This window comes from Novosphingobium sediminis, assembly GCF_007991615.1.
In the GTDB taxonomy this organism is placed as follows: Bacteria; Pseudomonadota; Alphaproteobacteria; order Sphingomonadales; family Sphingomonadaceae; genus Novosphingobium; species Novosphingobium sediminis.
The window spans coordinates 57672-171753 of sequence record NZ_BJYR01000001.1 but is presented as its reverse complement, the minus strand read 5'-3'; the positions used below and the strand labels follow the sequence as shown (position 1 = coordinate 171753).

The window sequence follows — 114082 nt, the reverse complement described above, 5'->3', positions numbered from 1 at the left end:
CGATCATCCAGATGTCCGCCAAGGACTTGTGAGGCGGCGTGACTGAACCGCTCGCAGCGCTGCCAAGACCGGACCGCGCTGCTCTTGTTGCCCATGCCCGCGAAACGATCGCCAAGGGATCGAAGAGCTTTGCCGCGGCCTCGCGCCTGTTTGATCAGACGACTCGCGAGCGGGTCTGGCTGCTCTATGCCTGGTGCCGCGCCTGCGACGATATTGCCGACGAGCAGGACCTCGGCGGTGAGCTCGGCACCACGCCTGGCGCGGCGGCGGACGAGCGGCTCGCCCAGATCCGGCGTCTGACCGATCTGGCCATGGCGGGGCTGCCCACCGGCAATCCCAGCTTCGACGCGTTGGGCGTCGTCGCCGCGGAATGCGGGCTGACCCGCGCGATGGCCGAGGACGTGATCGACGGTTTTGCGCTCGATGCGGCAGACTGGACCCCGCGCAGCGAGGCGGACCTGCTGCGTTATTGTTTCCATGTCGCGGGCGCGGTCGGCGTCATGATGGCGGTGGTGATGGGCGTGGCGCCGGACGATGACGACACGCTGGACCGCGCCTGCGACCTTGGCCTGGCCTTCCAGCTCGGCAATATCGCGCGCGATGTGGCGGAGGATGATCGCGGCGGGCGCTGCTACCTCCCCGCCGAGTGGTTGGCGGAAGCCGACATCCCGCCGGGCGAGCAGCTGCGCCCGTGCTACCGAGCGGCGCTGGTTGGCGTTGCCGGGCGCCTTGCCGCACTTGCGGCGGACTATGAAGCCTCGGCGAGGGTCGGCGCGGCGCGGCTGGGATTCAGGCAACGCTGGGCGATCCTTTCGGCGGCGGGCATCTATGGCGCGATTGCGCGCAAGGTCGCGGCTGGCGGCCCGCACGTGTGGGACTCCCGTGTATTCACCTCCCGCAACGAAAAGATCGCGCACGTACTGCGCGCCGGGCTTCAGGCGCTGGGGCGCCCTCGCCATGCGCCGCACCCGCGGTGGTCGCGCATGAGCCTCAAGGCTCTGGCCAAGGGAACATAAGCTAACCGGCTGGCAGCATGACCGTTCGCCGATTGCCGGCAAGGTCTGCAACGAGACGCGCGGCGGCAATGCGGCCAGACATCGTCGCCATGGGAATGCCCGGCCCCGGGTGGACGCTGCCCCCCGCAAGGTAGAGCCCCGGTACTTTCCCGCGCGCCCCGGCCCGCGCAAAACTGCCCATCATGCCATGGTTTGCGCGGCCATAGAGCGCGCCTCCGCTGGCAGGAAACAGCGCATGAAAGCCTGCGGGATCCGTGACGACCGGCTCATCCACGGCGGTAAGTTCAAGGCCGCAATCCTGCATCAAGCCCACGCTGCGGCGAGCGAGATCGGCGACGACGGCATCGGGAAGTGGGCCGAGGTCGCCATCGGCAGGCGCGTTTATCAGCGCAAGGAGGCGTTCTGGCGCACCCGCGGGGTGGTTGCTCCCCTCCCCCCGATCCTGCGCGCAGAGGTAGACGGTAGGCGTTTGCGTGATCCGCCGTTCCTTGAAAATTGCTTCGAACTCTGCTCTGTAATCCTCTGCAAAAAATACATTATGATGAGCAAGCTCGAAGCCGGATGTGCGGGCGGCAGCACACCAGGTGACGGCGGAGAGAGAGCGCCTGCGCGGCGCGGTCACCGGGACAGGACGGACTTCGTCCGTAAGCGCGGAGATATCGCCATTGAAGACAACGGCATCGGCGGCAAGACGTTCGCCGCCTGCAAGCTCGACACCCGTGACCCGTCCCCCCTCGACCACGATCCGGTCCATATGGGCGCCGAAGCGGAACGTTGCCCCGTGTCTTTCGGCAAGGCCGGCAATCGCGCGCGCCACTTCGTGGATGCCCCCGCGCACAAGCCAGACGCCCTCCTGTTCGACATGCGCGATCAACATGAGCGTGGCGGGCGCGGCCCATGGCGACGCGCCGACATAAGTGGAATAGCGCCCGAACAACTGGCGCAGGCGCGCATCCTTGAAATGGTCGCCAAGCGCGCCCCAGAGCGTGCGCATCGGGACCGTACGCATCAGCGCCGGAATGCCGAAGGGGCCGAGCCGCGCCACCAGACCGGGGATCGAGGGCCGCTCGGCAGCAATGAACGAGGCGGCAAGCGTCTTGTAGATATCCGCGCTGCGGGCGCAAAAATCGAGGTAGGCCTTTGCCTCGGCGGCACCGGCGAAGTCTCCGATAGCCTCGGCAGACCGGCCTACATCGGCGAAGAGATCGAGGTTTCCGCCCTGTCTCCACGCGTGGCGAGCCAGTGTCTCCGCAGTAATCAGGCCGAGATGATCCTCCAGCCGCTCCCCCGCATCGCCGAACAGGCCATCGAAGATCCAGCGCATGGTGAAGACGGTTGGGCCGGCATCGATGGCAAGACCGCCGCTCTCGACCCGCCGCATCTTGCCGCCAAGGCTGGCGGCGCGTTCGACAACGGTGACCTCAAGCCCTTGCCTCGCAAGGTCAGCGGCTGCGGACAGGCCGCCCATCCCTGCCCCGACGACGACGACCTTGCGCGCCACGTCAGTCCGATGCCGCGGCGCGGCGCGAGCGGAATTGCGGGACGATGCTGATACCCGCCTTCTGATCGATGCGGATGCGGTGGTAGATGAGGATGATAAGGCCGGTAACAAGCGGCACCGACCACATCGCCGGATTGAGCGCAAGTGAAGGGAACAAGCGCACCGAGCCGAATGCAAGGAAGGCCGTGTAGACCGATATTCCCGCCCCAACGAGCGCCTTCACATGCTCCTTCAGCCACATCACCGGGGAAGGATTGCGCGAATAAAGGAAAACGAGATTGGTGATCCCGGTGGCCATGCCGACGACGGAAATCAGCATCATCAACGGCTGATGAATGCGGGCGCCATCCCAAGCGCAGACAATCGCAGCAATCATCACTGCGAACTGGAGCGCGATATTGAGCGGCGTGCGATTGGCCGCAACATTGCGGCGGTTCTGCACGCAAAGCCAGCCGTACCACGCCAGATTGAGCGTGAGGATCGCGTTGTGGAGCATCATCACCCCAAACATCCCGCGCACGAAATCGGCATCGAACTTGCCGACGAGGTGCGGGTGCACGGTCATCGGATCGAAAAGCGTGAACAGGCTCATCGTCAGCGCCAGGCAGCCGGTGGTGAGAATCGCCTTGGTGAAAATGCGGCCCCACTTGCGATGATTCACATCGCCCTTGCGCCCCACGACCGGCACCCAGAACGCAATCGCACCGGTCGCCCCAGCGGCGATATGGGCTGCAATCAGGCAGCGGAACACCAGCAGTTCCATCGCATCCCCCCGGGCTCACTATCGGCCGCGACTATTCCACTGGACAGGTCCGGTGTAAACATAAGATGACACTGACGAACCTATCCGGGATGTCCGCTTGACCCAGACTGCCGCCTACCGCCCACCGCGTCCGAACTCGCTGGGAGCCATCATGGCGCTGCTGCGCGTCGCGCTCAGGGGCGATGGCGACCTCCTGAGCCTGCTCCCGTCGAGTGCCTATCGCTGCGATGTCGGGCCGCTCGGCTATTCGCGGCGGTCGATCCTGATAGTCAACAGACCAGATGAGGTTCGGCGCGTATTATCTGATCCTGAAGGCATTTTTCCCAAGAGCGACCTCATGGTCGATGCGCTCGCCCCGCTGATTGGAGATTCGATCTTCGTCTCCTCCGGCGAAGTGTGGCAGCGGCAGCGGCGGATGATCGATCCTGCCTTCACGATGATGCGCGTGAACCGGGCGTTTCCTGCCATGCAGGAAGGTGCAGAGGCCTGCGAGGAGACCTTGGCAGCCCGCGCAGCGGACGGCACCGCATTCTCGCTCGACCTGACGATGAGCCACCTGACGGCAGACATCATCTGCCGCACGGTATTCAGCACAGGACTGGAGACGAGCGCCGCGCACGATGTGTTCGATGCCTTCACCGTGTTCGAGCACAGCGTCGCGCAAGTCGAAATCCGGCGGCTCATCATGGCCCCGGCCTGGACGCCGGTGCCGCAAAAGGACTTCGTACTGGAGGCCTGCCGCCGCATCAGGGGCCACCTCGGAGATCTGCTCGATACCCATGTGGGGCCGAATGGAGAGCACTTCGACGATATCGCAGCAGCCGTGATCGCGGCGCGCGATGATTTCACGCGGACAGCGTTCACGCGCGAGGAACTGATCGATCAGCTCGGCGTGCTGTTCCTTGCGGGGCACGAGACCAGCGCCAGCGCGCTTACCTGGGCGTTCTATCTGCTGGCGATGCAGCCAGATCTCGTCGCGCGGGTGCGGCAGGAAATCCGCGAGGTGGCCGGGGAGGACGGCCCCATCGGATTCGAGGAGACCAAGCACCTCATCACCGTGCGCAACGTGTTTCGCGAGACCCTGCGGCTCTATCCGCCGATCACGTTCCTGCCGCGCGTTGCAACGGAGGCGACCACCATCGGCGGGCGCAAGGTGAAACGCGGAGCGCTGGTGATGGTGGCGCCGTGGGTGCTCCACCGGCACAAACGTTTCTGGAAGGATCCGGATGTGTTTGATCCGGATCGCTTCCTGCCCGCGCGCGAAGGCGAGTTGACGGCAGGGGCCTACATTCCCTTCGGACAGGGGCCGCGCGTGTGTGCCGGGGCCGCATTTGCGCTGACCGAGGCGGTCCTGCTGATTGCCCGGCTGTTCCGGCGGTTCGACTTCCATGTCGAGGATGCGGGTGCCGTGCGGCCGGCAGCGCGGCTGACCACGCGGCCTGCGAAGCAGGTCATGGTGCGGGTATCGAAAGCGTGACGTCATGACGACGGTCCTGCTCACGCTGGGGCGGCTGCCAAAGGCGCTCGATCTGGCAAGAGGATTCAGCAAGGCGGGGTGCCGTGTGCTTGTGGCGGAGCCCTATGGCTGGACGCTTGCGGGGGCTTCGCGGCACGTCGCGCGCGAGTTCAGAGTGCCGCCGCCCAGTGCGGGCAAGGCCGCGTACCTCGAGGCGCTGGCGGATATCGTGTGGCGCGAAAGCGTCGACCTCGTCGTGCCGGTCTCGGAGGAAACGATGCATGTTGCGCACCTCGCGGGCATGTTGCCGGAGGGGGTACGGCTGTTCACGATGGCGCCGGAACAGGTGTTGGCGCTGCATGACAAGGCACGGTTCGTGAAGGCGGCCTCGGCAATGGGGTTGGCCGTTCCCCAAAGCGCACCACTCGGCTCCGCTGAAGCAGAAGATCTGAGGCGGACCGGACCCGTGGTGGTGAAGCCAGTCTTTTCGTGCTCCGGCAATGGGCTTCAGATCCTGCGCGGCGGGGAGCCCCTTCCCCCCGCCGATCCGGCCGCACCGGCCGTCGTGCAGCGGTTCGTTGAAGGGCGCGAGCACAGCACCTGCTCCATCGCCCAGGATGGCCGCGTAGTAGCGACCATGGTCTATCGCGGTGCGGTCATGTCCGGCTCGGTCGCGGTTGCGTTCGAGCGGGTGGATGTGCCGGCAATCGATGCGTGGGTTTCCCAGTTCGTTGCAGAAACGCACTGGAGCGGGTTTATCTCGTTCGATTTTATCATCGATGCTGCGGGCGTGCCCCATGCCATCGAATGCAATCCGCGCGCGACGAGCGGAGTGCATTTCTGGGAAGACGAGGACATTGCGCGAACCGTACTGGAACCCGGCTGGCAAGGTCAGGTGCGGGTGCGTCGGCAACGGACTCTCCAGCAGTTCTACGCCTGCCTGACCGAGACACAGGCGGCAATGCTGCGGGGCAAAGGGTTCTTGCCGAGCCTGAAGAGCCTCATCACCACTCGTGACGTCAGCTGGGATTGGCGCGACCCGTGGCCCTTCATGAGCATGATCCTGACCTCCTGGCCGATCATCTGGCAATCGATCACCAAAGGCGCGCGCTTTGGCGAAGTGGCGACGCTGGATGTTGGCTGGTACGAAGGCTGAGACAAATTTTTCCCTCGTGATGTAACCAATCGCTCGGTTGGTCCGAAGCGGTGGGTGCGGCACTTGCGCTTCCGGTCGGGAAGCGCATGCTCGCCGCGCGCACAGCTTGGCGGAGCGGGACAATGGCGACACAATTTGCGGAAAGCGGAACCGACGGCCCGCCCGGGCGAGCAGAGGCTGATACCTCGCCGCTGATCTATCGGACAAAGCTGCCGGTGCGGATCTGGCACTGGGTCAATGCGCTGAGCATCTTCGTGATGCTGATGAGCGGGATGATGATCTTCAACGCGCATCCCCGGCTCTACTGGGGCGTTTACGGCGCGAACCCCGATCATCCGTGGCTGGTCATCAGCCACCGTGGGACGAGTGGGTTCGTCCAGCTTGGCGGGTTCGAGATCGCGACGACGGGCTTCCTCGGCTATGCGCAGGGCGTTCCCTATGCCTTCCCGCCGCTGGTGACGATCCCTTCGACCTACAGTCTGGCGGACGCACGCCAGTGGCACTTTGCATTTGCCTGGGTACTGCTCATCAGCGCCACGCTGTTCATGGCATATAACCTTGTTTCCGGTCACTTGCGCCGCGATCTTGCGCTTAAACCCGAAGAACGCAGCCTTTCGCACCTGTGGCATGACATCAAGGAGCATGCCCGCCTGCGCTTCCCCACGGGCGAGGCAGCAAGGGCGTACAATCCGCTGCAGAAGATCGCCTATCTGGGCGTGCTCTTCGTGCTGATCCCGACCGTGATCCTGACGGGTTGCACGATGTCCCCCACGCTCAACGCGGCGTTCCCATGGCTGGCCGAACTGTTCGGTGGCCGGCCGTCAGCGCGCTCCATCCACTTCCTGTGTGCCTTCGGGTTCGCGCTGTTCATTGCAGTCCATCTGCTGGCCGTGGTGCTGGCGGGGCCCTTCAACGAACTGCGCTCGATCATCACCGGCTGGTATCGGCTGCCCAAGGAGCGTTCGAAATGAGCGGCGAAATCAACAGGGAAAAGACCTCCGGCCTGATCCTCCCGGCCGAACGCCCCACCTCGCTCGTCACGCGGCGTAACGCGCTGATCGGCGGTGCAGGCCTGCTGCTGGCGGGCTGCGACCAAATCAACGCCTCGCCGACAGTGAAGTCCGCGCTGAACCTTGGCGAGAAGGCGACGCACAGTGCGCAGCGTCTCGTAACGGACCGCAACGCGCTGGCGCAGGAATTCAGCCGGGCCGAAATGTCGCCGGTGTTCCGCCAGAACGGCAACCAGAACCCCAATACGTCCGAATACAACACGCTCGCCGCCAACAAGTTTGCCGATTGGAAGCTGGCGGTAGACGGCATGGTGGCGCATCCGCTGCAGATCAGCCTCGCGCAAATGATGGCGGCGCCTCGGCGTACGCAGATCACCAGGCATGATTGCGTGGAAGGCTGGAGCGCGATCGGGGAATGGTCGGGCGTGCCGCTTGGCCTGATCCTCAGGCGCGCCGGCATGTCCAGCAATGCTAAATACGTGGTGTTCCATTGCGCCGACAGCACTGGCGGCATCCCGTACTATGAAAGCATCGACATGATCGACGCCTTCCACCCGCAGACGATCCTTGCGACGCACATGAACGGCGAACTGCTCACAGTCGGCCACGGCGCTCCGCTGCGGCTGAGGGTCGAGCGGCAGCTGGGCTACAAGCAGGCCAAGTATGTCATGCGCGTGGAAGCGGTGGCCTCGCTCGAGGGCATTCATGGCGGCGGGGGCGGCTACTGGGAAGATCACCGCGACTACCAGTGGTTCGCGGGTATCTAGACCTTCACGATTCCCTGCGCGATCAGGCTCTTGGCGCAATCGACGATCGATTGCTCTGCGGGCCTGGTCTTCCAGCCGAGGCGCTCGAGCGCATGCGCGGCGCTGGCATCGCGCACGTTGCCGAGTTCGCCGACGACCTGCCGGATCAGCGGATTGAACGTGGCGGCAAAGCGCACAAGCCAGTCCGGCAGGCGGCGCGTGGGCACGTTGCGCGCTTCGAGCGGCATCGCGGTGCGCAGAATCTGCGCGACTTCGATCATCTTGAGGAAGGGACCGGAGGCGATGAAGCGCTCGCCATCGAGCCCCGGCTCGGTCAACACGCGGACATGGAGATCGGCCAGATCGCGCACATCGACGATGCCGAAGCCTAGATCGGGGCAACCAGGCAGCGCGCCCGAGAGCAGCTGGTTGACCATCTCGATCGAGGCGGAGAAATCACGCCCCCAGACCGGCCCCAGCACGGCAGCGGGATTGATCGAGAGGAATTCCATGCCGGCTCCCTCCTTTGCCATCCAGTCGCGTGCAGCACGTTCGGCGATGGTCTTGGACTTGACGTAGGCATAGGCATCGCGGCTGTGGACGTTGGTCCAGTCCGCCTCGGTGAAGTGGTGGTGCCCCTTGCCATGACCATAGGCGATGGCGGCCACCGACGAGGTCTGGACAAACCGCTGTACTCCGGCCGCCTTGGCGATGCGAAGGGTACGAATGGTCCCTTCGCGTGCGGGGATGATCAGGTCGTCGGGATTGCGCGGCGGCTTGCTGCTGAAGGGCGAGGCGACATGGAGGGCATGACTGCAGCCCTCCATCGCCTCGGCCCAGCCGGCATCGGCGGTGAGGTCTGCCGCGAAGAACTTCAGCGTTTCGGCGCTACCGCCCAGCAGCGGCCGTAGTTCAACCTCGCGCTTCAAGCTGCGGACAGTCGTGTGGACCATCCAGCCTTCGGCGAGCAACTGCTGGATGATGAACCCGGCGATATAGCCGCTGCCACCAGAGACGAGGACGGTCTTGCTCATGGCTTATCCCTTCAGAAACGCAGCATGATCGAGCGGGCGAGCGCTGGAGACAACGAATAGACCCAGCGCAGGATCTTCACCATGCCGACATTCGCCTCGTCCGCTCCGCTTTCCATCGCCGCAATGATCTGGCGCGCGCACTCCTCAGGCGGAAGCTTGTTGCTGCCGCGCCCCGCTGTCATCGCGGTATCGACCAGCGGGGGCAGCGCTTCGAGGACATGGATGCCGGTGCTCTTGAGCTGCGCGCGTAGCGCAATCGTGTAGCTGCGCAGCGCAGCCTTGGTGGCGCAATAAAGCGGCGCACCCGCGCTGGGAGCGATGGCAAGGCCTGACGTCACGTTGACAATCATCGCCTCGCCGCGCCCCCGCAGCCTTGGCATGAGGCGACCGATCAGGCGGACCGGCGCATGGACGTTGAGCCAGAGGGTGCGCTCGTCGTCCGCTTCGACCGGCGGCGCCTCGCGGAAATCGTGCGCAGTGCCCATGCCAGCGTTGTTGATCAACACATCGATATCGCGGCCGGCGAGGCCCGCCAGCACTGCCTCGATACCATCCGGCCCGGCGAGATCGGCGGCGATCACTTCGAAACCGTCCGCCTGCGCCGCTGCGATCCGCTCCGGCGTCCGTCCCGTAACGATGAGGTTTGCGCCTTTGTCGCGCAATTGGCGGGCGAGCCGAAGGCCGATGCCGTCGGTCCCGCCCGTCAACAGAATGGTCTTGCCCTGCAGCTTCACGCGGTGCTCCCCGAAGTGTTTCAGGGAGACTACCTACAAGGTTGCAAGCTGCAACCTTTACTTCATCAGCACGAGTTCCTCGGCCATGGACGGATGCAGCGCGACGGTGGCGTCGAAATCAGCCTTGGTCAGGCCCGCCTTCACCGCAATCGCGGCAGCCTGAAGGATCTCCGGCGCTTCGGGGCCGATCATATGGATCGCCAGCACCCGATCAGTCGCCGCATCGACGATCATCTTGTAGAGCCCGCGCTCCGGACGGTGACCGAAAATATTCTTCATCGGGCGGAAGTCAGACGAATAGACCTTGATCGAGCCATACTTGTTGCGCGCCTGCCCCTCGGTAGGGCCGACACCGGCCAGCGGCGGCTGCGAGAACACGGCGCTGGGGATGCAGCTGTAGTCGATCGTCACGTGCTTGCCGCCGAACACGCGGTCGGCAAAGGCCTGGCCCTCGCGGATCGCGACGGGGGTCAACTGTACGCGGTTCGTTACGTCACCTACCGCCGAGATGCTGGGGCAGCTCGTCTGCGCGTGATCATCGACGAGGATCTCCCCGCTCTGGCCGAGCTTGACGCCGGCCGTCTCCAGCCCAAGCCCATCCGTCTTGGGGCGGCGACCGGTTGCGATGAGGACCTGATCGGCAAGGATCGGATCGATCTGGCCCTTGAGCCAGACTTCGAGCAGACCGTCATCGCGCTTCACCACCTTTTCGAACGGGCAGTTGAAGCGGTACTGGATACCGCGCGCCATGGTGATCTGGAGCAGGCGGTCGCGCAGCGCCTCATCATAGCTGCGCAGGATCGTCTCGGAACGGTTGACCACCGTTACGTGACTGCCGAGCGCATTGAAAATACCGGCAAATTCCATCGCGATGTAACCCGCGCCTGAGATAACCACGCGGCGGGGGAACTTCTCGAGATGAAACACCTCGTTCGAGGTGATGCAGTGCTCGGCACCCTCGAACTCCGGCATCACCGGCCAAGCGCCAGTGGAAACGAGGATGTGCTTTGCCGTGATCTCGCGCCCCGAGGCGAGGCGGACCGAATGCGGCCCGGTGACGACAGCGCGTTCGAGGAAGCGCTCGACCTTGTGGGTCTCAAGCGTCGAAGTGTAGGCGGCGTTGAGCCGGTCGACATCGCGCAGGACCGCATCGCGCAGGGTCGGCCAGTCGAACTTGGTGTTCTCGACCGTCCAGCCATAGTTCGCCGCGTCCTGAAGTTCTTCGGCGAAGTGCGAACCATAGACGAGGAGCTTCTTGGGGACGCAGCCGCGGATCACGCAGGTGCCGCCGACGCGGAACTCCTCCGCCACCGCGACGCGCGCGCCGTGGCTGGCGGCAACTCGACTGGCGCGCACGCCGCCCGAGCCGGCGCCGATGACAAAGAGATCGTAGTCGTAGTTGGCGTCGTCGGTCATGTCAGGCTCCTGCTGCAGGGGTCCATATGGGGACGCATCCCCTCCCCCGCCAACGGCAATTCTATCGGATTTGGCGTAACGTTACGACTCAGCCGTCGATCCCGGCAGCGGCAAGCAGTGCCGTGGTCGACGGATCGAACTGGGCATCGCCAGCCTCGATCGACTTGGCAATCGCCTTGCCAAGTTCGACACCGAACTGGTCGAACGGATTGATGCCGAGCATCATCGCCGAAACGAAGGTGCGATGCTCGTGGAAGGCGATCAGGCTGCCAAGCGTGGCGGCGCCAAGTTCGTCGCACAGGATCGTGGCGGAGGGACGGTCGCCCGGATAGTCGCGCGCCATGTCATCGCCGCCGGCCTTGCCTGCCATCAGTGCGGCGCCCTGCGCGAAGCAGTTGGCAAGGAGCGTGCGGTGGTGCGCCGGGTCAAAATCGTGGCCGGGGATTCCGACCGCAAGGAAATCGACCGGGATCAGGTGCGTGCCCTGATGGAGCAGTTGGAACACCGCATGCTGGGCATCGGTGCCGACGCCGCCCCAGGTAACAGGCGCACTCGGACGGGTGAGCGGCGTGCCGTCAGCGAGGACGCGCTTGCCGTTCGATTCCATCTCAAGCTGCTGGAGGTAGCTCGGAAGCAGCGCGAGGCGTTCGTCGTAGGCGAAGACAGCGCGGCTGCTGCAGTGGCGGGCCTGCGTGTAGTAGAGATCGGCGAAAGCGGCGCGGATCACCACGTTTTCGGCCAGCTGCGCTTCGAGGAAGTGGTGATCGATGGCGGCAGCCCCCGCGAGGAAGGCCGCGAACCCGTCCCAGCCCAGCGCCATCGCGATCGGAAAGCCGATCGACGACCACAGCGAGTAGCGCCCGCCGACGGTTTCGGCGAACGGCAGGACGCGTGTTTCATCGACGCCCCAGGCAACCGCCTTGTCGGGCGCAGCGGTGAGCGCGACGACGCGGCCGAAGGGATCTTCCACCCCGCCTTCGCGCAGCCAATCAAGCGCACTGATGGCGTTCATCAGCGTTTCAGTGGTGGTGAAAGTCTTGGAAGCGACCGCGATCAAGGTGGTGGCAGGATCGCACTTGGCGACGGCAGCCGCCAGCGCGGCACCATCAACATTGGAGACGACGTGGACCGCGACCTTGGCGTCCTCGCGCGCCAAGGCATCGATCGCCAGCGCCGGGCCAAGCGCCGAGCCGCCGATGCCGATGTGGATAAGGCTCTTCACCTCACCGAGGAGGCCTTCATGGATGGCCTCGACAAGCGCCTGCATGCGTTCATGAAAGCGTTCTGCTTCCTCAGCCGCGGCAGGATTGCCAACACCGCGTTCGGCCATGTGGGTGGCAGCGCGGCCTTCGGTATTGTTGATGAGCGCGCCGGCGAACAGCGCTTCGCGGCTACCCTCAAGATCGACCGCTTCGGCAATCTGGCCAAGCACCGCTTCGACATCCGCCGAAAGGTGCGTCTTCGACCAGTCGAAGCGAATCGGGCCGCCGGGCAGATCGAGCACCGTCGCGTAACGATCAAGCCGGCCGGGATCGGCGAAAAGCTCGGTCAGTGCAGGACGCGGGAGGCTTTCGAGCGCGGTCCAGAGCGGGGCGGTTGCGGTGGCGGCCATCGGTGTGTCTCCTGGGGGATGCGGCGGGCCTACCCTGTCCGTTCGACCAAGCGCAAGGCAAGGTCGACCGGCGACCTCGCAAAATTCGTCTGCACGGCGCTATCGGTGCAGTCTGCGCTTGACGGATGCGAGGCCCCTCCACATGACCGCTGCGATGACTGATACCCCTGAAAACGCTCCGCAGAACCCGGCGAACATGACGCCGCCGGTCGAGGATGCGTCGCCGCCCCCCGCGAAGAAGAAAAAGGAACGCAAGGAAGACAGCTTCCCGGTGTTCGTTATCAAGCTCGTGCTGATCGTCGCCTTCTTCCGCAGCTTTGTGTTCTCGCCCTTCAACATCCCGTCGGAATCGATGTTGCCCCGGCTTGAGAACGGTGACTACCTGCTCGCGGCGAAATGGCCCTACGGCTATTCCTCATACTCGCTGCCGTTCAGCATTCCGCTGCTGCCGAGCCGGATCTTCGCGGGCCAGCCAAATCGCGGCGACGTGGTGATCTTCAAGGCACCGCCGGGCAATGATGTCGATTACATCAAGCGCGTCATTGGCGTGCCGGGCGATACAGTGCAGATGATCGGCGGGCAGCTCCACCTCAACGGCGCGCCGGTGCCGAAGGTAAAAATCGCCGACTTCGTCATCAACATGTCGGCCAACACCAGCTGCATCGCCCCCGAATTCGAAGCTGTCGAGCCGAACGGGATGCAGAGCTGCCACTATCCGCAGTATCGGGAAACCCTGCCGGGCGGCAAAACCTACAACGTTCTGGATCTCGGTTATCGCCCTCAGGACGATACACCGCCGGTAGTCGTGCCGGCCGGCCACGTCTTCCTGATGGGCGACAACCGCGACAACTCGATGGACAGCCGCTTCCCGGCCGTCGAGGGTGGTGGCATCGGGCTGGTGCCGCAGGACAACCTGATCGGCCGCGCCACCATCGTGATGTGGTCGACCGACGGCAGCGCCAACTGGTTCCTGCCGTGGACATGGTTCAGCGCACTGCGCGCGAACCGGATCGGGGGTACGTTCTGAGCGGGGTGCTATCGGACGAGACCGCCGGCTTCATTGCCGCACTGACCGGCAAGGCCCCGGCCAGGCCAGATTTGTGGCACGAGGCGCTGACCCATGGTTCGATGGGCGAGACGCGCGATTATCAACGCTTGGAGTTCCTTGGCGACCGCGTACTGGGGCTCGCCATCGCCGAATGGCTCCATGCGCAGAGCGAGGCCGCGGAGGGCAAGCTTTCGCAGCGGCTGAACGCGCTGGTGAGCCGCGAGACCTGCGCCGATGTCGCGCGCCGGCTGGGCGTTGCGCCGCATATCCGGCTCGGCAAGCAGGCCCGCGGCGATGGCGCAGGACAAAGCGACAACGTGCTGGGCGACGTGATGGAAGCGCTGATCGGAGCGGTGTTTCTCGAGCGCGGGTTCGGCGCGGCGCGCGATTTCGTGCGCAGCGCGTGGGAGCCGGCAATGGCGGGCGGCGCGGGGCAAAGAAAGCACCCCAAGGCGGCGTTGCAGGAATGGGCGGCGGGCAATCGCCGCAAGCCGCCGATCTACACGCTGGTGGATCGCAGCGGGCCGGACCACGCTGCGGTGTTCACCGTGCAGGTAGAAGTGCCGGGCGTGGGATCAGAGCAAGCAACAGGTTCAAGCAAGCAGGAAGCGGAACGCGGCGCGGCTGCGGCCTTCATGACGCGATATGGATGATATGGAAATGACGGAACATTGCGGACTCGTGGCAGTGATCGGCGCACCCAATGCGGGCAAGTCGACACTGGTCAACGCGCTGGTCGGACAGAAAGTGGCGATCGTTTCGTCGAAAGCGCAGACAACGCGCGCGCGGCTGATGGGCATTGCGCTGCAGGATCTGCCCGACGGTGAGCGGGTGCAGATCATCCTTGCCGACACCCCGGGGCTGTTCGAGCCAAGGCGCCGGCTGGACCGGGCCATGGTCCATGCCGCCTGGGAAGGCGCGGAAGGCGCCGACGCGATCCTGCTGGTGGTCGATGCGCGCAAGAAGAAGCGCGACTATCTGGAGCCCATTCTGGAGAGCCTGAAGGGCCGCAGCGAGCCCAAGATCCTCGTGCTCAACAAGGTGGATGCGATTGCCAAGGAGCCGCTGCTCGATATGGCGGCGGCGCTGGCGCCCGAGGGCGCGTTCGATGAGGTGTTCTTCGTTTCGGCGCTGACGGGCGACGGGGTAGCGGACCTCAAGATCAAGCTGGCCGAACGGATGCCGGCGGGCGCTTGGCACTATCCGGAAGATCAGGTCTCCGATGCCAGCGAACGGTTGCTGGCGGCAGAAATCACCCGCGAGCAGCTTTACCGCCAGCTCCACGACGAACTGCCTTACGACAGCGCGGTGCGGCCCGAGAGTTACGCAACGCGGCGCGACGGCTCGATCGAGATCCATCAGCAGATCGTGATCGCGCGCGATAGCCAGAAGGCCATCGTGCTTGGCAAGGGCGGATCGAAACTGAAGGCCATTGGCGAGGCAGCGCGCAAGGAACTGGCCGTGCTGCTTGGGGTGAAGGTCCACTTGTTCCTCCACGTGAAGGTCGAGGAAGGCTGGGCTGAAGCCAAGGAAATCTACGAGGAAATCGGGCTCGATTGGGTGAAGTAACGGGAGACGGCGATGGGGGCGGCGTTGTCGATTATTGTGCCGGGTCTGGGCCTGCTGGCGGTGATGACAGTGTGCTGGCGCCTGGGCGTCGCTCTGCATCGGCGTGCCGGCGCGGGCGGTGAGACTGGCGGCGAGAGCTATGTGCTCTCGGGCGCGTTCGGTCTGCTGGCGCTGCTCATGGCCTTTGCCTTCAGCCTTGCGATCGGCCGTTACGAGACGCGGCGTCTGCTGGTGGTCGAGGAAGCCAATGCTATCGGCACCATGGCAACGCGCCTCGCTCTGCTGGAGGATGCGCAGCGTCAGCCGCTGAAGGCCTCGCTGGCACGCTATGCGGCCGAGCGCGCTGCGGTTGGCAAGAACGCCGAGGACGACGCCTGGCAGGCGGCGCACGAGGCCAGCAGCGCCGCTTGCGCCCGATTTGGCGATGATCTGTTCGCGCTGCTGCGCTCGGTGCCACCCGATACGCGGGGGCCGGTGCTGGTGCAGGCTTACAACGCGATGTGCGACATAACGACCGCGCGCCATGCCGCCCGTTCGGCCCGGCTGCCGACGGAAGTGCTGGGCCTGCTGGCGCTCTACTGCTGCGCCTGCACTGCGCTGCTGGGGTTCACAACAGGGCGGGCTGACCGGCGCAGCGCGGTCTCGTCCGTGCTGTTCTTCTCGCTGCTCGCGGCGGCCTATGCCACGATCCTCGATCTCGACAGCCCGCGCAGCGGTGCGATCATCGTACCGCAGGAAGAGCTGGACAAAGTGGCGCAAGGCCTCGGCTGAGGCGCTCTGAAAGGACAATGGAATGATTGCGCGCGAACTGCTCGGCACGGCCCAAGTGCCGGGCGGAACCGAACTCAAGCTCTATCGCCACGACCGCGATTTCATGATCGTGATGGGCCATAACGAGCTGATGAGCAGCCGTATGAGCGGCTCGGAAATTGCTCTGGCGACCGAGACGATCAAGCGCTTGAAGGGCCGCACGGCGCCATGCCTGCTGATCGGCGGCTACGGCATGGGCTTTACCTTGCGCGCGGCACAGGAGGTGCTCGGGCCCAAGGCGGAACTGGTCGTCGCCGAATTGGTGCCCGAAATCATCGAATGGGCGCGCGGGCCGATGGCGGAACTGGCGGCAGGCTGCCTCGATGATCCGCGCGTGCGGCTCATCATGGGCGATGTCGGCAGTGTGATCGACGGCGCGGCGGGCGATTTCGATGCAATTCTGCTCGATGTCGACAACGGTCCGGACGGCGTTGTCCGCGATGGCAACAACAGCCTCTACACCTCTTCGGGCCTGCGCGCGGCGCGGCGGGCGCTGACACCGGGCGGCGTGCTGGCAGTCTGGTCGGCAGGCCCCGATCCAGCCTTCACCCGGCGGCTGGAGAAGAACGGCTTCTCGGTCGACGAGATTCGCGTTGCGGCTCGGACCAACGGCAAGGGGCCGAAGCACACGATCTGGTTCGCGACTCCGGCCTGATTTGCAGCTGTTACGTTGCGGCTTTCTTGGCCGCAGCCTTCTTTGCCGGTGCCTTCTTGGCAGCTGGCTTCTTGGCCGCAGCCTTGGCACCCGCCTTGGCAGGGGCCTTCTTCGGCGCGGCTTTCTTCTTCTTGCCCTTGGCTGGTGCGGCGGCAGCGCGCGCATCGATCAGCCCGATGGCCTGCTCTAGGGTCAGATCCTCGGGCTTCACGTCTTTGGGCAAGGTCGCATTGGTGGTGCCATCGGTGACATAGGCGCCGTAGCGACCAGCCAGCAGCTTCATCTCGCCGCCCGACGTCGGATGCGGGCCGAACGTGTTGAGCGGTTCGACCGGCGTGCGGCTGCCGCGTGCCCCCGCTCCGGCAGCGGCTTCGGCCAGTTTGACCACGGCGGCATTCATGCCGGTCTCGAACACTTCAGACGTGGACTTAAGCCGGCCATACTTGCCATCATGTGCTAGGTATGGCCCGTAACGCCCTATACTTGCAGTAATCATCTTACCAGTTTCAGGGTGTGTACCAATCTCGCGCGGGAGCGAAAGGAGCTTCAGCGCCCATTCCAGATCTAGCTCGGGAATATCCTTGGGGATCGAGGCGCGCTTTGCTTCCTTGCCGTCGCCAAGCTGGATGTACGGACCGAAGCGGCCAGTGCGGCGGGTGACATCCTCGCCGGTGACTGGGTCCTTGCCGAGGCTGGCGTCATCGCCTCCACCGCCCTCACCCTCTCCGCCGCCTTGCGCGAACTTGCGCGTGAACTTGCACTCCGGGTAGTTCGAGCAGGCAACAAAAGCGCCGTAGCGCCCGCCGCGCAAGCTCAGCCGGCCGGCCTGGCACTTGGGGCACAGGCGCGGATCGCTGCCGTCTTCGCGCTTGGGGAACAGGTAGTCCTCAAGGAAAGTGTCGAGCTCGGCAGTCACCTCGCTCGGCTTCTTCTCCATCACCTCGTCGGACTTGGGCTTGAAGTCGCGCCAGAAGGCTTCGAGCACGGCTTTCCAAGCAGCGCGGCCGCCCGAAACGTCGTCGAGTTCATTCTCCATGCCGGCGGTGAACTGATACGCCACGTAACGGTCGAAAAAGCGCTCAAGGAAAGCCGTCAGCAGGCGTCCGCTTTCCTCGGCGAAGAAGCGGTTCTTCTCGGTGCGGACATAGTTGCGATCCTTCAGCACCTGCAGCGTGGCTGCGTAGGTCGAGGGGCGCCCGATGCCGAGCTCCTCCAGCCGCTTGACGAGGCTTGCTTCGGAATAACGCGGCGGCGGCTGGGTGAAATGCTGCGTAGCCTCCACGCCGCGCTTGGCGGGCGTATCGCCGGCATTCATCACCGGGAGCAGGCTGGTCTCGTCTTCACCGTCATCGGCGTCCGCCTTCTGGTCGCGGCCTTCTTCATAGACGGCGAGGAAGCCGGGGAACTTCACGACCTGGCCGGTGGCGCGCAACTCGTGCTTGCCGGTGCCCTCGCGCAAGGTGACGGTGGTGCGCTCGATCAACGCCGACGCCATCTGGCTCGCCATCGCGCGCTTGTAGATGAGGTCGTAGAGCCGGGCCTCGTCCCCGTTACCGTAACGATCGTTGCCGAAATCGGTCGGGCGGATTGCCTCGTGCGCTTCCTGCGCGTTCTTGGCCTTGGTTTCGTAGATGCGCGGCTTCTCGGGCAGGTAGTGGCCCGAATAGCGCGTGCTGATCGCAGCGCGCGCAGCGCTGATGGCACTCGAATCCATCTGCACGCCGTCGGTACGCATGTAGGTGATCGCGCCCGCTTCATAGAGCGTCTGCGCCACGCGCATGGTGTGACTGGCCGAGAAGCCAAGCTTGCGCGCGGCTTCCTGCTGCAGCGTCGACGTAGTGAACGGCGGATAGGGATTGCGGCGGGTCGGCCGCGTCTCGACATCTTCGACGCGGAAAGTCGCAGCCTCGACAGTCGCCTTGGCGCGCTGGGCAATGCCTTCGTCGCCGAGCGACAGGCGTTCCAGCTTCTCGCCCTCGAACCGCACGAGGCGCGCCTTGAACGGGGTGCCACCCTGCTCCAGCATGGCAACGACCGACCAGTATTCCTGCGGCTTGAACACCTCGATCTCGCGCTCGCGCTCGACGATCAGACGCAGCGCAACCGACTGGACGCGGCCGGCAGACTTCGCGCCGGGCAGCTTGCGCCACAAGACGGGCGAAAGCGTGAAGCCGAACAGGTAATCGAGCGCACGGCGGGCGAGATAGGCGTCGATCAGATCCTGATCGAGTTCGCGCGGGTGCTTCATCGCCTCGGTAACGGTGGCCTTGGTGATCGCGTTGAAGGTGACGCGTGCGACGTCCTTGGGCAGCGCCTTGCGCTTGGCCAGCAGCTCGCGCACGTGCCAGGAAATCGCCTCACCCTCGCGATCAGGGTCGGTTGCGAGGATCAGGCGATCCGCGGCCTTGGCCGAATCGACAATGGCCTTCACCCGCGCCGCCTTGTCGCCATAAAGCTCCCAGTCCATCGCGAAGTCCTCGTCCGGGCGGACGGAGCCGTCCTTCACGGGGAGGTCGCGGACGTGTCCATAGGACGCGAGGACCTTGAAGCCAGCACCGAGGTACTTCTCGATGGTCTTGGCCTTGGCCGGGGATTCGACAATCATCAGGGTCTTGGGGACAGGCTGCATGGGCTGAGACGGACTTTCGAGGCCTTACACGTACGCGCGAGGGTGAAGACCCATCACGGCCCGCGTCAAGGCCCCGCGTTCTGCGCAGGTTTGCAGGAAAGTCCAGCCCCGAACAGTACCTGTCACTTCAGGGCGTTGATCTGCCCCATCAGCACGTCGTTCGCGAGGCCGGCAGCCTTGGCCGCGCCTTCCTCATAATTGCCGGGCTTGGCATCGAACTCAAACTTGCGAGTCTTGCCGAACATCATGCCCCCGTGGCCCATGGCTGCCATGATGCCGCCGGCAACGTTGGCAGCAGCCTGCGTGGTCTTGGCCGTGGTGCTCGACGCATCGTGCTTGTCGATGAAATCGCCATCGACCGAGACCGACTGGCTAAGCGTTACGGTCGTCGTCTTGCCGTTGGCTCCGAACACGGTCATCCGGCTGTAGCCCGGCACGACCGACAGGTTGGCGTTGACCTCCAGTCCGCCGAAACTGAAAGCGCCCGGGCGCTTCTGGTCGGAGAAGTCGATGAGGTAGGTCACATCGACCACGGGAACACCAGCGGCCTTCGCGTATTGCGAGAGGGCATAGCCAGCCTGCCCTGCATCCATGGCAAGGCCCATGCTGGACAAGCCGCTGCCCTGGAAATCGCCTGCGACCATGATGAGAGTGGGAAGCGCTGAGGGCTTCACATAGGTCGCCTTGCCCTTGCTTTTCTTTTCGAGCGCGATCGAGATATCGAGCGGCGAGGTCTGGCCATGCGGCTTGGCCATTTCAGGCGCGGCGAACACGGTGGCTGCGTCCTTCACGGCAAGGCCCGAAGCAGCAAGCTTGGCGGTAAAATCGGCATAAGCGGCGTCGGCGATCTTCTGCATCATCTCGGGCGTGACGCCCACCAGCGAAGACTTGGCCTTGGTCGTGCCGCCGAACGCACCCATCAGGCCGCCGGTCGCCTTGGTCTGGTCGGTCGATTCAAAAATGAAACCCACGTTGAAAGCCGCAACTGCGACACCCGTAGCGCCCTTTACGGCTTCCTTGCCGGAAACCTTAACGGGTGCGGAGTCGCCCGCATAAGCGGCAGCCGGCAGCGCGAACGCCGAAAGTGCGAGCGCCAAGGCAATGGTTTTGCGGCTTTTCATCATCAGGTCCCCTCTCCCCTCGCCCCCAGCGAGGTCCGGAACGGACCATAATAGGTAAAAATCAGTAGCGTCAATTATAACCGCAATGGTGCCCGGCAACCGCTCCCGCGTGGTTCATGCGAGGGAAACGCGCCCGCCCGCGTGGCGGATGAGACGGCCGGCAAGTTCCAGCTCGATCAGTGCCATCTGCACGGCACCTGCGCTGGCACCGCTCTGGCGGATCAGTTCGTCGATGGCGACGGGGGCGGTGCCGAGCAGGTGCGCGATATCCGCAGGACTGCCGTCAGCTTCCGAATCGGGCAGAAAGCGCGTTGGGTCCTCGTCCATCGCGGTCCAGATCGGCTCACGCAATTTGAGGCGCGAGGGGCCATCAAAGCGCTCGAGCAGTTCGGCAATGTCGTCGGCCGACTGAACGAGGATTGCGCCATCACGGATTAATTCGTTGCATCCGCGCGACCGGCTGTCGAGCGGAGAGCCGGGGACAGCCATAACCTCGCGTCCGGCCTCGGCTGCCAGCCGTGCAGTGATTAGCGAACCGGAACGCGGGGCGGCTTCAACCACCACCGTACCCGCGGCAAGACCCGCGATGATGCGGTTGCGGAACGGGAAATGGCGCGCGAGCGGTTCGGTGCCCGGGGGCATTTCGGCAATGAGCAGCCCGCGCCGCGCAATGTCTTCCTGCAGTTCGGCATGTTCGGGCGGGTATGTCACGTCGATCCCGCTGGCGATGACACCAATGGTGCCGCCGCCGTGCTCCATGGCGGCGAGTGCGCCGCGATGCGCAGCCGCGTCAATCCCGCGTGCAAGGCCCGAAACGACGGCATAGCCGCGCGCCGCAAGCGCAGCGCCGTATTCGCGGGCGAGACGGCAGGCGCCCGCCGAAGCATTGCGCGCGCCGACGAGAGCGACGGCGCCCTGCCCCAGCAGCGAAAGGTCGCCGCGCCAGGTCAGCACCGGAGGCGGCGTTTCAAGCGCGGCGAGGAGGCGCGGGTATGCCGGGGCATCGTGAAACAGGTAGTTGCCGCCTGTGGCCCTCAAGCGAGCGATTTCAGCCTCGATCCGCTCGGCCGGCACGGGACGATAGCGCGCCCCTCCCCGCGCGGCGAGATCCGGCAAGGCTTCAAGCGCAGCAGCCGCAGTGCCGAAGCGGCGCAGGAGCTGGAAATAGCTGACGGGGCCGATGCCGGGCGAGCGAAGCAAGCGGATGCGGGAAAAGACGTCGCGTTCCGCAAGGACCGGCTCCGACAGGTTCATCCCTTTTTGCTGCCAATCCGCGGCTCGGTCCCGGCGCGCAGCCGGGCGATATTGGCGCGATGGAGCCAGATCACCAGAAGCCCGATGAGAGCCAGCACCGCGGCGTAGTCGCGGTATCCCAATAGCAGCGCGGCGATCGGCGCGGCGATCACGGCGCTGAGCCCGCCGAGCGAGGAAATGCGCGTGGCAGCGAGCATGCCGATCCAGACCAAGGCATAGGCAAGGCCGATCGGCCAGGCGAGGCCGAGCGACACGCCCATCGTCGTGGCGACGCCCTTGCCACCGTTGAAGCGCAGCCAGACCGGAAAACAATGGCCGATCACCGCAGCGAATGCCGCCAGTGCCTCGGTCCCGGGAAACCATGTCCGGGCAATGAGGACCGCAGCGGCCCCCTTGGCAAGATCAAGCAGCAGCGTGGCCGCCGCCAGACCCTTGCGGCCCGTGCGCAGTACGTTGGTTGCGCCGATATTGCCCGATCCGATCGCGCGCAAATCGCCCGCACCGAACAACCGCGTAAGCAGGAGGCCGAACGGTACAGAACCGAGCAGATAGGCCCCGACGAGAACGCCCAAGACAGGAGGAGAAGCGATGTCCATGGCCCGGTCTTAACCGCCACCGGGCACAAAGGGGAGAGGGACGCTTTTCTTTTTGCCACCACTCCCGATAGAAGAGCGGGCAATGACCACCGATCCCGCCGCCCCGATCCTGCTGTTCGATTCCGGCGTCGGTGGGCTTTCCGTGCTTGGCAAGGTGCGCAAGGCGCTGCCGCAAGCGCCGGTCATGTATGTATCGGACAACGCCGGGCTTCCCTATGGCAACAAGACCGAGGCGCAGATCGCAGCACGCGTTTCAGGGCTTCTGGGGCGGCTGACCGAGCGCTACCGCCCCCGCCTTGTCTGCATCGCCTGCAACACAGCGAGCACGATCGCGCTCGCTTCGGTTCGCGAGGTGCTCGAAGTGCCGATCGTGGGCACCGTGCCGGCGATCAAGCCTGCTGCCGCGATGACGCAGACCGGCGTGATCGGGCTGCTCGGTACCGAGGCAACCATCCGGCAAGGCTATGTCGACCGGCTGGAGGCAGAATTCGCCGCCGACAAACGTCTTCTCCGCCACGGCGCGCCCGAACTGGTCGCTGCTGCCGAAGCGAAGCTGCGCGGGGGGACCGTCGATCCGGCGGTATTCGCCCGCGCCGCCGCAGCGCTGCGAGCCATGCCGGACGGCGAGCGAATCGATACCGTGGTGCTTGCCTGCACGCACTTCCCGCTGCTGGAGGCAGAACTTGCGGACGCGTTCGGGCCCGGTGTGCGCTTTGTCGATGGCTCGGACGGCATTGCCCGGCGTATCGCCTTCCTCACCCAGGGACAGGCCTGGGCCGCAGCCAAGGACGGGGATATTGCCCTGTTCACCAAGGATGATCCGGATGACGAACGACTGATGCCCGCACTCGCCCGTTACGGAATTGCCCGGCGGCTGGTCTTCTGACCGGATCGGAGATATCGAACCGAGCCATGTTCAACCGGATTGCTCTCCTTCTGATCGCGATAGTCGCGGTGCCCTACTACTGGCTGCTGATGGAGCCGGGCCCGGCGGCAGTCGCACCGCGGAATATCGATATCGCACGCCTGCGCAGCCTTGCAGAAAGCCAGCAAGGCCCACGGCCGGTTGCCATAGAATATGCGGCGATCGCGACGGACGAGCAGCCCGGCACCCTGCTTGTCGCCGGTGGCGGCCTGCGTACCGAAGCCACAGGGGTCTTCATCTGGCGCCTCGTCACTCCCGGCGGCGACACGTTGATCAATACCGGCCTGACCGAAGCTCAGGCTATGGCAACGGGGTACAATGCATTTCACCCCGAGATTCAGGTGACGGCAGACCGATGGCTGCACTCGGCAAAGCGGATCATTTTCACGAGCGAGGACATCGATCACATCGGTGGCCTCGTTCCATTGGCGGTAGCCGATCACAGGATTGTGGGCAGGCTGATCGGCAATGATCGGCAGGTCGAGGCGCTGAAGGCACTTTCCCCGCTCCTGATGAATGCGATCAAGCCCAGCCCAGCCGCGCTCGTCGATCCTGCTGGCTATGCCGCGATTGCCCCCGGCATCGCGGTCATGCGGACCCCGGGATATCTTGCCGGCTCTCAGATGATCTACGTCCGCTTGCAAGATGGCCGGGAGTATCTGTTTGCAGGGGATTCCGCACCGATGCGCCGGAATGTCGAATGGCAGCGCCCCCGTTCACGCTATGCCGCCGAATGGCTTGCCAGCGAAGATCGTGCGGCAAGCTTGGGCTGGATCAAGGGCCTCGCGCAGCTGATCAAACGCGAACCACGGCTGACGGTGGTATATTCGGCTGACTACGGACAGCTGAACGACCCGGCGGTAGGTCCGCATTTCACCGCTGCCGCGCCCAGCGCGCTGCCTGCCAGCGCGCTGGGCCGGGCACGCTAAGTGCAATCGCGCGGCGGGATATGACCGAAATGCCGCTGGCAATGCCCGGACAAGCGGCGTAAAGCGCCGCTCGCCCGCTTGTTTGACTGGCCCGGATGCGGTTCTGGTGCACCATTGAAGCAGGGTTCGGGGCGCATGTTGTGCCCCAATACGTGACAACAGGTTCATAGGGAGCCGCGGGTGAATTACGATCAGGTTTTCGATTCCGCGATCGAGCGTCTGCATACCGAAGGTCGTTACCGCGTCTTCATCGATATCCTGCGCAACAAGGGGGCATACCCCAATGCGCGGTGCTTTGCCGGGCACAATGGCCCGAAGCCGATCACCGTCTGGTGCTCGAATGACTATCTTGCGATGGGCCAGCATCCCAAGGTGATCGGCGCCATGGAAGAGGCGCTGCACGATGTGGGCGCGGGTTCCGGCGGCACCCGCAACATCGGCGGGAACACCCACTACCACGTCGATCTCGAGGCCGAATTGGCCGATCTCCATGGCAAGCAGGGCGCTCTGCTGTTCACCTCGGGCTATGTCTCGAACGATGCAACGCTCTCGACGCTGGCCAAGATCCTGCCCGGTTGCGTGATCTTCTCGGACGAACTCAACCACGCCAGCATGATTGCGGGCATCCGCAATTCGGGCGCGGAGAAGCGCGTGTTCCGCCACAACGATGTGGCCCATCTGGAAGAGCTACTGGCGGAGGCCGATCCGGCGCTGCCGAAGCTGATCGCGTTCGAAAGCGTCTATTCGATGGACGGCGACGTCGCCCCGATCCACGAGATCTGCGACCTCGCCGAAAAGTACAACGCGCTCACCTATATCGATGAAGTCCACGCTGTCGGCATGTATGGTGCACGCGGCGGCGGCATTTCGGAGCGTGACGAGGCCGCACACCGCATCGACATCATCGAGGGCACGCTGGGCAAGGCCTTTGGCGTGATGGGCGGCTATATCGCGGCGGACTCGCGGATCATCGACGTGATCCGCAGTTATGCGCCGGGCTTCATTTTCACCACATCGCTTTCGCCCGTTCTGGCAGCAGGCGTGCTGGCAGCGGTGCGCCACCTCAAGGCCTCCAGTGTCGAGCGCGATGGCCAGCAGGCCGCTGCGGCGTTCCTCAAGAAGGCCTTTGCCGATGCCGGCCTGCCGGTGATGCCCTCCACCACGCATATTGTCCCGCTTATGGTGGGTGATCCGGTGCGCGCCAAGAAGGTGAGCGACATCCTGCTCGCCGAATACGGCGTCTATGTGCAGCCGATCAACTATCCGACTGTACCGCGCGGCACCGAGCGCCTGCGCTTCACGCCCGGCCCGGCGCACACCGAGGCGATGATGATCGAGCTCACCAATGCGCTGGTCGAGATCTGGAACAGGCTCGATCTCGACATGCGCAAGGCCGCCTGAGCGCGGCTAGACCCTGCTTGGTAATAGGTATTTGCACATAAGGTCAGGTGAAGCGAAATTTCCCCTTTGTAACAATGTTTTGCTGATAAAAGTCCCCCTACGGGCTTTGCTCACCCAGCTTTGTCCACCAAGATTAACACTTTGGGGCAAATTCAAAGGGTTGCCAGCATCGGCGCTCTGAGCAAAATGATAATTATCCACCATGGGGGAAATAATCTTGCTCAAATCTACCTCACGCGCGGCGCTGTGCGTCGCTGCTTCCGCCATCGCCATATCAGCATTTGCACCTGGTACCGCTTGGGCGCAGGCTGAGGCCGCGCCTGCTGCCGATGACGCTGTCGCAACCACGCCGATTGCCCAGCCGAACGAAATCGTCGTGGTCGGCACCGGCTCGCGCCTGCGCACAAAGGACTATCAGACGGCTAGCCCGATCGTCTCGTTCGGCAGCGACCTGCTTGAGAAGCAGGGCGTAACCAACGTGACGAACTTCCTGACGGGCCTACCCTCGCTCGTCGGCTCCTCGACTTCGCGCGACAATTCGGGTGATCGTGCCGGCATCGGTTACACCGGCCTTAATCTCCTCAATTTACGCAACCTCGGTATCGACCGCACTCTGGTGCTGATCAATGGCCGCCGTCAGGTCTCGGGCGTGCAGGGCTCGCAGGCCGTCGACATCAACACGATCCCGGTCAGCTTGATCGAACGTGTCGACGTCCTTACCGGCGGCGCCTCGGCGATCTACGGCGCGGACGGCGTGACCGGCGTGGTCAATTTCGTGCTCAAGAAGAACTTCGAGGGCATCAGCGCGCAGGCGCAGGCAGGGATCAGCAAGTACGGTGATTCTGGTGATCGTTTCGCGGCCCTGACCTTCGGGCGCAACTTCGCTGGCGGGCGCGGCAACGTGACGCTGGCCTATGAATTCGGCGACAGCGACCGTCTGCAGACCCGCGACCGTCCTCAGTTCACCGGATCGCGTCAGGTCGGGTTCTTCCGCAACCCCGACTACACCCCCAACACCCCGGGCGTTTACAGCCGCATTCCGCTCAACGACGTGCGCTATCAATGGTCGTCGCGCCAGGGCGCAGTCGACGTGACGTTCGAGGGTGAGCCCGACTTCCGCGGTGATGGCAAGCCCTACAATCTCGGCACGGAAATCCCGGGCGGCTATTCGCGCGGGAGCGATGACACGCTGGTGTCAGATTATGGCAACGATCTGCTGCCGGCGATCACGCGCCACGTGGTGAACCTCAACACGCGCTTCGAGGTTTCGGACGCGCTCAAGCTGTTCGCCGAAGCCAAGTATGCGACGACCAAGTCGTACTCGCTCGGCCAGCCGACGTTCGACTACTACATCTTCGTCCCGCAGGATAACCCCTACATCCCCGACACGATCCGCGCTGCCATCAATCCTGATTTCGGTGGCGTCCTCGTAACGCGCGACAACTTCGACCTTGGCCAGCGCGGCGAGAACATCAAGCGCGAGACCTTCCGTTCGGTGATCGGTGCCGAGGGTGAACTGTCGTCTTCGCTGCACTATGAAGTTTCGTACGTCTTCGGGCGCACGACGGTCACCAACCACTTCGTCAACGACCGCTACACCGATCGCTTCAACGCCGCGCTCGATGCGGTGCGCGATCCGGCGACCGGCCAGATCACCTGCCGCATCAACCTTGACCCCACTGCCGGCTCAGCGGTCACGTTCCAGCCGGGCGAGTGCCGTCCGATCAATCTCTTCGGCGAGGGCGTCAGCGATCCCGCCGGCGTGGATTTCGTGCGTGCAAGCACCACCGAGCGGTCGCGGATCACCCAGCATGTGGTGAACGCCTCGCTGTCGGGCGATACGAAGGGCTTCTTCTCGCTCCCCGGCGGCCCGGTCGGCTTTGTGATTGGCGGTGAGTACCGCAAGGAAAGCTCGCGGTTCGTGCCCGACGTGCTTGAGCAGCAGGGCCTCACTTTCTCCAACCAGTTGGCGATCAGCCAGGGCGAGTTCAATGTGAAGGAAGTCTTCGGCGAACTCGATCTGCCGCTCGTCAGGGACAAGCCGTTTGCCTACGTGCTCGATGTGAGCGGCGCGGTTCGCTACGCCGACTACTCGTCGACCGGCGGTGCGACGACGTGGAAGGTGGACGCTGCGTGGGCGCCCATCCGCGACATCCGCTTCCGCGGCACGATCTCGCAGGCTGTGCGCGCGCCCAATATCGGCGAACTCTACGGCGCCGCAGGGCAGACCTTCACGTTCTTCGACGACCCGTGCCTCCCCTCGAACCTCGGTCTTGGCAAGTCGACCCGCCCGGCCAACTGCCAGGCGGTCCTGACGGCCGCTGGCCTGAGCGCGGCGCAGATCGCGAACTTCGAGGACACCCGCACGGTCAACATCTCCGGCACCACGAGCGGCAATGCCCGGCTTCAGCCGGAAAAGGCGCGGACGTGGACGGCGGGCGTAGTGCTGCAGCCCAGCTTCATCCGCGGCCTCGCCATCGCGGTCGACTGGTATGACATCAAGCTCCGGCAGGCGATCAACACCGTCGATGCGCAGCAGTTGGCAGAGCTCTGCGTCGATCAGCCGACGATCGACAACCCCTTCTGCGGCTCGATCGTGCGGCAGCAGGGCACCGGCCTGATCGTGGACTACACGGTGTCGCCGCAGAACGTGGCCGACTTCCGCACCTCCGGCCTCGAAGTGAACATCAACTATGCCTTCAAGGTCGAGAACGTGGGCGATTTCCAGCTCAAGGTTGTCGGCAACTACTTGAACAAGCTGACCTTCGTGGATTCGCCGGGTGCTGAACCGCGCAGCACGCTGGGTGAAACCTACCAGCCGCAGTACCAGGCCTTCGTGAACCTTGCGTACCAGACCGGTCCGTTCGGGTTCAACTACAGCCTCTCGTGGTGGGACAAGACCCGGCGCTATTCGGCTGACCGCACCAACGGCAACCCGAACTACGTCGACCCCCAGTACGCGTGGTACAAGCAGCGCTGGGTGCACAACATCTCGGCCAGCTTCAGCGTCAACAAGCGCATGGAGTTCTACGGCGGTGTGAACAACCTGTTCAACCAGCAGCCGGACATCGGCTCGATCACCTATCCGACCGAGACGAGCGGAACCTCGTTCTACGCAGGCTTCCGCGCGAAGTTCTGACAGGCCACGGGGGAGCGGGCATTTCGCCTCTCCCCCGCTTGGCAGTTACCTGAAAACCAGAAAGGCCCCGCGAATGCTCGCGGGGCCTTTCGTTTGCGACCCGGTTGACTTCCGGCGTCTTATTCAGCGCAGCGAGACGACACGCTCAGCGCAGCGAAACCACGTTGTCCGAAACGCGGGGATCGCGGCGGTCGCCACGGTACTGGCTGGCCATCGGCTCGTCCGACACTTCGAAAACCTCGGTCGCACCGAAGCCGTTGAAGGCCGTCTTCATTGCCGCGCCATAAGCGCCGAGCATACCGATCTCGATGAAATCGCCAGCCTTGATATCCGTGGGAAGCGCAAAAGGCCCTTCCATGCGGTCCATGTCGTCGCAAGTCGGACCCCAGAAGCTGAAGTCCTCGCTCTCGGTCTCGCCGTCCTCGTTCGCCGCGCTGTCACGCAGAAGACGAACCGGGAAACGCCAGCCCACGTGTGCGGCATCGAACAGCGCACCATAGGCGCCGTCGTTGATATAGAGTTCGGTCCCGCGGCGGCGTTCGACGCGCACGATCATCGAGTTGTACTCGGCGCAGAGCGCGCGGCCCGGCTCACACCACAATTCGGCCGAGTACGAAACCGGCAGCGATTCGTAGGTGCGGTCGATCACGCCGAAGTAATCCTCCAGCGGCGGAGGCTCCATACCGGGGTAGATCGAGGGGAAACCGCCACCGACATCGATGATGTCGACCGTGACCGAGGCATCGACGATCGCCGCGCGGACGCGCTCGAGCGCCTGGACATAGGCGTGCGGGCTCATCGACTGGCTGCCGACGTGGAAGCAGACGCCGAGCGAGTCGGCGACCTGGCGGGTGGCCTGCAGCAATTCAGCCGCAACAGCGAGTTCGCAGCCAAACTTCGAGGCAAGGCTGAGCTCGGAATACTCCGACGAGACGCGAATACGCACGCACAGCGTCAGGTCTTCGGGCAGCACGCCGTCGTTCGCCAAGGTTGTGGCGAGGCGGACCTTCTCCAGTTCTTCGAGCGAATCGAGGCTGAACACGCGCACGCCGTGATCCCGATATGCCTCGGTGATCGCGCTCGGCGTCTTGACCGGGTGCATGAAGCACAGCGTTGCATCAGGCAGTGCCGCACGCGCCATCCGCACTTCGGCGATCGAGGCGACGTCATAGTGCGTGATCCCGGCGTCCCACAACACCCGGAGCAATTCCGGCGAGGGATTGGCCTTGACAGCATAGAGCGAGCGCCCCGGAAACTTCTCAACGAAGAAACGGGCAGCACGCGCCGCAGCGTGCGGACGGTTCAGAATGGCGGGTTGGTCAGGCGCGAATGCGCCCGCTACAGCCAATGCGTCAGGATGGATGTGCAACTCAAGGGACCCCCAAACGGAAAATTGCGACAAAGCTGCCTTGCGGTTTGGAAGTCCCCATGGGGCAGCGAGGGGGTAAATAGCCCCCCCGCCCTGAACATCAAGTGAAAAAATGGGCACCTCATGTGGATGTCACAAACATGAAACACATTTGGGCCGAGGTGCCCAAAATGCCTATGCCATCAGGGCTTCTGCCAATGCGCGCCACGCCGGAAGCGAATGCGGATCGTTCGCTCCGTTGGCGGCCGTGGGATGAGAGGCGAATCGCGCAACGACCATTTCCGCCACAGGGTCGATCCACAAGGTCTGCCCGTGGATGCCGCGCGCACTGAAGCAGCCATGATTGTCATGCGCGTGCCACCACTGGCTGCCATAACTCCACCCACCAAGCAGCGGATAGCCCTGCTTGTTGAAACGCTCCGGTTCGCCGCCCTGCCGGATGCGCTCGACATCGGAGGCGGGGATCACGCCGAGCCCGCCAAGCCGCAGCGCCTCGCCAAAACGAGCGAGATCCTCGAGCCGCAAGTTAAGGCCCCCACCAGCAAAGGGCGAGCCGATCTCGTCAACGATCAGATCGGCATCTCCGAGCATGCCGAGCGGTTGCCACAGTCGCTCTGACAACACCTCTGCGAACGGCTGGCCAGTGACGCGCGTGATGATCCAGGCCAGCACATCGGTGTTGGGTGTGCGGTAGACGAACTGCTCGCCATGCGTGCCCGCGCCGGGGACCGTGGTCAGATAGTCCCACAGGTTGTGCGGGCCGGTATAGCTCGCCGGGCGCGGCGTAAGGCCGAGCGCCGCGCTGTAGGCACCGATGCCCGAGTTCGGATTGCCATACTCCTCCGAAAAATCGAGCGCGCTCGTCATGTGGAGGACTTGCCCGATCGTGGCGCTGCCAAAGCCGCTGCCATCCAGTTCGGGGATCACGCTGGTGACCGGCACAGCAAGGTCGATTCGGCCTTCCCCGACCAGCATCTGCACCAGCGTGCCAACAAAGCTCTTGGTCACCGAGAAGGCAATGTGGCGGGTTTCGGGGCCCGTGACGCCGAACCAGCGCTCGTACACGACTTCGCCCCTGTGGAGCACGAGGATGCCATCAGTGAAGGCGGAAAGCAGCGAGTCCTCCACGGTCGTCTCGCTGTCTGCCCCGAGCGGGGTGAAGCGCACTCCGCCCAGATCACTGCGCAGCGCGCGCGGGAACGGCGTCCCATCCCCATTCGCTGCCACGCGCACGGTCGGGCAGAAGCTGCGCATGTTCGAATAGGACCAGCGGATCATCGGAAAGCGCATATGGTCCGCGCGGGCGCCAAGGATGCGCTTCTCCGGCAGCGGCGGTGCACCGGCCATCCAGCCCAGCCGCACCGGGTCGCTCGTCACGCCATCGAGAACCTCGCCTGCCATTCGCACTCTCCGCCAGTTTGTTGTTCTGGCGGAGAGCTTGCCTCAGGAAACGCGGTCGCGGAAGGCCTCCCACGAAAAACGCTTCACGCATTCGAGGCTGTCGGTCTCGCTATCCCACAGCCAGATCGAGGGCAGCGGCACGCCGTTGAAGGTCGTCGTCTTGACCATCGAGTAGTGCGCCTGATCAAGGAAGGCAAAGCGCGTGCCGGGTTCGGAGAGCCCGGGCTTGCGGTAATCGCCGATAACGTCACCGGCGAGGCAGGACGGGCCGCCGAGACGAACCGGGGCATCGCCCTCCCCGGACTCCTGGCCGCCGTCCTCATATTCATCCAGCGGCAGTTCGCCGAGCATCGCCGGACGATAGGGCGCCTCGATCACATCGGGCATGTGGCAAGTGGCGGAAATGTCCGTGATGCCGAGCTGCATCCCGTTCCAGTGCGTATCGAGCACCGTGCCGACAAGAATGCCCGCATCGAGCGCAACGGCCTCGCCGGGTTCGAGATAGATTTCACAGCCGGTTTCTTCGCGCACGGACTTCAGAAACGCTATGAGGTCCTCGCGCTGGTAATCGGCGCGGGTGATGTGATGGCCGCCGCCGAAATTGAGCCACTTGAGCTGGCCGAAGAACGGCGCGATGCGCGGCTTGAGCGCTTCCCACGTGCGCAGCAGCGGCTCGAAATCCTGCTCGCACAGCGTGTGGAAGTGCAGCCCCGACACACCTTCGAGATGCTTGGTCTCAAGCTGATCGACCGGGAAACCGAGGCGCGAGTGCGGCGCGCAGGGATCATAGCGCGGCACTTCACCTTCGGCGTGCAAGGGATTGATCCTGAGGCCAATATCGAACGGCTCACCCGCCGCGCGGGCGGCGGCGATTTGCTCAGCAAACCGCGCGTGTTGGCCGGGCGAATTGAAGATCACGTGATCCGAATGCTGGAGGATCTCGGCCAGGTCCTCCGCCTTGTAGGCCGCGCAATAAGTCGCGATCTCGCCCGCATAGTGATCGGCGGCAAGCCGCGCTTCCCACAAGCCTGACGTGCAGACGCCGTCGAGGTACTCCCCGATCAGCGGCGCGACGCGCCACATCGAGAACGCCTTGAGCGCTGCGAGCACCTTGATCCCTGCCCGATCACGCACATCGGCAAGAATGCTCAGATTCTGCCTGAGGCGCGCGGCATCAACCACGAAGGCGGGGCTGTCGACACGCGACAGGTCGAAATGCGCAAAGGCGCCCGGATCACCGGCTCTGGTTTCCATCGGTCCTGTTCCTTCAACCCAGCGGCGAGCGGAAAACGAGCGCTGCGCCGGCCACGATCAACACAAAGCCTGCGGCCTGCGACCAGTTAGGCCGCACGCCGAACAGGACATAGGCGACACCCACGAAGGTAACGAGGGTGATCGCCTCCTGCATGGTCTTGAGCTGCGCCAGCGAATAGCGCTGTGCGCCGATCCGGTTGGCCGGCACCGCCAGCATGTATTCCAACAGCGCCAGCGCCCAGCTTGAGATCACCGCGGTCCACAGCGCCCGGTGCGGCGCCTTGAGGTGCGCGTACCAGGCGACGTTCATGACGATATTGGAGCCGACCAGAAGCACCGGCGGCAGCCAGAGCGAGGTCGGCCACATGTTCAGAACTCCAGCGGACCTTCCAGTTCCTTCACCTGCCACGGCAGGCCATGCTTGTTCAGCATGTCCATGTAGGGATCGGGGTTGAACTGTTCGATGTTGAACACGCCCGCACCGCCCCAGGTGCCCGTGACCAGCATGGCCGCACCGATCATCGCCGGAACTCCGGTGGTGTAGCTGATCGCCTGATTGCCGGTTTCGGCATAGGCCTCTTCGTGATCGCAGATGTTGTAGATGTAGAAGGTCTTTTCGACCCCGTCCTTCAGGCCCGTCGCGATATCGCCGATGTTCGTCTTGCCCTTGGTCAGCGCACCGAGGCTGGCAGGTTCGGGTAGCACCGCCTTGAGGAACTGCAGCGGCACGATCTCCTTGCCCTCGTAGATCACCGGATCGATCCGCGTCATGCCGACGTTCTGCAGTACGGTAAGGTGCGTGATATAGGCATCGCCGAAGGTCATCCAGAAGCGGATGCGCTCGATCTCGGGCAGGTGATGCGCGAGGCTTTCAATTTCCTCGTGGTACATCAGGTACATGTTCTTGGGGCCGACGGCTTCGAAATCGAAGGTCTGCTTGATGGTGAGCGCAGGCGTTTCCACCCATTCGCCCTTCTCCCAGCGCCGCGCCGGCGCGGTCACTTCGCGGATGTTGATTTCCGGGTTGAAGTTGGTCGCGAAGGGCTGGCCATGGTCACCGCCGTTGCAGTCGAGGATATCGAGCGTGCGGATGGAGTCCAGCTTGTGCTTCTTGAGCCAGGTAGCGAACACGCTCGTCACGCCCGGATCAAAGCCCGAACCGAGCAGCGCGGTGAGACCAGCTTCCTTGAAGCGCTCCTGATAGGCCCACTGCCACTTGTATTCGAACTTGGCCTCGTCGATCGGCTCGTAGTTCGCGGTGTCCATGTAGTTGACCCCGGCGGCGAGGCAGGCCTCCATGATGTTGAGGTCCTGATAGGGCAGCGCAAGGTTGACGACGAGCGCGGGCTTGAGCTCGTTCAGCAGCGCAGTCGTCGCGGCGACGTCATCGGCATCGAGCTGGTAGGTCGCGACATCGCGGCCGGTGCGCTGTTTCACCGACGCGGCAATCGCATCGCACTTCGCAAGCGTGCGGCTTGCGAGCACGACTTCGCTGAAGATATCGGGGTTCATCGCCATCTTGTGAACGGCAACCGAGCCGACGCCGCCTGCGCCGATGACAAGGACCTTGGCCATAGGGAAACTCCAAACCGGATCGGCACAGCAACGGCTGGCACATCAAGGTTCGCGCCTTTAAGGGAACCGCATGACAAACCCAAGTGAGATTATGGGCTCTGCCCCCCAATTTGCCCCCGCCCCTCCGCTCCGCGAACCGACACGCGAAGGCGTGCTGCGCGCGGCGGCCAAGATGAGCGCATTGCTGCCGCACACGCCGCTGCTGGCGCTCGAATTGCCGGATGGCGGCGTGGTGTGGTGCAAGGCCGAATGCCTGCAACCGATGGGCGCCTTCAAGATCCGCGGGGCGTGGCACCGCCTGACCGACCTGACCGAGGAAGAGCGCGCACGCGGCGTGGTCGCGGTTTCCAGCGGAAACCATGCGCAGGGTGTCGCCTGGGCGGCACGGCGGCTGGGAATTGCAGCGACGATCGTGATGCCGTCGGATGCGCCGCAGGTGAAGCTTTCGGAGACGAAGCGGTTGGGGGCCGAAGTCGTGCTCTACGAGCGGCTGACCCAATCACGCGATGCCATCGCGGCAGAGATTTGCGCGGCCAAGGGCAGCCTGCTGGTACATGCCTATGGCGATCCTTGGGTGATCGAGGGGCAAGGCAGTACGGGCATCGAACTGGCCAGCCAGATGGAATGCTTTGCCGGCGGCGCGCCAACGCGGATCGTTTCCCCCTGCGGCGGCGGCGGGCTGGCCTCGGGCCTTGCACTCGCCTGTCCGGGCGCGGAAATCGTGCCGGTGGAACCCGAAGGATGGGATGACGTCACCCGCAGTCTGGCAGGCGGTGCCATCGTCGACGTGGGCGCCGCTCCGCCACCAACAGCTTGCGATGCGCTGCAGACCATGGCGACCTATCCGATCAACTTCGCAGTGATGACGTCACACGGCATGAAGGGCGTCGCTGTCAGCGAGGCCGAGGTCCGCGCGGCGCAGATCTATGCCTTCCGCAAATTGCGCCTGGTGGTCGAGCCGGGCGGCGCCGCGGCGCTGGCCGCCGTCCTCGCTGGCAAAGTGCCGGCCGACGGGCGGACTGCGGTGATCCTTTCGGGCGGGAACGTTGATCCGGCCGCCTTTGCCAAGGTGATTGCGGACGCCTGATCGGTTGCATTTGACAATAGTTCCAGTGCTGTCCACTCCTCTGCGTGGGGGGCAGCAGGAATTTTACGATAATGCAAAAAGAGATGCTCGCACCGGCTACCGCGCTGGTCCTCTGGACGTTGGTAATGCTGGTCTGGCTCGGCCGGACGAGATTGCCGGCGCTGCGCCGCCTTGGCGGGCTCGGTAAAGTTGCAGCGGGGGGTCGGGGTCAGGAACTCGAGAGCATCATCCCCGCGCAGATCAGCTGGAAGTCGCACAACTATACCCACCTGCATGAGCAGCCGACGCTGTTCTATGCGGTGTGCATGATCCTTGCGATGACGGGTGCGACGCGGATCGATGTGCTGCTGGCCTGGGGTTATGTCGCCGTGCGGGTCGCTCACTCGCTGTGGCAAGCATTGGTCAACACGATCCCGGTGCGCTTCACACTTTTCATGACCTCGAGCGCGCTTCTGTTCGCCCTCGCGGTCCGCGCCGCAGTGAACACGCTTTTGCCTTGAACGACAAGAAACGGAGGGGACCGCAATGACGGGAATGGAGATTCTGAAGCCGGTGGTGGCACTGGCTGCGTGGACGATGGTGATGTGGGTTTGGATGTATGCAACCCGCATTCCTGCGATCACCGCGCTGCCAAAGTCCGATGATCCCAAGGCCGATGTTGGCTGGACAGGCGCAAAGCTTGAAGGTTTGATTGCGCCGCATATCCAGTGGAAAGCGCATAACTACAACCACCTGCATGAAGCACCTACGGTATTCTATGCGGTTGCGATTGTGCTGGCGATCATTGGCCAGGGTGATGGCGTGAACTCGATGATCGCGTGGGCCTATGTCGCCCTGCGCGTGGTGCACTCGATCTTCCAGTCGACCGTCAACAAGGTCGCGCCGCGCTTTGCCTTGTTTGCACTTTCCAGCGTGGCGCTGATGGCGCTGGTGCTCCACGCCGCGATGGCGGTGTTCACGGCCTGACGAACAGGCTCGCCAACTCGACGTGTGTGGACCAGCGGAACTGGCCCACCGGCACGAGCCCGGCGAGCCTGTAGCCGCTTTCGATCAAGGTCGCGGCATCCTTGGCCCAACTGGCAGGGTTGCAACTGATATAGACCACGCGCGGGACGACCGACTGCGCGAGTTGCAAGACCTGCTCGCGCGCGCCGGCACGAGGCGGATCGAGCAGGACGGCGGCAAAGCGATCAAGCTCTGCCTTCTGCAGCGGATTGCGGAACAGGTCGCGGTGGAGCGAATGGACGGGACGCCCGTGCATTCGCGCGGCAGCCTGGCAGGCAAGGTGCGCATCGCGTGCGGCCTCGACGGCAAGAACCTTGGTGCCCGGCCGTGCCAGCGCGAAGGCGAAAGTGCCGAGGCCGGAGAACAGGTCCGCCACCGTGGACGCGCCTGCCAACCAATCGCGCGCAGCAGCGATCAAAGCATCCTCGCCATCGCGAGTGGCCTGCAGGAAGGCTCCGGGCGGGAGCCCAACCGGCACACCGCCAAGCGTTACCGTTACGGGATCGGGCTCCCACACAGTTTCTGGTCCATCGCCCTGATTAAGGGTCAGGCGGGAAATCCGGTTGTCCCGGGCGAAATCGAGCAAGGCTTCGGTCTGGGCGAGGCCTTCCATGGTGATACCGGCAAGATCGACGGTCGGCCCCTGATCGGCCATGGTCAGCGCGATATCCGCAGCAAGGCTGCGGCTGCCGCGCGCTTCAAGCAGACTGCGAATTGGCGCTACCAGCGCCGCAAGTTCGGGTGCGAGGACCGGGCATTCCCTGAGATCGACGATCTTGTGCGAACCGCCCTCGCGGAACCCCAGTACGACGCGCTTGCCGATGGCCTGCGCATGCAGCGTGGCGCGGCGGCGGGTCTGGGCGGGCGAGAGGTGCGGCGGCGATACTTCACCGGGATCGAGCCCCTGCCCCCGCGCCGCGCCTTCGACACGGCCGGCGACGTAGGCAGCCAGCGCGCCTTCGGAAAGATGCTGGAGCTGGCAGCCACCGCAAGCCGGAAAGTGGCGGCATGTGGGCGCGGCATGGTCAGGCCCCGGTGTCAGCGTGCCGTCCGCTTCAAGCACATCACCCGGCGCAGCAAGCTTTACGTAGCGACCATCAGCGGTCTGCCCTTCGCCCTTGGCGGCGACGCGAATGATTAGACCGGGATTGCTCATAAGAGCGCGGCGCTTAGGGCATAACCCGTCGCGGCCGCAAGGTCTCCGGCAGTAAAGGCAGGACCGCACCGCCGCGCGGCCTCCCCGTGTAGCCACAGGCCCTCCTGCGCGGCGCGATGTGCGTCGCCGTGGACGGCAAGGCGGCTAGCGATCATACCAGCGAGCACATCGCCGCTGCCGGCAACGGACAGCCATGTCGAGGCGCGCGGGCCAATCGTTACGTAACCGTCAGGCGAAGCGATCAGGCTATCTGGCCCTTTGAGGAGGACAACTGCCCGCGCGGCGACTGCCAACGCCAACGCACGGGCACGGCGGGGGCCGATAGCAGACAGACCGAAGGCCGCTTCGAGCGCAGCCATCTCGCCTTGGTGCGGTGTCAGCACGCGCGGCGCAGTGCCGGGGCTTTCGGGTTTAAGGAGGGTGAGCGCATCGGCGTCGATCACGACCGGACGATCTGCGACGAGCGCAGCGTTAAGACGGCCAACCGCTTCGGTACTGCGGCCAAGGCCGGGACCAACGAGGATCGCGGCTACGCGCGGGTCAGCCAGCGCAGCAAGATCCGTGACGTCACAGACCAGCGACGGCGCAACGCCTTCTGGTCGCGTGGAGGCCAGAAGCTTGACGTAGCCCGCACCAGCGCGCTGGGCAGCTTCGGCTGAGAGCAATGCGGCTCCGGGCATTGCCCCCGCCAACACGGCGAGAAGGCCGCGCCGGTATTTGTGGGCATCGGCCGCAGGCGACGCGATCCGCGGCTTTGCAAGGATACGCGCAGCGCCCGGCACTGCTTGCACGCCAATATCAACAAGCCTGAGCGCGCCCATGAGCGGCGCGGCAGGCATAGCGTAGTGCGCGTGCTTCCATGCGCCTAGCGCCACGGTTACGTCAAACATCGGCAGGCCGGGATTGAGCACCGCGCCGGAATTTGCCTCGATCCCGCTGGGAAGATCGGCAGCGATGCGCAAGGCGTGCCGATCGGCAAGCCCGGTAAGAAGGGCGAACAGGTCATCCGGCAAAGGCCGCGAGAGACCACTGCCGAACAGGCAATCGAGCAAGACGCCGCCGGACGCCATCACCTCCGGCTCCTGCACCGCTCCTGCGTAGAGCGCTCTTGCCGTCATGGCCTCGGGCGTGGTCGGCGCGCGCGCGGCGATCACCGTGACCGGGACACCATGCTCGGAGAGGTGCCGCGCCGCGACGTAGCCATCGCCGCCGTTGTTGCCGGGGCCGCAGAGCACGGTGACGGGGCGCCCTGCCCCAAGCCGCCGCGCCCATTCGCCGAGCGCGCGGCCCGCCGTTTCCATCAATTCCTGCGCAGGTGTGCCGCCCACAATGAGCGCCGCTTCGGCAGCGCGCATCGCGGCGACATCGAGGACTTGAGTCAGGTCAGCCGGCATCCTGCGTGCCGCTCTGGCGGACGATCCCGGACAGATCACGCACCCCGCCGCGCGCGGCGCTGGTGGTCATCAGGGCATAGGCCTGCAGCGCGAGGCTGACCTTGCGCGGACGCGGCTTTACCGGCTGCCACCCGCGCGCTTCGGCGGCCTTGCGGCGCTCGGCGAGCGTGGCATCATCGACGATCAGATTGATCGAGCGGTTCGGAATGTCGATTTCGATGCGGTCGCCCGTCTCGACGAGGCCGATCGTGCCGCCTTCCGCCGCTTCGGGCGAGCAGTGGCCGATCGAGAGGCCCGAAGTACCACCCGAGAAACGCCCGTCCGTCACGAGCGCGCAGGCAGCGCCAAGGCCCTTCGACTTGAGGTAGCTTGTCGGATAAAGCATTTCCTGCATGCCCGGCCCGCCGCGCGGCCCTTCGTAGCGGATCAGCACGACGTCACCCGCCTCGACCTGACCGGTAAGGATCGCCGTAACGGCAGCGTCCTGGCTTTCATAGACCTTGGCCGGGCCGCTGAACTTGAGGATCTTCTCGTCAACGCCCGCCGTCTTCACGATGCAGCCGTCCTTGGCGAGATTGCCAAAGAGGACGGCCAGCCCGCCATCCTTGCTGAAGGCGTGCTCGGCCGAACGGATCACGCCGGTCTCCCGGTCGAGATCGAGTTCCTTCCAGCGGCGCGACTGGCTGAAGGCAACCTGCGTCGGCACGCCGCCGGGGGCTGCCTTAAAGAATTCATGCACTTGCGGGTCATTGCTACGGGAAATGTCCCACTTGTTGATCGCATCCGCCATGGTCGGGCTATGGACGGTCGGCAGATCGGTGTGGAGCAACCCGGCCCGCTCGAGTTCGCCAAGGATCGCCATGATGCCGCCTGCGCGGTGCACGTCTTCCATGTGAACGTCGGACTTGGCCGGCGCCACCTTGGAAAGGCACGGTACGCGGCGCGAGAGGCGGTCGATATCGGCCATGGTGAAATCGACACCGGCCTCATGTGCGGCGGCGAGGAGGTGCAGCACGGTGTTGGTCGAACCGCCCATCGCGATATCAAGGCTCATCGCATTCTCGAATGCCTTGAAGCTGGCGACCTCGCGCGGGAGGACGCTGGCGTCATCCTGCTCGTAGTAACGGCGGCACAGATCGACCGAGAGACGGCCAGCCTCACGGAACAGGCGCTCGCGGTCGGCATGAGTCGCCAGCACCGAGCCGTTGCCCGGAAGCGAAAGGCCGAGCGCTTCGGTCAGGCAGTTCATCGAGTTGGCGGTGAACATGCCCGAGCACGAACCGCAGGTCGGGCAGGCCGAGCGCTCGATCGCGGTCACTTCCTCGTCGGTGTACTTCTCGTCAGCGGCGGCGACCATCGCGTCGACGAGGTCGAGCGCGACTTCCTTGCCCTTCAGCAATACCTTGCCGGCTTCCATCGGCCCGCCCGAGACAAACACGGCGGGGATGTTGATGCGCATTGCGGCCATCAGCATGCCGGGGGTGATCTTGTCGCAGTTCGAAATGCAGACCATGGCATCGGCGCAGTGCGCGTTGACCATGTACTCGACGCTGTCGGCGATCAGGTCGCGGCTGGGCAGCGAATAGAGCATCCCGTCGTGGCCCATGGCGATGCCGTCATCGACCGCGATGGTATTGAATTCCTTGGCGACGCCGCCCGCCGCCTCGATCTCGCGAGCGACGAGCTGGCCGAGGTCCTTGAGGTGGACGTGGCCGGGCACGAACTGGGTGAAACTGTTGACCACGGCAATGATCGGCTTGCCGAAGTCGCTGTCCTTCATGCCCGTGGCGCGCCACAGTCCGCGCGCGCCCGCCATGTTGCGGCCGTGGGTGGTGGTTCTGGAACGATAGACCGGCATTGGCATTCTCTCTTGAAGCTTGGTGCTCGCCTGAACGGCGACGATGCCGTGCACCTAGCGCAAGAGCGCTTTCCGGTCGAAAGTAATCTCCGCAACCATCCGGCTATTCGCCAAGCGCGATGGCTACCCGATTGGCAATGCGGGCAAGGCGTTCGGCCCAGGCCGCATGGTTGGCCGGATCGGCGATCTGATCTTGCCGCACTTCCACGCCGAAATAGGGACGCCCTTCCGCCTCGGCGTGGCGGTTCATCGTCGCATTGAGCAGGCGGCCCGAATAGGGCTCCTGATCGCCCACCACGAGCCCTTCGGCCTCCAACAGCGGAATGGCGAGACGCGAGGCGCGGTCGTCCTCGTTGTAGAGCACTCCGACCTGCCACGGGCGCTGCTGCGCCGGATCGCTGGCAAGCTGCGGCGTGAAGCTGTGCAGCGAAAGGATCAGCGCTGGCGGCGCATCATCAAGCAGCGCGGAAAGCGCTTCGTGGTAAGGACGATAGAAGCGCGCGAGCCGAGCTTCGTGGCCGGCGTGATCGAGCGCGTTGCCTGGAATGGCATGTCCGTCACTGGCGATGGGGCAGACTGTCGGGCCATGCTCGTCGCGGTTGAAATCGCAGACGAGGCGGCTGACGCCCCCAAGAAAGGCTGCAATGCCGGGGCGCTCGGCCATCTGGGCAGCGACACCTGCAACCCCGATATCAACCGCAATGTGCTGTTCAAGCAGCGCCGGGTCGATACCGAGGTCGATGTCGTCCGGCACCCGCTTCGATGCGTGATCGGAGACGACAAGAATGCCCCCAAAACGCGGCGTGCCAATGATCTGGTAGGCCTCGCTCATCGCAGAGCCCCCGCGAGGCGCCACCATTCCGGTGGCAAGGCACTCGCTGCCGCGTCGCGGGCTTGCGGGCTGTCGTAAAGCGCAAAACACGTCGCGCCCGAGCCGGACATGCGGGCAAGCCACGCGCCGCTTGCCTGCAATGCAGAGATGACGTCAGCGATCTGTGGCACGAGGGCGATGGCGCTTGGTTCCAGATCGTTGCGGCCTTCAAGCGCGATCGTGCGCAAGTCGCCTGTTGGCATGGGGCCATGGTCGATCTGGTCCCACCCCTTGAATACCGGACCGGTCGCGAGCGGGATACGCGGGTTGACGAGGAGGACCGGCGTTCCGGCCAGATCGTTGGCGACAGGTTCGAGTTCGGTCCCCGTTCCGCGTCCGATGCAGGCCTCGCTCAGCACGCAGGCGGGAACGTCAGCGCCCAGTTTCGCGGCGCGTTCGTGCCAGTCATCCGGCAGGCCATACGCGCGTTGGACCATGCGAAACACCGCGCCCGCATCGGCCGATCCGCCGCCGAGCCCCGCAGCGACAGGCAGGCGCTTCTCCAACGTAATCGCCAAACCACTGCCATGTGGCAGTGAATTCAAAGCCTTGGATACGATATTTCCAAACGGATCGGAAAGCGTGACCCCAAACTCACCCACGACATGAAGCACATCTTCGGCAGCAGGCTCAGCGACCAGTTCATCCCCCGCATCGACGAAGGCGAACAGCGTCTCAAGCTCATGATAGCCGTCCTCGCGCCGCCGCCGGACGTGGAGTGCGAGGTTGATCTTGGCGTAAGCGGTTTCGCGCATGACGAGCCCCCTCCCGCAAACCGGGAGGGGTATTCCATCACATGTTAGGATAGTTCGGGCCACCGCCGCCTTCCGGCGTGACCCATTCGATGTTCTGCGTCGTGTCCTTGATGTCGCAAGTCTTGCAGTGAACGCAGTTCTGGGCGTTGATCTGTAGGCGCGGATTGCCGTCCTCGCCGGTCAGGAACTCGTAAACGCCCGCCGGGCAGAAGCGCGCTTCAGGCCCCGCATAGAGCGGCAGGTTGATCCGCGTCGGGACGGTCGGATCCTTCAGCACGAGGTGGCACGGCTGGTCCTCCTCGTGGTTGGTGTAGGAGAACGAGACCGAGGTCAGGCGGTCGAATGAGATCACCCCGTCGGGCTTGGGGTATTCGATCGGCTTGAACAGATCGGCGCGCATGGTGTGCTCGCTATCCTTGTGGTGCTTCATCGCGCCGATCGGATTGACCTTGAGCACGCGCGCCCACATGTCCGCACCCGCCAGCACGGTGCCGAGCGACCCGCCGAACTTGGCAACCAACGGCTGCGCGTTCTGAACGAGCTTGAGTTCCTTGGCGATCCAGCTTTCGCGGACGGCGCTATCGTATTCGCCCAGTTCATCCTGCTCGCGGCCGTTCGCCATCGCGGCGGCAATCGCTTCGGCGGCGAGCATGCCGCTCTTCATCGCGGTGTGGCTGCCCTTGATGCGCGGCACGTTGACGAAGCCCGCCGAGCAGCCAATCAGCGCACCGCCCGGGAAAGCAAGGCGCGGCACCGACTGCCAGCCACCTTCGTTGATGGCGCGCGCGCCATAAGACACGCGGCGGCCGCCTTCGAGGATCTCGCGGATCGCCGGATGCTGCTTCCAGCGCTGGAATTCCTCGTAGGGATAGACGTAGGGATTCGCGTAATCGAGCGCGGTGACGAAGCCCAAGGCCACCTGATTGTTGGCCTGGTGATAGAGGAAGCCGCCGCCCCACGAATTGCTTTCGGAAAGCGGCCAGCCCTGCGTGTGGATCACTCGGCCCTGCACGTGCTTGTCGGGATCGATGTCCCACAGTTCCTTGATCCCGATGCCATAAACCTGCGGCTGGCATTCGCGCTCGAGGTCGTACTTGGACTTCAGCTGCTTCGTGAGATGTCCGCGCGCACCCTCTGCAAACAGGGTATATTTTGCGAGGAGCTCCATGCCCGGCTGATAGTCCGGCTTGTGGCTGCCATCCTTGGCCACGCCCATGTCGCCGGTCGCCACGCCGCGCACCGCGCCCTTGTCGTCGTAAAGAATCTCGGCGGCAGGGAAGCCGGGGAAGATCTCGACGCCGAGTTCGCCGGCCTGTTCGGCAAGCCAGCGGCAGAGGTTGCCAAGACTGCCAGTGTAGTTGCCGTGGTTCGACATGAACGGAGGCATCGGCCAGTGCGGCAGCGCGGTTTTGCCGCCGCGTGTCAGCACCCAGTGCCAGTTGTCGGTCACCGGCGTCTCGGCCATCGGACAGCCCTGCTCGCGCCATTCGGGCAGCAGTTCATCGAGCGCCTTTGGATCGACCACCGCGCCCGACAGGATATGCGCGCCGATTTCCGAACCTTTTTCGAGGATACAGACCGATATCTCGGAATTGACCTGCTTGAGGCGGATCGCCGCAGCCAGACCCGCAGGCCCGCCGCCGACAATCACGACGTCATACGGCATCGATTCCCGTTCGCTCATCTTCTCTCGCTCCGACCCCATATCGGGCACGCTGTGCCCCGAAAGCTCAAGTGCCTGCCTTGAAAGCTGGCGCAAGCAAGGTCAAGACCGCAAGGCGATGGGACCGGTAGACACAAATGACAGGTCGTTGGGCCAAGCCCTCGATGCAGCGCTCGGCTGGTGGGCCGAGGCAGGCGTCGACATGGCCTTTGTCGATGCGCCGCAGGACTGGCTGGCAGCGGATACTCCGGCACGTCCGGCAAAGGCCGCCCCCATGCTTCCCCCTGTCGAGCAGCGGCCACCGCGGGTTTCGTCGCAGATTGCTGCAGCTCCGCCAGTTGCTGAAGATCGTAGCGCATGGCCTGAAAAATTCGAGGATTTTGCGGCTTGGTGGCTAACCGAACCGACGCTTGCACCGAAGGGCGCGCGGCGGTTTGCACCCACGGGTCCGCACGGGGCCAAGTTGATGGTGCTTGTGCCGATGCCAGCCGAGGACGACGGGGAAACGCTGCTGTCCGGCCGCAATGGCAAGCTGCTCGACTCCATGCTGGGCGCGATGGGGCTGGAACCGGCCACCGTCTACCGCGCATCGGCCCTGCCGGCCCGAATCGCCCTGCCCGATTGGGCAGGATTGGGCATGGCCGGCCTTGGGGCAGTGCTGAAACGGCATATCGCGCTGGCTGCACCCGAGCGGATGCTGGTGTTTGGCCGCGGGGACATCCTGACGCTTCTCGGGCACGACTCAGCGCAAAATGCTCACCATTTACGCGTGCTTAACCATGAGAGTGGCAGTATTCCGGCAGGGTTCGAATACGATCTCGAAACCTTGTTGGCCAAACCGAGCTGGAAAGCAGGGGTCTGGCAGCGCTGGTTGGACGGGATGGCTGGACAGGCCGTTTCGGCATGACCGTGAAGACTGGCAGATTTGAACGGGAAGAGATCCGAAGTGGGATGTTCGTGCGGGGCCAATCGTTCGTGAAGTTCAGCCGAACTGCATTGCTTGCCGTGGCTGCCGTTCTCGCTGCCAGTACTGCCGCGCCTGCGTCTGCCAACAGCGCTGCTGCCGAATACTTCCGTGCGCGGACTGATCGAACCGCGGTGCCCTCGCTTCTCAGCCAGGAAGACCGCGCCTTTTACAAGCAGATGTTCGGCGCGATCGAGCGCGAGGACTGGACGACGGTGCAGTCGCTGCTCGCCCAGCGCCCCGATGGTCCGCTCCATGCGGTTGCCAAGGCGCAGTATTTCCTCGCTTCCAGTTCGCCAAAGGCAGAACTTGCGCCGCTGACGCAGGTCCTTTCCTCAGCGCCTGAGCTGCCGTGGGCCGAACAGCTGAGCCGCCTTGCGCTGAAGCGCGGCGCGACCGAACTGCCGGCGCTCCCCAGCGCGCAGCCGATGATGGCGCTGCCCGGCCTGCCCAAGCGCATCAAGCCGCGCCCGGTTGCCGATGGCACAATGCCAGACAGCGTGGCGCTCGCCATTCAGGACCGCATCAAGAACGACGACCCGCTTGGCGCCCGCATCCTGCTCGACGGGATCGAAGCCAGCCTTTCGGCAGAGGCACGCGCCGAATGGCATCAGCGCGTGGGCTGGGCGTTCTACATCGAGAACGACGACACCAATGCGCGCAACGTCTCGCTGGGCGCGCTGCAGGGCGCGAGTGGGCCGTGGGTGGCCGAAGCGCTGTGGACCGCAGGCCTCGCCGCCTGGCGGCTCGGCGATTGCCAGAACGCGGCGAGCAGCTTCGAGCAAGCCGCCAGCGTCGCGCAGAATGACGAGCTTAACGCCGCCGCCAATTACTGGGCCGGGCGCGCATGGATGCGCTGCCGGGCGCCGGAAAAGGTTGCGGGCGCAATGCGCAACGCCGCACGGCTGCGCGATACGCTTTACGGCATGATCGCCAGCGAAGCGCTGGGCATCAAGGAAACGACGCTCACTTCGGCGCCGGATTTCACTTCGGACGATTGGCAACATCTGCGTCAGGTCAGCAACGTGCGCCTTGCGGTTGAGCTTGCCGAGATTGGCGAAGACGGCCTTGCCGACGAACTGCTGCGCCATCAGGCGCGGATCGGCGATCCCTCGCTCTATGCGCCGCTTTCGCGCCTTGCCCGCGATCTGGGCTTGCCGGCGACGCAGCTGTGGATGGCCTACAATGCGCCCTCGGGTGCCAAGGCCGATGCCGCCGCGCGCTTCCCGGCGCCGCGCTGGGTTCCGGCGACGGGTTGGAAGGTCGATCCGGCGCTGCTCTTCGCGCATTCGCTTCAGGAATCGAATTTCCGCACGGCGGTCGTCAGCCCGGCCGGTGCGCGAGGGTTGATGCAGGTTCTGCCCGGCACCGCGCGTGGCATTGTCCGCGATGAGCCGGCCATGGCAGGGCGTGAGAGCCAGCTCGATCTGCCCGACGTGAACCTTGCCTTCGGGCAGGGCTACCTCGTGCGGCTGCGCGATTCGGGCGCGACCGGCGGGCTGCTGCCCAAGGTCATCGCCGCCTACAACGCGGGCCCCATGCCGATCAGCCGCTGGAACAATGAAATCCGTGACAACGGCGATCCGCTGCTGTGGATGGAATCGATCCCCTATTGGGAGACGCGCGGCTACGTTTCGATCGTGATGCGCAATTACTGGATGTACGAGCGCCAGGCCGGCGGCCCGTCTGAGAGCCGCATCGGCCTCGCGCAGGGTATGTGGCCGAAGTTCCCGGGCCTCACCGGCGCGGATAGTGTAAGGATGGCCTCGCGTGGCAATTGATACTTCGCGCACGTTCAAGCCGATCAACATCGCGCTGCTGACCGTTTCGGACACGCGCGGGCCGGAGGATGATACCTCGGGCGATATCCTGGCAGAGCGGATCAAGGCAGCGGGGCATCACCTTGCCGCGCGCGCAATTGAGAAGGACGATGCCTCGCGCATCGCCAGCCGGCTCAACAACTGGATCGATGACCGCAGCGTCGATGCTGTCGTGATTACCGGCGGCACCGGCCTTACCGGGCGTGACGTCACCCCCGAAGCGCTCGACCGCGTGAAGACGCGCGATATTCCGGGCTTCGGCGAACTGTTCCGCTGGCTCAGCTTCAAGACCATCGGCACCAGCACGATCCAGTCGCGCGCCTGCGCGGTTGTGGCACGCGGAACCTATATCTTCGCCCTCCCCGGCTCGAACGGTGCGGTGAAGGATGGCTGGGACGGAATTCTCGCCGAACAGCTCGACAGCCGCAACCGGCCCTGCAATTTCGTCGAACTGATGCCCAGGCTGCTGGAGAAGTAGGCGCGTCAAACAGACTGGCGTCCGCCGCCTGTTCTCACTATGTTCTCTTAAATGGGAACATCCGATTCCACCATTCGCGGCCGCGGTGCGCAATCGGCGCTGGTGCCCACGCGCTTCGGGCTGAACACGCGCGACGCTGATGGCGATTGGCTGGATGCAGCGGAAACGGTGGATGGTCCCGGCCCCAAGCTGCGGACAACCGTGACCGAGGAATCCCCCAAGACAGCGATTTCCTACAACACCTCGCCGGACATTCCCTTCGACCGTTCGCTCAATCCCTATCGTGGCTGCGAACATGGCTGCGTCTATTGCTATGCGCGGCCCACCCATGCCTGGCATGATCTATCGCCGGGGCTGGATTTCGAGACGAAGCTGTTTGCGAAGCCCGCCGCGCCCCTGCTGCTGCGCAAGGCGTTTGCCGCGCGCGGCTATACCCCTGCCCCGCTGGCGCTGGGCACCAATACCGATCCCTACCAGCCAATCGAAAGCCGCTACCGGATCACGCGGGCGGTTCTCGAGGTGTGCCTCGAAACGGGGCATCCGGTGACGATCACGACCAAGTCGGCCCGCGTTCTTGATGATCTCGATTTCCTCAGCGAACTGGCGAAGCGAAACCTGACGGCTGTCTCGATCTCGGTGACGAGCCTCGATCCCCGGTTGTCGGGCATACTTGAGCCGCGCGCTTCGGCCCCGGCCAAGCGCCTTGCTGCGCTGGAGGCGCTGGCGAAGGCAGGAGTCCATGCCAACGTCTCCGTCTCACCGATCATCCCGGCGATCACGGACAGCTTTATCGAGGCCATCCTTGCCGAAGCAGGCGCGCGCGGGGTGCAGTCCGCGAGTTGGATCATGCTGCGCTTGCCACATGAAGTTGCGCCGCTGTTCCGCGAATGGCTGGAAGTGCATTTCCCGGACCGCGCGGCGAAAGTCATGGCCATCGTGCAATCGGTGCGCGGCGGGAAGGACAACGACGCCCGCTTCTTCAGCCGGATGAAGCCGACCGGGGTCTGGGCCGATCTGGTGCGGAACCGGTTCCGGCTGGGACTGAAGCGCGCGGGGATTGCGCAGGCAAAGCCGGTGCTCGATTGCAGCCAGTTCAGACCGCCAAGCCGCGACGGGCAACTCGCGCTGTTCTAATCTGGCCGTTCGCCGCTGGGCAGATAGCGCCGCTCACCCGAAACCGGATCGAACCAGACTTTGAGGATCTGGCCGGATTGGTGATCCACTTCCCGCTCCGAGGTAAGCTGCCAGACGCCGCGTCGATGGCGCTTCTTTGCAAGATATCCGGCATCGAACAAAGTACCGACCAGGATCAGGCCAGCAAACAGCAGCAAGGGAAAACCGCCGCCATCAAGCGCGCTTGCCTGCAGGAACAGGCCGCCCAGAGCGGCCAACACGGCTATCGCCAGCGCAACGGCGCGGCCGTTCGGCGTCATAGCGGCTTCAGTTTGACCGCCGTGCCATAGGCGACGACTTCGTTCATCGTCTGGCCAATCGAGCCGGAATCGAAGCGCATCATCACGACAGCGTCCGCGCCCATGAGAGCGGCGTTCATGACGAGCCGGTCGATCGCATGGCGGCGGGTGTCCTCCACCAGCGCGGAGTATTCCTTGATCTCACCGCCGATGATCGAGCGCAGGCCAGCAACGATATTGCCGCCCAGCCCGCGGCTGCGCACCACCACTCCAAAAACCTGCCCAAGGCATTCGGTTACCTCGCGGCCGGCGACATTCTCGGTGGTGGCGATAATCATCAGGCAAGGCTTTCCTTGGGAGCAAAGCGCACCAGCCGCGACGTAGCGACCGCCGCCTGCCGGTGGACAACGACCGGAGCATAGTCCGGATCCTTGACCATGCCCATGAAACTTGCAGCATCAGGATAGGCCATCACGAAAGTCTCGTCCCAATCCCACTCGGCGGGGCCCGTCACCATCGCTTCGAACGCCCCCGCCCAGACGATATGGCCGCCCGAACGCTCCAGCACCGGCCTGATCGTGCGCATGTACTCACGGTAGGCCTCAGCCCCGGTCAGCCCCTTGTCCGCGAGCGGGTGGCCTTCGGGATAGGCCGCCTTTTCGCGGAAGCGGACGAGATTGAGCATGTGGATCGGAGTGTCGCGCGGCAGGGCCTTGAACTTTTCGAAGTTCTCGCGGCTCGGATCGATATAGGCCTCGTCCATCACGTTTTCAGCCATCTCAGGCGCTCCATTGCCAATCGCGGAACTGATCGCGCAGGTCCTTCTTGCTGATCTTGCCGGTGCCGGTGTGCGGGATCTCGTCCACAAAGGCGACCGCATCGGGCAGCCACCACTTGGCGACGTGGGTGCCAAGATACTCGCGCAGCGCATCAGGGCACACGTCCGCACCGGGCTTCTTGACCACCACCAGCAGCGGGCGTTCATCCCAGCGGGGGTGATAGACGCCGATCGCGGCAGCTTCGGCCACGCCCGGGAAGCCGATGGCGGCGTTCTCGAGCTCGACCGAACTGATCCATTCACCGCCCGACTTGATCACGTCCTTGGTGCGGTCGGTCAGCTGCAAGGTGCCATCCGGATGAAGCACCGCAACGTCGCCGGTGTCGAACCAGTTGTCGGCATCGGTCGCGGGATTTTCAGCCTTGAAATAGCGGCCCACAACCCACGGCCCGCGCACCTGCAGCGCACCGGATGACTTGCCATCGCGAGGCAGGACCTTGCTGTAGTCATCGAGATCGACGCAGCGCAGTTCCACGCCGAACGGCACGCGGCCCTGCATCGCCTTGATCGTGACCTGCTCGTCGAACGAAAGCTCGTCCCAGTTCGATGTCTCGGTTCCCGTCGTGCCAATGGGCGACGTCTCGGTCATCCCCCAGGCGTGGGCGACGCGCCGGCCCGCCTTCATGAAGCGCTGGATCATCGCGCGGGGCATGGCCGAACCGCCGCAGACCACGGTGTGCAGATCCGCGGGAATGTCCTTCCCCTGCGCATCGATGTGCTGGAGCAGGCTGAGCCAGACTGTCGGCACGCCGGCGGAGGTCGTCACCTTCTCGCGCTCCATCAGTTCGCACAGCACGGAAGCCTCGTTCACCGCGCTGTAGACAAACTTGGCACCCGCTGCCGCGCCGGCCCACGGAAGGCCCCAGCTTGCAGCATGGAACATCGGCACGATGGGAAGCGCAACCGTGCGGCAATCCATGCCGAAGACCTGCGGGGTCATCGCCGTCATCGCGTGAAGCACGGTCGAGCGGTGTTCATAGAGCACGCCCTTGGGGTTGCCGGTGGTGCCGCTGGTATAGCAGAGCATGCAGGGGTCACGCTCATCACCGTCGGCCCATTCGCCCTTGCCATCTTCGGTGGCGATCCAGTCCTCGAAATGCTCGGCAGGGTCGCTGCTGTCGAAGCAGACGTAGTGCTCGATGGTCTTCCAGCGCGGCTTCATCCGTTCAACGATCGGTGCGAAGGCCGCATCGAACAGCATCACGCGGTCTTCGGCATGGTTGGCGATGTAATCGAGCTGTTCGTCGAACAGGCGCGGGTTGATCGTGTGGAGCACGCCGCCGACACCAACCGCGCCGTACCACGTCACGAGATGGCGGTGATGGTTCATCGCCAATGTGGCGACGCGGTCGCCCGGCTTGATCCCCAGCTTCGCCAGCTTTTGCGCCATGCGCATGGCATCGTGGCGGATACCGGCCCAGGTCGTGCGGCTTTCGCTGCCATCGGCCCAGCGCGAAACGATCTCGCGACCGCCATGTTCGCGCGCGGCGTGATCGATAAAACGCGTCACGCGCAGGGACCAATCCTGCATGGCGCCCAGCTGCATCCCCAACTCCCCTTTAATGCCTTGTTCTATTCGACGAGCCGCAAGTGCCGGTCGGCCCGCGCGGTAAGGGCCACATTGGCAAGCCCTTCCACCGGAATCAATCGCTCGATTACATCTGAATCAAGTGAGAAATCATTGCCAAGCCGCATGACAGGCTCGCGGCCAGTACCCGTGCGCAAGCGGGCAATGACTTCACCCCGCGCACCTTCTGCGCGGGGCAGCAGCAGCGCGAGTTCGGACATCGCTTCAGGTTTCGTCACATCGAGCTTGAGCAGCATCCGCGCGGCGCTGCTGACCGACGCCAGCGGACGCGCACCGCGCACGGTAATGCGCGGCGGCTCGTCCGGGTTTGGGCGGTCCAACTCCACATTGAGCAGCACGCATGTCCCATCGCGCGCCCATTGCTGGAACGGCTCAACGAGCGACTCCTCAAAGCACGAGGCCGAGAACTGGCCGCTGCTGTCGGAGAAATCGGCGGCGATGAAATCATTGCCCTTCTTGGTCTTGCGGCGGTTCACGTTCTCGACCAGCGCCGCCATTACCGCGCCGCTGCGCCCACCGGCAGCGTCGCCATCGCCGCTCATCAGGCTGCCGTAAGTCCGCGCGCCGTTGGCCGAAGCGACGGCGCGATATTCGGTGACCGGATGCGCCGCGAAGTAGAAACCGAAGGTGTCGCGCTCCGCCGCCATCTGATCGGCACGCGACCAAGGCGCGGTCTCGGAAAGGCGCGTGGCAGGAACAGCGTGATCCTCCGCGCCGAACAGCCCTGCCTGCCCGGAGGTGCGCGAGCGCGCGGCTTCATCGGCCACCGCCATCAGCAATTCGGCATTGGCGGTGATCTGCGCGCGGTTCGGCTCCAGCGCATCGAATGCGCCCGCCGCCGCGAGCGCTTCGAGTCCACGCCGATTCATCGCGCCTGCCGGCAAGCGGCGAAACAGGTCATCGAGGCTGGTGTAGGGCCCGTTCGCCTCACGCTCGGCAACGATGGCGTCCATCGCCTTCTCACCCACGTTGCGCAGGCCCGCGAGCGCATAGCGGACCGCATAGCCATCCTCGGTGCGCTCGACAGTGAACTCGGCCTCGGAGCGGTTGATGTCCGGCCCATGCAGCGCGATGCCGGAGCGGCGCATGTCATCGACAAAGACCGCCAGCTTTTCCGATTGGTGCATGTCGAAGCACATCGAAGCAGCGTAAAACTCGTGCGGGTAGTGCGTTTTGAGCCACGCAGTCTGGTAAGCAAGCAGCGCGTAGGCGGCAGCGTGGGACTTGTTGAAGCCGTAGCCGGCAAACTTGTCGATCAAATCGAACAGCTCGTTGGCCTTCTTGGCGTCGATCCCGGACACTTCCTTGCAGCCATCGACAAAGCGCTGGCGCTGCGCATCCATTTCGGCCTGAACCTTCTTGCCCATCGCGCGGCGCAGCAAGTCTGCATCGCCCAGCGAGTACCCCGCGAGGATCTGCGCAGCCTGCATCACCTGTTCCTGATAGACGAAGATCCCGTACGTCTCAGCGAGAATGACCGAGAGCTTCTCGTGCGGGTATTCGATGGCCTCCAGCCCGTTCTTGCGGCGACCGAACAGCGGGATGTTGTCCATCGGGCCCGGGCGATAGAGCGACACGAGCGCGATGATGTCGCCGAAATTGGTCGGTTTCACCGCTGCCAGCGTGCGGCGCATGCCTTCCGATTCCAGCTGGAACACGCCAACCGTGTCGCCCGACTGGAGCAGTTTGTAGACCTGCGCATCATCCCACGCGAGGCGGTCGAGATCGATCTGGATGCCGCGCTTGGCCATCAGGTCCACAGCCTTGCGCAGCACGGACAGCGTCTTGAGGCCGAGGAAGTCGAACTTCACAAGGCCCGCTTCCTCGACGAACTTCATGTCGAACTGCGTCACCGGCATGTCCGAACGCGGATCGCGGTAGAGCGGCACGAGCTGCGCCAAGGGACGGTCGCCGATCACGACGCCCGCCGCGTGGGTCGAGCTGTTGCGCGGCAGACCTTCCAGCTGCATCGCCAGATCGATCAAGCGGCGCACTTCCGGATCGCGGTCGTATTCGCGCTTCAGATCGGCAATGCCGTTGAGCGCGCGGGGCAGCGGCCAGGGGTCCGTCGGGTGGTTGGGCACCATCTTGCACAGGCGGTCGACCTGCCCGTAGCTCATCTGCAGGATGCGCCCGGTATCGCGCAGCACCGCGCGGGCCTTCAGCTTACCGAAGGTGATGATCTGCGCGACGTGATCGTCACCGTATTTGCGCTGGACGTAGCGGATCACTTCACCGCGCCGCGTTTCGCAGAAATCGATGTCGAAGTCCGGCATCGAGACGCGTTCCGGATTGAGGAAGCGTTCGAACAGCAGACCCAGCTTGATCGGATCGAGATCGGTGATGGTGAGCGCCCACGCCACCAGCGAGCCCGCGCCGGAACCGCGCCCCGGCCCCACCGGAATGCCCTGTTCCTTGGCCCACTTGATGAAGTCGGCCACGATCAGGAAGTAGCCGCCAAAGCCCATGCGGTTGATGATGCCGATCTCGAATTCGAGCCGGTCGCGGTACTGCCTTACTTCGTCCCAATGCCCTTCGGCGCGCAGGACTTCGGCGGACAAGCTGTCCATGTCCTCAGCCGGGCAGGTGAGCGCCTGCGCCAGTTCCTCGGCGGCAGCTTCGGGATAATATGGCTTGAGCCGCACGACGAGGCCGCGCCGCGAATCCTCGGCCATCATCCGCGCTTCGCCTTCCTTGTCGCCGGCAAGGCTGGGCAGGATCGGCTTGCGATAGGGCGGCTTGTACGCGGTGCGCTGCGCGACGACGAGCGTGTTCGCCAGCGCTTCGGGGAGATCGGCGAAGGTCTCCTCCATCAGCGGCGCAGGCTTGATCCACCATTCCTTCGAAGAACGCGGGCGGTCCACGGAATCGACGTGCGTCGAGCTTGCGATGCAGAGCATGGCATCGTGCGCGTCGTAAAAGGTCCGCTCGGCAAAGCAGGCGGGATTTGTGGCGACGAGCGGCAGATCGCGCGCATAAGCGAGATCGATCAGCGCTCCTTCCGCCGCCATCTCGACCGGATCGTTCCGCCGGGCCAGTTCGATATAGAGTCGCTCAGGGAACAAGGCCTCAAGCTGCTGGACATAGGCTTCGGCCGCGATCTGCTGGCCATCGGCGAGCAGGCGGGTCAGCCCGCCCTCGCCAGCCGCCGTCAGGCAGAGCAGCCCGTCGCTGTGGCCTTCCAGTTCCGCCAGGGGCACGTGCGGCGCAAACTCCAGCGGCCGCGCAAGGTGCGCCCGGCTGACGAGGTGGCAGAGGTTGTCGTAGCCACGCGCATCCTGCGCATAGAGCGCCAGCCAGTCGATGGTCGGCGCGCTCGCTCCGAACCCGGTGTTCGCTGCCCCTTCCCGCGCCGGACGCGCCACCGCGAGCATCGTGCCGATGACCGGCTGGACGCCCATGTCGAGGCAGGCCTTGGCGAAGGCAACGCTGCCATAGAGCCCGTTGCGATCAGTGATCGCCGCGGCCGGAAAGCCCCGCTCCGCTGCCGTCTTGGCAATCGCCTTCGGATCGATCGCGCCGTCGAGCATCGTGTAGGACGAGAAGATGCGCAGCGGAACGAAGGGAGCATGGGGCATGCGCGTGAGGCTAGGGCTTGGGGGGTGATTCTGCGAGGGTTCGGGAGGGCATTATCCACTTGGGATTGGCCCCCTCCACTACCTCAAAGCAAAGCCTCGATATCCGCCGCCAGCCTTTCCGGCTTGTCGGTCGGCGCATAGCGGCGGACGACCTTGCCATCGCGGCCGATCAGGAACTTGGTGAAGTTCCATTTGATGCCCTTGGTGCCGAGCACGCCGGGGGCCTTGGCCTTCAGCCAGTTGTAGAGCGGATCGGCGCCGTCGCCATTGACCTCGATCTTGGACATGAGGGGGAAACTGACCCCAAAGTTAAGCTTGCAGAAGCTCTCGATTTCCTCCGCGCCCCCCGGCTCCTGCCCGCCGAACTGATTGCAGGGGAACGCCAGCACTTCAAAACCGCGATCCCCGTACTTGCGCCAAAGCGCTTCCAGCCCGTCGTACTGCGGGGTGAAGCCGCACTTGGAAGCGGTGTTGACGACGAGCAGCACCTTGCCCGCCTTTTCGGCGAGACTGAGATCCTTGCCGCCGGGCATCTTCACGGTGAAATCGGCAATCGTCTGCGGGCTGGTCATTCCGTGGGCTCCCCTCGTGTGCTTTGGCCGGAGGCTGGCACGGCGCGGCGCAAGGATCAAGCAGACAGGGGGATCAAGCGGCTAGCAGGATCAGGCCAGCAGCCCTTCGTGGAGGCGTACCACGCGGTCCATGCGCAGGGCGAGGCGCTCGTTATGCGTCGCGACGAGGGCCGAGCTGCCCTCACCCCGCACCAGCTTAAGGAACTCTTCGAGCACCTTGTCGGCGGTCGCTTCATCGAGATTGCCGGTTGGCTCATCCGCCAGCACAAGGCCGGGGCGGTTCGCCAGCGCACGGGCGACAGCAACGCGCTGCTGCTCGCCGCCCGAAAGCTGGCTGGGCCGATGTGTCAGGCGGTGGGCAAGACCGAGCGCCGTCAGCAGTTCTTCCGCGCGGGCCTTGGCTTCGGCAGCCGGCTTGCCCGCTACCAATTGCGGCAGGACGACATTCTCGGTCGCGTTGAAATCAGGCAGCAGGTGATGGAACTGGTAGACGAAGCCCAAGTGATCGCGCCGCAGCGTGGTGCGCGCATCAGCCGAAAGCGCGCTGGCTTCGATGCCGGCGATAGCGATCTGCCCGGTAAAGCCGCCTTCGAGCAGGCCCACTGCTTGCAGCATGGTCGACTTGCCCGAACCCGAAGGTCCGAGCAGCGCAACGATTTCGCCCGGGCGGATCACAAGATCGATCCCGCGCAGGACTTCGATGGTCTCACCGCCCTGCGAGAAGCTGCGCTTGAGGCCCGCGAGGCGGACGAACGGATCACTCATAACGCAGCACCTGCACGGGATCGGTGCTTGCCGCAGTCAGCGCCGGGTAAAGCGTCGCAAGGAAGCTCAGCACCAGCGCCATTACGCAAATCACCGTGATCTCGATGGGATCGCTGCGGCTGGGCAATTCGGTGAGGAAGCGGATCTGCGGATCCCACAGCGGCTGCCCGGTCACATACTGGACACCGTCGATAATGTTCTGGCGGAAGAACAGGAACACCATGCCGAGCGCAAGGCCGACCGCGGTCCCCAGCGCACCAATCACGAAGCCGATCGTGACAAACACCTTGAGCAGGCTTTTACGCGTGGCGCCCATCGTGCGCAGGATCGCGATGTCACGCGTCTTCGCGCGCACCAGCATGATGAGTGACGAGAGGATATTGAACACCGCGACGAGCACGATGATTGAAAGGACCACGAACATCGCGACGCGTTCGACCGCCAGCGCTTCGAACAGGCTGGCATTGATCGTCTTCCAGTCGGTCACTTGCGCGCGTCCCGCCAGCGCCTGCTTGATCGGCGCCAGCGTCTGCGCGGCAGTATCCGCATTGGTCGTCGTCACCTCGATCATGCCGATGGTGTCGCCCGTCAGCAGCAGAGTCTGCGCGTCGGCAATGGGCATGACGACATAGGCCTGATCGTAGTCATAGACGCCGATCTCGAAGATCGCTGCCACCTTGTAGCCGATCTGGCGCGGCACGGTGCCGAAGGGCGTCGAGCGGCCCTGCGGATTGATGATCGTGATCGTGTCGCCAATCTGCGCACCAAGGCTCTCGGCGAGGCGCGAGCCGATCGCGACGTTGGTAGAGCCGGGGCGCAAATCTGCGAAATTGCCGACGAGGCGCTTGGACGAGAGCCGCTTGAGATCGGCGCTGGTGTTGCCGCGCACGAGGATCGCCTCGACCCGCCCGTTGAAGGTGGCGAGCAGCGGCTGCTCGATCAGCGGGCTGGCGCGCGTGACGCCCGGTGTCGCCTCCACCCGCTTCAGGATATCCTGCCAGTCATCAAGCCGGCCGCCGTAGGCCTGAATGATCGCATGGCCATTGAGCCCGACGATCTTGTCAAGCAGTTCGGCGCGAAAGCCGTTCATCACGCTCATCACGATGACCAGCGCAGCCACGCCGAGCATGACCGCGACAAGGCTGATGCCGGCCACCATGGCAATGAACGCCTCACCCCGGCCCGGCAGCATATAGCGCTTGGCGATGGTCCATTCGAAGGGCGAGAGGATCAAGTGCGGGCTCGCTTAAGCATGTCTGGGGCCATCTAGGCGCATGCTTGACGCGTGGCAACCATGCACACTGGGCGTGGGCACCGGATTGGAGACACTTGCGTTACGCCCCAAACGTCGCCACATGGCGCGCGAAGGCGTCGGTACGGGCGCCGCAGCGCAGAATTCGGAACGCCCATGACCCTCACCGATCCCCTTTGCGGCGCGGCCCATCCGTTTTACGACGAGAACGGCGACAAACTCCGCGAAGAATGCGGCATTTTTGGCGTGCTTGGCGCGCGCGATGCCGCCGCCATTTCCGCACTCGGGCTGCACGCATTGCAGCACCGCGGGCAGGAAGCCGTCGGCATCACCAGCTTCGATGGGCAGGAATTCTACTCGCGGCGCGGCATTGGCCATGTCGCCAGCATCTTTTCCAGCAGCGAGGCGATTGCCGAACTGCCCGGCACCATGGCGGCAGGCCATGTGCGGTATTCGACCACTGGCGGCTCGGGCCTGCGCAATGTGCAGCCGCTGTTCGCCGACCTGGCTACCGGCGGCTTCGCTATCGCGCACAACGGCAATATCTCCAACGCGATGACGCTGAAGCGCGACCTTGTCGCCAAGGGCGCGATCTTCCAGTCGACCTCTGACACCGAAGTCATCATCCACCTCGTCGCGACGAGCCGCTATCCCACCCTGCTCGACCGCTTCATCGATGCGCTGCGGCTGGTCGAAGGCGCTTATTCGCTGATCTGCCTCACCAATGAAGGCATGATCGCCTGCCGCGATCCTCTCGGCATCCGCCCCCTCGTCATGGGCAAGCTGGGCGATGCGGTGGTCTTCGCGAGCGAGACCGTGGCGCTCGACGTGATCGGCGCGGACTTCGTGCGCGAGGTCGAGCCGGGCGAGATGATCCAGGTCGGGCATGACGGCGAAATCCGCTGCCACCGCCCGTTCGGCCACCCCAGCCCGCGCCCCTGCATTTTCGAGCACGTCTATTTCAGCCGCCCGGATTCGCTGATGGGCGGCCGCTCGGTCTATGAGGTGCGCAAGGCAATCGGCGCAGAACTGGCGCGTGAGAGCGAAGTCGATGCGGATCTCGTAATCCCCGTGCCGGACAGCGGCGTCCCTGCCGCGCTTGGCTATGCGCAGGCTTCGGGCATTCCGTTCGAGCTTGGCATCATCCGCTCGCACTATGTCGGCCGCACTTTCATCCAACCTTCGGACGGCGCCCGCCACGCCGATGTGAAGCGCAAGCACAATGCCAACCGCGCGCTCGTTTCGGGCAAGCGCATCGTGCTGATCGACGATTCGATCGTGCGCGGCACAACCTCGATGAAGATCGTGCAGATGATGCGCGATGCCGGTGCACGTGAAGTGCACTTCAGGGTTGCCAGCCCGCCGACCGAACATTCCTGCTTCTACGGCGTCGATACGCCCGAGCGTTCAAAGCTGCTCGCCGCGACGATGGACGTGGAAGCCATGGCGAAGTTCATCCACGCCGACAGCCTCGCCTTCATCTCGATCGATGGGCTGTACCGCGCGGTGGGCGAAGCGAGCCGTAACAAGGCCTGCCCGCAGTATTGCGACGCCTGCTTCACCGGCGAGTACCCGACCCGCCTGACCGACCTTGTCGGCCGCGACGGTGCAGACCAACTGTCCCTGCCGGTGGACAAGGTAGCATGAGCAGCGAAGGCCCCCTTTCTGGCCAGCTCGCGCTGGTCACCGGCGCCAGCCGTGGCATTGGCGCGGCAACGGCCAAGGCGCTTGCCGCAGCCGGCGCTCACGTGATCCTGACCGCCCGCGCGGGCAAGGAACTCGAAGCGGTCGAGCAGGCCATCTACGAGACCGGCGGCAACGCCACCATCGCCCCGGTCGATCTGGCCGAGCCTGACGGCATTGCCCGCCTCGCCGCTGCCATCGGCCGCCGCTGGGAAGCGCTCGACATTCTGGTAATCAACGCGGCGGTACTGCCGACGCTGACACCGGTCTGGCAGATCGAGCCAAAGGACCTCAGCCGCGCGATGACGCTCAACGTGCTCGCCACCCAGTCGCTGATCGCTGGCTTCGATCCCATGCTCAAGAAGAGCAAGGACGCCCGCGTGATCGGCGTGACTTCCAGCGTCGGCTCGGCTCCGCGCGCCTATTGGGGTGCCTATGGCGCGACCAAGGCCGCGTTCGAAAACATGCTCGATGCCTATGCGCAGGAAGTTCGCAACCTGTCCGCCATCCGCGTGGCCATCCTTGATCCGGGTGCCACGCGCACCGCAATGCGCGCCAAGGCCTATCCCGGCGAAGACCCGGCCAGCGTTAAGGCGCCGGAAGTAGTTGGCGATTACATCGTGGCATTGGTTGGTGAATCGTTTGCCAGCCCGGCCCGCGTATCGGTTAACCAGCCCCGCGAACCACAAGTCCTAGCAAACGGTTAAGCGCGTCTGGCGATAGTCCGGTCACGATGCCCCGTCCGGGGATGTCGACTCGGCTCAGGACAAGCGCCATGCACAAGGACTGGGATCCTTACGCGAACGAAGCCTATCATCTGGCAAGCCAGGAAGACCGCTGCGCACCGCGCAGCAAGGTCAACATTCCGGCAACCCTGCGCGCGTCGGGCTCGAAGGGCTTCCACACCGTCGTGCATGATCTGTCACTCGGCGGCTTCTCGGCGACCGCGCTCAACCGCATGCATGTCGGCTCGACCTGCTGGCTGACCTTGCCCGGCCTCGAGGCGCAACAGGCCGAAGTCGTCTGGTGGCTGCGCGGCCAGGTCGGTTGCGCTTTTGCCAAGCTGCTCAGCCCGATCGTCCACGACAACATCCTGCAGCGCTACCGCGGCGACGGGGTCTATCGCCCGGTTGGGTGACGATTCCAGCCCTTCTGGTTGGTAAAAATTTCTTTAACCTTTTCAACAAACCTCAAGCCGGCTTGAGCAGCGTTACGTGGCCAAGGTTTCGCTGCTGAGCGGATAGCTGGCAGTGCGGACCATCCATCTATCCGGCATGGCGATTGCCTCCGATCCTGGCGTCAACCGGGCAGTGCCGCCTGCCCGTTAGATCGCCACGCAGTTGACGTCACTTCCCGCGATCATTCCATTCGCCATAGGCCGCCAGCGCGCGCGCGCGCGCCTCGGCATGGCCGACGATCCGGGGCGGGTAGGCGCGCGGGCGCACGTCGGGATCGTGGATGCGCGTATCATCGAGGTGCGCCAATTCCGGCACCCACTGACGGATATAGCCCGCCGCATCGAACTTGGGGCTCTGGGTCAACGGCGCCATGATCCGCACGAACATGTTGCTGTCGACGCCCGTCCCCGCGCTCCACTGCCAGTTGACCGCGTTCGAGCCATAGTCTGCATCGACCAGCGTATCCCAGAACCAGCGTTCGCCTTCTCGCCAGTCGATCAGCAAATGCTTGATGAGGAAGCTGGCGGCGATCATCCGCACGCGGTTGTGCATCCAGCCCGTCGCCCACAGTTCGCGCATGCCGGCATCGACGATCGGATAGCCGGTGCAGCCCTGTTGCCAGGCCTTGAGTCCCACCGGATCATCGCGCCAAGGGAACTCTTCAAAAGCCTCGCGCGCAGGCTTTCCGGCATAATCCGGCATCTGCAGGATCACGTTCTGCGCATAGTCGCGCCAGCCCAGTTCGCCGAGGAATGTACCCACCGAACCGCCCCGCTCGGCCGCCGCGTGCCACAGCGCCGCGGGCGAGACCTCGCCGAAATGCAGGTGCGGCGAAAGACGCGAGGTGCCGGAAACGCTGGGCAGATTGCGCCGCTCGGAGTAGACGCGGGCACGCGGGAGGAACGCTGCAAGCCGGTCAGCAGCCCCCGCCTCACCCGGCGTCCACTCGTCCCGCATGCCGCCAGCCCAGTCGGGCGTGGTTGGCAGGAGGTTCCAATCAGCAAGATTGTCGGAGGCAGGCCACGCGGCGGGCGCGGGCAAGGATTGCGGTGCAGGCTGCGGCGCGGCGGGCGGCATGCGCGCTTCGAGGGCGCGCCAGAACGGGGTGTAGATCTTGTATGGGCCGCCACTGCCCGTGGTAATCGACCCCGGCGGCGCGAGGTAATTGCCGTGGTGGCGCTGGAGATCGAGGACCTCGCCCACCGCGCGCTCCGCATTGCGCCACCAAGGCTCATAGTGGCGCAGGCAGTGGACTGTGGCCGCGCCCGTCTCGCGAGCAAGGTCAGCCAACACGGTCTCACACCGCCCACGCCGCAGGATCAGGCGCGAGCCCCGCTTGCGCAGATCCGCATCAAGGCTCGCGAGGCTGTAGTGCAGCCACCAGCGCGAGGCCGCGCCCATGCGGCGGTGCTTCGGCGTCTCGTCATCAAGGACGTAGACCGGAATCACCGGCCCGGCAGCAGCAGCTGCGACAAAGGCGGCCTGATCAGCAAGGCGCAGGTCGCGGCGCAGCCAGACGATGGTGGGCGAAGTCATCCGCTTCCTCTGCAACGCGGTTGACGGCGCGGCACCTGCACATTGGGGCAGGCGCTCAGTAGCGGGCCCCGCAGTGGATGGCCGATACGCTGAAGTTCCGGCTCATCATCGGTCCGGTGAAACGCCCATCGCCGAATGTCACCTTGCTGCAGCGTCCGTTGTCCACGATCCGCGCGGCGGGCATTTGCGACCAGACGAGGAACTTGGCGACCTGCCGGCTGCTGGCGGCGGCCGCAGCCACACGCGGGTCGCTCATGTTATCCGGTGCTGGCACCGTAAAATCGAGCAGCGCCGCTTGCCGGACGAACGGATCAAAGCGCCCGAACGCGATGGCCCCATCTTGCCGCCAGACGACATCGCGCCGCCAGAATGCCAGCGGTTCGGGCGCGGCGAACACGCGGTCGGGATTGGCATAGGGCGCGTCGATGCGCGGCGCGTCCCATGCCAGCGCGGAGATCGCGATGTTGACCCCAATGAAGAGAACCGCCGCCGCAACCCCGGCCAAGGCATATCGAGGCCGCCGATAGCGCCGCGCTGCCCAGATGCCGCCTCCGAGCAGAGCCAGCAACCACGGCGAAATGATGAACAGCCCATCCGTGTGGAACCAGCGATCGCTGAAGGGCGAAAGCAGCTGCACCGCATAAATGTTCTGCATATCGAGCAGCGGATGCGTCAAAGCGCCCAGCCAGCACAGCGCAAGCAGCCAACCAAAATGAAGCGGGGGCGCGCTTTCAGGAGCAGGCCGCCGCCTGCCCCATAGCCACAGCAACAATGCCAGCAGCGGCGGCAGCAGCAGGACACCGCCCGGTAGGCCATGCGTAAAGCCCCGATGCATCGCGAGCGGCGGCCATGGCGCCCAGCCGAACAGAACATCTATGTCGGGCAGGTTCGCCGCGAGAACCAGCGCCGCCGTGCCAAAGCGGGTGCGGCGCTTCAGGCCGGTTTCGGCCAGCGCCCACCCGACAAGGCTGTGCGTGAGGTTATCCAGAAATCACGCCTGATCGGCAGAGACGGTCCAGGTCTGACCCTTGCTGAGGAGCTTGGCGAGGTTTGCGGTCTTGCCTGCCGCGGCGCGCGTGCGTTCCTCGATCACCGCCGCCTCGAAGGTCGGGCGCGGATCGTCGTAGATCACGCCCAGTGCCATCGGGAACGGGCCGAACGGCATCTCGACAAGGAGATGCGCCAGCGCGCGGTTCTTCTCGTCGTGGACGCGCACGCCCGCCGCCTGCCAATCGCCATCGACGACATCGACCACCTTGAGCGCCAGCGTCTCGGTATCGAGAGCGATGCCCTTGGTGCCCTTGTTGAACAGCATCGGCTCGCCGTGCTTCAGCCAGAGTTGGCCCATGGCGGCACCGGCCTTCTCGGTGAAATCGGCGAAGACATCCTTGTTGTAGACGATGCAGTTCTGGAAGATCTCCACGAACGCCGCGCCCTGATGGGCGTGCGCGGCCTTGAGCACCGAGGGCAGTTCCTTGCTCACGTCATAGGCGCGCGCGATGAAGCGTCCGCCGGCGCCCAGCGCAAAGGCGCAGGGGCTGGCCGGACGGTCAACCGAGCCCAGCGGTGTCGTGGGCGAAACGGTGCCGGGGCGGCTGGTCGGCGAATACTGGCCCTTGGTGAGGCCGTAGATCTCGTTGTTGAACAGCAGGATCTGCGTGTTCAGGTTCCGGCGCAGCACGTGCATCGTGTGGTTGCCGCCGATCGACATGCCGTCGCCGTCACCCGTGACGAGCCACACGTCGAGCTCCGGATTGGCGAGCTTGAGACCCGTTGCGAAGGCAGGGGCGCGGCCGTGGATGGTGTGGAAGCCGTAGCTTTCGACATAGTAGGGGAAGCGGCTCGAGCAGCCGATGCCCGAAACGAACACGGTCTTGGCCGGGTCCGCGCCGATTTCCGGCAGAGTGCGCTGCACCGCCTTGAGGATCGCGTAGTCACCGCAGCCCGGGCACCAGCGGACTTCCTGATCGGTTTCCCAGTCCTTGAGCGTGGTCTGGACCTTGGCGATGGGGGTCATGTCGTTCATGGTGTCGCTTCCCTCAGGCCAGCGCCGCGGCAATCGCCGCTTCGATTTCGGCAATGGTGAACGGCTGCCCGCTCGTCTTGTTGAGCGGCTTGGCATCGACTAGATACTGATCGCGCAGCACGGTCTTGAACTGGCCGGTGTTCATTTCGGGCACCAGCACCTGATCGTAGCTCTTCAGCAGCTCGCCAAGGTTCTCGGGCAGCGGCCAGACGTGGCGCACATGGATGTGGCTGACGTCATAGCCCTTTCGGCGGGCGCGGCGCACGGCCTGATGGATCGGGCCATAAGTCGAGCCCCAGCCGACCAGCGCGAGCTTGCCGCCCGCTTCGCCGAGGGTGACTTCCTGCGCCGGAATGCCGGCAGCGATGCCGTCCACCTTGTCCTTGCGCGCGTTGGTCATCGCCTGATGGCTGGCGGGCGCATAATCGATGTTGCCGGTGCCGGGGTTCTTCTCGATGCCGCCGATGCGGTGCATGAGGCCCGGAGTGCCCGGCTTGATCCACGGCCGCGCGCCCTTTTCGTCGCGCGCATAGGGCAGCACCTTGCCGTCGGGACCGTTGGGTTCTTCGAGGAACGTAACCGGGAATGGCTCGAACCCAGCAGGATCGGGCACCTTCCACGGCTCGGCCGCATTGGCGATATAGCCGTCGGTCAGCAGCATCACCGGGGTCATGTACTGCACCGCAAGGCGGCACGCCTCGATCGCGCACTCGAACGCATCCGAGGGGCTGCGTGCGGCGATCACCGGCATCGGCGCATCGCCATTGCGGCCATAGACTGCCTGATAAAGGTCCGATTGCTCGGTCTTGGTGGGGAGGCCGGTCGAAGGACCGCCGCGCTGCGAGTTGACGATGACGAGCGGCAGCTCGGTCATGATCGCAAGGCCCATCGCCTCACCCTTCAGCGCAATGCCGGGGCCCGAGGACGATGTCACGCCCAGCTGTCCGCCGAACGACGCACCGATGGCGGCGGCAATCGCTGCGATCTCGTCTTCCGCCTGGAAGGTTGTGACGCCGAATTCCTTGAGCCGCGCGAGGTTGTGGAGGATCGCCGAAGCCGGAGTGATCGGATAGCCGCCGAAGAACAGGTCCAGACCCGCAAGCTGCGCACCGGCAACCAGACCATAGGAAACGGCCTCGGCACCAGTCACGGTACGGTAAAGACCCGGCTCGCTCTCAACCGGAGCGAGGTGATACTGCTTGAGCGGGCCTGCCAGCTCAGCTGTCTCACCATAAGCGTGGCCCGCATTGAGCGCGGCGATATTGGCATCGGCCAGCACCGGCGCCTTGGCGAACTTGCCCTTGAGCCAATCGATCAGCGGCTGGCGATCACGGTCGAACATCCACAGCGCAAGGCCGAGCGTCCACATGTTCTTGCAGCGCAGCGCTTCCTTGTTGCCAAGGCCGAAGGGCTTCACCGCTTCGAGCGTCAGCGCCGAGATGTCGAATGCCAGCACCTGCCACTTCTCGAGGCTGCCATCCTCAAGCGGGCTGACATCGTACTTCGCCTTCTCGAGGTTACGCTTGTTGAACTCGCCGGTGTCGGCGATGATCAGGCCGCCCGCCTTCAGCGCACCGACATTGGTCTTGAGCGCGGCCGGGTTCATCGCAACGAGCACGTCGGGTGCGTCGCCTGCGGTATCGATCTCGGTCGAGCCGAAGTTGATCTGGAACGCGGAGACACCGAACAACGTGCCCTGCGGCGCGCGGATTTCGGCGGGGAAATCGGGGAAAGTCGCGAGGTCATTGCCCGCCAGCGCGGTAGAGAGCGTGAACTGGCCGCCGGTAAGCTGCATGCCATCGCCCGAATCGCCTGCAAACCGCACCACGACCGCGTCGGGCGCGGGGGAATGATCGCTCCCGCCGGTGTGGCCTTCGGGTTCGCTCTCAAGAACTGTCGCCATAAGATCCTCTGCTATCCGCGGCGGGCGACCATCCGGCCCGTCGCGTCCTCTTGCGCACCTTGCTTCGTCTAGGGGCGCCTATTCCCTCATGTAGCGGTTCGCAAAGAAGAAAAACTGATGCACCGCAAATCTTGCACTCGCTCATGTTTCCGATTGCCCCCGCCCGTCAAGCCCCGCAAATAACAGTCCTGTCAGTTGGCGCCTTTCGCCGACTCAGCACGACAAGACACCTTGCAAGGATGAGGAAGCCGATGTCCGACACTGCAACGCCCCCCGGCAGCACCCCCTATGTCCGGCCCGACGTGAAGGCCTTTCTGGATTTCATGGCCTCGGTCCCCGGTCCCTCCATGGCCGAGCTTGGCCCCGAAGGCGCGCGGGCGAACTATGTGCAGATGGGCGTGCTGGCCGAGGCCGAGCCGCGCGAACTGGCGGTCATCAAGGATCTCTCCTGCCCCGGCCCTGCGGGCGACATTCCGCTGCGTTTCTACGATGCACGAGAAACGCGTGAGCCCGGCCCGGTGGTCATGTTCTTCCACGGCGGCGGCTTCGTCATCGGCGATCTCGATAGCCACCACTCGCTCTGTACCGAAATCGCGGCCGAGCTCGATCTGCCGGTGATCGCGGTGCACTACCGCCTTGCCCCTGAGCACCCCTTCCCCGCAGCGCCCGATGACTGCGAGGCGGCGTCGCGTTGGGTCGCGACAAGCCCCGAAGCGCTGGGCCGTACGATCACCGGCCTGATCCCGATGGGCGACTCAGCGGGGGGCAACCTCACCATCGTCATCACGCAGGCGCTCGCGGAACGGCCCGCGGATGTGCCGGTCGTGCTGCAGGTGCCGATCTATCCGCTGAGCGACGACAAGCCCGACCACGCCTCGTTCTTCCAGTTTGCCGATGGCTTCGTGCTGACGGCCGAAACGATGGCGTGGTTCTCGGATGCCTACAAAGCCGAACTCGGCAACCCGCGCGCCTATCCGATTTACGGCAACCATGCCGATACGCCCCCAACCGTGCTCGTAACGGCCAGCCTTGATCCGATCCGCGACAGCGGCCGCGTCTATGGCGCAGAGCTGATCCGTGCCGGCGCCGAAGTCGTGTTCCTCGAAATGAAAGGCACGACCCACGCCTTCGCCCAATTGCGCAAGGCGTTCCCGAGTGCGAACGGCGACATGAAGCGCATTTTTTCCGCCGTCCGCCTGCTGCTGGACCGCGGCTGATGAACCAGGATCCTGCCGGGCTTCCCTACCGTCCTTGCGTGGGCGTGATGCTGGTAAATGGCGATGGCCACGTCTTCGTCGGCCAGCGCATTGACAGCAAGGAAGGGGATGCCTGGCAGATGCCGCAAGGCGGGATCGACGACGGAGAAGAACTCCACCCGGCCGCGCTGCGCGAGCTGGAAGAAGAGACCGGCGTTACGGCGGACCTCGTCACGATCATCGCCGAAAGCCGCGAGGAATACCTTTACGACCTGCCGGACAATCTGATCGGCAAGCTCTGGGGCGGGCGTTATCGCGGCCAGCGGCAGCGCTGGATTCTGGTGCGCTTCAACGGGGCGGACGAGCAGATCAGGCTCGATGCCCATGCCCATCCGGAGTTTCTGGCATGGCGTTGGGTCGAGCCTGAGCAACTGCCCGACTTGATCGTTCCGTTCAAGAAGCGCGTCTACCGTCAGGTCGTCGAGGAATTCCACGCGTTGATCTGAGGCAGTACGCCCTGACTTCGCGCATTCGCCGGATCGGGATCAGGCCTCAGTTATCCACGACTTGCGGATCGGGCTTCACCGCATCTGCAGAGACCACCCGAGCCACAGGCCCCTTGGCAATCACGCTGGCAAGGCCTTGTGCCTCGGCACAATTGCGCCCGCACAGGCCTTCCAACCGCGCGAGATTGCCCTTGGCCTTTTCGACGGCGCCCTTCTCGGCCATCGCACTACCTTCACCGGCGAGCGCGGCAAGGTTGTTGGGATCACGCTCCAGCGCTTCGCGGTAGTAGTGGATCGCCTTGCCCTGCATGCCGGCGCCGCGCGCCGCATCGCCCAGCGCAAGGTAGGTCGCGGGATTGCCCGGATCGACGGCAAGCGCGGCTTCGAAGCTGTCGGTCGCGCCCTCGATATCGCCGCGTCCGAGTAATTCCCGCCCGGATTCGACAAGGGCCTTTGCGCGGGGGTCATTGGGTAGTGATACGCCGGCCGTTCCGGCGCTTCCCGTCACCAGCACGAGAAGGGACAAGGCAACCCCCAAAGGCATGTAGCGCATCAAATACTCCCAGAGCCGGCCATGCGGCGCGCGTGGTCCCCCGGCGTCCATGATGTGCTTGCGTATCATAGCCGGTGCAGTGTTGCGAAGAAAAACCCGTCGGTCGAATCGTCCCAAGGGGTAAGCCTGAGGCCGCTGCCGCGCGGGGTTCCCGCCCCCACCTGCTGTTCGGCTGCGCGCCACTCCGGATTACGCTCGAGGAATGCCCCGACCACATCCGGGCCTTCAGCATCAAGCAGCGAACAGACCACATAGGTCAGCCGCCCGCCGGGACGCACGAGGCTCGCCCCGATCCGCAGCACTTCGGCCTGCATCCTCGCATAGCGCGCAAGGCTCTGCGGCGTGATCCGCCAGCGCGCTTCGGGGCCGCGTCGCCAGGTGCCGGTGCCCGAACACGGCGCATCGACCATGACCGCATCGGCCTTGCCCTGCCAATCCGCCAGAGCCTCCGTCTCGCGGCCGGGATCGAGCAGGCGGGTTTCGACTTGTGCACCGGCTCGAGCCGCGCGCGGCGCAAGGCGCGAAAGGCGCGGTCGGTCGATGTCGCAGGCGAGAAGGTGCCCCTCCCCTTGCATTGCGGCGGCAAGTGCCAGCGTCTTGCCCCCTGCCCCGGCGCAGAGATCGACCACGGCTTCACCCGGACAAACCTCAAGCGCACTGCAGGTCAGCTGGCTGCCGGTATCCTGCACTTCAAACAGACCCTCGGCGAACTCCGGCCAGCTTTCTACCGGTGTGCCGCCGGGCAGGCGCAGTGCATCAGGCGCCTGCGTCCGTTCAGCCTCAAGCGGAAGGATCGCAGCAAGCCTGTCGCGCGTGGTCTTGAGCCGGTTGGCCCTGAGATCGAGCGGCGCGCGAGCGAGCAAGCCGGCGCCTTGTTCGCGGGAAATGCCGGAAGCGGCGAGCTGCTCCTCGAGCCACGCAGGGGCAACGCCTACCGATGCAACCGGTTCTTCTTCACGGATCGGTGCGGGGCCATAGCGCGAGCCATCGAACAGGGCCGTCAGCACCGGATCAACCTTGGCAACGGCCAACATGGCGGCTCGCCCGCTGACTGGAACCTCCCCGCAAAGCCGGATCGCGCCCCACGCCAGATCGCGGATCGCGCGGCGGTCCTTTGAGCCGATGAAACGGCGCGCCTTCAACCACTCGGATGCGACGCGCTCAGCCGACGCGCCTTCGCGCCGCGCGGCGGCAATCACCGCGTCGAGCACTTCGATGGCCGATTGCACCCGCGCTGCGGGGGTCATGGCCCAATCCCCGAATGCACCTCAGCGCGAAGGATAGTTCGGCGCCTCGCGCGTGATCGCCACGTCGTGGACATGGCTTTCGCTCAGGCCCGCATTGGTGATCCGCACGAACTTTGCGTTCTCGCGCAGCGCTTCGAGCGTCGGGCTGCCGGTGTAGCCCATCGCCGCCTTGATACCGCCAACAAGCTGGTGGACGACATCCTTGGCCGGTCCCTTGTACGGCACCTGGCCTTCGATGCCTTCGGGCACCAGCTTCATCGAATCCTTGATGTCCTGCTGGAAATAGCGGTCCGCCGAGCCGCGTGCCATCGCGCCGACCGAGCCCATGCCGCGGTACGACTTGTAGGAACGGCCCTGATAGAGGAACGTCTCGCCCGGAGCTTCTTCGGTGCCAGCCAGCATCGAGCCGACCATGATCGTGCTTGCGCCTGCCGCCAGCGCCTTGGCCGCATCGCCCGAGGTGCGGAGGCCGCCATCGGCGATCACCGGAACGCCGGACTTTGCCGCTTCCGCCGCGCATTCGAGCACCGCCGTCAGCTGCGGCACGCCGACACCGGCGACGATGCGCGTTGTGCAGATCGAACCCGGCCCGATGCCGATCTTCACGCCGTCCGCACCAGCATCGATAAGCGCGCGCGTGGCTTCTGCCGTCGCGACATTGCCGGCGATGACCTGCACGGTGTTCGACATGGCCTTCACCGCCTCGACCGCGCGGGCAACGTCGCGGTTGTGGCCGTGGGCGGTGTCGATGATGATAACGTCGCACTCGGCCTCGACCAGCGCGCGGGTGCGTTCCATGCCCTTTTCGCCAACGGTGGTTGCCGCCGCAACGCGCAGGCGCCCACCGGCATCCTTGGTCGCATTGGGATAAGTGACCGCCTTCTCGATGTCCTTCACCGTGATGAGGCCGATGCAGCGAAAGGCATCGTCGACCACCAGCAGCTTCTCGATCCGGCGCTGATGGAGCAGCCGGCGCGCTTCGTCGCCCGACGTGCCCAGCTTCACCGTCGCAAGGTTTTCGCGCGTCATCAGCTCGTGCACCGGCTGCGCGGGATTGTCGGCGAAACGCACGTCGCGGTTGGTGAGGATGCCGACAAGCTTGCCGCTTGCCTCGACCACCGGAATGCCGCTGATCCTGTTCGCGCGCATGATCGCCTGCGCATCGCCGAGCGTTGCATCGGGCGTGACGGTGATCGGATTGACCACCATCCCGCTTTCGAAGCGCTTTACCGCGCGGACTGCGGCAGCCTGCTGCTCGACCGTCAGGTTGCGGTGAAGCACGCCGATGCCGCCGAGCTGCGCCATGACGATCGCCATGTCCGCTTCGGTCACCGTATCCATCGCGGCCGAAATCACCGGGATGTTGAGCGTGATCGAGCTGGTCAGCCGGGTGCGGGTATCCGCCTGCGTCGGCACCAAGTCCGATGCGCCGGGACGCAGCAGGACGTCGTCAAATGTAAGGCCGAGGGGGATATCCATGGAGTGCGCCACTTGCCGTTAGGGGAGATTCGTGGCGGCCCATGTAATCAAGCCGGGCGGTTTAGGCTAGGGCCAACGGTCTACTTTGCACCTGCCGCGGGCCGGCTATCCGGCCAGGCCTTGGTATCGGCGAAGAAACGCACCAGTTCGGTCTGGATCAGCACGTCGTCAACCATGCCGCCATAGACAACGCGCGCAGCCTCATCGGCGGGGCGGTGGTAGATGTCTTTCATGAAAGCCTCGAGCCGCGCCGGGTCCGAATAGCTGGTGCTGACCATGACCGAGGGGACATCATGCTGCATCAGCGCCCAGCTATCCTGACGGCGCGCAAAGGCATTGGCCGCATCACCGGTAGCAAGTTTGCGCTTCATCGCCTTGAGCACTTTGGCGATGCCTGCATCAAGCGGGGTCATCCCCTGCCCCACGACGCTGACCGGAAGACCGGCGGGAACCAGCCCGCTGCTGTCGACGTTGAACGCCGCAACCACATTTCCCAGCGGCAGAGGCGGGTTCTCGGCAAACGCCATCGCGCCGAGCAGGCCGAGTTCCTCACCGGTTGTAGCAACGAAATAGACATCGCGCTCCAGCGGCTTGCCGGCGGATAGCTGGCGCGCGACTTCGGTAATGACCGAAAGCCCGGACGCATTGTCCACCGCGCCGGGGCAGATCAGCTTTTCTGCAGGCGGCTCGGCGCATTTCCCGAAATGGTCCCAGTGCGCCATCAGCACAACCGCGCCCGAACCCGGCCGGCGCCCCTCGAGCTTGCCGATCAGGTTGTGCGTCTTGATACGCGTCTCGCGATTGGTAGCCTCGAACGAGCCGTTTATTCCGAGCGGCTTTGCGCTGAAGCCGGGCGCGGCTCCGGCGGCATGAAGACTGGCAATAGTGGGTGCACCCGATGCGGCGAGCATCTGATTGGCTGCATCGGCGGAGAGGAACACCTCGATATCGCCGCCCAGCTTTTCGCCCGCCAAGGCATAACCGGCACGGCGGCGGCGAGCCAGCACGTCTTCGAGCGAACGGTTGCCGTCCAGCACGGTCAAAACCGCCGAAGCGCCGCTTTCAAGCAGCTTGCCCGCGCGGTCGACCGGACGCGAGGCGGCGCCGCCGGGCTTCGCTGGTTCGGGCGGCGGCGCCTCACTGTCGAGAATGACCGCGACACGGCCAGCCAGTTCGGTCCGCGCGCCATCTCCGCCCGCATTCGTCCCGACATAGACCAGCGGCGCGTTCTCGATCAGGCTGCGCAGGCCCGAGGTGACGACGAACGAACCACCTTCCGGCAAGGCCACCCGGCGCTTGCCGTGCATGAACTGCGCGCGAGAGCCCTGCGGCACCCGCTCGACCAGTTCGACCGGAGCGAACCAGGCATTGCCCGGATCGTTGGTGCCCGATTCCAGCCCGATGTCGAACCACTGGCGCGCAAGATAGCGCAAGGTCAGCGTCTCGCCGGGAGTCCCGGGCTCGCGCCCGCCATATTCCTCACTCGAAAGCGTGGTGACATGCTGGCGCAACAGCACTTCGATCTGCTGCAACTGGCGCTTGGTCGGCGCTGCGGCGCTACCTGGCAGCGGTGCCAAAGCGAGGGCTGCGAGGCATAATCCGGCCAATCGGCTGCGCCGCCGAAACCGCCTCGCGGTAGCAGCAGGGTAGATCATGGCAACCGGATCACCCACAACGACTCATCGCCATCCCCGAACGGCCTAACGCGATCACCTTGCTGGCAAATGCCACGGTTGCGCGCAAGTTCCCTCTGCTGCGGCGAAGGTGCGGTGGTTGTCTCTTGCAGGCCCCGCCCGGTTCCGGGCAAACCCGTCGCAGCGACAGGAGACCAGACGATGCGGCTCGATGATTTCGACAATTCGATTGAGGTCGAAGACCAGCGCGGCGGCGTCGGGGGCTTTGGCGGACCCATGAGCGGACGGGGCGGAAAGATCGGCTGCGGAAGCCTGATCATTGCTCTGGTCGGCGCGCTGGTGTTCGGCATCAACCCGCTGCAGACGCTCGGTGCCCTGCAGAACATGCAAGGTGCGTCGAGCCCGGCTCCTCCACAAACAGCGCCGAACCGGGCCGGCAGCCTTGCCGAAAGCTGCTCAGTGAACGCCTTCAGCCATGAAAGTTGCAACGCGCTGGCCTCGCTCAACAAGACATGGGGCCCGCTCTTCCAAAAAGCGGGGATCGATTTCCGGGCACCCAAGCTCGTGTTCTACTCGCGCGAGGGGCAATCGGGCTGCGGCGAAGCCCAAAGCGCAATGGGGCCGTTTTACTGCCCGGCGGATCAGGGCATCTACATCGACACGGATTTCTACACCGAGATGGACAAGCAGCTTGACGCTGGCGGTGATTTCGCACGGGCATACGTGATGGCGCACGAATATGGCCACCATGTGCAGAACCTTGTCGGCACGTCCGAGCAAGTGACCGAAGCACAGCGGCGCAATCCGCCGATGGCCAACCGGCTCTCGGTCATGCTCGAACTGCAAGCCGATTGCTACGCCGGGGTCTGGGCTGCGCGGAACAAGGACCGCATCGAACCGGGCGACATCGAGGAAGGCCTGCGCGCCGCGCACCAGATCGGCGATGATACGCTGATGGCCTCGGCGGGGCGCACGCCGGTGGAAGCCGCGTTCACCCATGGCAGCAGCACGCAGCGCATGGCGTGGCTGCGCAAGGGTATGGAGACGGGCAACGAAGACGCCTGCGATACGTTCAGCGCGCGCTCAGCCAAGGGAACGGAATAACGCGGCCGTCGTTGTCATGGCATAGAGGGGAGCTTCCATGAACCACAGCCATCTGGCCATCGCCTTGCTGGTCGTCGCTGCCGCAGCGCCACTTGCAGCACAGACCGTGGTCGCGCCGCCCAACGTCACTGCGGGCGATGTTGCAACCGCGCCGCTTGACACGCTGAATGTCAGGAAGGACGAGATCCCGCCGATCCTGATTGCGGCGCGCGAGGATACCTACACGGTCAAGGGCATGCGCTCCTGCCGCGCAATCGGCACCGAAATCGTGCAGCTTGATGCCGTGCTCGGGCCGGACATCGACGTGGCGACGGACAAGACGCGCGACGAGAAGCGCGGCAATGCTGTCGGCAACGTCGCGAAATCCGTCATCAACGGCTTCATACCGTTTGGCGGCGTCATCAAGGAAGTCACTGGCGCCGCATCGAAGGAGCGGCAATGGCAAGTCGCGCTCTATGCCGGGGCGAGCCGCCGCGCCTTCCTCAAGGGTTACGGTCAGGCGCGCGGTTGCCGCTATCCTGCGCGCGCCGCGACCGCGGCGCAGGCCGCGGCCTTGCAGTCAGCGGGGGCAAACGAAACCGCAGCGGCGCCCCCGCCGCCGAAAAAGAAGCGCTCCGGCAAGCGTCGGAGCCGCCGCTAACTCACTGCCTATGGCGCGCGAACGCCTGATCCACATCGCGCTCGGCCTTATCCAGCGCAGCAAGCGCCTGGGCGCGGACATTGGCCGGCATATCCTTCTCGCGCATGATCTCCGCACGCGCTTCGGCGATATCCTTGCGCGCCTCGGCAATGCTCTCGCGCGCCTCGGCCATGCTTTCGGCCACTTCGCGCTCGATCGCAGCACGGTCCACCAGATCGCTATCCGGCGGTGTAGGCGCTTCGGGCGGTGCTGGGGGAGCGGGCGGAGCCGGAGGAGTTGGTGGAGCGGGCGGCGCCGGCGGGTTCACAGCGCTGGCGACCGAACCTTGCGCAACAGCCGCGCCGCTCGCCGCAAGCAGTGCGGCTCCTGCCAAGAGTGGTGTCCATGTGCGAGGGGACATCGAGGCATTCCTTTCAGGGTTGATTGCTGACCCCGATGTGGCTTGCTCTGGTGTTCCCGTCCGCTGCCTGTCGTCAAACGACAAAGAAAAGCCGTACGAACTGCAAACTCTGCCGCTTCAGGGCTTCGGTTCGACGATCAGATAGACCCCGGTGGTCTTGCCGATGTTGAGTCCCTCATGCCACTCGATCCCGTCGCTCCACCAGCTGTCGCCGGCCTTGAGCTCGCGCACCACCGTGCCGGTCGCCGTGGTGATCCGCATCGTCGATCCCTTGAGGATATAGCCCCAGTGCGGCGCATGATGGTGCCGCTCATGCCCCCAGCCCGGTGGGAAGGTGCAGCGCAGGACACGCATCTTCGCGTTGTCCTTGAGCAATTCGCAAACGTGCTGGCCCCTCCACCCCGCCTGAAGCGGATCGGGCAAGGTTGCGGGCTCCGCCGCCGCAACGGCAATGGCCGGGCCCGCCACAAGAGCAAGCCCGGCCATCGAGAGCCATATCCCGCGAAACGCGGGCACGATCAGTACACGCGCTTCTTGGGCTTGATGTACTCGACGTCGTCCGTCAGCGTGTATTCGTGGACCGGGCGGTAATCGAGCTTCACGCTGCCGCCCTTGCCGCCCCAGCCATCAAACCAGCTGGCCGTGTGCTTCATCCACTCGCCATCGTTGCGATCAGGGAAATCCTCGTGCGCATGCGCACCGCGGCTTTCCTTGCGGTTGAAGGCGGAGTGCATCGTGACCGAGGCCTGCGCGATCAGATTGTCGAGTTCCAGCGTCTCGATCAGATCCGAGTTCCAGATCAGCGAGCGGTCCGAAACCTTGATGTCCTGCATGCGCTCATAAGTCGCAGCGAGCTTGGTCTTGCCTTCGGCCATCAGTTCGTCGGTGCGGAACACCGCCGCGTGGCCAGACATCGTGCGCTGCATCTCGAGCCGCACCTGCGCCGTCGGCGAGCCGCCATTGGCATGGCGGAACGTGTCGATACGGGTAAGCGCGAGGTCGGCGCTGTCCTTGGGCAGGGCCTTGTGTGACGAACCGGGCTTGATGATCTCCTTGAGACGGAGACCCGTTGCGCGGCCGAACACCACGAGGTCGATCAGCGAGTTCGAGCCGAGGCGGTTCGCGCCGTGGACCGAAACGCAGGCCGCCTCGCCCACCGCGAAGAGGCCGGGGACGACGGTTTCCGGATTGCCGTCCGGACCGATCGTCACGACTTCGCCGTGGTAGTTACAGGGGATGCCGCCCATATTGTAGTGCACCGTCGGCACGACCGGGAGCGGCTGACGCGTGAGATCGACGCCCGCGAAGATCTTGCCGCTTTCGGTGATGCCCGGCAGGCGCTCCGCCAGCACCTTCGCGTCGATGTGATCGAGGTGGAGGTAGATGTGGTCCTTGTGCGGACCCACACCGCGGCCTTCGCGGATTTCCAGCGCCATCGAGCGCGAAACGACGTCGCGGCTGGCAAGATCCTTCGCGGAAGGCGCATAGCGCTCCATGAAGCGCTCGCCTTCGGAGTTCGTGAGGTAGCCGCCCTCGCCGCGCGCGCCTTCGGTGATGAGCACGCCCGCGCCGTAGATCCCGGTCGGGTGGAACTGCACGAATTCCATGTCCTGCAGCGGCAGGCCAGCGCGCAGCACCATGCCGCCGCCGTCACCCGTGCAGGTGTGGGCAGAGGTCGCGGTGAAGTAGCAGCGGCCATAACCGCCCGTGGCGAGCACGACGGCATGGCTGCGGAAACGGTGGATCGAGCCATCGTCCATGCACATGGCGATCACGCCGCGGCATTCGGGAACGCCATTCGCGCCCGGCTCCATGATGAGGTCGATCGCGAAGTATTCGATGAAGAAGTCCGCGTCGTACTTCAGGCTCTGCTGATAGAGCGCGTGGAGCATGGCGTGGCCGGTGCGGTCAGCAGCGGCGCAGGTGCGCTGCACCGGCGGGCCTTCGCCCATGTTCTGCATATGGCCGCCGAACGGGCGCTGGTAGATCGTGCCTTCAGCGTTGCGGCTGAAGGGAACGCCCGCGTGCTCGAGTTCGTAAACCGCAGCAGGCGCCTCACGCACCATGTATTCGATCGCGTCCTGGTCGCCGAGCCAGTCGGAACCCTTGACGGTATCGTACATGTGCCAGGTCCAGTGGTCCGGGCTGTTGTTGCCGAGGCTGGCAGCAATGCCGCCCTGCGCCGCAACCGTGTGCGAGCGGGTCGGGAAGACCTTGGTGATGCAGGCGGTGCGCAGGCCGGCCTGGGCCGAACCCATCGTGGCGCGCAAGCCCGAACCGCCGGCACCGACGACGACGGTGTCGTAAGTGTGGTCGATGATCTTGTAGGCAGGTGTGGAAGCCATGGCTCAGGCGCCCCCGAGAGCGATGCGCACGACCGAGACGATGCCGAAGGCAGCGCCCGCGAACGGCACGAAATTGATGAACAGCCAGGCGGCGATCTTGCCGCCATCCTCATGCACGTAGTCTTCCAGCATGACCTGGATACCCAGTCGCGCGTGATAGAACGTGTTGATCATGATGAGGATCAGCGCGGTGGCGGGCAGCGGCTTGGCCGCCCAGGCATGGACCGTCGCATAATCATGCGAAGGCATGAGCAGGAGGCTGACCATCAGGAACGGGATCAGCACGAGATTGCCGACCGCCGTCAGCCGCGACGACAGGAAGTGACCCGTGCCATGGTGGCTGGAGCCGAGGCCGCGCACGCGGCCAATGGAAGTTCCGTTACCCATTTTGTTTCCTCAAAGGATCGGGTGAAGGGTTCAGCGCAGAAGCACGAAGGCCCAGAACACGCTGGTGGCCGCTACCGAAAACAGGATGGTCAGCGAAGACCAGCGCGCATTGGCCTCAAGCTCGTAGCCCGCGCCGACGTCGAGCACGAAGTGCCGGATGCCGGTCGCCATGTGCTGGAAGAACGCCCAGGTGAGGCCGACCAGAACGACCTTGCCGAGCAGCGCCGTCGCCACCTGCAGGCCTCCGTTCGGGGCAAGCCAGACCCAGTCAAGGAAGGTCTGATAGCTTTCCGGCCCGCCCGCAATCGCGCTGATCCACCACAGCAGCATGGCAAGACCGACAAACGCCAATCCGTTACCAGTGATGCGGTGCAGGATCGAGACCAGCATGGCCGGACCCCAACGCCAGATTTCAAGATGCGGCGAAAGTGGCCTCTTGCCGGGCGCCTGCGCCATAGAACCCCCTCATTAGATTACCAAAACCTCTCATGCCCTGTGAGCACGAAGCGAGTGCGATTCGTATTAGCCCAAATGGCCCGGTGTGCAACCGTCGCGACAGGGCAATCGCATGCTCCTCGTTTCAGCCCCTGTTGCAGGGCACTCAATCGCTGGTAGAGCGCTTTGCCATGGAAGCACCTGTCATTCTTGTTACCGGCTCGACCCGGGGCATCGGAGCCGCGTTGGCCGCAGCGCTCGGCGCGCGCGGCGCGGCTGTCATCCGCCATGGCCGCAAGGGCGCGCCCGGCATTGTCGGCGCAGACCTCGGCGAGCCAGCTTCGGCGGAGTTGCTGTGGGAGCAGGCGCTGGATCTGGCGGGCGGAACAATCGACATTCTCGTCAACAACGCCGGGCTTTTCGCCGCCAATCCGCTCGACGCGTCGGACATCGCGTGGCTTGATGGCTGGGAAGAGACGCTGCGGATCAACCTGACATCCGCGGCGCAGCTTTCGCGGCTGGCGGTTCGGCACTGGCAGGCGCGCGGGGTCGGCGGGCGCATCGTCCATGTTGCAAGCCGCGCGGCCTATCGCGGGGATTCGCCTGCGCACTGGCACTATGCGGCGGCCAAGGGCGGCATGATCGCGATGCACAAGACCATCGCGCGGGGCTACGCCGCGCAAGGCATCCTGAGCTTTGCGGTAACGCCGGGCTTCACCAATACCGATATGGCGGGGGATTATCTCGCCAGCCGTGGCGGACCAGGCCTGCTCGCGGACATTCCGCTGGGCCGCGTGGCGAGCCCGGAGGAAATCGCAGCCATCGGCGTGTTCTGCGCGCTCGATGCGCCGGCAAGCATGACGGGCGCGGTGATCGACGCGAATGGAGCGAGCTTTGTCCGTTAAGGCGCTCGCTTTCGCAGGTCTGGCGCTGGTGCCGGCTAGCGCAGGGGCCAAGCCGGTCGCAGCGGCAGGACCAGACCGCGCCGCGACGCAGGCCCTTCTCAAGCAGTGCGAGGGCAAGGAGGATTTCTCCGCCCCTGCCCCGCCTGCGCGGCTTTTTGGCAATACCTATTACGTCGGCACCTGCACGGTTTCCGTACTGCTGGTGACTTCGCCGCAGGGCCATGTCCTCATCGATGCCGCGACCAACGAGGCAGTGCCCTCGATCCTCGCCAATATCCGCGCACTCGGCTTTCGCCCGGAGGATATCCGCTGGATCGTCACCAGTCACGAGCATTTCGACCATGTCGGCGGGCTGGCGGCGCTGGCCAAGGCGACCGGGGCGAAAGTGGCGCTGAGCGCGCCCGCAGCGGCCGTCATAGCCACTGGCAAGGTAGATCCTGCGGATTCGCAGGCTGCCGGACTCAGGGATCACGATTTCGCGCCGGTGAAGGCGGACCGGATCGTCAAGGACGGCGATACTGTGCGGGTCGGCCCGCTGCGCCTGACCATGACCGCGACACCGGGGCACACCACCGGCTCGAGCAGCTGGACTTGGCAAAGCTGCGCTGGAAAGCGGTGCCAGACGGTGAACTATATCGACAGCATTTCAGCGCTGGCGTCAGGATCCTATCGCTTCAGCGATCACCCGGACGTCGTCGCCCGTTTCCGCCATACCTTTGCCGCCATCGCGGCACGGCGCTGCGGCATTCTCGTGACGCCGCATCCTTCGGTGAGTGAGCTGTTCGAGCGCATGCTGGGCCAGCAGCCCCTCGCATCGACGAAGGCCTGCGCCGATTATGCTGCAATGGGCCGCAAGGGACTTGCCGCACAGCTTGCCAAGGAAGCCACCAAGTGAGCTGGAAAATCACCGTCAGTGCCCCTGCCCAAGTCGTCCGCGCCGCACTCGTCGCGCACGAGGACGCCGATGATTGGGATTTCTCCATCGTGCTCGGCGGAGGGCAGACCGACCCGGCCGAGCCGGATGCGTGGCAGCTCGAAGCCTGGCTCGAGCGCAAGCCCACGGCAGCCGACAAGGCCGCGATCACCGCGCTGTTTGCGGGGGCTAAACCCAAGCTGATCATCGAAGAACTGGCCGATGAAGACTGGGTCACGCTAAGCCAACAGAACGTCGAGCCGATTACCGAGGGCCCGTTCCACGTCCGCACGCCCGATCATCCGCCCGCACATGGCCTGCGGGATTTCGTGATCCCCGCCAGCCAGGCCTTCGGGACCGGACACCACGAGACGACTTCGGGTTGCCTTGCCATGTTGGCCCACATGAAGGCGAAGGGGCTCGTCGTGCGCAACCTTGCGGATATCGGCACAGGCACCGGCCTGCTCGCTTTCGCCGCGCTCCACCTGTGGCCCCGCGCCCGGGCGACGGCGAGCGATATCGACGCAGTCTGCGGGCCGGTCGTGGCGGAGAACGCTGAACTCAATGGCATCCCGCTTGGCGATGGCCCCGGCAAGCTCGCCATGGTCATCGCGCCGGGCATGGAGGATCCGCTGCTCCGCGCCGCCGCGCCTTATGATCTGCTGATCGCCAATATCCTCGCCGGGCCGCTGGCCGAACTGTCGCGCGATTTCGGCAAGGCGGTCGCGCCGGGCGGCAGCGTGCTGCTGGCAGGCCTGCTCACTGCGCAGGAGCCCACCGTGCGCGCGGCCTATACCCGCGCCGGCTTCTCGCTGCGCGCGCGGATGCAGCGCGGCAACTGGACGATCCTGTGGCTCAGGCGGCGTTCAACCCGCTGACAAGCAATTCCAGCGCGTTGCGAGTGAATGCGATCATGTTGGCGAGACGGTCATCGTGCCCCGTCTCCACAATCATCGCCGCTTCGTAGCCCGGCCCGACAATCGCCGCCGCGCTGGTGCCCGAAGCTACGCCCAGCGGATGGACGCCCGGCCCGGCCGCGCCAGTCTCAGCCACACCCCAATCGCTCTCATAGCGCGCCCGGATAAGTCGCGCCTGCGCCAAAGCATAGGCTTCGGTAGCAGACGTGAGGCCGCGCAAGGAGCCGGGTTCATGCCCCAGCACCATCCGCCGCCCCTTCAGCGTGTAGATCACGCCGCCGCCGCGAAAATAGGCCGAAGCCCCCGGCATCGCGAGCAGCGCGGCCGAAATCAGCCCGCCCGTCGCGCCATCGACAACCGCGATCGATTGCCCGCGCGCCTTGAGCAGTTTGCCCGCCTCAGTGCCAATGGGCGTCAGGTCTTCAAAGGTCATTGTCCGCTCATCCCGCTGCCTTGACGATCTCGGCCCAAGCCGCCTCGTCGATCACTTCGATGCCCAGCGCTGCTGCCTGCTTGAGCTTGGAACCAGCCCCCGGCCCCGCCACGACCAGATCGGTCTTGGCCGAAACCGAGCCTGCCGCCCGCGCGCCCAATGCCTCGGCCTGCGCCTTTGCCTCATCGCGGCTCATCGTCTCGAGCTTGCCGGTGAAGACCACAATCTTGCCTGCCACCGCGCTCGCCTTGGTCTCGACGATGTAGTCCGGCGGCGAGACTTCCGAGAGCAGATCCTCCCACACCGCTACATTGTGCGGTTCGTGGAAGAAGTCGCCGAGCGCTTCGACCACAACCGGACCGACACCTTCGATCCCGAGCAGCTCCGCTGCGGCTTCGGCGTCCTCTGCCATTGCGCGCACCGCCACATCGCGCAGCGCCGGCAGCGTAGTGAAACGCTTCATCAAGTCGCGCGCCGTCACGGCACCCACATGGCGGATGCCAAGCCCGAACAGCAGCCGCGCCGCATCGGGCGCGCGCTTTGCCTCGATCGCCGCCAACAGGTTATCCACAGACTTGTCCTTCCACCCCTCGCGACCGACGATTTCGTCACGGCGCTGGCGAAGGCGGAAAATGTCGGCCGGGCTTTCCAGCCAGCCAAGCCCGAAGAACTCGATGATCGTCTTCTCGCCCAGCCCCTCGATATCGAGCGCGCCGCGGCTGACGAAGTGGCGCAGGCGCTCGACGCGCTGGGCGGGGCAGATCAGGCCGCCAGTGCAGCGCACATCGACTTCGCCTTCCTCGGCCACCGCTTCGGACTGGCATTCCGGGCAGTGATCGGGGAACGCATAAGCCTCGCGCGGCTCCTCGCGGGTGAGGTTGTCGACCACCTGCGGGATCACGTCGCCCGCGCGCTGAAGCACGATTCGGTCACCGACGCGCAGGCCAAGCCGCCCGATCTCGTCGCGGTTGTGGAGCGTGACGTTGGTAACGGTGACGCCGCCCACCAGCACCGGGCGCAAGCGGCCCACCGGCGTCAGCTTACCAGTCCGGCCGACCTGAATGTCGATCGCCTCGATCACCGTCTCGGCACGCTCTGCCGGGAACTTGCGTGCAAGACCCCAGCGCGGCGCCTTGGCGACGAAGCCGAGGCGCTCCTGCCAGTCGAGCCGGTCGACCTTGTAGACGACGCCGTCGATATCATAGGGCAGCCCCGGTCGCTGCGCACCGATGCTACGGAAGTGCTCGACCATCGCCTCGACCGACAGGCAGCGCACCAGCAGCGGCGAGACAGGCACGCCCCATGCAGCGATCTGTTGCATTACATCGAGCTGCGTCTCGCCGGGAACGGCACTCGCCGCGCCCCAGCCATGCGCGAGGAAGCGCAAGGGGCGGCTGGCAGTCACGCTCGCGTCCTTCTGCCGCAGCGATCCCGCCGCCGCATTGCGCGGATTGGCGAAGAGCTTGTCGCCCTTCTCCTCCTGCGCGGCATTGAGCGCGGCAAAATCGGCCTTGGCCATGTAGACCTCGCCGCGGATCTCGAACACCGCAGGGGCATCGCCTGAGAGGACCTGCGGAATATCGCCGATGTGGGCGACGTTCGCAGTCACGTCCTCCCCCATCTGCCCATCCCCGCGCGTGGCGGCGCGGACGAGGTGGCCGTTCTCGTAGCGCAGCGAGCAGGAAAGCCCGTCGATCTTGTCCTCGGCAGTCATCGCCACTTCGGCCTCGGGCGGCAGCGCAAGAAAGCGCCGGACGCGCGCCACGAATTCCTCGACTTCCTCATCCGAGAACGCGTTGTCGAGGCTCATCATGCGAACCTCGTGGGCCACCTTGCTGAGCGGCGAGGCCGCGACTTCATGCCCAACCTTGCGGCTTGGGCTGTCAGAGCGGATCAGATGCGGAAACGCTGCTTCCAGTTCGGCATTGCGCCGCACGAGCGCGTCATACTCGGCGTCCGAAATCTCTGGCGCGTCCTGCGCGTGATAGAGCCGATCATGATGCGCGATCTGGCGCGCGAGGCGCATCAGTTCATTCGCGGCATCGGCTTCGGTCATTGCAGTCACGGCTCGGCTCTCCCCAGCACGGTCACCACAAGCGATAGCCGGGCGCGGAAGCCGAGTGTCTCGTAAAGACGGATCGCGTGGGTGTTGTAGGCGTAGCTGTGCAGGAACGGAGTATCCCCCCGTTCGATAAATCCGGCGAGAACGCGGCGGATCATGCGGCCGGCAAGGCCCCTGCCCTGCCGATCGGGCGCTGTGCACACGCCGCTGAGCTCCGCAAGCCCGGGCGCTGGGCGCATGCGTTCGCCGGCCATGGCGATCAGGCGGCCCTCTTCCCGCAAACCATAGTACGGGCCGTAGCGGTGGGTGTGCGAGCGCCATGGGCCGGGCTGTGTTTCTAGCGCGAGCGCGGTCATTTCGGGCGCGTCGGCCTCGGTCATCAGGATCAGTTCGGGATCGACGGGATGCGCCGCCAGCGGGCCATCGGCGATCATCTGGAGAAGCGGCGCGGTGCGCAAGACTCGGGTGCCAGACGGCGGCGGCTGTTCCTCGGATTCGAGCAGCCAGATCTCGTCATCGGCGCTGGTGAGGAGACCGGCCAGTTCGGCTTCGTGCCCCGGTGCAGCCGCCGCAAAAGGGCCATAGGTCGGGTCGATCCGGCATACCGTGCCGGTCGCGACAGCCAGCGCAGCCTGCGGACCATTGAGCAGCGACCAGATCGGACGGTCAAGCGGGTGGCGCATGGTCAGGCCTGTTCAAGCAGACGTTCGGCCTGCGCGCGCGCTTCGGGGGTAATCTCAGCGCCGGACAGCATGCGGGCGATTTCCTCCTGCCGCCCCTCCGCATCAAGCTGGATCACCGAGGTGCGCGTGACGGTGCCTTCGGAGGACTTGGCAATCAGGTAATGCGCAGTGCCACGGGCGGCGACCTGCGGGCTGTGAGTCACGGCAAGCAACTGTCCGCCCGATGCCAGCCGCGCCAGACGCTCGCCGATAGCGCTGGCCACTGCGCCGCCGACACCGCGGTCGATCTCATCGAAGATCACTGTCGCGGCGCCGCCCTCCTCCGCGAGGGCGACCTTGAGCGCGAGGATGAAGCGCGAGAGCTCACCGCCCGAGGCGATCTTGGCAAGCGGGGCGAAATCCGCACCGGGGTTCGTCGAAATGAGGAATTCGGCTGCGTCGACGCCATGCGGGCCCCAGCGGTCCTCGGGCAGGCGCAAGACCGCCGTGCGGAAGCGCGCGGCATCGAGCTTTAGCGGTGCGAGTTCTGCCGCCACCGCCGTATCGAGCCGCCGCGCTGCCTCGGCGCGGGCAACCGAGAGGCTTTCGGCCTTGGCGCGGTAATCGAGCCCAGCGTCCTGCGCCGCGCGGTCAAGGCCGGCGATGGCCGCTTCGCCGCCTTCGATCCGATCGAGCGCGGCGCGCATTTCGGTCATGAGCGCAGGCAGGTCATCCACGCTGCAGCCGTGCTTGCGGCCAGCGGCGCGCAGATCGAACAGCCGCGTCTCGATGCGGTCAAGCAGCATCGGATCGTGCACGAGGGCCTCGGCGGCCTTCTCCAGCCTGTCCTCCGCCTCGCTCGCCTCGATCACCGCGCGGTCAAGCGCTTCCATGGCTTCCGTAAGCAGCGGATGCTCATGCGCGATGCGGTCGAGCCGGCGCGAGGCGCTGCGCAGGGAAACAAGGGCGGAGTCGGAACCGGTCCAGAGGTGTTGCAGCTCGGCGAGATCGCCCGACAGCCGCTCACCCTTCTGCATGGAAGCGCGCTGCTCGGCGAGTTCGGCTTCCTCGCCAACTTCGGGCGCGAGTTGAGTCAGTTCGGCGAGATGCGCGACGAGCAGGTCCTGCTCCGCAGACGCTGCCGCCAGCCGCGCCTGCGCCTCGGCAAGCGCGCTCTCCGCCGCACGCCACTTGTCCCACGCGGCGGCAACGTCAGCCACTTCGGCACGGGCATAGCGATCGAGCAAGGCCCGGTGGCCGCGTGCGTTAACAAGGCCGCGATCATCGTGCTGGCCGTGCAGTTCGACGAGGTTGCGCGCCAGTTCGCGCAGCAGGGCAACGCTCACCGGCTGATCGTTGACGAAGGCTCGGCTGCCGACGGCATTTCCGCCTTCGGCGCGGAGGCGGCGGCGGATGATGAGGGGTTCGCCCGGCTCCACCGCGATCTCCGCCTCGGCCAGCGCGGCCCGCAGTGCTTCGGGGAGCGCGGCGAACTCGAACGTCGCGGTCACGCTAGCCTCGTCGGTGCCGGCACGGATGAGGCCGCCATCGGCCCGGTCCCCCAGCACGAGCCCCAGCGAATCCAGCAAGATCGACTTGCCTGCCCCCGTCTCCCCGGTGAGCACGCCAAGCCCGCGCCCGAACGCGAGGTCGAGCGCTTCGATCAGGACAACATTGCGAATGGAGAGACCCGTAAGCATCGCTGACGATCCTTACCCAGTCCGCCGCCCCGCGTCACCCTGCTCGCAAAGAGAACGCAGCATGTTGGCAAACTTGTGGATAAATCCGGCATTCGGGCCCCCGCATGACAGCGCCATGACAGGGTGCAACGTAGGTGACATGCGATTGTGACAGGGATTCGGCTCAGTTACCAAACTGATAGGGATCTCGCGATGACGCGCAGTGCAAAGGCCTGGGGACTATCTCCCACAGCGACCGAACTTGCCAAGTCCATTCCCGCCTGGCTCGACCTGCCCGAACCGCGCGGATTTCGCCCCAAGCGCAAGGTGCGCACGGTTTGGGTTTCGGACATCCACCTCGGCACGCGCGGCTGCAATGCCGAGATGCTTCTCGATTTCCTCGCTTCGATCGAGTGCGAGACGCTCTATCTGGTGGGCGATATCGTCGATGGCTGGCGGCTTTCGCGCGGGTGGTACTGGCCCGATGCCCACAATGAAGTCGTCCGCCGCGTGCTCAAGATGGCGCACCGAGGCACGCGCGTGGTCCTGATCGCGGGCAACCACGACGAGATGCTGCGCCCTTATGCAGGCATGAGCTTCGGCGGCGTCGAGATCGCGCTGGAGGCCGTCCACGTCACGGCAGACGGGCGCCGCCTGCTGGTGACGCATGGCGACAAGTTTGACGGCGTGGTGCTCTATGCCCGCTGGCTCGCGTTCCTTGGCGACAAGGCATACGAGATCCTGCTGCGCACCAATCGCTGGTTCAACAAGGTCCGCCGCTGGTTCAAGCTGCCCTACTGGTCGCTCTCCGCCTATCTCAAGAAGCGGGTGAAGAACGCCGTACAGTTCGTTTGCGCGTTCGAGGAAGCGGTGGCCCACGCCGCGCGCGACATGGACGTCGACGGGGTGATCTGCGGGCATATCCACTGCGCGGAAATCCGCCAGATCGGCGATGTGACGTATTATAACGACGGCGATTGGGTCGAAAGCTGCACAGCGCTGGTCGAGGACCATGCGGGTGCGATCTCGATCGTCGACTGGGCAGCGATCTGCTTCGAGGAGGCCTTCGCCAAGGCTGAAAAGGCCGAAGCTGAACCGGTCCGGATCAAGGAAGACGCATGAGAATCGCGCTTTGCACCGATGCCTGGCATCCGCAGGTCAACGGGGTCGTCCGCACGCTGGCGACGACCATCGAGCGGGTGACCGCACGCGGCCATGAGGTGATGCTGGTCACGCCGAACCAGTTCTTCACATTCGGCCTGCCCGGCTACAAGGAAATCCGCCTCGCCATGCTGCCGCGTTTCCGCACGCGGCGAATGCTGCGCGCGTTTGATCCGGACATCGTTCATATCGCTACCGAAGGCCCGATCGGCTGGGCGGCGCGGGGTTGGTGCAAGGCGAACAGGGTGCCCTTCACCAGCGCCTTCCACACACGCTTTCCTGATTACGCCGCGGTGCGCACCGGGCTCAGCCCAGACCGTTTCTGGCCGATCATGCGGCGCTTTCATGCGGCGAGCCATGCCATTCTCGTCTCGACGCCGACCCTCGCCCAAGAGCTGACCGGACACGGGCTGACGCAGGCGACCCCGTGGACACGCGGGATCGATGCGAGCCTGTTTCATCCCGGCCATTCCCCGCTCGAGGCCCTCGCCGATCTGCCGCGCCCGATCATGCTCAACGTGGGCCGAGTCGCGGTCGAAAAGAACCTCGGCGCATTTCTTGATGCCGATGTGCCGGGAACCAAGGTCGTTGTCGGCAATGGCCCCGATCTGGCGCAACTGCGCGCGCGCTATCCCGAAGCGCACTTTCTCGGCGCGCTTTCAGGGATACCGCTGGCGCAGGCGTATTGCTCGGCTGATGTCTTCGTTTTCCCGAGCCGGACAGACACCTTCGGGCTGGTGATGATCGAGGCCATGGCATGCGGTCTGCCCGTGGCGGGTTATCCGGTGCCGGGCCCGATGGACGTGGTTGGCCGAGAGGGCCGCGGCCCCGAAAGCACTCTACTGCAGCCTGTCGGCGCGCTGGATGAAGATCTAGCGAAGGCGATTACGGCTGCACTTGGCTGTAACCGTGAGGCTGCGGCAGCCCACGGCGGCAGCTATAGCTGGGATCACGCAACCGACCAGTTCCTCGGTGCGCTGGGGCGTGCCGTCGAAACGCGGCGACTCAGCGCGGCAGCCTGACTGGTGCCCGCCGCCCTAACCGCCGGCCACTTCAGCTAGCGGTGGTGCCGGGCGCCTTCTTGTTCATCAGCTCGTAGGCCCGCTCGTACCATTCGTTGCCAGGGTAGTTGGCGCCGAGCACGGCGGCAGACTTCTGCGCCTGCTCGGGAAGGCCGAGCACGAGATAGCTCTCGACCAGTCGATAAAGCGCTTCAGGCGTGTGGCTAGTGGCCTGATACTTATCGATCACGGTGCGGAAGCGCAGCGTACCTGCCAGCCACTTGCCGCTGCGCTGATAGAAACGGCCGATCTCCATTTCCTTGCCGGCTAGGTGATCGTTGACGAGATCGAGCTTCAGCCGCGCGTCGATTGCGTAAGTCGTATTGGGATAGCGGCGCGTCACTTCGGTCAGCGCGGTGAGCGCCTGCTGCGTGATCTTCTGGTCGCGTGTCACGTCGCTGATCTGTTCGTAATAGCAGAGCGCGACGAGGTAGTAGGCGTAAGGCGCGTCCTTGTTGCCCGGGTGAATCGAGAGGAAGCGCTGGGCCGACTGCACCGACTTCGCATAATCGCGCGCAGCGTAGTAGCTGAACGCGCTCATCAGCTGGGCGCGGCGAGCCCAGGGCGAATAGGGATGCTGGCGCTCGACCTCATCGAACAGCGCCGCGGCCTGCCGGGCATCGCCCTTGTCGAGCCGGTCCTTGGCGGCCGCATAGAGCGTATCGACGTCGCGCGCGACGTAGGCGACGTCCTTCTTGGCCTTGGTGCCAGCGCAGCCTGCGGTGAGCCCAAGCAAGGCGGTGGCGGCGGCAAGTGCGAGAAGGCGCAGCGGGCTGCGGCCGGTGACAGGCAAGATCATGGCGGACGCTATAACCAGCAGGCGAATGAACGCCAAGTGAAGTTCAAGGCTTTTTGCCGCTTCGCTTACGCAGCCTGTTCCTCGAACGGCGGTTCGAGGGTGATCGGATCGGCCAGCGTGATCCGGTCGAGCATCGTGGCCATCTCGTCACGCAGTTGCAGCATCAGCCCGCGCAAGCGGCAATCCGCCTCGGGCAGGCAGTTGTTGCAGGTTTCGTGCGCGTTGCGGCTGGCGCAAGGAGTTAGCGCAAGGCTGCCGCGCGTCAGGCGGATGATATCGCCATAGCGGATATCAACAGGCGGAAGAGCGAGTTCATAGCCCCCTTCCCGCCCGCGATGCGAGATCACGATCCCCTCACGCGCCATCTCGGAGAGGATGACAGTAAGGAACTTGCGCGGGATGTTCTGCGCTTCGGCAATCGCGTCAAGACGCACAGGCCCCTGTCCGAAGGTATCGGACAAGTGCTGGAGGGCGCGGATCGTGTAGCGCGTCTTCTGCGAAAGCATGTCCCCAATTTGGCCGGGGACTGCCGAATGTCAACGCCGGGAGTAGAAATACCCCCGTCGCTGTTTACGCTTCGAGCGGGTGGACCGGGCGCGTGGCAAAAAGACCAAAGGTCACGATCACCGCATAGCACAGCGCCGGAAGCACCAGCGACAGAGTGAGGCTGCCCGTTGCATCCGCCAGCGCACCAGTGGCCAGCGGAACAACCGCGCCGCCGAAGATCGCGACATTGATGATCCCCGACCCGTCTGCGGCGCGCTTGCCGAGGCCTTCGCAGGCGAGCGTGAAGATCGTCGGGAACATGATCGAGTTCATCAGTCCGATGGCGAGCAGGCTGTAGGCCGAGACAAGGCCCGAAGTGTGGGTCGAGATTGCCAGCAGGGAGATCGCACCCGCCGCGCAGGCTGCAAGGGTCTTGCCCGGGTTGACAACGCGCAGCAGCGCCGAGCCGATGAAGCGGCCGACCATGGCGCCGAACCAGTACTTCCAGATCTCGCCGCCCGCCGCTTCGTGCGTCAAGCCCATGACCGTCGGCTGGGCGAGATAATTGACGATAATCGAACCGATCGAGACTTCCGCGCCGACATAAAGGAAGATGCAGAGCGCACCGAAGCCGAAGCGCGGGCGCGAGAGCAGCGACAGGCTGGCGCCCAGCGAGCTATCCTCGTGGCGCTCGCCCTTCAGGCGGTTGCGGTTGGCCCAGACGACGGCGGCGACCAGCGCAAGGCTGACTGCAAGGCCGATGTAGGTATTGACCACAAGGCGGCTCTCGGTGACGCGGTAGGCATCGAGCGCCGGGCCGACGAGCTGATCGACTTTCACGTCCTTGATCTTGCCGAGGATCAGGCTGGCACCGACGAGCGGGAACAGCACCGTGCCGAGCGAATTGAACGCCTGCGCGAAAGTCAGGCGGCTGCTGGCGGTCTTGGCCGGGCCGAGCAACGAGATCAGGGGGTTGGAGACGACCTGCACCAGCACCACGCCGCTCGCGAGGATGAACAGCGCGAAGAGAAACAGGACGTAGAGCGCGCTCTGCGAAGCCGGGATGAAGAGCAGGCAGCCCGCCATCATCGTCAGCAGGCCCACCGCCGCGCCGCGCATGTAACCGATCCGCTTGACCAGCGCCGCGCCGGGCACGCCGACAACGAAATAGGCGGTGAAGAAGCAGAACTGCACCAGCATCGCCTGCGTGTAGTTGAGCGTGAAGAGGTCCTTGAGCTTCGGGATGATCACGTCGTTGAGCGAAGTGATCCCGCCGAAGAGGAAGAACAGCGCCATGACGAAGACGCGCAGTTCAGGTGCATCGATGTTGCCGGCATCGGACGCGGAATTGGCATCTGCAGCGGTTGTCGGGGCCATGGCCATGGGGTCTAACTCTCCTTGCAGCCGATTATCCGCCGGCCTTCACTACTCTGCTTGTGCCAAGGCATGCGCGAAAGTCCACCTGCTCTTGCCGCGCATACGTATCGCCGTAGTGCATAAAATGGCCGGAAGATCCCGCAATTTCCATTACTTCAGACGCAGGACCACAGATCGCCCAATCTTGGGAATGCAAAAAGTGAACGTTATCAACAGCATTTGACGCAGCCATCTCATCTGTGCGCCGCAGTGGACAAATGGCCGGGTAAGGCAGACTATCCGCCACCTAGCTAAGGGAACCGAACATGCGCATTGCCCACGTCGCCGTCTGGGTGAGCGATGTCGATGAATCGGCTGCGTTCTGGACGGAGTTTTTCGGCGCGATCGTCGGCCCGGTCTATGAAAGCAAGCGGCGACCGGGCTTTCGATCACGCTTCGCCGTGCTGCCGCAGGAGGGCGGCCAGATCGAGTTGATGAGCGGGCCGTGGGTCAGCCCAGGAACCGACGAGGACCGCATGGGCTGGGCGCACATCGCGCTTTCGCTGGGATCGGAGGCTGCCGTCGATATGGCAGCAGTGCGGCTGGGCGCGGCGGGATTCTTGCTGGAAGGCCCGCGGCGGACCGGTGACGGCTATTACGAGGCCGTGGCCCGTGCGCCCGACGGGGCACTGATCGAGATTACGAGCTGAGGGCCAAACAGTTCTCCTCCCCGCCCCGGCAGGACGGGGAGGATCGTTTGGCTTACTTCGCAGCAACCTTGAGGTAGGCGATAACGTCTGCGCGGTCCTGTGCGTTCGACAGGCCCGGGAAGGCCATGCGCGTGCCGGGGACGTACTTCATCGGCGCGGTGAGGAACTGGTCGAGCGTGTCCGGACCCCAAGTCACGCCCTTGCCCTTCATCCCGGCGGAATAGCTGAAGTTGGCGAACGTGCCGGCCTTGCGGCCAACCACACCCTTGAGGCTGGGCCCCATGCGGATCGCGCCGGTGTTGAGATCGTGGCAGGCCGCACAGCGGGCAAAGACCGTCTTGCCGCGAGCAGCATCGCCCGCCGGGCCGGCCGCTTGCGCCGCGCTGGCTGCCGCAAGAGCCGCGAGAGTCGCTGCACCGAACGCCATGAAACCAAGACCAGTCTTCGAAATCGACATTTGAAACTCCCCTGTATGACCACGGTGTCTATGCCGCAGCCGGCCTGTATCCGAGCTTAATGCACCGTTCCGCTGCCTGAAAGGTTCAGGTCCGGCTTGGTGCGGAAAGATAGACCTTGATGATGAGCCGGTAGAGCTCGGCCTGTTCGTCCGCGGTCAGCGGGCTGAGCAGGTCGGCCTCGTCGGTAAAGATGATCTCGCGCGCCGCGGTAAGCGTGGCGGCGCCTGTCTCGGTGATCCACAGGCCGCCGGCACGGCGGTCTAGCTTCGAAGGCTCGGAGACGAGGTGGCCGTTCATCGTCAGCTGGCGCACGAACTGGTGCACCGTGGGGCGCTCGATCTTGAAGAAGCGCGAGAGATCGGACTGCTTGACGCCGGGGTTGGCGTTGACGAGCCACAGGATCGCCACCTGCTTGGGCGTGACCTTGAAGGTTTCCAGCTGACGTTCGAGCCGCGAAAGCAACAGCGTGTTGATCGTGCCGACATGAATGCCAAGCACACGGTCGAGCCCATCGAGATCAAGTTCTGGAGTCACGGCCTGCCGGCTGAGGGGCATGGCACGTGTCGCTGCTTCGGGGGACCTCGTTGTCTCTATCGACAAAGGCGGGCCTTTCTGTCTCGCTGGGGCTGTCTGCGGGCATTTCCTTACGTTGCGAGTGATCTGGACGCAAACTTTTGTCGCAGTGCAGCGTGAAACACCGGCGATTGGCGGCAGAGCGGCGGAGCAGCCGCGCGTGCAACTGCCCCTACCCTGCCCTTGCGATCACCCGCCTCAGGGTGATCGGGAGGGGCTTTCCGGCAACTTAGTGCCGGATCAGGTAGTCGAACGCCGAGAGCGCCGCCTTGGAGCCTTCGCCCATCGCGATGACGATCTGCTTGTAGGGCACCGTGGTGACGTCGCCTGCGGCAAACACACCCGGAACGCTCGTTGCGAGGTGGCTGTCGATCTCGATCTCGCCGCGATTGGTCATCGCCAGCGCGCCGCCGAGCCATTCGGTGTTGGGAACGAGGCCGATCTGCACGAAGATGCCTTCGAGCGCGAGGGTGTGGACTTCATCGGTCTTGCGGTCGCGGTAGACGAGGCCGGTCACCTTCTCGCCATCGCCGGTCACTTCGGTCGTGAGCGCCGAGGTAATGACAGTGACGTTGGGCAGGCTGCGCAGCTTGGTCTGGAGCACCGCATCCGCGCGCAGTTCGCTGTCAAATTCGATCAGCGTGACATGCGCGACGATACCGGCAAGGTCGATCGCCGCCTCGACACCCGAGTTGCCGCCGCCGATCACAGCCGTGCGCTTGCCCTTGTAGAGCGGGCCGTCGCAGTGCGGGCAGTAGGCGACACCCTTGTTGCGGTACTCGTCTTCGCCCGGCACGCCGATCTGCCGCCAACGCGCGCCGGTGGAGAGAATGACAGTCTTCGCGCGGAGCGAGGCGCCGCTTTCCAGCTCGATGGTGGCGAGGCCGTCACCATTCGCAGGCTTCAGCGAAACCGCCTTCTGCAGGTTCATCACGTCGACATCGTAGTCCTTCACGTGCTGTTCCAGTTGGGCGACAAGACGCGGACCCTCGGTGTGCTGGACCGAGATGAAGTTCTCGATGCCCATCGTATCGAGCACCTGACCGCCGAAGCGCTCGGTGACGACACCGGTGCGGATGCCTTTGCGCGCGGCGTAGATAGCCGCTGCCGCGCCTGCCGGGCCGCCGCCGACGACGAGAACATCGAACGGCTCCTTAGCGGCGATCTTCTCCGCCGCGCGGGCGACCGCGCCGGTATCGATCTTGGCAACAATCTGGGCGAGGTCCATGCGGCCCTGGCCGAAGGGTTCGCCGTTCAGGAACACCTGCGGCACCGCCATGATCTTCCGGCGCTCCACTTCGTCCTGGAACAGCGCGCCGTCGATGGCGACATGGGTGATCTCAGGGTTCAGCGCCGCCATGATATTGAGCGACTGCACCACGTCGGGGCAGTTCTGGCAGGTGAGCGAGAAGAATGTCTCGAAGTGCAGCGGGCCTTCGAGGCCGCGCACCGTATCGAGCAGTTCGGCCTCTTCCTTGGGCGGGTGGCCGCCGACATGCAGCAGCGCGAGGATCAGCGAAGTGAACTCGTGGCCGAGCGGGAGGCCCGCGAACGTCACCCGTGCGGCCTCACCCGCCGCGCCGATGGCGAAGCTGGGCTTGCGGGCATCGGTGCCGTCGAAGCGGGCCGTCACCTTGTCGGACAGGGCGGCGATTTCCTCGACAAGGCTCTTCGTGTCGGCGCTCTTCTGGCCTTCACCGAGCGAAGCGACGAGCTCGATCGGACGGCGCAGATTGCCGAGATAGGTCTTGAGCTGGGCGGTCGTGGCGGCATCGAGCAGCGACATGGCTGGGGTTCCTTGAAGGTCAGCAGACAGGCAGATCCGCTCGCGCGGGAGGGATCACCGCGCGGCAGGCAGGCACTTGTGAAGAATGAGGGGCCGGGCGGCGGCGGAGGGGGAGGGAAAGGCCGCCGCCCGGCGGGTTGCGAGAGGCCGTGCGGGGGGAGTGCCGGCGCTCTCGCAAAGGGTCATCAGATCTTGCCGACGAGGTCGATCGAGGGAGCGAGGGTCTCGCTGCCTTCTTCCCACTTGGCCGGGCACACCTGGCCGGGGTGCTCGCGCCAGTACTTGGCGGCCTTGATCTTGCGGACGAGTTCGGCGGCGTTGCGGCCCACGCCCTCAGGCGTGATCTCGATCAGCTGGATGATACCGTCCGGATCGACGACGAAGGTGCCGCGATCAGCAAGGCCGACGCCGGGGCGCAGGTTGTCGAACGCGTTGGTCAGCGTGTGGTTCTGGTCACCGACGAGGTAGTAGGTGATCTTGCCGATGGCCGGCGAGCTGTCCGCCCAGGCCTTGTGGCTGAAGTGCGTGTCGGTCGAAACGCCGAACACTTCGACGCCCATGCCCTGCAGCTCGGCATAGTTGTCCTGAAGGTCTTCGAGCTCGGTCGGGCAGACGAAGGTGAAGTCGGCCGGGTAGAAGAAGAACACCGCCCACTTGCCGGCGATATCGGCCTCGGTGATGTCGACGAACTTGCCTTCCTTGTAGGCCGTGTTGGCGAAGGGCTTGATCGGGGTGCTCAGCAGGGACATGCACTTGCTTCCTTGTGATCGCGGACCGGGATGGTCCGTGTGAATGGGGTAGCCGGATTGGCTAGGGAGCCTTTAGCGCGAACGATCACGCCGCGCTAATGATCAATCCTGAGCATATTGATTGACTGGGTCGATCAATAAGGACTGCACTCCCATGTGTCAGGACATGGTTAGCAGCCTGATGTTCTGCAACTAGGCAATGCGCCCGATAGCCCGTTTCACGCGGCTGGCAGGAGCGTGGTGGCATTGCCCCTCGACAGAAGACCTGCGGAAAGTGCGTGAGACGATGAAGGGCGTCGTGTTCAACCTGCTCGAGGATGCCGTGGCGCGCGAGCATGGCTTGCTCGCCTGGGACGGCCTGCTCGAAATGGCCGGCCTCGAAGGAGCCTACACCTCGCTCGGCAGCTATCCTGACAGCGAGGTGATACGGCTGATCGATGCCGCCTCCATTGTTCTGGGGGTGAGCGCGGGCGAGGTTTTGCGCTGGTTCGGGCGCAGTGCGATCCCGCTGCTGTTCGAACGCTATGAGAAGTTCTTCACCCCGCACGTGAGCGCGCAATCGTTCGTGGCAAGCATCAATGACGTAATCCACCCTGAAGTGCGCAAGCTCTATACCGGGGCGGCCTGCCCGCATTTCCATTTTCACGATCTGGAGGACGGGCGGACCGGGCTAGCCTACAAGTCGCCGCGGCGGATGTGCCAGCTGGCCCACGGCTTCATCGAGGGCGCGGCGGACCACTATGGCAACCGGGTCGCCATAGAGCACCTTTCCTGCATGCAGCACGGCCATCCCGTGTGCCGGATCGCGCTGGACTGGACCCCATGAAGCAGGAGGCGATCCCCCTCCCCCCCGATGACGCGACAGTCGTCGAGCGGCTCGAACGGCTTGTGCAGCGCGAGCGCGAAGGACGGCGGCAGGCCGAAGCAATCGCCGAACGAGGCCTGCGCGAACTCTACGAAAGTCAGGTGCGGCTCGCGCTGCTGCAACGCATCACCGATTGCGCCAACCGCTCAAACAATTTCGGCGACGCTATCGGCGAGGTGCTCAAGGAAATCTGCGAGCACATGAACTGGGCCTTCGGTTCGGCCTACCGGGTCGAACCCGGCGGAAAGGCAGCCTCCTGCGATGCGTGGTGCAGCGCCGAACCGGCCCGACTGTTTCCGCTGGTGGAGGCCACCCGGGGGAGCACGTTTGCCAGTGGCGAAGGCTTGCCGGGCCGCGTCCTGCGCGATGGGCATCCGCACTGGGTAGACGAAAGCGAGCTGGCGACCAGTTTCTGCCGCCGCGCCGAGGCGGCCGCATGCGGCTTCCACGCGGCCTGCGCCTTTCCGGTGTTGATTGGTGACGAGATCGTCTGCGTACTCGAATTCTTCTCGCGCACCGCCATGATCGACAAGGACGCGATCCTGCTGACGGTGACGCAAGCGGCGACGCAGCTGGCGCGCGTGATCGAGCGCGAACATGCGCGCGCGGCGCTGCTGCATGATGCGCTGCACGATGCAATGACCGGTCTGCCCAATCGCACGCTGCTCGATGAACGCTCGCGTGCGGCGTTCGACCGGCTGCCGGAAAACCGCGAAGGGCTCGCCGTGCTGGTCATCGATCTCGACGGGTTCAAGGCAATCAACGACAAATATGGCCACCACGCCGGCGATATCGTGCTGATCGAGACGGCGCGGCGCTTCGACAATGTGATTTCCGCGCGGATGGGCGGGCGGCGGCGGAGCGACAATCCCGGCTGGCGGGCAACCCTCGCCCGCGTCGGCGGTGACGAATTCGTGGTCGTGCTGGATGCCCTGCCGGATCCGGCGATCGCCATGGACCTCGCCGGCACGCTGATCGATGCATTGAAATCGCCCATCCATGTCGCAGACGAATGCGTCAATGTCGGGCTGTCCATCGGCATAGCGCACAGCTCGCCAAGCTACTTCTCGATCGAGCAGCTGAGGCAGGACGCAGACCTTGCGATGTATGAGGCAAAGTCCAGCGGTCAGGGCGGGGTAGTGGCCTTCTCGGAAAGTCTTGGCAATGAACGCCGCAATCGCATGGCGCTGGAAAACGAACTGCGCGATGCGATCCGCGAGAAGCAGTTCACATTGTTCTACCAGCCGATCTTTGCGCTCGGCAAAAGTCAGTCTGCCGGAGGATTGCGCGGCTTCGAGGCGCTGATCCGCTGGAACCATCCGGATCGCGGCCTGCTCGAGCCCGGACGGTTCATGCCGGCAGCCGAAGCGGGCGGTCTGATCGTGTTCATTGGCGATTGGGTTCTGCGGCAGGCATGCAACGCGATGGCGCGGCTCCACGCGGATCTGACCGCGCATGGCCTGAAGGCGAGCGAACTCCCCTACATCAGCATCAACATCGCTCCGCAGCAGTTCCTGCAGCCGACCTTCTCCTCGCACGTCCAGCGCGTGCTGCTGGAAACCGGCGTGCCGCCCGAGCTGGTTCGGCTTGAAGTGACCGAAGGCGTCGCGATCATCGATCCTGACCAGACGCGGCAGGTGCTGGAGCAAGTGCGCTGTTGGGGCGTGAAGACCAGTCTCGATGATTTCGGGACCGGCTATTCCTCGCTGAGCTATCTGCAAAACTTGCCGTTCGACACGCTCAAGATCGACCGCTCGTTCATCGCCTCGATGGACGATCCCAAGAGCCGCAAGATCATCCGCGCGATCCTCGATCTGGCCAGCAACCTCAACCTCTCGGTGGTGGCGGAAGGGATCGAAACAGTCGAGCAGGGCGCATCGCTGCGCGAGATGGGCTGCGAATTTGGCCAAGGCTATCACCTTGGCCGGCCGCTCGATGAAGCGAGCGCCTTTGCACTGGTGTGGCCCGAAGCAGCTCCTCCCCGCAAATAAAGCCTGCTGTGTCTTCGCGTTGATCGGCTAGTATGGGGTCCTCACGCAGCATCCGGATAAGGGAACCACCGCGATGGCATCGAACAACCCCTGGCGTCACATGCGTAGCGCCGGTGTAGCCGACGATATCGACTTCGAGATCAAGGGGCAGGAACTTCAGTTCGTCGAAATCGAACTCGATCCCGGAGAAAGCGCAGTCGCCGAAGCCGGGGCCTTCGTGTGGAAGGACGGCTCGATCGAAATGACCACCGTGTTCGGGGATGGCAGCGCCGATCAGGGCGGCGGCTTCATGGGCAAGCTGCTGGGCGCGGGCAAACGCCTGCTGACCGGGGAAAGCCTGTTCACCACCGTGTTCACGCATACCGGCCAGGGCAAGGCGCGCGTCGCGTTCGCATCCCCGACCCCTGGCGCGATCCTGCCGCTCAAGCTTTCGGACCTTGGCGGCACGCTGATCTGCCAGAAGGACAGCTTTCTCTGCGCCGCGCGCGGGGTTTCCATCGGCATCGCATTCCAGCGCCGCATCATGACCGGTCTGTTCGGCGGCGAAGGCTTCATCATGCAGAAGCTAGACGGTGATGGCTGGGTCTTCGTGCAGATGGGCGGCACTCTCACCGAACGCACGTTGGCGCCGGGCGAGGAACTGCATGTCGATACCGGCTGCCTTGCCGCCTATACCCCGGGCGTGACATTCGACCTGATCGGCGCGGGCGGTGTGAAAAGCGTGCTGTTCGGCGGTGAAGGCCTGTTCTTTGCGCGGCTGACCGGACCGGGCAAGGTGTGGATCCAGTCCCTCCCTTTTGCGCGCCTTGCCGGGCGGATGCTGGCAGCAGCCATGCCGGGCGGCGGGCAGAACCGCGGCGAAGGTTCGGCGCTCGGCGTGCTGGGCGATTTCATCGACGGGAACCGGTAAGGGTTGCCCGGAGCGGCCAACACCTGAAGCGTGGGGGAAGGCGCTGCGGGCGCCCTCCCCCACCTGCCGGCCTCAGAAGGTCAGCTTGACCGTGCCGCCGAACGTGCGCGGATCGCCGACATTGCCGACGATCAGACCGGTGCTGCCGGACGCGACCGCAAGCTGATCGAAGTAGTTCACGTCGAACGCGTTGCGGACCCAACCATAGACGTCGATCCCCTTCTCGGTGCGGAAGCCCGCCCGGAAGTTGGTCAACGCATAGCCATCGACATTGGTATAGGCCGAGGGACTTGCATTCGACGACCACGACGACCGGTAGCTGCCATCGAAGCCGACATAGGCCTGGCCTTCCTTGCCGAAGAGCGTGACCGGCACGTTGCCTTCCGCGCCATAGGAAAACGCCCACTTCGAAACGCCGGGTAGGCGCGAGCCCGAAATATCGCACTGCGAAGGGCTGATGCCGGGTGTGCCGGCGGGCGCCGTCGGACCGGTCGGCACACCGTTGGCATCAAGCGGCTGCGCGCTGCCGCCGGAAAGCTCGGGCGGGCACGGCGCATTGGTGAACTTCACGAACTTGGCATCGGTGTACGCGCCGTTGCCGTAGATGTTGAAACGCTCGCTCGGCCGGAACGAGGCGTCGAATTCGAAGCCCTGCGACCGCGCCTTGTCCGCATTGGCCAGATAGCCGCGGATCAGGCCGACCGCGAAGTTCGAGACCTGCGCCTGATAGTTGCCGATATCGGTGCGGAAAGCCGAAAGGTTGAACGTCAGCTTCCGGTCAAGGAACTGGGTCTTGATACCCACTTCGTAGTGGTTCACCGATTCCGGCTTGATCGTGGCAAGATCAAGCAGCGGCACACCCGTAACCGCATCAGCCGGCACGCCGTTGAGGTTAATGCCGCCCGTCTTGAAGCTCTTCGCATAAGTTGCGTAGAGGTGGATATCACGGGTGACATCCCACGCGGCGGTCACGTCGCCCGAGAAATTCCAGTCGCTGAAGTTAGCCTTGAACGACTGCGGGGCCAGCACGGCCAGCTGCGCCCGTTCGCGCGCGGAGTTGAGGCTCTTGCCCGCCGCATCGGATTCGAACACCACCAGATTGCCGGCGCCATCGGTCACGACCGAATTGTAGCTGCCGTCCTTCTTGTCGTAGTTCAGGCGAAAGCCGGGCTGGATCGAGAAGCTGTCGGTCAGCTTGTAGATGAACTTGCCGAAAATCGCCGCGCTGGTGTTCTTGAAGTTGATGTCGTTGTTCGCCGTGAGCCCATCGAGCACAGTGGGATCGCGGGAAAGCGCGTTGCTCGGCGCGATCAGCCACCGGCTTGCGGCCGAACCCTGCTGCTGCAGGCCCAGCGTGCGGATCTTCTGGTAGAAGCCGAACGCACCCAGCGTGTAGCCCAGCTTGCCGGTCTCGCCAGAGAGGCGCAGCTCTTGCGAATACTGGTCCTGATGCGACGGGTTCTGCGATTTCGACGTGATCGGCAGGCCGAGGAAATCGCGGTCGTTCGAGGGATCCCAATCCCAGTAGCGCCATGCGGTGACCGAGGTGATCGTGCCGATCCCGGTATCGATCTTGGCGCGCAGCGAAACGCCGCCGATATCGTTCTTGGCACGCAGCGGCGTATCGACGTCGGTCACCCGGTCGAACGGATTGGTGCTCGGCACGGCGTAGTTCTGCGCGGCGGCAAGCGCATCGTACTGGCGGTTCAGCGGACGCTGCGTGGCGCCAACGCGGACGTAAACCTGCGTGCAGCAGGTGGGGTTCTGGTGGCTGTAGTCCGCCGCCAGCGTGAACTCGACGCCGTTCGAGGGCTTCCACAGGATCTGCCCGCGCAGGCCGAGGTTGTCCTGTGAATTGACCTTGAGCTTCGAGGTGACGTTGGTGATTGTGCCATCGCGCCGGGTCAGCGAGCCGGCCAGACGCACCGCGACCGTATCGGACAAGGGTGTGTTGACCGCCGCCTTGCCCTGGAAGAAGCCGTAATTGCCGCCGCTCAGTTCGACGCGGCCTTCCGTGTCGAACGAAGGCTGGCGGCTGGTGATGTTGATCGCGCCGGCAGTGGTGTTCTTGCCGTTGAGCGTGCCCTGCGGCCCGCGCAGCACTTCGATCTGCTTCACATCGAGGAAGTCGAACGTGCTGCTCGCGACGCGCGCCATGTAGACGTCGTCGACATAGATGCCCACGCCCTGCTCGATGCCATCGTTGGTGAGGCCGAGCGGCGCGCCGAGACCGCGAATGTTCACCGAGGTGTTGCGCGGGTTCGACGAGGTGAACTGCAGCGTTGGCGTCAGTTGCTGAAGGCGGCCGACGTTGAACGCACCAGTCGCGTCGATGTGATCGCCGCCGACGACCGAGATGGCGAGCGGCACGTCCTGCGCGGTTTCAGCGCGGCGGCGCGCGGTGACCACGATGGTATCGTTGTCGGACTGGCCGGTGCCGACCGAAGTGGTCTGGTCAGCGGGCGCGGCAGCGTCGGATGCGGGAGCGGTTTCGCCAAGGGTTTCAGCGGCAAACGCCGGAGTTGCGGCGGCAAGCGGCAGGATCGCCGCTCCGCCAAGGAGCAGGACACGCAAAGTCATCGTCAATCCTTTGGATCAGGGTCACGATGCCTCCGGTGGTCCGGTGGGCGATTGTGAATTGGGTTGTGAAAGTTGGATCAGGTCAGCTGGGCTTGAGGCGCTTCTTCTCGGTCACGTCGATCTGAACGACGCGGCCTTCGTGCACCGTCAGCGCAACCGTGCCGAAGCGCAGCCCGGTGAGCGCTTCGCGCACGGAGGCGATGCTTTCCTCGAGGTGACGCTGGGCATCAGGCGCCAGGGGTGGTGTGGTCATCGGGTTTCTCCTTGGGTCTGGTCTCCATCTGCGGTGAACATGCGGGCGCGGTGGGGGTTGAAGCGGATCGTCTGGCCCAGTTGCGGGGCATCGCCGCTGCTCGGCAGATCGAGCTCGACGAACTGGCCGCTACCTTCGAGCAAGCCCTCAGCCCGCCACACCGCACCCTTGCGGAACACGTTATCGACAAGCAGTGCCTCCGCGCCGTCTGCTGAAAGCGTGATCTCGTGCGGGCGAAAATGGATCTCGCCCCCGGCAGCGGGCAAGCGGTTGGTCTCACCCACGAAGTGCGAGACGAAGGGCGTTTCGGGGTTCATGTAGACCGCGTCGGGCGCGCCGATCTGCTCGATCCGGCCTTGGTTCATCACCACGACGCGGTCGGCCAGCTCAAGCGCTTCTTCCTGATCGTGCGTCACGAAGATCGAGGTGAGCCCCATCGCCTTGTGCAGATCGCGCAGCCAGCGGCGCAGGTCCTTGCGCACCTTGGCATCGAGCGCGCCGAAGGGTTCATCCAGCAGAAGCAAGCGCGGTTCGATGGCGAGCGCGCGGGCGAGCGCAACGCGCTGGCGCTGACCGCCCGAAAGCTGGCCCGGATAGCGGCTGCCGAGGCCTTCAAGCTGGACGAGGCGCAGCAGTTCCTCGGCGCGCGCGCGGCGGGCGGCCTTGGGCAGCCGGCCCTTACCCCGGCGCACGCTGAGCCCGAACGCGACGTTGTCGGCCACGGTCATGTGGCGAAACAACGCATAGTGCTGAAACACGAAGCCGACATGGCGGTCCGCGACCGGCGTGCTGGAAACGTCCTCGCCGCCGAGCAGCACGGTGCCGCTGTCCTGGAATTCGAGGCCCGCGATGATGCGCAGCAGCGTCGTCTTGCCGGAGCCCGAGGGGCCGAGCAGCGCGATGAACTCGCCCGGCGCGACATCGAGATCGATGCCGTGGAGCGCCGCGTAATCGCCGAAGCGCTTGGTTATGCCGCGAAGGTGGATCAATGCCGTGCTCCTGCATGGAGGCCGAAGCGCCATTCGAGCACCGTCTTGGCAACGAGCGTCACCAGGGCGAGCAGCGCGAGAAGAGAGGCGACCGCAAAGGCGCCGACGAAATCATACTCGTTGTAGAGAATCTCGACATGGAGCGGCATCGTGTTGGTCTCGCCGCGGATGTGGCCGGAAACGACCGAGACCGCGCCGAATTCACCCATGGCGCGCGCGTTGCACAGCAGCACGCCATAGAGCAGGCCCCAGCGGATATTGGGCAGCGTGACGTGCCAGAAGGTCTGCCAGCCGTTCGCGCCAAGCGAGATCGCGGCTTCCTCATCGTCCTTGCCCTGCTCCAGCATCAGCGGGATCAGTTCGCGCGCAACGAACGGGAAGGTGATGAACACGGTTGCCAGCACGATACCCGGCACCGCGAAAATGATCTTGAGATCGTGCTCCGCCAGCCACGCGCCGAACAGGCCGTTGGCGCCGAACAGCAGCACGAAGATCAGGCCCGAAACGACCGGCGAAACCGAGAACGGCAAGTCGATCAGCGTGATGAGCAGCGCCTTGCCGGGGAACTGGAACTTGGTGATCGCCCAGCTCGCGGCAATTCCGAACACCATGTTGAGCGGCACGGAGATAGCGGCGATCAGCAAGGTCAGCCGGATCGCGGCGAGCGCGTCGGCCGTGTGGAGCGCGTCGAGGAACGGCCCTGCCCCCTCGCGAAGGGCCTCGCTGAACACCGCCAGCAGCGGCAGCAGCAGGAAGAAGCCGAGGAACACGAGCGCGATGGTGATGAGCACAGCGCGCATCACCGGGCTTTCGGTGATAGCCTGAACGCTCATGCGCCCATCCTCCGGCGGCTGGCGGCTTGAACGAGGTTGATGAGCAGCAGCACCGCGAAGGAGGCGAGCATCATCACCACCGCAATCGCAGTGGCGCCCGCATAGGCGTATTGCTCAAGCTGGGTGACGATCAGCAGCGGCGCGATCTCGGTGCGGCCGGGCATGTTGCCCGAAATGAAGATCACTGAGCCGTACTCCCCCACCCCGCGCGCAAAGGCGAGTGCGAAGCCGGTGAGGAGCGCAGGACCGATGGCCGGAAAGATGACATGGCGAAAGGTCTGCCAGCGGGTCGCGCCGAGCGTGGCGGCGGCCTCCTCGACCTCGCGGCCGAGATCCGCCAGCACCGGCTCGACCGAGCGGACGACGAACGGCAGGCCGATAAAGACGAGCGCGATGGTAATGCCGACCCAGGTGAAGGCCACCTTGATCCCGAGCGGTTCGAGATACTGGCCGATCCAGCCCTGCGGCGCATAAAGCGCGGTGAGCGCAATGCCGGCGACCGCGGTCGGCAGCGCGAAGGGCAGATCGACAAGCGCGCTCACCACCTGCTTGCCGGGGAACGAATAGCGCACGAGCACCCACGCAACGACAAGGCCGAACACCGCATTGACAAGGCCTGCCATGGCAGCCGTGCCGAAGCTCAGCTGGTAGGCTGCCAACGCCCGCTCGCTGAAGCCCACTTCAACGACCTGCGCCCAGCCCATTCCGCCCGCCTTGAGGAAGATCGTGGCAAGCGGGATCAGCACGATCAGCGTCAGCCACGCGAGCGTGAAGCCGAAGCTGAGGCCGAAGCCGGGCAGCACGGACGGCTGCCTCCAGCGTGCGGTTCGAGCGGACATGGTGCGGTCCCCGGCCCTGCGCCTACTTCTTCGAGTAGATGCGGTCGAACACGCCGCCATCATCGAAGAAGGTCTTCTGCGCCTTGGCCCAGCCGCCGAAATCCTTGTCGATGGTGACCATCGGAATCTCGCGGAACTGCGCCTTGAACTGCTGTGCGATGGCCGGATCGCGCGGGCGGTAGAAGTTGTGCGCGATCGCAGTCTGCGCTTCGGGCGTATAGAGATAGCGCAGATAGGCGTCGGCAACTTCGGTGGTGCCGTGCTTCTTGGCATTCGCGGTGACGACCGCGACCGAAGGTTCGGCGAGGATCGAGATCGACGGCGCGACGATCTCGAACTTGCCCGCGCCGAGCTTCTTCTCGGCGAGGAACGCCTCATTCTCCCACGAGATCAGCACGTCGCCGATGCCGCGCTCGACGAACGTGGTGGTCGAGCCGCGCGCGCCGCTATCGAGCACTGGCACATGGCTGAACAGCTGCTTCACATAAGCCTCGGCGGCTGCATCGGACCCTCCAGCCTTGCGGCCATAGGCCCAGGCCGCGAGGAAGTTCCAGCGCGCACCGCCGCCCGTCTTGGGATTGGCGGTGATCACCTCGACACCGGGCTTCACGAGGTCGCCCCAGTCCTTGATGCCCTTGGGATTGCCCTTGCGCACGAGGAACACGATCGTCGAAGTATAGGGCGCGCTGTTATCCGGCAGCGCCTTTTGCCAGTCGGCATCGAGCAGCTTGCCCTTCGCGGAGATGGCATCAATGTCGTAGGCGAGCGCGAGGGTTGCGACATCGGCCTCCAGCCCGTCGATGATCGCGCGGCTCTGCTTGCCCGACCCGCCATGGCTCATGCGGAAGGTGATATCCTTGCCCGTCTTCTGCTTCCAGTAGGCGGCGAACGCCGGGTTGATCGCCTGATAAAGCTCACGTGTGGGATCGTAGGAGACGTTGGTCAGCTCCACCGCGCCCGGCTTGGAGCCGCCGCCCGAGCAGCCCGCAAGGAGGAAGCCCATGGCGAGAGAGCCCGCGAGCACGGCACGGCGGGTAGCGGATTTGCGTCCAGAATCGCGAATGCTCATGCTTCGTACTCCCGTTTGCGTCAGCCGCAGCAGTCCCTCTGCGGCGTCGGGCCGCGCCTAAACTCAATTAATGTGATAGACATTAGAGTTCTGCTTCGTGGCAGGAAAGAGAAGCTATGGGATTGCGCTTGCCGCGAATGCCCCCTGCCCCGCACTTCACCCCGAATCAGCGCGCGTCTGTCGCAGGCCAGATTATCTCCACCTAATGAGTAGAGAATAGCTCAGCGCCAAAGTGAGAGATATTGTCGACCAAATGAGTAGACATAATTTGTTGGAGACGAAGTGTGACCCGCAAGACAGTTCACAAGGTTCCTGTTTGACGTGTCTGCCGGGGGAACTCGTCCCCACAAGGCCCACGAATCAGTCCCGAGTGGCAAGCGAATGCCCCCGCGGCAATGGCTCCCCGGTTCGGCCAGCGGGGCATAAGGGCGCGGCTCCCCTTGCATGTCCCGCCCTGCCTCGTGCTATGCGGGAAGTCATGTCATCGCTTTGTCGCAATCGGCCAGCATGCCGCGCCGCGATCCGCCGCAATCCGGCGGACGCAGGGGGGAGCATTGGCCATGGATGAACCGCAGACAGCGGCACGCAGGATCGCAGCCGTCACGCGGCCGCGCGCCGAAAGCGCAGCACCGCCAGCTACGTACCGCTTCTTCAACCGCGAACTGAGCTGGCTTGCGTTCAATCGCCGCGTGCTCGCCGAGGCGCAGAATGAGCACTATCCGGTGCTCGAACGGCTGCGCTTTCTTTCAATCTCGGGCAGCAATCTCGACGAGTTCATGATGGTCCGCGTGGCCGGCCTCGCCGCGCAAGTGCGTCAGGGCATTGACGAACTTTCGATCGACGGCCTCACCCCGGCGCAGCAATTGCAGGCCGCCTACCGCGGGGTCGAGGAACTGGTGCGCGCGCAGCAGACGATCCTTGCGGGCCTCACCGAACAGCTCGACAGCGCCGGCATCCGCATCATCGGCAATCGCAAGCTCGACAAGGCCCAGTCCGATTGGGCTGCGCGCTATTTCGAAGAGCATGTGTTCCCGGCGCTGACCCCGCAGGCGATCGATCCGGCACATCCCTTCCCCTTCATCAACAATCAGGGCACCGGCATTCTCTTCACGCTGACCCGGCTGGCAGACGGCGAGGCGGTGACCGAGATGATCCTCGTGCCGCCAGCGCTGCCGCGCTTCGTGCGCCTGCCGGGGGAACCCTCTTGCTGGATGAGCGTTGAGGAACTGATCCTGCGCGGAGCGGGCAAGCTTTTCCCGGGCTTCCGCATCCAGGGCCACGGCACCTTCCGCGTGCTGCGTGATAGCGATATCGAAATCGAGGAAGACGCCGAAGACCTCGTCCGCTATTTCCGCACAGCGATCCAGCGGCGCCGGCGCGGTAGGGTTATCCTGCTGCAAGTGCAGGAAAACTTCGACCCAGAAGCAGAGGCGCTACTGCGCGATAAGCTGCGGCTCGATCATGCCATGGTCATCAAGGCGGGCGGCCTGCTCGCGATGAACGGCCTTTCGGTGATCGTCGATACGGACCGGCCCGAACTGAAGTTCGAGCCCTATATCCCGCGCTATCCCGAGCGCGTGCGCGAGCATGACGGCGATTGCTTCGCGGCAATCCGCACCAAGGATCTCGTGATCCACCACCCGTTCGAAAGCTTCGACGTGGTGGTCGATTTCCTGCGGCAGGCTGCGTCTGATCCCGATGTCGTGGCAATCAAGCAGACGCTCTACCGCGCAGGCAAGCAATCGGCGGTGATCGCGGCGCTGATCGCGGCGGCAGAGGCCGGCAAGTCGGTCACGGCCGTCGTGGAGCTCAAGGCCCGCTTTGACGAGGAGCAGAACCTCCATTGGGCGAGCCAGCTTGAACGCGCGGGCGTTCAGGTGATCTACGGCTTCGTCGACTGGAAGACGCACGCCAAGGTGAGCATGGTCGTGCGCCGCGAGGGCGATGGCTACCGCACCTACTGCCACTTCGGCACCGGCAACTATCACCCGGTGACGGCGCGGATCTACACCGACCTCAGCTTCTTCACTGCCGATCCCAAGTTCGGGCGCGATGCCGGGCTGCTGTTCAATTTCATCACCGGCTATATCGAGCCGAAGGCGACCGAGATGCTGGCGATTGCGCCCATCGGCGTGCGCCGCAAGCTTTATGAATGCATCGACCGCGAGATCGCGCTGGCGCAAAGCGGCAAGCCCGCCTCGATCTGGGCCAAGCTCAATGCGCTGACCGACAGCCAGCTCATCAACCGACTTTATGCGGCGAGCAGTGCGGGGGTGGAGATCAACCTCGTCGTGCGCGGCATCTGCTGTCTGAGGCCCGGGGTTCCGGGGTTGTCGGAAAAAATCCGGGTCAAGTCCGTCATCGGGCGCTTCCTCGAACACAGCCGAATCTGGGCCTTTGGCAACGGCACGCCGCTGCCGAACCGCCGCGCGCGGGTGTTCATTTCCTCGGCGGACGGCATGTCACGCAACCTTGATCGCCGGGTCGAGGTGCTGGTGCCGATCAAGAACCCGACAGTGCACGATCAGGTGCTCGATCAGGTCATGCTCGCCAATCTGCTCGATACCGAGCAGAGTTGGATTCTGGAGCCGGACGGCACCTATCACCGCGCCGATCCGGGGCCGAAGCCTTTCAACGTGCACCGCTATTTCATGACCAACCCCTCGCTCTCCGGGCGCGGCGCGGCGCTCACCAAGGGGCGCAAGGTGCCCAAGCTCGCGCTCAGGCGCGGTGGGATGTCCCCGCAATGATGCGACCGGACTGAATGACCCGCTTCACCCGCGCCTCTGCCTATGTGCCCACCCGGGCGATCATCGACATCGGTTCGAACACCGTGCGCCTCGTCATCTATGGCGGCCCGGCGCGCGCACCCGATGTGCTGCACAATGAGAAGGTGACCGCCCGGCTGGGCAAGAGCGTGGCGGAAAATGGCAAGCTGGGCGCGCGGGCCTCCGCCACCGCACTGGCAAGCCTCGCCCGCTATCGTACGCTGCTCGATCTCAAGGGGATCAGCGATGTCGATGTGGTGGCGACGGCGGCGGTGCGCGATGCGGTCAACGGGCCGGAGTTCCTTGACCGGATCCGCGCTCTGGGCCTCTCGCCCCGGCTGCTGAGCGGCGAGGAAGAAGCGATCACCAGCGCGCACGGCGTGATAGGAGCGTTTCCACGCGCGCAGGGCGTGGTGGGCGATCTCGGCGGGGGCAGCCTAGAACTGGTCGATGTCAATGCGCAGGGCTGCCGACATGGCACCTCGCTGCCGCTGGGAACCTTGCGGCTGCCGGGCCTTCGCGCCGGCGGCGAGCGCGCGTTCGGGCAAACCATCGCCAAGATGCTCAAGCGTGCGGAATGGCGCGCGGACCCCGGCTCGACACTCTATCTCGTCGGCGGATCGCTGCGCGCATTCGCCCGCCATGCGATGAATGCCGCGGGCTGGCCGATCGACGATCCGCACGGGTTCGAGATTGGGGCACCGCAGGCGCAGGCGCTCGCCAAGGCGCTGGCGAAGCGCAAGCCCGAAACGCTGGCGCCGGTGCCGGGGCTTTCAAGCTCGCGCCTTGCGTCCCTTCCCGATACGGCGGCGCTGCTGTTCGTGCTGATCCGCGCGTTGCAGCCGGGGCGGCTGGTGTTTTCCTCATGGGGCCTGCGCGAAGGGCTCTTGTGGGAGAGCATGGCGGAAGGCGTGCGGATGCAGGATCCGCTGGTGGCCGGCGCCGCTGCCTTTGCCACCGAATATGGCATTGCCGCCGGGACGGCCGCGATGGTGACTGGCTGGACAGGCGCCGCGCGCCAGCCCGAAACGGCAGGATCCGAGCACCTGCGGCTGACAGCGACCATGCTGTGCCTCGCCACCGCAATGGTCGAACCCAACTTGCGCGGCGATCTTGCGCGCGAATGGGCACTGCGCAAGCGCTGGATCGGCGCAGGTCCGGCAGACCGCGCGATGCTGGCAGCGGCGATGATTGCCAACACCGGCCGCTCAGATTTGCCGGCCGATCTCGCAAAGCTCGCCTCACCCGAAAAACTGCGCGAAGCACAAGCGTGGGGTCTCGCAACCCGCCTGTGCCGGCGCTTCAGCGGCAATACCGCGCAAGGGATCAGCGGCAGCGCGCTGCGGGTGGAGAATGGCACGCTGGTGCTGGCCGTGCAGCCGCAGATCGCAGTGCTGGTCAACGAAGGCGTGGAGCGCGACCTGAAAGTGCTGGCAGCGCATCTGGGGCTGAAACCGGAAGTGCGGTAGCGCGCTCGCCACCGCCACCCCACGCTTCGGCGTAGCGAAGCGCTTCTGTTCAGCTCCCTGCCTGCTCCTTGGCCGCTTCCGCTTCGGCCGCAGCCAGAACCCGCAAGACGTTGCCCGACCAGATCTTGGCGACATCCGCTTCGGTGTAGCCTGCCGCGAGCAGCGCCTTGGTGATCCTGGGCAGGTCGGCGATGTCCTCAAGCCCGGTAACGCCGCCGCCGCCGTCCCAATCGAGCCCGATGCCGACATGATCGACACCCGCCACCTTCAACGCATGCAGCAGGTTTGCCATCACGTCATCGAACGTCGCACGCACTTCGGGGTACTTAGTATCGATGGCATGGCGCTCGGCGAGCATGGCGTCACGCTCGTCGGCGGTTAGCGTCCTGTCTTCCGGGTACTTTTCCTCAAGCGCCTTCATCGCTGCGTCGCGCTCGGTGCGTTGCTTCAGGCCCTTCACATAGACCGAGTTGATCTGGATGACCCCGCCTGCTTCCGCGAGCGCCTTCAGGTGCGCATCGTCGATGTTGCGCGGATGGTCGAACACCGCCTTGCAGCCGGAATGGGTGAGCACAAGCGGTGCCTTCGAGAGGCGCAGCGCGTCATCAAGCGCGCGGTCCGAGCTGTGCGAGAGATCGGGGACGACCCCAAGGCGGTTCATTTCTGCCAGAAGCTGCACGCCGAGCGGGCTGAGGCCATCCCATTTGGCCTTGTCGGTAGAGCTATCGGCAAACTGGTTGGTGCGGAAATGCGCGAAGCCGGAAATGCGCACGCCCATCGCGTAGAAGCTGCGCAGGAGCGTGGGATCATCGCCGAGCGGCCAGGCATTCTCGATCGAGAGGTAGACCACGCGCTTGCCGCTGGCCTTGATCGCGGCAGCATCGGCCGCCTTGCTGGCAAGCGCGAAGCTTTCGGGGTGGGCGGCGACCATTTCGCGGATCGCAGCCGCGCGCAGGAACGCGAAATCGCGCGCCTTGCGGGTGGCATCTGGCGTGAGCGGGCCTTGCGGCGTGTAGATCGCCCAGAAGCCGCCATCGAGCCCGCCCCGCTTCATGCGCGGCAGATCGACCTGTGTGTAATCCTGCGCCACCGTGTGCGCGTCCATGATCGACCAGCCGGGCAGCGCAAGCGAGGCGGGCGTATCGAGGTGCGTATCGAGCGTAAGCAAGCGCTGTTGCAGCGCGGTCGCGGGATCGGCAGGAGCTTTCTTCGGCGCTGCGTTGGCGGGACCGGCTGCAAGTAAAGCGAGGGCTGCAGAGGCGGCGAGCAGGATTGATCGGGTGTGCATCGGGGCAACCTTCGCGCTGCGCCCGAGAATGTCAATCAGGCTGGATCGGCGTCTGCCTGAGCATCCGGGCGCGATGCGGCGAAGGCCGGGTGCGCGAGGGCGGCGACTTCAATCGCTTCGAGCCTTGGGTAGTCGATCCGTGCGCCGAAGCGGCGGGCATTGGCCAGCTGCGGGATCAGGGTAATATCGGCGAGCGTGATCGACTCGCCGAAGCAGTAAGGCCCGCTGCGGTCCGCGATCAGGCGCGAACAGGCCTCAAGCCCGCCCTCGATTACCTCACGCGCCCAGCCATCGACCGCCGCCTGATCCAGCCCGCGCGCGCGGAGCATGCGCAGCACGCGCAAGTTCTGCACCGGGTGGATGTCGCAGGCGACGGCCAGCGCGAACGCACGGACGCGGGCGCGTTCGAGCGGATCGGCCGGGAGCAGCGGCGGTTCGGGAAAGCGCTCCTCAAGGTATTCGATAATCGCAAGGCTCTGCGTCAGCACCGCGCCATCGACCTCTAGCGCGGGCACCAGCCCCTGCGGATTGCGCGCAACATAATCGGGCGCGGTCTGCTCGTTCGTGCGCAGATTGTGGGGTGCGGCCTCCCATTGCAGGCCCTTGAGCGCCAGCGCCGTGCGCACCCGCCATGCCGCAGATGAGCGCCAGTAGGTGTGGAGAACAAGGTCCATGCGCGGCGAATAGCGCGGAAATCCGCCGTCTGTCATCATTTCTATCGAGTTAAAGGAATAGTAGTCATTACGGATGTATATCCGCCAAGTCTGTTCATGCCTGACAGGCCAGCCGGAGTTCCCATGTCCGCCGAATTGCCCGAGCAACGTCCCCAGCAGGAGCGCCAGTCCGAGCGCCGCCCGCTGATGGTGCGCGTGCAATATCGGCGCACGATCGTGCGGCTGGCAGCCCAGATCCTCGATCTTTCGTGCCATGGCCTGCGCCTCGCCGGTATGGAGCGGCTGCGGGTGGGCGAATGCGTCTGGATCACCCTGCCCGGCCTGCCGCCGCGTCAGGCAAAGGTGGTGTGGGTAGACCGCTTCGAAGCCGGCTGCGCGTTCATCGAGCCGCTGCATGAGGCGGTGTTTGATGCGATTGTGGCCGGCCACATGCACTGAAGCTTCCCCCTTGCCCCGCTAGTGGGTAGGGGACGGGAATGCTTCGCCTAACCGAACTCAAGCTTCCCCTCGATCACACGAGTGCCGAACTCGAAGCCGCGATTGCCGAGCGGCTGGAGATCGAGCCTGCCGCGCTGCTCCGCTACAGCGTGGCAAAGCGCGGCAACGATGCGCGGCGCAAGTCTGCGATCAAGCTGGTCTATGCGATCGATGCCAGCGTGGCCGATGAAGCCGCCGTGCTGGCGCGCCATGTGGGCGACGTGCATGTGCGTCCCTCCCCCGATACCAGCTACCGCTTCCCGGTCATGGCGCCAGAGGGCTGGCAAGGCCCGCGCCCGGTGGTGATCGGTGCCGGGCCGTGTGGGCTGCTGGCCGCGCTGATCCTCGCGCAGATGGGGCTGAAGCCCATCATCGTCGAACGCGGCAAGGCCGTGCGGGCACGGACGAAGGATACCTGGGGTCTGTGGCGCCGGAGCGAGTTGACCCCGGAATCGAACGTGCAGTTTGGTGAAGGCGGCGCCGGCACGTTTTCGGATGGCAAGCTCTACAGCCGGATCAAGGATCCTCGCCACCTCGGCCGCAAGGTGCTGACCGAATTCGTGAAGGCCGGCGCGCCGCCAGAAATCCTCACCGAAGCGCACCCGCATGTCGGCACATTCCGGCTGGTGACGATGGTCATGTCGATCCGCGAGACGATTGAGGCGCTGGGCGGCGAATACCGGTTCGAGACGCGGGTCGAGGATTTCGTCATCGGCAAGGACGACAAGGGCGAGCGGCAGCTCGAGGGCCTCTTGCTATCCAACGGCGAAGTGCTTCCGGCCAAGCGCGTCATCATGGCGGTGGGCCATTCCGCGCGCGATACCTTTGCCGTGCTCCACGCAGCGGGTGTGCATATCGAGGCCAAGCCTTTTGCCGTCGGCGTGCGGATCGAGCATCCGCAACGGCTGGTCGATGTGGCGCGCTATGGCCCCGGCGCGGGGCATCCGATCCTCGGCCCCGCCGCCTATTCGCTGGCGCACCAGACGAGCCTTGGACGTTCGGTATACAGCTTCTGCATGTGTCCGGGCGGCCGCGTGGTGGCGGCGGCTTCCGAGCCGGGGCGTGTCGTGACCAATGGCATGAGCCAGTATTCGCGTGCCGAGTTCAACGCCAATTCCGGCCTCGTCGTCGATATCACCCCGGAGCGCGATTATCCCGGCGGGCCGCTCGCGGGCGTCGCCTTCCAGCGCAAGTGGGAGGAACTGGCCTACGTTGCAGGCGGTAGCAACTACCGCGCGCCGGGGCAGCGGCTGGAGGACTTCCTCGGCGGGAGGCCTTCGACGAGCTTCGGTTCGATCACGCCATCCTATCAGCCCGGTGTAACGCCGACCGATCTGGCGCAGTGCCTGCCGGACTTTGCCGTCGCTGCGATGCGCGAAGCGCTGCCGGTGTTCGGCCGCCAGATGCCTGGCTATGACCACCCGGACGTAGTGCTGACGGGCGTCGAAACGCGCACCTCGTCCCCGGTACGGATCACACGCGGCGGCGATTTACAGAGCCTCAACACCCATGGTCTTTACCCGGCGGGCGAAGGCGCGGGCTATGCGGGCGGCATTCTCTCGGCCGCTGTGGACGGCATCCGCGTCGCCGAAGCGCTTGCGCAAGATCTGCTGGGTCAGTCCGCCGCAGCGCGGGTGTAGGCACTCAGCAGCGATTGTCGCAGCGCGCCGAGCGGTGGCAGATCAAGCCCGCCAAGCTGGGCAATGCCGATGATCTCGTCCGCGCCGTAGCACTGCGAGAGCGTGATTGCCTCGCTCCTGATCTTCTTGCCCAGCGGCTTCGACCAGAAGGTGAGGACGGTTGGCAGCGCGCGTTCGGTGGGGTCTTCATCGACGACCATGGCGAGACGGCCCGAGCGCAGTTCAACGAAGGCGCCGATCGGGAAGATGCCGATCATTTCGATGAAATCGACCATGATCGCGGGATCGAGCCCGTCGCAATGTTCGCCCATGTGGCGGATCGCCTCGGCAGGATCGAGGCCGGGGCGATGATCCTTGCCCGCGACGAGCAGATCATAGGTATCGCAGATCGCGGCCATGCGGGAGATTTGGTCGATCTCGCTGCCCGAAAGACGGTTCGGATAGCCGCAGCCGTCGAGCCGTTCGTGATGGCGCATACACACCTTCAGCACCGCGTCCGGAATATCGCCCGCAGCCTTCAGCAGGGCATGGCCGGCAAGGACATGCTGGCAATGCAGATCGCCTTCGGGATCGTCGGCGGCGCCAGACCACGCATCCTCAGGATGCGGCGGTCCGCCGGTTTCCTGATTGGCGCCGATATCCATGAGCAGACCCGCCATGCCCGCCTCGCGCGTTTCGGCAGCGGAAAGGTTCATCTGACGCGCGAGAGCGATCATCAGCGCGCTGGCGGCGAGCGCATGGCGATAGGTTTCCTCGCTGTCCTCGCGGCAACGCAGGAGGCCGTTGAAAGCGTAGAGATTGCGCTGCACCGAAGCGTAGATATCGTCGATCAGCGGATCGACTGTGCGCGCACTGATGCCGCGACCGAGGCGAGCTTCGATGAAGACCCGGCTGACGAGCTTGGAATGGCGCTCCGCGATCTTGCGCGCGGTGCCAAACTCCTTGGCGGTAGCGACGCGGGCGGCGGCAAATTTGTTGGCTGCGGGGCGCGGCGGCACCAGGGGCATTCCGCGCGAAGGTGGCGCGGCACCGGCTGCGACCATTTCGCGCTCGGGCACGTTATTGAGCCCGCGTTCGGTATCGATGATGACCGCTTCAACCGCACTGCCCAGCAGCGCCTCGAGCATCCACATCTCTTCGAGCACGAACTTGCTCTTCCAGAAGGGATGCTTGAACCAGCTCCCCTCCAGCTTGTTGATGAACATGCCGAGCCGGAGCTCGGAGGTTTCTACGCGTTTCAGCATGATGGAGGGTGCATGCCACCGGTGTGGCTGAAACCGGCTCACCGCACAGCTACGCA

The 114082-nt window shown here is 64.9% G+C and carries 104 protein-coding genes (1 of these 104 running past the window's edge); 42 read left to right on the top strand and 62 right to left on the bottom strand.

Annotation, left to right across the window (positions count from 1 at the left end):
* Together NSE01_RS00745 and NSE01_RS00740 are read left to right on the top strand one after the other, a co-directional pair.
* Nucleotides 1–32, top strand: partial view of an LOG family protein gene (locus NSE01_RS00745; protein ID WP_147157703.1) — the final stretch only. The gene continues 550 nt to the left of window position 1, outside the view; 32 of the gene's 582 nt are visible here — the last part of the coding sequence; its start codon lies beyond the left edge, outside the window; its stop codon occupies nt 30–32.
* Nucleotides 33–38: 6 nt separating this feature from the next.
* Complete coding sequence (locus tag NSE01_RS00740) at nt 39–1016, top strand: phytoene/squalene synthase family protein (protein ID WP_246134963.1); 978 nt, start codon at nt 39–41, stop codon at nt 1014–1016.
* 1 nt (nt 1017) lies between these two features.
* On the opposite strand, the gene crtD is transcribed toward NSE01_RS00740, so the two are convergent.
* Nucleotides 1018–2517: a 1-hydroxycarotenoid 3,4-desaturase CrtD gene (gene crtD, locus NSE01_RS00735; RefSeq protein WP_147157702.1), complete on the bottom strand. Its 1500-nt coding sequence runs from the start codon at nt 2515–2517 to the stop codon at nt 1018–1020.
* A 1-nt stretch (nt 2518) separates the two neighbouring features.
* Nucleotides 2519–3280 (bottom strand): hypothetical protein, encoded by a 762-nt coding sequence (locus NSE01_RS00730; RefSeq protein WP_147157701.1) that lies wholly within the window; start codon nt 3278–3280, stop codon nt 2519–2521.
* Nucleotides 3281–3377: 97 nt separating this feature from the next.
* On the opposite strand from NSE01_RS00730, the gene NSE01_RS00725 reads away from it, so the two are divergent.
* From NSE01_RS00725 to NSE01_RS00710, 4 genes are all read left to right on the top strand, one after another.
* Nucleotides 3378–4757 carry a cytochrome P450 gene (locus tag NSE01_RS00725; protein WP_218033226.1) on the top strand — a complete coding sequence of 460 codons (1380 nt, stop codon included), beginning with the start codon at nt 3378–3380 and terminating at the stop codon, nt 4755–4757.
* 4 nt (nt 4758–4761) lie between these two features.
* Nucleotides 4762–5892, top strand: coding sequence for an ATP-grasp domain-containing protein (locus tag NSE01_RS00720; protein WP_147157700.1), 1131 nt, complete (start codon nt 4762–4764; stop codon nt 5890–5892).
* A gap of 122 nt (nt 5893–6014) precedes the next feature.
* Entirely contained in the window at nt 6015–6863 is an 849-nt protein-coding gene (locus NSE01_RS00715) for a cytochrome b/b6 domain-containing protein (RefSeq protein WP_147157699.1), read from the top strand.
* A complete protein-coding gene (locus NSE01_RS00710) occupies nt 6860–7669 on the top strand; it encodes a molybdopterin-binding protein (protein ID WP_147157698.1) in 810 nt (269 codons plus the stop codon). The genes NSE01_RS00715 and NSE01_RS00710 overlap by 4 nt, the downstream gene beginning before the upstream one ends.
* Here the strand turns inward: NSE01_RS00710 and NSE01_RS00705 are convergent.
* The 4 genes from NSE01_RS00705 to pgi form a co-directional block, all read right to left on the bottom strand.
* On the bottom strand, nt 7666–8682 hold the full coding sequence (locus tag NSE01_RS00705; protein ID WP_147157697.1) for an SDR family oxidoreductase: 1017 nt from the start codon (nt 8680–8682) through the stop codon (nt 7666–7668). The genes NSE01_RS00710 and NSE01_RS00705 overlap by 4 nt on opposite strands.
* An 11-nt stretch (nt 8683–8693) precedes the next feature.
* The gene (locus tag NSE01_RS00700) at nt 8694–9416 is read right to left on the bottom strand and encodes an SDR family oxidoreductase (RefSeq protein WP_147157696.1); all 723 of its coding nucleotides are present in this window, start codon (nt 9414–9416) and stop codon (nt 8694–8696) included.
* A 57-nt stretch (nt 9417–9473) separates the two neighbouring features.
* Nucleotides 9474–10832 carry a glutathione-disulfide reductase gene (gene gorA, locus NSE01_RS00695; protein WP_147157695.1) on the bottom strand — a complete coding sequence of 453 codons (1359 nt, stop codon included), beginning with the start codon at nt 10830–10832 and terminating at the stop codon, nt 9474–9476.
* 88 nt (nt 10833–10920) lie between these two features.
* A complete protein-coding gene (gene pgi, locus NSE01_RS00690; RefSeq protein WP_147157694.1) occupies nt 10921–12444 on the bottom strand; it encodes a glucose-6-phosphate isomerase in 1524 nt (507 codons plus the stop codon).
* Nucleotides 12445–12598: 154 nt separating this feature from the next.
* Between pgi and lepB the strand changes: the two genes are divergently transcribed.
* From lepB to NSE01_RS00665, 5 genes are read left to right on the top strand one after another with little or no spacing between them, the layout of a single operon-like run.
* Entirely contained in the window at nt 12599–13471 is an 873-nt protein-coding gene (gene lepB / locus NSE01_RS00685; RefSeq protein WP_371863191.1) for a signal peptidase I, read from the top strand.
* The gene (gene rnc, locus NSE01_RS00680; RefSeq protein WP_147157795.1) at nt 13426–14145 is read left to right on the top strand and encodes a ribonuclease III; all 720 of its coding nucleotides are present in this window, start codon (nt 13426–13428) and stop codon (nt 14143–14145) included. Before lepB ends, rnc begins: the two co-directional genes overlap by 46 nt.
* A gap of 7 nt (nt 14146–14152) precedes the next feature.
* On the top strand, nt 14153–15061 hold the full coding sequence (era, locus tag NSE01_RS00675) for a GTPase Era (RefSeq protein WP_147157692.1): 909 nt from the start codon (nt 14153–14155) through the stop codon (nt 15059–15061).
* A 24-nt stretch (nt 15062–15085) separates the two neighbouring features.
* Nucleotides 15086–15832, top strand: coding sequence for a bestrophin-like domain (locus NSE01_RS00670; RefSeq protein ID WP_147157691.1), 747 nt, complete (start codon nt 15086–15088; stop codon nt 15830–15832).
* Between the two features lie 22 nt (nt 15833–15854).
* Entirely contained in the window at nt 15855–16526 is a 672-nt protein-coding gene (locus tag NSE01_RS00665; protein WP_147157690.1) for a spermidine synthase, read from the top strand.
* A gap of 10 nt (nt 16527–16536) precedes the next feature.
* On the opposite strand, the gene topA is transcribed toward NSE01_RS00665, so the two are convergent.
* From topA to plsY, 4 genes are all read right to left on the bottom strand, one after another.
* On the bottom strand, nt 16537–19131 hold the full coding sequence (gene topA, locus NSE01_RS00660) for a type I DNA topoisomerase (protein WP_246134962.1): 2595 nt from the start codon (nt 19129–19131) through the stop codon (nt 16537–16539).
* 146 nt (nt 19132–19277) lie between these two features.
* Nucleotides 19278–20276, bottom strand: coding sequence for a hypothetical protein (locus NSE01_RS00655; RefSeq protein ID WP_246134961.1), 999 nt, complete (start codon nt 20274–20276; stop codon nt 19278–19280).
* A 114-nt stretch (nt 20277–20390) separates the two neighbouring features.
* The gene (gene dprA, locus NSE01_RS00650; RefSeq protein WP_147157688.1) at nt 20391–21530 is read right to left on the bottom strand and encodes a DNA-processing protein DprA; all 1140 of its coding nucleotides are present in this window, start codon (nt 21528–21530) and stop codon (nt 20391–20393) included.
* Nucleotides 21527–22126 carry a glycerol-3-phosphate 1-O-acyltransferase PlsY gene (gene plsY / locus NSE01_RS00645; protein ID WP_147157687.1) on the bottom strand — a complete coding sequence of 200 codons (600 nt, stop codon included), beginning with the start codon at nt 22124–22126 and terminating at the stop codon, nt 21527–21529. The genes dprA and plsY overlap by 4 nt, the downstream gene beginning before the upstream one ends.
* Before the next feature lie 82 nt (nt 22127–22208).
* On the opposite strand from plsY, the gene murI reads away from it, so the two are divergent.
* The 4 genes from murI to NSE01_RS00625 all read left to right on the top strand — a co-directional run bounded on the left by murI (nt 22209) and on the right by NSE01_RS00625 (nt 28520).
* On the top strand, nt 22209–23012 hold the full coding sequence (murI, locus tag NSE01_RS00640) for a glutamate racemase (protein WP_147157686.1): 804 nt from the start codon (nt 22209–22211) through the stop codon (nt 23010–23012).
* A 26-nt stretch (nt 23013–23038) separates the two neighbouring features.
* Nucleotides 23039–23980 (top strand): MBL fold metallo-hydrolase, encoded by a 942-nt coding sequence (locus NSE01_RS00635; RefSeq protein WP_147157685.1) that lies wholly within the window; start codon nt 23039–23041, stop codon nt 23978–23980.
* A gap of 180 nt (nt 23981–24160) precedes the next feature.
* Nucleotides 24161–25381, top strand: coding sequence for a 5-aminolevulinate synthase (gene hemA / locus NSE01_RS00630; RefSeq protein ID WP_147157684.1), 1221 nt, complete (start codon nt 24161–24163; stop codon nt 25379–25381).
* A 217-nt stretch (nt 25382–25598) separates the two neighbouring features.
* Nucleotides 25599–28520 (top strand): TonB-dependent receptor domain-containing protein, encoded by a 2922-nt coding sequence (locus tag NSE01_RS00625; protein ID WP_246134960.1) that lies wholly within the window; start codon nt 25599–25601, stop codon nt 28518–28520.
* Between the two features lie 145 nt (nt 28521–28665).
* Here NSE01_RS00625 and NSE01_RS00620 read toward each other — a convergent pair whose 3' ends face one another.
* The 5 genes from NSE01_RS00620 to NSE01_RS00600 form a co-directional block, all read right to left on the bottom strand.
* Nucleotides 28666–29889 carry a type III PLP-dependent enzyme gene (locus tag NSE01_RS00620; RefSeq protein ID WP_147157682.1) on the bottom strand — a complete coding sequence of 408 codons (1224 nt, stop codon included), beginning with the start codon at nt 29887–29889 and terminating at the stop codon, nt 28666–28668.
* 174 nt (nt 29890–30063) lie between these two features.
* Nucleotides 30064–31290, bottom strand: coding sequence for a serine hydrolase domain-containing protein (locus NSE01_RS00615; protein WP_147157681.1), 1227 nt, complete (start codon nt 31288–31290; stop codon nt 30064–30066).
* Between the two features lie 42 nt (nt 31291–31332).
* On the bottom strand, nt 31333–32544 hold the full coding sequence (locus tag NSE01_RS00610) for a carboxynorspermidine decarboxylase (protein ID WP_147157680.1): 1212 nt from the start codon (nt 32542–32544) through the stop codon (nt 31333–31335).
* A gap of 13 nt (nt 32545–32557) precedes the next feature.
* Nucleotides 32558–32911: a DMT family protein gene (locus tag NSE01_RS00605; RefSeq protein WP_147157679.1), complete on the bottom strand. Its 354-nt coding sequence runs from the start codon at nt 32909–32911 to the stop codon at nt 32558–32560.
* Between the two features lie 2 nt (nt 32912–32913).
* The gene (locus NSE01_RS00600; RefSeq protein ID WP_147157678.1) at nt 32914–34119 is read right to left on the bottom strand and encodes a saccharopine dehydrogenase family protein; all 1206 of its coding nucleotides are present in this window, start codon (nt 34117–34119) and stop codon (nt 32914–32916) included.
* A gap of 70 nt (nt 34120–34189) precedes the next feature.
* Here NSE01_RS00600 and NSE01_RS00595 point away from each other — a divergent pair, with 70 nt between their 5' ends.
* From NSE01_RS00595 to NSE01_RS00585, 3 genes are all read left to right on the top strand, one after another.
* Nucleotides 34190–35206 carry a threonine ammonia-lyase gene (locus tag NSE01_RS00595; protein ID WP_147157677.1) on the top strand — a complete coding sequence of 339 codons (1017 nt, stop codon included), beginning with the start codon at nt 34190–34192 and terminating at the stop codon, nt 35204–35206.
* Nucleotides 35207–35277: 71 nt separating this feature from the next.
* Entirely contained in the window at nt 35278–35706 is a 429-nt protein-coding gene (locus tag NSE01_RS00590) for an MAPEG family protein (RefSeq protein WP_147157676.1), read from the top strand.
* A gap of 25 nt (nt 35707–35731) precedes the next feature.
* Nucleotides 35732–36172, top strand: coding sequence for an MAPEG family protein (locus NSE01_RS00585; RefSeq protein WP_147157675.1), 441 nt, complete (start codon nt 35732–35734; stop codon nt 36170–36172).
* On the opposite strand, the gene NSE01_RS00580 is transcribed toward NSE01_RS00585, so the two are convergent.
* From NSE01_RS00580 to NSE01_RS00555, 6 genes are all read right to left on the bottom strand, one after another.
* On the bottom strand, nt 36162–37367 hold the full coding sequence (locus NSE01_RS00580) for a class I SAM-dependent RNA methyltransferase (RefSeq protein WP_147157674.1): 1206 nt from the start codon (nt 37365–37367) through the stop codon (nt 36162–36164). The genes NSE01_RS00585 and NSE01_RS00580 overlap by 11 nt on opposite strands.
* Complete coding sequence (locus NSE01_RS00575) at nt 37364–38761, bottom strand: NAD(P)H-hydrate dehydratase (protein WP_147157673.1); 1398 nt, start codon at nt 38759–38761, stop codon at nt 37364–37366. The genes NSE01_RS00580 and NSE01_RS00575 overlap by 4 nt, the downstream gene beginning before the upstream one ends.
* The gene (gene ilvD, locus NSE01_RS00570) at nt 38751–40619 is read right to left on the bottom strand and encodes a dihydroxy-acid dehydratase (RefSeq protein WP_147157672.1); all 1869 of its coding nucleotides are present in this window, start codon (nt 40617–40619) and stop codon (nt 38751–38753) included. Before ilvD ends, NSE01_RS00575 begins: the two co-directional genes overlap by 11 nt.
* A 103-nt stretch (nt 40620–40722) precedes the next feature.
* A complete protein-coding gene (locus NSE01_RS00565) occupies nt 40723–41451 on the bottom strand; it encodes an N-formylglutamate amidohydrolase (protein ID WP_147157671.1) in 729 nt (242 codons plus the stop codon).
* The gene (locus NSE01_RS00560) at nt 41448–42245 is read right to left on the bottom strand and encodes a 4-(cytidine 5'-diphospho)-2-C-methyl-D-erythritol kinase (protein ID WP_147157670.1); all 798 of its coding nucleotides are present in this window, start codon (nt 42243–42245) and stop codon (nt 41448–41450) included. Before NSE01_RS00560 ends, NSE01_RS00565 begins: the two co-directional genes overlap by 4 nt.
* A 37-nt stretch (nt 42246–42282) precedes the next feature.
* Nucleotides 42283–43929, bottom strand: a complete 1647-nt coding sequence (locus NSE01_RS00555) for an electron transfer flavoprotein-ubiquinone oxidoreductase (RefSeq protein WP_147157669.1) — start codon at nt 43927–43929, stop codon at nt 42283–42285.
* Nucleotides 43930–44110: 181 nt separating this feature from the next.
* On the opposite strand from NSE01_RS00555, the gene NSE01_RS00550 reads away from it, so the two are divergent.
* From NSE01_RS00550 to NSE01_RS00535, 4 genes are all read left to right on the top strand, one after another.
* On the top strand, nt 44111–44815 hold the full coding sequence (locus tag NSE01_RS00550) for a uracil-DNA glycosylase family protein (RefSeq protein ID WP_246134959.1): 705 nt from the start codon (nt 44111–44113) through the stop codon (nt 44813–44815).
* A gap of 68 nt (nt 44816–44883) precedes the next feature.
* A complete protein-coding gene (locus tag NSE01_RS00545) occupies nt 44884–46653 on the top strand; it encodes a lytic transglycosylase domain-containing protein (protein WP_246134958.1) in 1770 nt (589 codons plus the stop codon).
* The gene (gene moaB / locus NSE01_RS00540; protein ID WP_147157666.1) at nt 46643–47170 is read left to right on the top strand and encodes a molybdenum cofactor biosynthesis protein B; all 528 of its coding nucleotides are present in this window, start codon (nt 46643–46645) and stop codon (nt 47168–47170) included. Before NSE01_RS00545 ends, moaB begins: the two co-directional genes overlap by 11 nt.
* A gap of 51 nt (nt 47171–47221) precedes the next feature.
* Nucleotides 47222–48304, top strand: coding sequence for a PA0069 family radical SAM protein (locus tag NSE01_RS00535; RefSeq protein ID WP_147157665.1), 1083 nt, complete (start codon nt 47222–47224; stop codon nt 48302–48304).
* On the opposite strand, the gene NSE01_RS00530 is transcribed toward NSE01_RS00535, so the two are convergent.
* The 8 genes from NSE01_RS00530 to NSE01_RS00495 all read right to left on the bottom strand — a co-directional run bounded on the left by NSE01_RS00530 (nt 48301) and on the right by NSE01_RS00495 (nt 57157).
* Nucleotides 48301–48603, bottom strand: a complete 303-nt coding sequence (locus NSE01_RS00530; protein ID WP_147157664.1) for a hypothetical protein — start codon at nt 48601–48603, stop codon at nt 48301–48303. The two genes, NSE01_RS00535 and NSE01_RS00530, sit on opposite strands and share 4 nt — an antisense overlap.
* A complete protein-coding gene (locus tag NSE01_RS00525) occupies nt 48600–48920 on the bottom strand; it encodes a YbjQ family protein (RefSeq protein ID WP_147157663.1) in 321 nt (106 codons plus the stop codon). The genes NSE01_RS00530 and NSE01_RS00525 overlap by 4 nt, the downstream gene beginning before the upstream one ends.
* Nucleotides 48920–49360 (bottom strand): DUF1330 domain-containing protein, encoded by a 441-nt coding sequence (locus tag NSE01_RS00520; RefSeq protein ID WP_246134957.1) that lies wholly within the window; start codon nt 49358–49360, stop codon nt 48920–48922. Before NSE01_RS00520 ends, NSE01_RS00525 begins: the two co-directional genes overlap by 1 nt.
* Nucleotide 49361: 1 nt before the next feature.
* Nucleotides 49362–50966 carry a long-chain fatty acid--CoA ligase gene (locus NSE01_RS00515; protein ID WP_147157662.1) on the bottom strand — a complete coding sequence of 535 codons (1605 nt, stop codon included), beginning with the start codon at nt 50964–50966 and terminating at the stop codon, nt 49362–49364.
* 26 nt (nt 50967–50992) lie between these two features.
* On the bottom strand, nt 50993–54586 hold the full coding sequence (dnaE, locus tag NSE01_RS00510; RefSeq protein ID WP_147157661.1) for a DNA polymerase III subunit alpha: 3594 nt from the start codon (nt 54584–54586) through the stop codon (nt 50993–50995).
* A gap of 83 nt (nt 54587–54669) precedes the next feature.
* Nucleotides 54670–55158, bottom strand: a complete 489-nt coding sequence (locus NSE01_RS00505) for a glutathione peroxidase (RefSeq protein ID WP_147157660.1) — start codon at nt 55156–55158, stop codon at nt 54670–54672.
* A gap of 90 nt (nt 55159–55248) precedes the next feature.
* Nucleotides 55249–55923 carry an ABC transporter ATP-binding protein gene (locus tag NSE01_RS00500; protein WP_147157659.1) on the bottom strand — a complete coding sequence of 225 codons (675 nt, stop codon included), beginning with the start codon at nt 55921–55923 and terminating at the stop codon, nt 55249–55251.
* The gene (locus NSE01_RS00495; protein WP_147157658.1) at nt 55916–57157 is read right to left on the bottom strand and encodes a lipoprotein-releasing ABC transporter permease subunit; all 1242 of its coding nucleotides are present in this window, start codon (nt 57155–57157) and stop codon (nt 55916–55918) included. Before NSE01_RS00495 ends, NSE01_RS00500 begins: the two co-directional genes overlap by 8 nt.
* Before the next feature lie 174 nt (nt 57158–57331).
* Here NSE01_RS00495 and purF point away from each other — a divergent pair, with 174 nt between their 5' ends.
* The 3 genes from purF (at nt 57332) to NSE01_RS00480 (ending at nt 59996) form a co-directional block, all read left to right on the top strand.
* Nucleotides 57332–58822 carry an amidophosphoribosyltransferase gene (gene purF / locus NSE01_RS00490; RefSeq protein WP_147157657.1) on the top strand — a complete coding sequence of 497 codons (1491 nt, stop codon included), beginning with the start codon at nt 57332–57334 and terminating at the stop codon, nt 58820–58822.
* Nucleotides 58819–59565, top strand: coding sequence for an SDR family NAD(P)-dependent oxidoreductase (locus NSE01_RS00485; RefSeq protein ID WP_147157656.1), 747 nt, complete (start codon nt 58819–58821; stop codon nt 59563–59565). The genes purF and NSE01_RS00485 overlap by 4 nt, the downstream gene beginning before the upstream one ends.
* A gap of 68 nt (nt 59566–59633) precedes the next feature.
* Entirely contained in the window at nt 59634–59996 is a 363-nt protein-coding gene (locus NSE01_RS00480; RefSeq protein ID WP_147157655.1) for a PilZ domain-containing protein, read from the top strand.
* Between the two features lie 208 nt (nt 59997–60204).
* Here the strand turns inward: NSE01_RS00480 and NSE01_RS00475 are convergent, their stop codons facing one another.
* From NSE01_RS00475 to NSE01_RS00460, 4 genes are read right to left on the bottom strand one after another with little or no spacing between them, the layout of a single operon-like run.
* Complete coding sequence (locus NSE01_RS00475; RefSeq protein WP_147157654.1) at nt 60205–61572, bottom strand: cryptochrome/photolyase family protein; 1368 nt, start codon at nt 61570–61572, stop codon at nt 60205–60207.
* 55 nt (nt 61573–61627) lie between these two features.
* Nucleotides 61628–62560 (bottom strand): metal-dependent hydrolase, encoded by a 933-nt coding sequence (locus tag NSE01_RS00470; protein ID WP_147157653.1) that lies wholly within the window; start codon nt 62558–62560, stop codon nt 61628–61630.
* Between the two features lie 3 nt (nt 62561–62563).
* The gene (locus NSE01_RS00465; protein WP_147157652.1) at nt 62564–63598 is read right to left on the bottom strand and encodes a 2-oxoacid:ferredoxin oxidoreductase subunit beta; all 1035 of its coding nucleotides are present in this window, start codon (nt 63596–63598) and stop codon (nt 62564–62566) included.
* Nucleotides 63599–63611: 13 nt separating this feature from the next.
* Nucleotides 63612–65501 carry a 2-oxoacid:acceptor oxidoreductase subunit alpha gene (locus tag NSE01_RS00460; RefSeq protein WP_147157651.1) on the bottom strand — a complete coding sequence of 630 codons (1890 nt, stop codon included), beginning with the start codon at nt 65499–65501 and terminating at the stop codon, nt 63612–63614.
* Between the two features lie 251 nt (nt 65502–65752).
* Here NSE01_RS00460 and NSE01_RS00455 point away from each other — a divergent pair, with 251 nt between their 5' ends.
* Both NSE01_RS00455 and NSE01_RS00450 read left to right on the top strand, forming a co-directional pair.
* Complete coding sequence (locus NSE01_RS00455; RefSeq protein ID WP_147157650.1) at nt 65753–66718, top strand: alpha/beta hydrolase; 966 nt, start codon at nt 65753–65755, stop codon at nt 66716–66718.
* Nucleotides 66718–67203, top strand: coding sequence for an RNA pyrophosphohydrolase (locus NSE01_RS00450; RefSeq protein ID WP_147157649.1), 486 nt, complete (start codon nt 66718–66720; stop codon nt 67201–67203). The genes NSE01_RS00455 and NSE01_RS00450 overlap by 1 nt, the downstream gene beginning before the upstream one ends.
* A gap of 46 nt (nt 67204–67249) precedes the next feature.
* On the opposite strand, the gene NSE01_RS00445 is transcribed toward NSE01_RS00450, so the two are convergent.
* The 4 genes from NSE01_RS00445 to NSE01_RS00430 all read right to left on the bottom strand — a co-directional run bounded on the left by NSE01_RS00445 (nt 67250) and on the right by NSE01_RS00430 (nt 72059).
* The gene (locus NSE01_RS00445; protein ID WP_147157648.1) at nt 67250–67756 is read right to left on the bottom strand and encodes a tetratricopeptide repeat protein; all 507 of its coding nucleotides are present in this window, start codon (nt 67754–67756) and stop codon (nt 67250–67252) included.
* 65 nt (nt 67757–67821) lie between these two features.
* Nucleotides 67822–69003 (bottom strand): RsmB/NOP family class I SAM-dependent RNA methyltransferase, encoded by a 1182-nt coding sequence (locus tag NSE01_RS00440; protein ID WP_147157647.1) that lies wholly within the window; start codon nt 69001–69003, stop codon nt 67822–67824.
* A 21-nt stretch (nt 69004–69024) separates the two neighbouring features.
* Complete coding sequence (gene guaB / locus NSE01_RS00435; RefSeq protein ID WP_147157646.1) at nt 69025–70482, bottom strand: IMP dehydrogenase; 1458 nt, start codon at nt 70480–70482, stop codon at nt 69025–69027.
* Nucleotides 70483–70562: 80 nt separating this feature from the next.
* On the bottom strand, nt 70563–72059 hold the full coding sequence (locus tag NSE01_RS00430) for a M28 family metallopeptidase (RefSeq protein WP_246134956.1): 1497 nt from the start codon (nt 72057–72059) through the stop codon (nt 70563–70565).
* 258 nt (nt 72060–72317) lie between these two features.
* Here NSE01_RS00430 and ypfJ point away from each other — a divergent pair, with 258 nt between their 5' ends.
* Together ypfJ and NSE01_RS00420 are read left to right on the top strand one after the other, a co-directional pair.
* Nucleotides 72318–73220 carry a KPN_02809 family neutral zinc metallopeptidase gene (gene ypfJ / locus NSE01_RS00425; RefSeq protein WP_147157644.1) on the top strand — a complete coding sequence of 301 codons (903 nt, stop codon included), beginning with the start codon at nt 72318–72320 and terminating at the stop codon, nt 73218–73220.
* A 37-nt stretch (nt 73221–73257) separates the two neighbouring features.
* Complete coding sequence (locus NSE01_RS00420) at nt 73258–73860, top strand: hypothetical protein (protein WP_174811972.1); 603 nt, start codon at nt 73258–73260, stop codon at nt 73858–73860.
* A gap of 1 nt (nt 73861) precedes the next feature.
* Here the strand turns inward: NSE01_RS00420 and NSE01_RS21465 are convergent, their stop codons facing one another.
* The 5 genes from NSE01_RS21465 to sdhC all read right to left on the bottom strand — a co-directional run bounded on the left by NSE01_RS21465 (nt 73862) and on the right by sdhC (nt 77448).
* Entirely contained in the window at nt 73862–74233 is a 372-nt protein-coding gene (locus NSE01_RS21465; RefSeq protein WP_176590044.1) for a hypothetical protein, read from the bottom strand.
* A 144-nt stretch (nt 74234–74377) separates the two neighbouring features.
* Nucleotides 74378–74746: a cupin domain-containing protein gene (locus NSE01_RS00410; protein ID WP_147157643.1), complete on the bottom strand. Its 369-nt coding sequence runs from the start codon at nt 74744–74746 to the stop codon at nt 74378–74380.
* 32 nt (nt 74747–74778) lie between these two features.
* Complete coding sequence (sdhA, locus tag NSE01_RS00405; protein ID WP_147157642.1) at nt 74779–76605, bottom strand: succinate dehydrogenase flavoprotein subunit; 1827 nt, start codon at nt 76603–76605, stop codon at nt 74779–74781.
* Nucleotides 76606–76608: 3 nt separating this feature from the next.
* On the bottom strand, nt 76609–76992 hold the full coding sequence (gene sdhD, locus NSE01_RS00400; RefSeq protein WP_147157641.1) for a succinate dehydrogenase, hydrophobic membrane anchor protein: 384 nt from the start codon (nt 76990–76992) through the stop codon (nt 76609–76611).
* Nucleotides 76993–77022: 30 nt separating this feature from the next.
* Nucleotides 77023–77448, bottom strand: coding sequence for a succinate dehydrogenase, cytochrome b556 subunit (gene sdhC / locus NSE01_RS00395; protein WP_147157640.1), 426 nt, complete (start codon nt 77446–77448; stop codon nt 77023–77025).
* Nucleotides 77449–77618: 170 nt separating this feature from the next.
* On the opposite strand from sdhC, the gene NSE01_RS00390 reads away from it, so the two are divergent.
* Genes NSE01_RS00390 through NSE01_RS00380 form a run of 3 tightly spaced genes read left to right on the top strand, consistent with a single transcriptional unit; the run spans nt 77619 to nt 80123 of the window.
* Nucleotides 77619–78332: an SDR family NAD(P)-dependent oxidoreductase gene (locus NSE01_RS00390; RefSeq protein ID WP_147157639.1), complete on the top strand. Its 714-nt coding sequence runs from the start codon at nt 77619–77621 to the stop codon at nt 78330–78332.
* A complete protein-coding gene (gene bla, locus NSE01_RS00385) occupies nt 78322–79227 on the top strand; it encodes a subclass B3 metallo-beta-lactamase (protein WP_246134955.1) in 906 nt (301 codons plus the stop codon). The genes NSE01_RS00390 and bla overlap by 11 nt, the downstream gene beginning before the upstream one ends.
* Nucleotides 79224–80123, top strand: a complete 900-nt coding sequence (locus tag NSE01_RS00380) for a 50S ribosomal protein L11 methyltransferase (RefSeq protein WP_147157637.1) — start codon at nt 79224–79226, stop codon at nt 80121–80123. The genes bla and NSE01_RS00380 overlap by 4 nt, the downstream gene beginning before the upstream one ends.
* On the opposite strand, the gene NSE01_RS00375 is transcribed toward NSE01_RS00380, so the two are convergent.
* Genes NSE01_RS00375 through recN form a run of 4 tightly spaced genes read right to left on the bottom strand, consistent with a single transcriptional unit; the run spans nt 80101 to nt 85019 of the window.
* Nucleotides 80101–80595, bottom strand: a complete 495-nt coding sequence (locus NSE01_RS00375; protein ID WP_147157636.1) for a CinA family protein — start codon at nt 80593–80595, stop codon at nt 80101–80103. The two genes, NSE01_RS00380 and NSE01_RS00375, sit on opposite strands and share 23 nt — an antisense overlap.
* Before the next feature lie 7 nt (nt 80596–80602).
* Nucleotides 80603–82651, bottom strand: coding sequence for an NAD-dependent DNA ligase LigA (ligA, locus tag NSE01_RS00370; RefSeq protein ID WP_147157792.1), 2049 nt, complete (start codon nt 82649–82651; stop codon nt 80603–80605).
* Nucleotides 82652–82656: 5 nt separating this feature from the next.
* Nucleotides 82657–83340, bottom strand: coding sequence for a GNAT family N-acetyltransferase (locus tag NSE01_RS00365; protein WP_147157635.1), 684 nt, complete (start codon nt 83338–83340; stop codon nt 82657–82659).
* 2 nt (nt 83341–83342) lie between these two features.
* The gene (recN, locus tag NSE01_RS00360; protein WP_147157634.1) at nt 83343–85019 is read right to left on the bottom strand and encodes a DNA repair protein RecN; all 1677 of its coding nucleotides are present in this window, start codon (nt 85017–85019) and stop codon (nt 83343–83345) included.
* Between the two features lie 192 nt (nt 85020–85211).
* Here recN and NSE01_RS00355 point away from each other — a divergent pair, with 192 nt between their 5' ends.
* The gene (locus tag NSE01_RS00355) at nt 85212–86120 is read left to right on the top strand and encodes a UDP-2,3-diacylglucosamine diphosphatase (protein WP_147157633.1); all 909 of its coding nucleotides are present in this window, start codon (nt 85212–85214) and stop codon (nt 86118–86120) included.
* Nucleotides 86117–87181: a glycosyltransferase family 4 protein gene (locus tag NSE01_RS00350; protein WP_147157632.1), complete on the top strand. Its 1065-nt coding sequence runs from the start codon at nt 86117–86119 to the stop codon at nt 87179–87181. The genes NSE01_RS00355 and NSE01_RS00350 overlap by 4 nt, the downstream gene beginning before the upstream one ends.
* Nucleotides 87182–87212: 31 nt before the next feature.
* On the opposite strand, the gene NSE01_RS00345 is transcribed toward NSE01_RS00350, so the two are convergent.
* The 3 genes from NSE01_RS00345 to NSE01_RS00335 form a co-directional block, all read right to left on the bottom strand.
* A complete protein-coding gene (locus tag NSE01_RS00345) occupies nt 87213–88019 on the bottom strand; it encodes an outer membrane protein assembly factor BamD (protein WP_147157631.1) in 807 nt (268 codons plus the stop codon).
* Between the two features lie 65 nt (nt 88020–88084).
* Nucleotides 88085–88525 carry an RrF2 family transcriptional regulator gene (locus NSE01_RS00340; protein WP_147157630.1) on the bottom strand — a complete coding sequence of 147 codons (441 nt, stop codon included), beginning with the start codon at nt 88523–88525 and terminating at the stop codon, nt 88085–88087.
* A 64-nt stretch (nt 88526–88589) separates the two neighbouring features.
* Entirely contained in the window at nt 88590–89888 is a 1299-nt protein-coding gene (locus NSE01_RS00335) for a sugar MFS transporter (protein ID WP_147157629.1), read from the bottom strand.
* Nucleotides 89889–90187: 299 nt separating this feature from the next.
* On the opposite strand from NSE01_RS00335, the gene NSE01_RS00330 reads away from it, so the two are divergent.
* Nucleotides 90188–90571, top strand: coding sequence for a VOC family protein (locus NSE01_RS00330; protein ID WP_147157628.1), 384 nt, complete (start codon nt 90188–90190; stop codon nt 90569–90571).
* Between the two features lie 52 nt (nt 90572–90623).
* On the opposite strand, the gene NSE01_RS00325 is transcribed toward NSE01_RS00330, so the two are convergent.
* From NSE01_RS00325 to ahpC, 4 genes are all read right to left on the bottom strand, one after another.
* Nucleotides 90624–91028: a c-type cytochrome gene (locus NSE01_RS00325; RefSeq protein ID WP_246134954.1), complete on the bottom strand. Its 405-nt coding sequence runs from the start codon at nt 91026–91028 to the stop codon at nt 90624–90626.
* 85 nt (nt 91029–91113) lie between these two features.
* Nucleotides 91114–91584, bottom strand: a complete 471-nt coding sequence (locus NSE01_RS00320; RefSeq protein WP_147157627.1) for a MarR family winged helix-turn-helix transcriptional regulator — start codon at nt 91582–91584, stop codon at nt 91114–91116.
* A 247-nt stretch (nt 91585–91831) separates the two neighbouring features.
* Entirely contained in the window at nt 91832–93388 is a 1557-nt protein-coding gene (gene ahpF / locus NSE01_RS00315; RefSeq protein WP_147157626.1) for an alkyl hydroperoxide reductase subunit F, read from the bottom strand.
* A 185-nt stretch (nt 93389–93573) separates the two neighbouring features.
* Nucleotides 93574–94137 carry an alkyl hydroperoxide reductase subunit C gene (gene ahpC / locus NSE01_RS00310; protein ID WP_054121004.1) on the bottom strand — a complete coding sequence of 188 codons (564 nt, stop codon included), beginning with the start codon at nt 94135–94137 and terminating at the stop codon, nt 93574–93576.
* Nucleotides 94138–94336: 199 nt separating this feature from the next.
* On the opposite strand from ahpC, the gene NSE01_RS00305 reads away from it, so the two are divergent.
* The 3 genes from NSE01_RS00305 (at nt 94337) to NSE01_RS00295 (ending at nt 97903) form a co-directional block, all read left to right on the top strand.
* Entirely contained in the window at nt 94337–94963 is a 627-nt protein-coding gene (locus NSE01_RS00305; protein WP_246134953.1) for a heme NO-binding domain-containing protein, read from the top strand.
* Nucleotides 94960–96993: a putative bifunctional diguanylate cyclase/phosphodiesterase gene (locus NSE01_RS00300; RefSeq protein ID WP_147157625.1), complete on the top strand. Its 2034-nt coding sequence runs from the start codon at nt 94960–94962 to the stop codon at nt 96991–96993. Before NSE01_RS00305 ends, NSE01_RS00300 begins: the two co-directional genes overlap by 4 nt.
* Nucleotides 96994–97066: 73 nt before the next feature.
* Nucleotides 97067–97903 (top strand): AIM24 family protein, encoded by an 837-nt coding sequence (locus tag NSE01_RS00295; protein WP_147157624.1) that lies wholly within the window; start codon nt 97067–97069, stop codon nt 97901–97903.
* Nucleotides 97904–97975: 72 nt separating this feature from the next.
* Here NSE01_RS00295 and NSE01_RS00290 read toward each other — a convergent pair whose 3' ends face one another.
* The 6 genes from NSE01_RS00290 to NSE01_RS00265 form a co-directional block, all read right to left on the bottom strand.
* Complete coding sequence (locus NSE01_RS00290) at nt 97976–100483, bottom strand: TonB-dependent receptor (protein WP_147157623.1); 2508 nt, start codon at nt 100481–100483, stop codon at nt 97976–97978.
* Nucleotides 100484–100565: 82 nt separating this feature from the next.
* Nucleotides 100566–100736, bottom strand: a complete 171-nt coding sequence (locus NSE01_RS00285; protein ID WP_147157622.1) for a YezD family protein — start codon at nt 100734–100736, stop codon at nt 100566–100568.
* Nucleotides 100733–101725: a sulfate/molybdate ABC transporter ATP-binding protein gene (locus tag NSE01_RS00280; RefSeq protein ID WP_246134952.1), complete on the bottom strand. Its 993-nt coding sequence runs from the start codon at nt 101723–101725 to the stop codon at nt 100733–100735. Before NSE01_RS00280 ends, NSE01_RS00285 begins: the two co-directional genes overlap by 4 nt.
* Entirely contained in the window at nt 101722–102558 is an 837-nt protein-coding gene (gene cysW, locus NSE01_RS00275) for a sulfate ABC transporter permease subunit CysW (RefSeq protein ID WP_147157620.1), read from the bottom strand. The genes NSE01_RS00280 and cysW overlap by 4 nt, the downstream gene beginning before the upstream one ends.
* Nucleotides 102555–103397 carry a sulfate ABC transporter permease subunit CysT gene (gene cysT, locus NSE01_RS00270; RefSeq protein WP_147157619.1) on the bottom strand — a complete coding sequence of 281 codons (843 nt, stop codon included), beginning with the start codon at nt 103395–103397 and terminating at the stop codon, nt 102555–102557. The genes cysW and cysT overlap by 4 nt, the downstream gene beginning before the upstream one ends.
* A 22-nt stretch (nt 103398–103419) precedes the next feature.
* Entirely contained in the window at nt 103420–104466 is a 1047-nt protein-coding gene (locus NSE01_RS00265) for a sulfate ABC transporter substrate-binding protein (protein WP_147157618.1), read from the bottom strand.
* 560 nt (nt 104467–105026) lie between these two features.
* Here NSE01_RS00265 and NSE01_RS00260 point away from each other — a divergent pair.
* Both NSE01_RS00260 and NSE01_RS00255 read left to right on the top strand, forming a co-directional pair.
* Nucleotides 105027–107216 (top strand): RNA degradosome polyphosphate kinase, encoded by a 2190-nt coding sequence (locus NSE01_RS00260; protein ID WP_147157617.1) that lies wholly within the window; start codon nt 105027–105029, stop codon nt 107214–107216.
* Between the two features lie 14 nt (nt 107217–107230).
* A complete protein-coding gene (locus tag NSE01_RS00255) occupies nt 107231–108703 on the top strand; it encodes a Ppx/GppA phosphatase family protein (protein ID WP_147157616.1) in 1473 nt (490 codons plus the stop codon).
* Nucleotides 108704–108752: 49 nt separating this feature from the next.
* On the opposite strand, the gene NSE01_RS00250 is transcribed toward NSE01_RS00255, so the two are convergent.
* Both NSE01_RS00250 and maiA read right to left on the bottom strand, forming a co-directional pair.
* Nucleotides 108753–109991: a dipeptidase gene (locus tag NSE01_RS00250; RefSeq protein WP_147157615.1), complete on the bottom strand. Its 1239-nt coding sequence runs from the start codon at nt 109989–109991 to the stop codon at nt 108753–108755.
* A gap of 35 nt (nt 109992–110026) precedes the next feature.
* Nucleotides 110027–110701 carry a maleylacetoacetate isomerase gene (maiA, locus tag NSE01_RS00245; RefSeq protein WP_246134951.1) on the bottom strand — a complete coding sequence of 225 codons (675 nt, stop codon included), beginning with the start codon at nt 110699–110701 and terminating at the stop codon, nt 110027–110029.
* 87 nt (nt 110702–110788) lie between these two features.
* Here maiA and NSE01_RS00240 point away from each other — a divergent pair, with 87 nt between their 5' ends.
* Both NSE01_RS00240 and NSE01_RS00235 read left to right on the top strand, forming a co-directional pair.
* Nucleotides 110789–111103 carry a PilZ domain-containing protein gene (locus NSE01_RS00240; RefSeq protein ID WP_147157614.1) on the top strand — a complete coding sequence of 105 codons (315 nt, stop codon included), beginning with the start codon at nt 110789–110791 and terminating at the stop codon, nt 111101–111103.
* 38 nt (nt 111104–111141) lie between these two features.
* Nucleotides 111142–112782 (top strand): NAD(P)/FAD-dependent oxidoreductase, encoded by a 1641-nt coding sequence (locus NSE01_RS00235; protein WP_147157613.1) that lies wholly within the window; start codon nt 111142–111144, stop codon nt 112780–112782.
* Here NSE01_RS00235 and NSE01_RS00230 read toward each other — a convergent pair.
* Nucleotides 112758–114026 carry an HD-GYP domain-containing protein gene (locus NSE01_RS00230; RefSeq protein WP_147157612.1) on the bottom strand — a complete coding sequence of 423 codons (1269 nt, stop codon included), beginning with the start codon at nt 114024–114026 and terminating at the stop codon, nt 112758–112760. The genes NSE01_RS00235 and NSE01_RS00230 overlap by 25 nt on opposite strands.
* Nucleotides 114027–114082: the final 56 nt, after the last annotated feature.

Coding starts and splice junctions, on each gene's coding strand:
- NSE01_RS00730 (WP_147157701.1), bottom strand. CDS start 3,280: ATGGAACTGCTGGTGTTCCGCTGCCTGATTGCAGCCCATATCGCCGCT.
- NSE01_RS00720 (WP_147157700.1), top strand. CDS start 4,762: ATGACGACGGTCCTGCTCACGCTGGGGCGGCTGCCAAAGGCGCTCGAT.
- NSE01_RS00715 (WP_147157699.1), top strand. CDS start 6,015: ATGGCGACACAATTTGCGGAAAGCGGAACCGACGGCCCGCCCGGGCGA.
- NSE01_RS00710 (WP_147157698.1), top strand. CDS start 6,860: ATGAGCGGCGAAATCAACAGGGAAAAGACCTCCGGCCTGATCCTCCCG.
- NSE01_RS00705 (WP_147157697.1), bottom strand. CDS start 8,682: ATGAGCAAGACCGTCCTCGTCTCTGGTGGCAGCGGCTATATCGCCGGG.
- gorA (WP_147157695.1), bottom strand. CDS start 10,832: ATGACCGACGACGCCAACTACGACTACGATCTCTTTGTCATCGGCGCC.
- pgi (WP_147157694.1), bottom strand. CDS start 12,444: ATGGCCGCCACCGCAACCGCCCCGCTCTGGACCGCGCTCGAAAGCCTC.
- lepB (WP_371863191.1), top strand. CDS start 12,599: ATGACTGATACCCCTGAAAACGCTCCGCAGAACCCGGCGAACATGACG.
- rnc (WP_147157795.1), top strand. CDS start 13,426: ATGGTTCAGCGCACTGCGCGCGAACCGGATCGGGGGTACGTTCTGAGC.
- era (WP_147157692.1), top strand. CDS start 14,153: ATGACGGAACATTGCGGACTCGTGGCAGTGATCGGCGCACCCAATGCG.
- NSE01_RS00665 (WP_147157690.1), top strand. CDS start 15,855: ATGATTGCGCGCGAACTGCTCGGCACGGCCCAAGTGCCGGGCGGAACC.
- topA (WP_246134962.1), bottom strand. CDS start 19,131: ATGATTGTCGAATCCCCGGCCAAGGCCAAGACCATCGAGAAGTACCTC.
- NSE01_RS00655 (WP_246134961.1), bottom strand. CDS start 20,276: ATGAAAAGCCGCAAAACCATTGCCTTGGCGCTCGCACTTTCGGCGTTC.
- dprA (WP_147157688.1), bottom strand. CDS start 21,530: ATGAACCTGTCGGAGCCGGTCCTTGCGGAACGCGACGTCTTTTCCCGC.
- plsY (WP_147157687.1), bottom strand. CDS start 22,126: ATGGACATCGCTTCTCCTCCTGTCTTGGGCGTTCTCGTCGGGGCCTAT.
- murI (WP_147157686.1), top strand. CDS start 22,209: ATGACCACCGATCCCGCCGCCCCGATCCTGCTGTTCGATTCCGGCGTC.
- NSE01_RS00635 (WP_147157685.1), top strand. CDS start 23,039: ATGTTCAACCGGATTGCTCTCCTTCTGATCGCGATAGTCGCGGTGCCC.
- NSE01_RS00615 (WP_147157681.1), bottom strand. CDS start 31,290: ATGGCAGGCGAGGTTCTCGATGGCGTGACGAGCGACCCGGTGCGGCTG.
- NSE01_RS00610 (WP_147157680.1), bottom strand. CDS start 32,544: ATGGAAACCAGAGCCGGTGATCCGGGCGCCTTTGCGCATTTCGACCTG.
- NSE01_RS00605 (WP_147157679.1), bottom strand. CDS start 32,911: ATGTGGCCGACCTCGCTCTGGCTGCCGCCGGTGCTTCTGGTCGGCTCC.
- NSE01_RS00600 (WP_147157678.1), bottom strand. CDS start 34,119: ATGGCCAAGGTCCTTGTCATCGGCGCAGGCGGCGTCGGCTCGGTTGCC.
- NSE01_RS00595 (WP_147157677.1), top strand. CDS start 34,190: ATGACAAACCCAAGTGAGATTATGGGCTCTGCCCCCCAATTTGCCCCC.
- NSE01_RS00590 (WP_147157676.1), top strand. CDS start 35,278: ATGCAAAAAGAGATGCTCGCACCGGCTACCGCGCTGGTCCTCTGGACG.
- NSE01_RS00585 (WP_147157675.1), top strand. CDS start 35,732: ATGACGGGAATGGAGATTCTGAAGCCGGTGGTGGCACTGGCTGCGTGG.
- NSE01_RS00580 (WP_147157674.1), bottom strand. CDS start 37,367: ATGAGCAATCCCGGTCTAATCATTCGCGTCGCCGCCAAGGGCGAAGGG.
- NSE01_RS00575 (WP_147157673.1), bottom strand. CDS start 38,761: ATGCCGGCTGACCTGACTCAAGTCCTCGATGTCGCCGCGATGCGCGCT.
- ilvD (WP_147157672.1), bottom strand. CDS start 40,619: ATGCCGGTCTATCGTTCCAGAACCACCACCCACGGCCGCAACATGGCG.
- NSE01_RS00565 (WP_147157671.1), bottom strand. CDS start 41,451: ATGAGCGAGGCCTACCAGATCATTGGCACGCCGCGTTTTGGGGGCATT.
- NSE01_RS00560 (WP_147157670.1), bottom strand. CDS start 42,245: ATGCGCGAAACCGCTTACGCCAAGATCAACCTCGCACTCCACGTCCGG.
- NSE01_RS00555 (WP_147157669.1), bottom strand. CDS start 43,929: ATGAGCGAACGGGAATCGATGCCGTATGACGTCGTGATTGTCGGCGGC.
- NSE01_RS00550 (WP_246134959.1), top strand. CDS start 44,111: ATGGCCTTTGTCGATGCGCCGCAGGACTGGCTGGCAGCGGATACTCCG.
- NSE01_RS00535 (WP_147157665.1), top strand. CDS start 47,222: ATGGGAACATCCGATTCCACCATTCGCGGCCGCGGTGCGCAATCGGCG.
- NSE01_RS00530 (WP_147157664.1), bottom strand. CDS start 48,603: ATGACGCCGAACGGCCGCGCCGTTGCGCTGGCGATAGCCGTGTTGGCC.
- NSE01_RS00525 (WP_147157663.1), bottom strand. CDS start 48,920: ATGATTATCGCCACCACCGAGAATGTCGCCGGCCGCGAGGTAACCGAA.
- NSE01_RS00520 (WP_246134957.1), bottom strand. CDS start 49,360: ATGGCTGAAAACGTGATGGACGAGGCCTATATCGATCCGAGCCGCGAG.
- NSE01_RS00515 (WP_147157662.1), bottom strand. CDS start 50,966: ATGCAGCTGGGCGCCATGCAGGATTGGTCCCTGCGCGTGACGCGTTTT.
- dnaE (WP_147157661.1), bottom strand. CDS start 54,586: ATGCCCCATGCTCCCTTCGTTCCGCTGCGCATCTTCTCGTCCTACACG.
- NSE01_RS00505 (WP_147157660.1), bottom strand. CDS start 55,158: ATGACCAGCCCGCAGACGATTGCCGATTTCACCGTGAAGATGCCCGGC.
- NSE01_RS00500 (WP_147157659.1), bottom strand. CDS start 55,923: ATGAGTGATCCGTTCGTCCGCCTCGCGGGCCTCAAGCGCAGCTTCTCG.
- purF (WP_147157657.1), top strand. CDS start 57,332: ATGACCCTCACCGATCCCCTTTGCGGCGCGGCCCATCCGTTTTACGAC.
- NSE01_RS00485 (WP_147157656.1), top strand. CDS start 58,819: ATGAGCAGCGAAGGCCCCCTTTCTGGCCAGCTCGCGCTGGTCACCGGC.
- NSE01_RS00480 (WP_147157655.1), top strand. CDS start 59,634: ATGCACAAGGACTGGGATCCTTACGCGAACGAAGCCTATCATCTGGCA.
- NSE01_RS00475 (WP_147157654.1), bottom strand. CDS start 61,572: ATGACTTCGCCCACCATCGTCTGGCTGCGCCGCGACCTGCGCCTTGCT.
- NSE01_RS00465 (WP_147157652.1), bottom strand. CDS start 63,598: ATGAACGACATGACCCCCATCGCCAAGGTCCAGACCACGCTCAAGGAC.
- NSE01_RS00460 (WP_147157651.1), bottom strand. CDS start 65,501: ATGGCGACAGTTCTTGAGAGCGAACCCGAAGGCCACACCGGCGGGAGC.
- NSE01_RS00455 (WP_147157650.1), top strand. CDS start 65,753: ATGTCCGACACTGCAACGCCCCCCGGCAGCACCCCCTATGTCCGGCCC.
- NSE01_RS00450 (WP_147157649.1), top strand. CDS start 66,718: ATGAACCAGGATCCTGCCGGGCTTCCCTACCGTCCTTGCGTGGGCGTG.
- NSE01_RS00445 (WP_147157648.1), bottom strand. CDS start 67,756: ATGCGCTACATGCCTTTGGGGGTTGCCTTGTCCCTTCTCGTGCTGGTG.
- NSE01_RS00440 (WP_147157647.1), bottom strand. CDS start 69,003: ATGACCCCCGCAGCGCGGGTGCAATCGGCCATCGAAGTGCTCGACGCG.
- guaB (WP_147157646.1), bottom strand. CDS start 70,482: ATGGATATCCCCCTCGGCCTTACATTTGACGACGTCCTGCTGCGTCCC.
- ypfJ (WP_147157644.1), top strand. CDS start 72,318: ATGCGGCTCGATGATTTCGACAATTCGATTGAGGTCGAAGACCAGCGC.
- NSE01_RS00420 (WP_174811972.1), top strand. CDS start 73,258: ATGAACCACAGCCATCTGGCCATCGCCTTGCTGGTCGTCGCTGCCGCA.
- NSE01_RS00410 (WP_147157643.1), bottom strand. CDS start 74,746: ATGGCCGGGCTTGCTCTTGTGGCGGGCCCGGCCATTGCCGTTGCGGCG.
- sdhA (WP_147157642.1), bottom strand. CDS start 76,605: ATGGCTTCCACACCTGCCTACAAGATCATCGACCACACTTACGACACC.
- sdhD (WP_147157641.1), bottom strand. CDS start 76,992: ATGGGTAACGGAACTTCCATTGGCCGCGTGCGCGGCCTCGGCTCCAGC.
- sdhC (WP_147157640.1), bottom strand. CDS start 77,448: ATGGCGCAGGCGCCCGGCAAGAGGCCACTTTCGCCGCATCTTGAAATC.
- NSE01_RS00390 (WP_147157639.1), top strand. CDS start 77,619: ATGGAAGCACCTGTCATTCTTGTTACCGGCTCGACCCGGGGCATCGGA.
- NSE01_RS00375 (WP_147157636.1), bottom strand. CDS start 80,595: ATGACCTTTGAAGACCTGACGCCCATTGGCACTGAGGCGGGCAAACTG.
- ligA (WP_147157792.1), bottom strand. CDS start 82,651: ATGACCGAAGCCGATGCCGCGAATGAACTGATGCGCCTCGCGCGCCAG.
- NSE01_RS00365 (WP_147157635.1), bottom strand. CDS start 83,340: ATGCGCCACCCGCTTGACCGTCCGATCTGGTCGCTGCTCAATGGTCCG.
- recN (WP_147157634.1), bottom strand. CDS start 85,019: ATGCTTACGGGTCTCTCCATTCGCAATGTTGTCCTGATCGAAGCGCTC.
- NSE01_RS00355 (WP_147157633.1), top strand. CDS start 85,212: ATGACGCGCAGTGCAAAGGCCTGGGGACTATCTCCCACAGCGACCGAA.
- NSE01_RS00350 (WP_147157632.1), top strand. CDS start 86,117: ATGAGAATCGCGCTTTGCACCGATGCCTGGCATCCGCAGGTCAACGGG.
- NSE01_RS00345 (WP_147157631.1), bottom strand. CDS start 88,019: ATGATCTTGCCTGTCACCGGCCGCAGCCCGCTGCGCCTTCTCGCACTT.
- NSE01_RS00340 (WP_147157630.1), bottom strand. CDS start 88,525: ATGCTTTCGCAGAAGACGCGCTACACGATCCGCGCCCTCCAGCACTTG.
- NSE01_RS00335 (WP_147157629.1), bottom strand. CDS start 89,888: ATGGCCATGGCCCCGACAACCGCTGCAGATGCCAATTCCGCGTCCGAT.
- NSE01_RS00330 (WP_147157628.1), top strand. CDS start 90,188: ATGCGCATTGCCCACGTCGCCGTCTGGGTGAGCGATGTCGATGAATCG.
- NSE01_RS00325 (WP_246134954.1), bottom strand. CDS start 91,028: ATGTCGATTTCGAAGACTGGTCTTGGTTTCATGGCGTTCGGTGCAGCG.
- NSE01_RS00320 (WP_147157627.1), bottom strand. CDS start 91,584: ATGCCCCTCAGCCGGCAGGCCGTGACTCCAGAACTTGATCTCGATGGG.
- ahpF (WP_147157626.1), bottom strand. CDS start 93,388: ATGTCGCTGCTCGATGCCGCCACGACCGCCCAGCTCAAGACCTATCTC.
- ahpC (WP_054121004.1), bottom strand. CDS start 94,137: ATGTCCCTGCTGAGCACCCCGATCAAGCCCTTCGCCAACACGGCCTAC.
- NSE01_RS00305 (WP_246134953.1), top strand. CDS start 94,337: ATGCGCCCGATAGCCCGTTTCACGCGGCTGGCAGGAGCGTGGTGGCAT.
- NSE01_RS00300 (WP_147157625.1), top strand. CDS start 94,960: ATGAAGCAGGAGGCGATCCCCCTCCCCCCCGATGACGCGACAGTCGTC.
- NSE01_RS00295 (WP_147157624.1), top strand. CDS start 97,067: ATGGCATCGAACAACCCCTGGCGTCACATGCGTAGCGCCGGTGTAGCC.
- NSE01_RS00290 (WP_147157623.1), bottom strand. CDS start 100,483: ATGACTTTGCGTGTCCTGCTCCTTGGCGGAGCGGCGATCCTGCCGCTT.
- NSE01_RS00285 (WP_147157622.1), bottom strand. CDS start 100,736: ATGACCACACCACCCCTGGCGCCTGATGCCCAGCGTCACCTCGAGGAA.
- cysW (WP_147157620.1), bottom strand. CDS start 102,558: ATGAGCGTTCAGGCTATCACCGAAAGCCCGGTGATGCGCGCTGTGCTC.
- cysT (WP_147157619.1), bottom strand. CDS start 103,397: ATGTCCGCTCGAACCGCACGCTGGAGGCAGCCGTCCGTGCTGCCCGGC.
- NSE01_RS00265 (WP_147157618.1), bottom strand. CDS start 104,466: ATGAGCATTCGCGATTCTGGACGCAAATCCGCTACCCGCCGTGCCGTG.
- NSE01_RS00260 (WP_147157617.1), top strand. CDS start 105,027: ATGGATGAACCGCAGACAGCGGCACGCAGGATCGCAGCCGTCACGCGG.
- NSE01_RS00255 (WP_147157616.1), top strand. CDS start 107,231: ATGACCCGCTTCACCCGCGCCTCTGCCTATGTGCCCACCCGGGCGATC.
- NSE01_RS00250 (WP_147157615.1), bottom strand. CDS start 109,991: ATGCACACCCGATCAATCCTGCTCGCCGCCTCTGCAGCCCTCGCTTTA.
- maiA (WP_246134951.1), bottom strand. CDS start 110,701: ATGACAGACGGCGGATTTCCGCGCTATTCGCCGCGCATGGACCTTGTT.
- NSE01_RS00240 (WP_147157614.1), top strand. CDS start 110,789: ATGTCCGCCGAATTGCCCGAGCAACGTCCCCAGCAGGAGCGCCAGTCC.
- NSE01_RS00235 (WP_147157613.1), top strand. CDS start 111,142: ATGCTTCGCCTAACCGAACTCAAGCTTCCCCTCGATCACACGAGTGCC.
- NSE01_RS00230 (WP_147157612.1), bottom strand. CDS start 114,026: ATGCTGAAACGCGTAGAAACCTCCGAGCTCCGGCTCGGCATGTTCATC.